We start from the raw sequence: 115,343 nt of genomic DNA on the forward strand, positions 1-115,343 counted from the left end.
AATCTACTTTCCGAACGGGCATCAATGATTGTTTGAGTACCTTCTCTGGATTCCTTCAACATATCCTGAAAAAACTTCATGTATCTTGGATGGTAACTTCCTGTAAAATTCCCTTTAACGCCCGTATAAGCTTCCTTAGGCTCCACTACAAAACCTGACTTAATCCATTCGGGAAGTCCCCCGTTCAACACGGCTACATTATCATAACCAAAAGCTTTAAAAAGCCACCATGCCCTTGCACTTGAATAGATCCCTTGATCGTCATAGACCACAATAGCACTATCGCTGTTGATTCCCAAGCTTTGGGCTTCCAAAACAAACTGTGCTTCGGAAGGAAAGGTATTTGGAAATTCCCCATATACATCACTGAATTTCTGTTTCAAATCAAAAAATCGCGCTTGAGGAATTTGCACTCCTGATTCCGCTAAAGAATCGGCTGCCACAGCCTTTGGAATGGTTGCGTCCAAAACTACCAAATTAGGCGCTTCCAAATGCGCATTTAGCCATTCAGCCGACACCAAAGGGCTCGGTATTATAATAGGTTTCATAATTACAATTACATTGATGTTTGTTGTTTGCTGTAGATATCGTCCCAATTCCTTACATGAGGCTCCCCAAGTTTTCCAACCGATTTGGCGACAATCATGGAAACTGCAGCATCCCCAGTCACATTTACTGTAGTGCGACACATGTCCAAAGGTCTGTCCACCGCAAAAATCAATGCTAAACCGGCTTCAGGAATGCCTGCTTGTGCCAATACAATCACCAACATTACCATACCCGCTCCGGGAACTGCAGCACTCCCTATAGAGGCTAAAGTGGCCGTAGCAATGATTCCTAGCTGAACTCCAAAACTTAAGTCCATTCCAAAGGTTTGCGCAATAAAAACTGCCGCAACTGCTTGATACAAACTGGTTCCATCCATATTGATAGTCGCCCCAATAGGCAACACAAAACTGGTTACCTCTTCTTCCACACCCAAATGTTCTTCTACTCGCTCCATAGTTACTGGAAGCGTGGCAGCACTACTACTAGTTGAAAATCCGAGTAATTGGGCTGGTGCAATTCCATTTAAAAAGAACAGCGGTGATTTTTTAGTGAAAATAAAAACTAGCAGCGTATACACCAACATCATTAATAATAATCCCAACACCACACAAAAGGCATACCATCCCAAAGCCGCAAACAAATCGGTGCTAGGAGATTCCACCACTAAAGCAGCCAAAAGCGCAAATACACCGTATGGAGCAAATAGCATGATCAAGTCAATGAGTTTAAGAATGACTTCGTTAAAACTATCGAAGAATAATTTGACAGGTTGGGCTTTTTCCTCAGGAATCAGAATAAGGCCTATCCCAAAAATTATAGCGAAAAAAATCACTTGAAGCATGTTACCATTATCACTAGCTGCGCTAAAAATGTTACTAGGGACGATATCCTCCAAGGCTTGCAAAGGACCTGCATTTTTCTGCTTTTCAGCAGCAGCAATTTTAGAGTCGGCATCACCTTTATAACTTTCCACAAGTTCCATTCGCGTTGCCTCTGTTATAGAAGCCCCTGGTTTTATAAAATTCACCACCAAAAGCCCAATAGAAACAGCGATGACAGTAGTAAAAATATAAAGCCCAATGGTACGCCCCCCCATTTTTGACAATTTGGAAATATCTTTTAAATCGGATACGCCTTTAATCAATGATGCCAAAATTAAAGGCACCGCAATTAGTTTTAGCAAATTGATAAAAATGGTTCCAAAGGGTTTGATCCAATCGGTAATGAAGCCACTACCCCACTCAAATTTAGCCATTACTAGGGCAAAGACTACCCCTAAAACCATTCCTAAAATTATTTGCCAATGCAATGCCAGTTTCTTCATAGAATCATTGAGTATTTAGTTTTTATAAGATTTGTTCAGCAGCATAAAATCGGCCAAGACCAAAGCAGCCATAGCCTCTACAATTGGGATGGCTCTTGGCACCACACAGGGGTCGTGACGTCCTTTCCCTTGCATTTCAACAATATCACCATCGGCGTTTAAGGCTTCCTGCTTTTGCATTACCGTTGCCACAGGTTTAAAAGCCACCCTGAAATAAATATCCATGCCATTACTGATACCACCTTGAATACCACCTGAAAGGTTACTTTTAGTAGAACCATCAGGATTAAACAAATCGTTATGCTCACTACCTTTCATTTTGGTACCACAAAACCCGCTTCCATATTCAAATCCTTTAACAGCATTAATGGACAGCATGGCTTTACCCAATTCGGCGTGAAGTTTGTCAAAAACAGGCTCTCCCAGACCAACAGGTACATTTTGTATCACGCAGGTCACAGTACCTCCAATGGTATCTCCTTCTTTTCTAATTTCCTTGATTCTAGCGATCATTTTTTCTGCTACTTCGGCATCAGGGCAACGAACCGCATTGCTTTCAGTTTTGGAGAAATCAAGCGCTTGGTAAGGCTGTTCCAAATAGATATCTCCCACAGAAGACGTATAGGCATTTATCGTAATTTCGCCCAAAACTTGTTTAGCAATAGCCCCTGCTACTACTCTTGACGCTGTTTCACGAGCAGAACTCCTTCCTCCTCCACGATAATCGCGAGTTCCATATTTTTGTTGATAGGTATAATCAGCGTGACTAGGACGATAAACATCCTTGATATGACTGTAATCCTTTGATTTTTGATTGGTATTACGAATAGTGAAGCCAATAGGAGTTCCCGTAGTAACCCCTTCAAAAATACCCGACAAAAATTCTACCGTATCCGGCTCCTTTCTTTGGGTAACAATATCTGACTGCCCCGGTTTTCTTCTGTCTAATTCCTGTTGAATCGCCTCAAAATCCAATTGAATTCCAGGAGGACAGCCATCTATAATACCACCAATTGCAATACCGTGTGACTCACCAAATGTGGTAAGTTTAAATAGATTTCCAAAGGAGTTTCCTGCCATAACACTATTATTTTATGCTAATGTAAATGTATTCTTAGAGAATCAAAAAATTAAATTCACAAAGGCCCAATTTTATTCATTTCACATAACAATATCTTAACAGAATGCTCATAGTTAATTAATTACAGGATAATCTTTAAGTAATATTGAATGGAGTAATTTGTATTAATCAATCCTGAACGCTCTTGAAGATTAAAAGAAAAGTAGAAATAGCCGTTATCTCTGATGTCCATTTGGGAACTTATGGATGCCATGCAAAGCAATTATTGACCTATCTAAACAGCATTCAACCAAAAAAACTCATCTTGAATGGTGACATTATTGATATTTGGCAGTTCAGCAAACGGTACTTCCCTAAATCCCATTTAAGAGTTATCAAGAAAATTATGGACATGTCTGCCGATGGTGTAGAAATCATCTATGTTACGGGCAACCATGACGAAATGCTGCGTAAATTTAGCGATATGACCATTGGCAATATTTCTATTGTTGATAAGGCGGTTTTGGAATTGGATGGCAAAAAGGCTTGGATTTTCCATGGTGATGTGTTTGATGTTTCAATTCAAAATGCTAAATGGCTAGCCAAGTTGGGAGGCTACGGTTACGATTTGTTGATTTTATTAAATCGTCTTAGCAATTGGTTTTTGGAAAAATTGGGAAAAGAGAAATATTCCTTGTCCAAAAAGATAAAAAATAGCGTAAAGCGGGCCGTGAAGTACATTAGCGATTTTGAACAGGTTGCTTCTGACCTTGCTATTGAAAATGGCTACGACTATGTAATTTGCGGTCATATCCATCAACCTAAAATGGTGGTCAAGGAAAATAAATACGGAAAAACAGTGTATTTAAACTCTGGTGACTGGGTGGAGAACTTTACCGCCTTAGAATACCAGTTTAAACGTTGGAAGGTCTATAGCTACAGTAAAGACAAGTTATCTCCCTTTTATGCCGATGAAGATATCAAAGACATGGAAGTAAAGGATTTAATAGCAGCCATCACTATCGTTGAACAAAACTCAAAACGCTAATTCCTGGCTAATGCCTGTTTTAAAATTGTTATAGGATGCAGTGCTTCTACCGCTGTTCCATCCTTAATTTGATGCCTACAGCTTGTTCCATTTGCTGCAATAATCACGTCTTTTTCGGCATTTCGAACAGCAGGAAACAACGTTTGCTCACCAATGTCCATGCTCACTTTATAATGTTCTTTTTCATAACCGAAACTTCCCGCCATCCCACAGCAACCACTTGGAATTATGGTTACCTTATAGTTTTTAGGGAAGTTCAATACATCAAAACTCGCTTTTTGATTACTCAAAGCCTTTTGATGACAATGTCCATGAAACTTTATAGTCCTTGGTTCTCGGGTGAACTGCTCTTCTTTTATATTCCCCAAATTGATTTCACTTTGGATAAATTCTTCAAATAAAAATGTATTAGAGGCAATAGATTTTGCAGCTTCCTTATCGTCAACCAATGTTAAATATTCATCCCTGAAAGTCAAAATTGCCGAAGGTTCAATCCCCACCAAAGGGGATTCCACTGAAATTTTTCCCTTAAACAAGTCTACATTTTGATTCGCTACTTTTTTAGCTTGCTCCAATAGACCTTTAGACAAAAAACTCCTTCCCGATTCTACATTCTCCAAAATGATTACTTCATAATTTAGACACTCCATCAATTCCAAAAAATCAACGCCTATACTGGTATCCAAATAGTTAACAAATTCATCATTAAACAAATATATCGACTTCACATATTCACTTTTAACTAATTGATTTTTAATTAATTCAAACTCTTTACTTAAACTTTTTGAAGAGATTAATGGAAGTACTCTCTCTGGAGCAACTTGCATGATTTTCTTTAAACTTGAGGCAATGATTTCATTAGAAAACATAAAGTTGGCTAAACTAGGAAATGTACTCCCTAATTTGTTCATGGCATTATTGTAGGCGAACAATTTTGTACGCCAAGAAATACCGTTTGCTTTTTGAAATTGGTATAAAAACTCAGCTTTTAAACGAGCCATATCAACACTACTAGGGCACTCACTGGCACAGGCCTTACAGCTCAAACATAAATCAAAAACCTCCTTTAGTTCCTCATGATTAAATCTGTTTGGCTTAGCACTATTGGTTAAAAACTCCCTCAAAGCATTTGCCCTGGCTCTTGTGGTGTCTTTTTCGTTTTTGGTCGCACGATAACTTGGGCACATGGTCCCTCCAAATTCAGGTAGTTTTCTACAATCGCCCGAACCGTTACATTTTTCGGCCTCTCGAAGGATACCTTGGGACTCCGAAAAATCCAAAAAGGTCTCTATTTCTGGTTCCTTTCTATCGGCAACATAACGCAATGATTGATCCATTGGAAAGGCATCAACAATCTTTCCTGGGTTTAATATTCCATTGGGATCGAAGGCCGTTTTTATGCATTTTAAAAGTTGATAATTTTCATCGCCAATCATCAATGGGATAAACTCCCCTCTGACAATGCCTTCACCATGCTCTCCACTCATTGCTCCATTGTATTTTTTCACCAAATGAGCCACATCCGTCGTGATTTTCCGAAACAACAACACATCGTTACTTAATTTCAAATTTAAAATCGGGCGCAAATGCAATTCCCCTGCTCCGGCATGCGCATAATAAATGGCCTTTTGGTCATACCCTTCCATCAACTGTGTAAACTCGCTAATATAGGCATCCAAATCTCCCAAAGCCACTGCCGTATCTTCAATACAGGCTGCCGACTTTTTATCGCCAACCATATTTCCCAAAAGTCCCAATCCAGCTTTACGCAAGTCAATGGCCTTATCCATCTCATCACCGTACAACAAGGCATTTGCATAGCTTTTGGTTTCTAATTCAATAGCTTTCAAAAAATGTGAAGCCATTTCCTCTACTTCCTTTTTGCTATTTGCCCTTACTTCGCACATCAAAATAGCCTTTGGATCTCCTTCTATAAATTGCCTGTTTTCTTGTTGGGTTTTGTTGTGCTTGGTCAAATCCAAAATGGTTTTATCCATCATTTCACAACTGTATAAATCATGATTCATTACAGGTACAACGGCCTTCATGCAATCTGCTATTGAATTAAAATGAAGCGCAACCATGATACTTTCCACGGGAGGTAATGCATCCAACTGTAAAGTGATTTCTGTTGAAAAAGCCAAAGTCCCTTCACTTCCTGCCAAAAGTCTAGACATATTGAACTTCTCTTCCGTTTCCGTAAATACTTCACACTTTAATACTTCGTCTATTGCATATCCTGTGTTTCTCCTGTGAATCTCTGGTTTAGGGTATGCAGCAATAATTCGCTGCTGAACCTCCTTAGACTCCAATTCGTCATAAATTGTTCGATAAATATATCCTTCTAAATCATTTTGTTCTTTTTTATTGGAGAACTCGCCCTTGGACATGGAATTAAACATTACCGTACTGCCATCACTTAAAATGGTTTTTATAGCCAATACTTTATCCCTGGTCACCCCGTATTTTATGGAGGTAGATCCAGAAGAATTATTTCCCACCATACCTCCAATCATACAACGGTTGGACGTAGACGTATTGGGGGCAAAAAAAAGTCCGAAAGGTTTCAGAAAATTATTCAACTGGTCCCTAACAACTCCTGGCTGTACGGTAACTGTACGTTGCTTTTCATTGATGCTTACAATCTTTGTAAAATACTTGGACACATCTACCACAATACCAGGTCCCACACATTGCCCAGCTAAAGAAGTTCCAGCAGTACGCGGAATCAAGGAGGTTTTATTAGAATTTGCGAAAGCTATAAGTCTTTGGATATCCCGCTCCGATTTAGGATAGGCCACAGCCAAAGGCAACATTCTGTAAACTGAAGCATCCGTGGCATACATGGCCTTCATTAAATCATCATAAAATAATTCACCATCTAATTGAGCCTGTAATATTTGCAAATCGCTAGTCATTCCTGTGCTTAAATTTCGCTTTTGTATTGTTTTAGATTCCCGACTAAATTAGAATAAGAAATCCAATTTTAACATAATTTAAACGTTATTCTTTACAAGTCGAATTCCAAAAGTCGTAATTTCGATTTAACAAATCTTAAACTTAAATTACTTATGAAGAAATTATTTTTAGTGGCATTAGCTCTTGTTGGCTTTTCGTTTGCTAGTCAGGCCCAATTAATCTCTCCAAACGCCATTGGTTTGCGTTTAGGAGACAGTGATGGTATGGGGGCTGAAATCTCTTATCAGAGAGCTTTAGGCCTTGACAACCGATTAGAAATTGACTTTGGTTGGCGTGACGGTAACCATCATGATGGTGTTAAACTAACAGGGATTTACCAATGGGTTTGGAACATCGATGGTGGCTTTAATTGGTACGCAGGACCAGGAGCTGGATTAGCTTCTTATGACGAACACCACGCAAATGGTCATGATCACTACGACGATCACGATACCTTTTTGTTTATTGGTGGAGATATTGGAATTGAGTATAGCTTTGACTTCCCCCTTCTCCTCTCTTTAGACTTGCGTCCAGAATGGGGATTTGGCGACAGTGCCCATGACAATAACGACTTAGACTTTGATTTGGCCATTGGTGTACGCTACCAATTCTAAGCCCAAACTGCCACCTTATATAAAACAAAAACCACCTTCAAAGGTGGTTTTTGTTTTATATCCTATCACGAGAAAGCTTCCGTTTATATAAGCACGCTATTCTTAAGTGTTTTTTCATAAATGGCTTCATACTGAGGTACAATTTCATGAATATCGAAATTAGCAGCCTGCTCCTTCGCTTGTTTTTTGAACAACTTAAGAGTTGATGGATCTCTAAGAATTGTCAAGGCGTTTTTACTCATACCTTCCACATCACCCACAGGGCTTAAAAATCCAGAAAAACCATTGATGTTGACTTCTGGAATCCCTCCCGAATTACTAGATATAACAGGAACTCCTGCAGCCATAGCTTCCAAAGCGGCCAACCCAAAACTTTCGGTCTCTGAGGGCAATAAAAACAAATCTGAAAAACACAAAATCCTGTCAATCTCATTACTATTTCCAAAAAAGACCACTTTCTCTGGGATACCCAACTCTTCACATAGTCTTTCTGCAGGTTCCTTTTCTGGTCCCTGACCAACCATCATAAGCTTTGCTGGAATTTCCTTTTGAATATTATAAAAAATCTTCACCACATCTGTGATACGTTTTACCTTTCTGAAATTACTTATGTGGGTAACAATACGCTCATTCTCATTGGCCATCATACCACGTTGACAATCGGTAAAACTATTTTTCTGCTTATCCAAATCTATAAAATTGGTAACAACCTCAATGTCCTTTTTTATATCGAATAAACGCAGTGTGTCCTGCTTTAAATCTTCAGAAACAGACGTTACGGCATCTGATTTATTGATACTAAAGGTTACTGCAGGTTTATAAAACGGGTGGCTTCCAACCAAAGTAATATCTGTCCCGTGCAAAGTGGTCACGATAGGCACATAAATACCTTCCTCAATCAGCATTTTCTTTGCCATATAAGCTGCATAGGCGTGCGGAATGGCATAATGCACATGCAGTATTTCAATACCGTGCAACTTCACCATATCCACCAATTTACTGGAAAGTGCCAACTCATATGGCTGGTAATGGAATAAAGGATATTCTGGGACATTTACCTCATGGAAGTGCACATGACTTCCCAACAGCTCTAACCTAACCGGTTGCTTATAAGTTATAAAATGAACTTCATGTCCTCGTTTGGACAATTCTATACCTAATTCGGTAGCTACAACCCCACTTCCTCCAAACGTAGGGTAACATACAATACCTATTTTCATGATTTAATCTTCAATAATGGCTTCGTAAATGAAGCGTTGTATTTCCGTTCGAATATTTTCCCTCAACAATAGATTCTTCCCTGCTGTGGGGTATGTTCTATTTGCCAAAAATACATATACTATTTCTTCTTCTGGGTCTGCCCAAGCATAAGTTCCCGTAAATCCCGAATGTCCAAAACTAGTCATGGATAAACATCCGCAAGTGGGACCGTTGTCTCCCAACTGAGGCTTATCAAACCCTACGCCCCTTCTGTTATCATCATCACAGTAATAACAGGTGTTGAATTTTTCTATCGTCTCTGGCTTAAAATAGCGCCGTCCTCCATAAAATCCTTTTTGGAGGTACATTTGCATAATCTTGGCCACATCATTGGCATTACTAAACAAGCCTGCATGTCCACCTACCCCATTTTCCATAGCGGCGCCCATATCGTGTACATAACCATGAATGGTTTGATAACGATAATAATCATCCACTTCAGTAGGTACTATTTGTGAATTACTAAACAGTTTTGATGGGTTGTATGTGGTATGATTTGCTCCCAAAGCTTTATAAAGATGGTCCTGAGCCAACTCGTCCAAAGGTTTGTCGTAAAACCCTTCAATATATTTCTTCAAAATATAATAAGGCATATCACTATATCGGTAACCGGCTTTGGTAAGCAGGTCACTTTCCAATATTATTTTCTGCATCGTATCCGGGTAATCGTACCTTAAATATACTTCATCGGCTACCTTGATATTAAATTTAGGGCTTGGCTTTCGCCTGTAATACTTGGCACTAGGTTTCTTTAGAGAATCTAAAGTAGCCGCATAAAAGGGAATCCAAGGTTTTAATCGCGCACAATGCGATAGCATTTCCTTAATGGTAATATTCTTTTTATTCGAATTTTTAAACTCCGGAAGGATTTTTGACAATTTAGTGTCCAAGCTAATTTCGCCGCGCTCTTCCAATTCCATTATCAAAGGTAGGGTCACCAAAATCTTAGTCAATGAAGCCAAATCATAGATGTCACCAGATTTCACCGCTTGTTCCCCTTCATAGGTGTGTTTTCCAAAATTCTTATTGTAAATTACTTTCCCTTTTCTGGCTACCAATAATTGAATACCCGGTGTCATTTCATTATAAACAGCATAGTTGGCAATAGAATCCAGTTTCTTCAATTTTTCTGAACTCATCCCTACACTTTCCGGCAAAGCATACCCCAACAACTCAATATCGGTGTATTCCATTCCATCTCCTTCTTTAAAATATTCTCCTGCCGACACTGGCAAATGTCCCTTTGCAGGTAGGGCACCAAACAGTATTTGTGCCGATTTTTCTTGGGCAATATCACTATTTTGATAACTTACAACAATACTTTCGATATTTTCAATTGATTGTAAGCCCATCAACGCATAAGGTCTGGCAAATACATCTAAAATCACATTATTAGTACGTGCAATTTCATATAACCAAACTAACTCCTGATTACTAAACTCGTAAGATTTCCACGGAGAGGCATTGGATTTATGTAAGCCAATTATTACCGTATTATAATTTTGAAGCTTAGTAAGTAACTCATCTAATTTGTCAGCTTTCACTTCATGTACCCTAGTATACTTTTGAAGCTCATTAAAAAACACCGATCCATCATCATCACCAAATTTTACATAGGCAATCTTCTTTGTGTCCAAATGTCTAATCGGTAATAGTTGCTGCTTGTTGCGTACAACAGTAACGGCCGACTCCATTAATTGACTGTATAATAAATCGTCTTTTAAACGGTTTAAATCTTCCACCAAATGATCGGTTTCAATAGGTTTGTAATGATCTAGCCCTACTTTGTACTTGGCCATTAAAATTTTCTTGACAGAATGTGCCAAGCGCTCTTCCGAAATAATGCCCTTGGCATAGGCCTCTCCCAACTTAGTAACTCCTGTGGGCACATCTTCAGACATCAACAACACATCATTTCCCGCCAAAAATGCAGCGAGATCCACATCGCCAGAATCACTGTAATTGGAAACTCCTTTCATTTCTAAAGCATCTGTAAATATCAAACCTTGAAATTGAAGACGCTCTCGCAAGATATCGGTAACAATGCGTTCAGACAAAGATGAGGGGTAACCTTGTCTAGGTTCCAAGCTAGGAACATTTAAATGAGCTACCATCACGCTGGACAATCCTTCCTTGATCAATCTTTTATATGGATATAACTCAATGGAATCAATACGTTTTTCATCAAACCCTATAGTAGGCAAGGTTTTATGGGAATCACCTTCAGTATCGCCATGACCTGGGAAATGTTTGGCGTTTGCCAAAACGCCCGCACTCTGCATTCCTCTCATAAATGCCAACGCTTTGACCGTTACATTATCGCGGTCTTCCCCAAAAGAACGATTTCCAATAATTGGGTTGCCTGGATTGGTATTAATATCTACCACAGGTGCAAAATTGAAGTGTACACCCAAACGCTTACAATGTTCCCCAACCTGATAACCGGTTTGCTGCACCAATGCATTATCCTTGATAGCACCTAAAGTCATATTCCAAGGAAAGGCATACGTTGAATCCAAACGCATGCTAAGCCCCCACTCTGCATCCATACCAATGAGCATCGGTACTTTTGACAAGGCCTGTAAATCGTTGTTTAATTTGGCTTGTCTAACTGGACCTCCTTTGGAATAGATAATACCTCCTATATGATGTTCTGTAATTAAATTTTCAATCTTTTCCCTAGTCTTGGCATCCTGACTTGAAAATACTTGCACCATAAACAGCTGACCAAGCTTTTCCTCCAAGGTCATTTTATTATAAATACTGTCTACCCATTTTTGTTGAGCAACAACATTTTCTACCAATAAGGGATTAATCGGGGCATCAATAGATATTGGCTTGGACTGTGCCCAAGCATAATAAAAACAGGATAATAAAATGATAGAAGTTAGGGAATATATATATTTCATAAGGATTTTTAGGCCAAAGAATTAATTATTAGCCAAAATAATACTTTTAAAAGGAAGTGTAAAAAACTTTAAGAGAGTTTTATAAAGAAGCTACTAACAAGTCTCACTTAACATTAAATGAATAAAGAAAAAAGCTGCGTTTGGATTAAAACTGCAGCTTCTTTTCATTTTATAAATCTTTATTTCAATATCACTTTACAGAAACCGTGCATGCCAACTATCCTTGGCTGGCACCTCCCAACTTTCGTTAAACTCAGCTATATTGGTAACCAAATTATTAAACACAATGGTATTTTTGGACACCGCTTTGTCTTTAGCCATCTTTTTGAAATCGGTTAAACTTTTATATGCAATGAATTCCCCTTGTTTATAGGATACATTCATTTTATCCATTAAATCCACTCCATATTCTTTCTCCAATTCTTGAATAAAATGAACTGAGGCGTCGATAGAACATCCCGTAGCTTTATTTAAGTTTTGATTTAAGCCTAATACAATAAAACGCTTATAAACAATTTTATACCCAGCGTGTAAATCACTTCCGTGAGCAGTCCAATTAAGGACAAACTCATCCAATTTCTGCTTTAATTCTTGTACTTCTGCATCAGTAAAAGTTCTATTGGCTTGGTAAATCCAAACTCGCGATTCTTCGGGTAGCGTATCAAAATCAACTAACATAGCTTATTATTTTTTATGCTTACAAAAGTACAATTTTACATCCAATGTCTATCTTCAGATTCTACTTTAAACAATAGAAAATCGACAATTGTCTTGGCATCATTTTCCTTAATAAATGGAATGGTCAAAGCTTTTGAAGCTGTATAAATTTTCACCGATGCTATACCTCTATATTTTTGAAAAATATTCTGTTTAAATTGTACCCCCTGAAGTTTGTGAAGCTCGGCCATATCGGTATTGACCTCAATCAATCCTCCGCTTCCTATGACAATATAATTTTCATCAATACTATAATAGGCCTTTTTATAGCTTTGTCTGACAACTAAAACAGCAAAAACTATCAAAGGAATGTTCCATAGAAAATATAAATAGGACGAGTTGAAGACTATTAAGCCATTCACTCCCATGATCAACACCAAAACCTGCAAAGCTTTTATCCTTTTAAAATAGACCTCTGGCTTATGCTTTGTGATCCCCTCAAGGATATTGGCATAAAATTTTTCAATTAAATTTTTTGATTCCGATTTGGACAGGCCAATAATGGAGAAATTCTTTAACTGTTTTGCATCCACCATAGCTTGAGTGAAAAACATTTGATACAGTCCCAAAGCTTTTTTGAATCTATTAGTAGACAATGTAATTGTTTGAATGCGGCTGGTCACCAAACCCAAAGACACCTTGTTCAACAACCCTTTAGAAATTTCCAGTCCCTTGTTGTTTTCTGTAACCTTGAGATCAAAATTAATCAAAACCGTTTTTACCAACGAGAAAGCAAATGCCACGAGTAATAATACGGTTATAATGGCAAAATTAAATATCACAAACTGCATCATTTGACTCTTCTCACTATATTGAAAATAGGAAGCTTCCAAATCTGCTAGTTTAACATCTCCTAAAGCGTCTTTAAAGTTTCCGTAAAGGCCAAAAAAGAAAGCAAAAATAAAGACCAGACTTTTTAAATGATTCTCAGAAATACCTTCAAGAAACAGACGCTTCATAGATACTTGATAAAAGGTTTTATCTTCTCTTAAAACCTCCAAAGTCTCTTGAGATTCCTTATTGTTTGACTCTTGTGTATTATTAGAAATCAACAACGTCTTCAAGGCTTGCGCTGTAGGCTTATCAAGAGCTTTTATTTCAATCTCCGTCTTTTTGTCCCCTGCACTTTCTACCGATAGCGACACCACATCAATAATTTGTTGCAAGAGGTTTTGTTTAATGTAGACATTTTGAATTTTAGACTTTGATATAGCGGTTTCCTCCTTTTTTAAAACACCTTGTTGTAAAACGAAATAATCGTTAATAATATGGAATTTAAAATTCCTGTACTTTAAAATTGAAATGATCAAAACCAACAAAAGTAGCAAAAGAAGACCGAGGCCTAGCCAAACAATCTTTTCTGAATCTGCCTTCCGTATAAACAGATATAAGGAAACAAATATGATTGCCATTTGTTGTTTAACCAACTTATACAGTTGGAAACCAAATAATACTATAATACCTTTTGCCGATTGCCTTGTAGGAATACTAAAATTAGGACTGCTCATTCAGTTTGTTGGTTAAAAATGTTTTAAGAGATTGAGCAACCTCAAAAGGTAAGCCTTTAATTGATAAATCGCTACCGTTTTGTCCTGCTGAATATAAATGCAGTGTGGCCAAACCAAACTTTCTTGCTAAAAACGTCCTAGAGATTTCAACGTGTTGGATTCTATTAAAGGGAAGTGTTGTCACGGAATGCACCAAAACTCCTTTAGAATATGTGATATCCTTATCCCTTAAACCATATTGGCGGGATTTAAATGACAAATCGGCAAATACCAAACTTAACACAAAAACCAAACACCAAGCTACTGTTATAGTCCAGAATACAGTTACTGGAAAGCTTTCGTCTACTACAAAAGTGTCAAGGATTAAAAAGATTATTAGAAACCCTACAAATCCCACAATTCTGTTTACAACTAAAATGGTTTTATATTTGGAAGCTATACCTAAAAGTTCAAGATTTTCTATTCTTGGAAGATTTTCCAGAGCAATTTGATTATTTGTAAACACCTAGCTAAATTTAAATATTAAAATGTCATTATTGAATCTCTTAATTTTTGGTGTATTTAAACCGAAACGCCAAAGACATCCATAAGGCATTCCCTAAGAATAAGAACATAAAGTTGAATAATGAAATTGGATCACCTAAATAAAAACAATATAAAGCTGTAGATCCAGCTATAAATAATCCTCCAAAAAAACCAATTGACAAAATCTTTCTTAAAGGGAGTAATTCTCGATTCATTATTATTGTTGAAATTTATTTCTAAAAATAGATTGCAGAATGTAATTTACTAAATAAATGTAAGGCCACTGTATAAAATGGATTTAATAAAAAAAACTAGCTCACCAAATCTATATGTCTGTCGTGATAACCCAATAAATACAAAACACCATCCAGACCAATACTTGATATGGCACTTTGAGCATTGTTTTTCACGGTTGGTTTGGCATGGAAGGCAATTCCCAAACCTGCTAAGTTTAGCATGGGCAAATCATTGGCCCCATCACCAACAGCAATAGTTTGACTAATATTGATTCCCTCTTCTTCTGCTATTTTTTTGAGGTATTCTGCCTTTTTTTCACCATCCACTATTTCCCCAAGATAACCTCCAGTTAAGACACCATTCTTAATCTCCAATTGATTGGCATACACATAATCTATCCCTAACTCCTTTTGCAGATAATGCCCAAAATAGGTAAAGCCTCCAGATAAAATAGCGGTTTTAAATCCGTAACTTTTTAAGGTGTCTATCAATCGTCTCGCGCCTTTGGTAATCGGTAAATTTACCGCTACAGATTGAAGCACTTCCTCGCTCAAACCTTCAAGGAGCTTCATGCGTTTGGTAAAACTTTCCTTAAAATCAATCTCTCCTTGCATGGCAGACTCGGTAATAGCTTTTACCTGATCACCTACTCCAGCCAAAACTGCCAATTCATCAATTACCTCCGTTTGTATGAGTGTAGAATCCATATCGAAACACACCAAACGTCTATTTCTTCTATAGATATTATCTTCTTGAAACGCAATGTCTACGTCCAAGTCATGAGAAATTTCCATAAACTTTCTGGTAAATTCAGATTTGTCATCGATCTGTCCACGTATGGATAACTCAATACATGCTCTTGGATATTCCTCTTCTTTCGATAGCGAAATCCTACCGGTAAGTCTTTTTATTGCATCAATGTTCAGATTCTTTTCTGAAATTACTTCTGTGACTTTTGCAATCTGCTCGGCACTCAGTTTTTCACCTAAAATGGTTACTATATACCGATCCTTTCCCTGCAAACCAACCCACTTTTCGTAATTGTCCAAAGTAATTGGGGTGAATTTTGCGGTAATGCCAAGCTCATAGGCTTTGAAAAGCAAATCCTTTAAAACGGCTGCAGATTTCGCCTTGGATTTAATCTCGAATAAAATTCCCAGAGATAAGGTGTCATGGATATTTGCTTGACCAATATCTAATACTTTAGCTCCATATTCTGCTAACACAGTTGTTAAGCTAGAGGTCAAACCTGGTTTATCTGGCCCTGAAATATTTAAAAGGAAAATCTCATTGGTCATAACATTGTATTTTAAGCCTAATAAGCCCTAAAATTCACTATTCTTTTTGAATAATAAAAGCTTTGTTTTAAACAAAACTTGATATTTAAAGATTCAATAGTTTTTCAAAAGATTTACTAATCTTTCATCAAAAAATTGACCAACATCATCTTTTAAATGAGAATTTTCAAAGGATGGTATTATAAGTCCTCTGCATTTGCTAACAACTCCGCCACATCCATAACTTGAACAGCTCCCTCTTTTTCTTTAGCCTTTACACCATCGGTCATCATGGTATTGCAGTATGGGCAACCCGTTGCTATAATTGAGGGCTCAGTTTTTAGGGCATCTTCTGTTCTTAATACATTGATGTCTTTATCTCCCTTTTCAGGCTCTTTAAACATTTGTGCGCCACCCGCACCGCAGCACAAAGCCGTTTGCTTATGGCGTTTCATTTCAACCAAATCAACTCCTAAAGTCCTCAATAAGTTTCTTGGCGCTTCATAAACTTCATTGGCACGACCTAAATAGCAAGGATCATGAAACGTGATGCGCTTTCCATTTAATTTGGAACTAGTTTCTATTTTTAAACGACCAGCTTGTATGAGCTCTTCTATATATTCTGTATGATGCTGAACCTGATATTGCCCGCCCAAAGCTGGGTATTCATTTTTAAGGGTATTGTAAGAATGTGGACAAGCTGTTACTATGCGCTTAACTTCATAACCATTTAACAGTTCTATATTCATCATAGCCTGCATCTGAAAGAGAAACTCATTACCGGCGCGTTTTGCCACATCGCCAGTACAGCTTTCTTCTGTGCCTAAAACAGCAAACTCTACTTGAGCTTTGTTTAACAACTTTACAAAAGCTCTAGTTATTTTTTTGGCTCTATCGTCATAACTTCCAGCAGACCCTACCCAAAACAAAATTTCAGGTTGTTTACCTTCGGCCATATAGTCTGCCATCGTTTTTACTATAAGTTGATCCATCTTATTATTCGTTATGTAGTTTATGTATTCCTATTACCAAAATTAGAATACCATACTATTTTTCGTCTACCCAGTTTAATCGATCCATTTGGTTATAAGGCCATGGAGCTCCATTATTCTCAATATTGCTCATCATGTTATTTAACTCCATTGGTGCCGCACTCTGTTCCATCACCAAATAACGTCGCATTTCTAAAATAATGGACAGCGGGTCGATACTTACCGGACAAGCTTCCACACAGGCATTACAAGTTGTACACGCCCAAATTTCCTCATGACTAATGTAATCTCCCAATAACTGTTTGCCATCATCTTTAAATTCACCATTGTTGGCATCCATATTTTTTCCAACTTCTTCCAAACGATCACGGGTATCCATCATAATTTTACGAGGAGACAATTGCTTCCCTGTCAAATTAGCAGGACACTCACTAGTACATCGTCCACATTCTGTACAGGTATAAGCATTTAACAATTGTACCCAACTCAAATCTTGAACATCACTAGCTCCAAATTTTGCAGGTACTTCTTCCTCTACTCCTTCTTCTGGCATTGCAAAAGGATCAGCATCTGGATCCATCATCATTTTTACTTCATTGGTAACGGCTTCTAGGTTATTAAATTCACCTTTAGGCTTTATTTTTCCAAAGTAAGTATTTGGGAATGCCAATAAAATATGAAGGTGTTTTGAATAATATAAATAGTTTAGAAATACCAATATTCCTAAAATATGTAACCACCAAGCACTGCGTTCTACAAGATGCAATGTTCCCTCCGACATTCCTGAGAACAATGGCGTTATAAATTGACTAATCACATTCCCTGATTGCATCTCTTGTAAATGCATATCAGTGGCGTTCATAACCAAAAATAAGGTCATAAGAACCATTTCAAAATAAAGAATGAAATTCCCATCATTTTTTGGCCAACTGGTCATTTCTGGTTTCCAGAATCTTTGCAACTTGATAACGTTGCGTCGTATCCAAAATATCACTACAGATACAAACACCAATAAGGCCAACACTTCAAAAGATCCTATTAAAAATCCGTAGAACCCTCCCATAAATGAAAACAGACGGTGTTGTCCCGTAAGACCGTCCAGGATAATTTCAAGGACTTCAATATTGATAATAATAAACCCTAGATATACTATAATATGAAGAATTCCCGCTACTGGACGACGGACCATTTTTCCTTGTCCCAAGGCAATACGAATCATGTTTTGCCAACGTTGATCTTTATGATCGCTGACATCTACATCTTGACCCAATTTAATGTTACGGACTAATTTCTTGACATTTTTAACAAAATAGCCAATGCCCAATACCAAGGCAGCAGCAAAAAGTATGTTTGGAATATAGTTCATTTGTGTTAGTGTAGTAAGTTATTCCTTAGACTCGGAATCTTTGATAAGGTTTCCTTCGGCATCATATTGATCGGCTTTCTTTCCAAAAACCGAAAAATGTACATAACGCTTAGGGTTTAATTTTAAATCTTGTAATAATTCTTCCAGCTGTTTGGTTGCTCCTTCCAGATTATCATAAAGCTGTTCATCTTTTAAAAATTTGCCCATCGTTCCATTACCCTGTTCAATTCCACTTAGTAATTGGTTAAGGTTATCCATTGAACTCTGCAAATCTCTCGCTGCACCAGCCAAATCAACCTGAGCAATAGAATCTGATATTTTCGAAAAGTTACCAAATGTATTCTCGGCACTCGATAAGGTGCTTTGCAAACTTTCCTGATTATCTGCTATCATTTTATTTAGGCCATTCGCTGTTGCTTTGTAGGAAATAATAGTCCCCTCCAATTGTGCAAGGGCTTTCGTTAAATTCTCCTTATTTTGTGGACTAAACAACGAATTAATATTTCTTATGGCCTCATCGGCACTTACCATCACCATTTCTATTTTTTCTTGAAGTGGCGTTAAGCGTTGGTTTACCAATTCAGAAAGTCCCTCTTTGGTTTTTGCGGTTAAATAACTACCACTCTTTGCAGGAGAAGCTCCATCAAAAGCAGGGACAATTGCTACAGCTTTTCCGCCTATCAAACCGGCTTCATACAATTCGGCTGTACTATTTTTAGAGAATTCAAAATCGTTGGTAATAAGCAATTTCACCACAAGTTTTCCAGAACCATCTTCTTTAAATTCAATACTTTGAACTTTACCTACATTTTGTCCATTAATAGTGACCGGGGCTGAAGGTGCCAAACCTTCCACGTTATCATAAACGGCGTAATAGGTTCTTGAAGAATCCAAAAGGTTTTCTCCTTTCAGGTAGTTAAATAAGAATATTAGTAAGGCTATTCCGGAGATAACCAGTATTGCGGTTTTTACTTCTCTTGAGATTTTCAATGTGTACTTGATATTTGGTTGATCACAAAATTAGTGATAAATATATTAAGAATACTTTTAATTGGTAGCAGTTTTAAGGGCTTCGGAAAGATCGATACGGACTCCATTTTTATAGGCTACAATAAAACTACCACTGTACCCCTTTTGTTTTGCCACCTCCTGAAACTTTTGGATTTCATTATAGTCTGAAGTTTCTCCGTAAAAATATTTGTATACATTACCCGCTTGCTCCACCGAGCTTACTTCAAGCCCATTAAAGTTATAAGCTTTTAATTTCAATCGTTTCGAACTTGCGGCTATCTGCACTTTAAAGGTTATGTCTTTGTAAACTTCTGGTAATTCCACTTTGGTTTCTAGTTCTGATTCTCCAACCATAGCCAAGTCATCATCGCTAAAAATATTTTCGCCCACATTTTGTTCCAAGAACTTCTTATAGCTAATCACAGCGTTTTTTATGGAATTAGCCATTTCACCTTGCCCTCTTCCAGAATTTAAATACTGCCCTTCTGGCTTATAGGTCAAAAAACCTACCTCAATCAATACACTTGGCATATATGTATTGTGCAACACCCACAAACTAGCTTGTTTGATGCCACGGCTCTTACGTTTAAGTATATGTGAAAAGTTATCCTCAATCATCCGTGCCAAACGAATACTATTCTCTGTGTACTCTTCCTGCATAATGGAAATACCAATCATAGACTCTGGTGAATTGGGGTCAAACCCTTCATAATGCTTCTCATGATTACTCTCCAAAAAGATTACTTCATTCTCTTTTTTGGCAATTTCAAAATTTCGTTGATCATTAGCCACCCCCAACACAAAGGTTTCTGTACCATGGGCAGAGGATCCGTGTGCATTACAGTGCACCGACACAAACAAATCGGCATCGGCCCTGTTGGCAATAGCTGCACGCTCTCTCAATTCAACAAACACGTCCGTTTTACGTGTATAGATAACCTTAACATTGGGCAACTTCTCCAAGGTGGCGCCTAAATCCAAAACAATTTTAAGGGCAATATCCTTTTCCTTATATCCATTTCCCAAGTTGCCAGGGTCATGCCCTCCATGCCCAGCATCCAAGACCACTACAAATTTGTCCCGATCCTTTCTTGGACTTGCAGCAAATGTTAAAGAAATTGTAAATAATACGATTATTGATAATAAGTACGTTCTCATAAATGTTTTTAACGACAGAATATCTTTATTTATTACCTAAAAAATTGAGCCTGAGTTTATTTTTAAATTTTATTTGAATAATAATTAATCCCGAAAAAATATATGTAATTTTGGCTTTTCAAAAACCGAGCCATACTTTTACAAAAATACATTTAAAAGCGTTGCGTACAAACATCTTTCAAATACTTTTTACCCTAAGTTTTACAGTGCTTATTAACACTTTGGCGTTCGCTCAGGAGCTACCAAAACCAACCGAAACCATTAAACCAAAAGTAGAAAGAGACACCCTAAATGTGCTTGCCGATTCCCTTGTGGCAGCCCCCTTAAATATCAAGGAATCAGACTCCATTGAAACCGATTCCCTCCCAAAGAAAAAAGAGTTCCTAACGGGCATAGTAAAGTATAAAGCTCAGGACTATGTTTCCATGAACCAAAAAACACAAAAAATCACTTTATACAATAAAGCTGAAATATCGTATCAAGATATGGAGATAAAGTCTGGTGTTATTGTCATTGACTATAGTAAAAATTTAGTCTATGCCGGTAGACTAAAAGACTCAACTGGAGCCTATACACAACCCCCAATTTTTAAGCAAGGAAGCAACGTAGTGGAACCGGATTCCATTATTTTCAATACTGAAACCAAAAAGGCACTAATTTTCAATTCTAAGACTGAGCAAAGCGGGGGAACCATCATTGCCGATGTCACCAAAAAAGAAAATGATTCCGTTTATTTTATTAAACGCGGAAAGTTTACAACCTCAGAAAACTTAGATGATCCTGAGTACTACTTTTTAATGCGTAAAGCCAAAATTGTTCCGAACAAAAAAGTGGTAACTGGTTTTACCAACATGTTTATATATGATGTTCCTACGCCAATTGGACTTCCTTTTGCGTATTTTCCCATGACAAAAAAACAAACCTCTGGTATAATATTTCCTTCTTTTGGAGAACAAAATGACCGAGGCTACTTCTTACAAAATGGAGGATATTATTTTGCAATAAGTGATTATGCAGATTTAGCTGTTTTAGGAGACTATTACACCAACGGTAGTTATGGGTTGCGGGTGGAGACCAATTATGCCCTGCGATATAAATTTAGAGGAAACCTTAGTTTTAGATATGAAAACCTCATAAGCAGTGAACGCGGTTTCCCGGACTATTCAAGGTCTACCATATATAATTTAAGATGGTCACACAGTCAAGATGCTAAAGCTAACCCAAACTCAAGGTTTTCCGCCTCGGTTAACTTAGGAAGTAGTACTTATTATCAACAGTCGATCAACCAAAACAACGCCGCAAACTTCTTGAACAATACGATGGCCTCCTCCATCTCTTATTCGAAAACATTTCAAGGCGAACCGCAAACCAACCTAAGTGTTACAGCTACACACTCACAAAACACACAAACCCAACAAATAAATATGACACTTCCTACCTTTCAAGGAAGTGTAAGCCGTATTTTTCCGTTCGCACCAAAAGAAGGCACAAAAAAAGGAGCGCTGCACAATATCAACTTGCAGTACAATGTGAGAGGAGAAAATAGAATCCAAACTACTGATAGTTTGTTCTTCAAATCGGGAATGTTTGATGATGCCAAGGTGGGTATGAAACACAGTATTCCTTTAAGTACCAACTGGAAACTATTTAAATACTTCAGCATGAGTGCCAGTACCAATTTTGAAGAAAACTGGACACTAAATACTGTGAAGAAATATTATGACGAATTTGAAGATGAAGTAGTTACTATTGACCGAAAAGGCTTTGACAGTTTTAGAACCTACAACTTTGGGACCAGTTTAGGGACGACGATTTATGGAATGTATGATTTTAAACTGAAAGATAAGGATCCTAAAATACAAGCCATAAGGCACGTAATGCGACCTTCCATCAGTTATAACATTAATCCAGCTTTCGACCAATATTACGAGACTTACGAAGTGGTTTCAGCAGACGGACTAACCTCTAGAGAAGTAGAATACAGCCGTTTTGAAGGCTCAATTTTTGGATCGCCAAACAAAACTTACGGAAGCTCTGTAGGTATTTCACTTTCAAATAATTTAGAAGCAAAAGTAAAGGATAAGGATTCCACAGCTACCGAGGCTAAAAAGGTAATTTTATTAAACAACCTAAACTTCTCTACCTCCTACAACATTGCTGGAGATTCCCTAAATTGGAGTCCTGTAAGAGTATCTGGTGGAACACAGATTTTAAACAACAAAATGAGCATTAATTTTGGAATGACCTTAGATCCCTATGCTCTAGATAATAACAATCGTAAAATAGACAAGTTCAATATTGAAAATGGAGGAAGCCTGTTCCGAATGACCTCGGCGAGCATGAACATGAGCTATACATTGTCAAGCGACTCGTTTAAAGGACAAACCGAAGAAGACAAACAGGCTATAGATGAAAATGTGAGAAGCGGTGGACGTGCGGATGACCTTTTTGGAAAAAATGAAGACTTTGCCGATAAGCGTTTAACTGACGACAGTGGCGGCTCCAAAGCCGACGAAAACTCCGAACTATACAAATACGAAATTCCTTGGAGCTTACGTTTGGCCTATGCCGTGAATTATTCCAATTCCGCTAGGCAAAACGAAATCTCATCACATTCCTTAATGTTTTCTGGAGACATTGATTTGTCACCTCGCTGGACCGTTGGTGCGTCGTCCGGTTATGATTTCAAAAATAATGGTTTCACCTATACCCAATTACGCTTTGAACGTGATCTTTTAAGTTGGCGAATGAACTTTAGCTGGATTCCATTCAGTAATCGTAGTTCTTGGAATTTCTTCATCGGGATAAAATCCAGCTTGCTTAAAGACCTTAAATACGATAAACGTAAACAACGTGACCAACAATTATAACACTATGAAAACAATCATCAACACTCCTAAAGCCCCAGCTCCAATTGGTCCATACAACCAAGCGGTATTAACGGGAAACACGCTTTATACGTCAGGGCAAATTGCCTTAAACCCCGACACAATGGAATTGGTAATGGACGATATTCAAACCGAAACTAAACAGGTAATGGAAAACCTGAAAGCGGTTTTAGCTGCGGCCGATATGGATTTTAATAATGTGATTAAATCTTCCATTTTTATTAGTGACATGGACAATTTCTCCAAAATCAATGAGGTATATGGAAGCTATTTTAATGAAGCTACAGCTCCAGCAAGGGAAACAGTTCAAGTAGCAAAATTACCAAAGGCGGTGAATGTAGAAATAAGTATGATTGCAGTTAGATAAGCAACGAAAATTAAAAAAGGGCTATAATTTATAGCCCTTTTTTATATCTAAAATTTTCTGCACATCACGAGTAGGATGCTATCCAATCATTAATTTTCTTCTCCAATAATTCCAAAGGCACACAACCCGTTTCTAAAACTTGCTTGTGGAATTCTTTAATATCAAATTTATCACCCAAAAGTTTTTGGCTTCTCTCACGTAATTCAATGATTTTTAATTGTCCTATTTTATAGGACAAAGCTTGCCCAGGATTAGCCATATAACGTTCAATTTCACTAATGATTTTAGACTCGGACTTTGCTTCATTTTGAAGGGAATATTCAATAGCTTCTTCCCTAGTCCATCCTTTGGCATGAATCCCTGTATCAACCACCAAACGAATAGCCCTGTGAATTTCAGCACCCAACATACCCAAGTATTGATAAGGATCTTTATACAAACCTAATTCCTCTCCCATGGACTCTGCATAAAGAGCCCATCCTTCACCAAAAGCACTATACCACAAGGTTCTTCTAAACTCGGGAAGCGCTTTGTTTTCCTGAGCCAAAGAAATCTGGAAATGATGTCCTGGAATGGCTTCATGTAAAAACAAATCTTCCTTATCAAAAATATTATATTCCTCAACGTTGGGAATAGGTGTATAAAAAATTCCCGGACGTGTCCCATCCAATGAGCCTGAACTATAATTAGCAGCGGCCGATTTTTCTCTGAACGGCTCTGTTCGTCTTACCTCAAATGGTGTTATTGGCTGTTTTGAAAACAATTTGTCCAATTGGGGCTTCATTACATTATGAATACTGTCATAAAAAGCAATCACTTGAGAGCGCTCCGTAAATGGCATTAAATTTTTATTTGTTCTTACAAAATCAAAAAAGGCATTCAAATTCCCTTTAAAACCAACCTGCTCTTTCACCTTTTCCATTTCCTTTCGGATTCGAGCAACTTCATCCAAGCCAATTTGATGAATTTCATCTGCGGTTAAACTGGTTGTTGTATAGAATTTAATTTGATGACTATAATAGGCCGTATCCAACGGCGTTGCGGCTATACCACTACTTTCTCTTCCTGCTGGCAAATAAGTTTCCTTAAAAAATTTAGCCATATCATTATAAGCAGGAATCACCTTGTCGTTAATCATTGATTTATACTCTTCGGTCAGACGATCTTTCGCAGTTTTATCAAAGGAATCAGGCATCAAGTTTATGGGGCCAAAAAACAAATGCGCTTCCTCAGGCCCATTTACCAAGGATTCGAACTGCGGAATAACCTTTACTATCAATGATTTTGGAAGCACATAGCCTTCTGCAATTCCCTGCTCCATATTGGTCTTTGCCGATGTAAGCCAAGCTAAATAACCATCTACTCTTTTCAACCAATTATCATAGTCCTCAACCGTTTTAAAAGGTTGCGCTGTTGAACCACTAGCCAATTGGTTAAAATCTAAATTCAATGACCACATCTGGTCTATTGGCATCAAATCTTTCTTAAAGCCTAAAGCCTCCAATTTAATATTACAATCCCATAACAACACTGCTTTACTCATTTGCTCCGATGGACTCAGCAAGGAATCGGCAATATCACCAAAAGCAGCCTTATATTTTTCATAAAAGGCCTTTTCCTTTGCCTTATAGGCTTCCGAAAGATAATTGGGAAACTGATCATTGTAACGGTTGTCTCCTGCTTGTGTGGCCAACAATGGATCCAAAATGAGTTTTTCTTCATTATAATTGGTTAATAATTCTGAAAAAACGTCACTTGTAGACTCTTTCACTTCCAAACCTTTATTGACTTCTTTTTTACACCCTTGAAGTGCGAAAAAAGCGGCACAGCAAATAATAATTTTCTTCATTGGTTAAATAGTTTAGGTTTCTAAAGATATTAAAATATAAAAACTTCAATTGCTTTAAATTTGTTAACAACTCATCTTTAATAAACTATCCCTCTAAGAAAACAAAACCTTAAATTTAAAACTAACCAAATTTTCTCTCCATGCGTATAGAACAAGATCTTAAACTAGGCTTTAAAGATGTTATGATTAGACCAAAAAGATCAACACTTAAAAGTAGATCACAGGTCCACCTAGAGCGCGAATTCACTTTTTTGAACAGTAAAGTATCTTGGAAGGGCATCCCTATAATGGCTGCCAACATGGATACCGTGGGCACCTTTGAAATGGCTTTGGTTCTTCACAAAAAACAGCTCTTTACTGCGATACATAAACATTACTCAATTGAACAATGGACCAATTTCTTTAACATGGCTCCAAAAGGAATTGAAAATTACATTGCCATTAGTACTGGAACCGGTAAAAAAGATACGGAACGTTTACAGAGTGTTTTTGCCCAAAATCCACTAATAAAATTCATTTGTATTGATGTAGCCAATGGGTATTCTGAACATTTTGTGCATTTTGTTAAGCAAACTAGAGAAGCTTATCCAGATAAAGTTATTATTGCCGGAAATGTAGTAACAGGAGAAATGGTAGAAGAACTTCTTTTGGCTGGGGCAGATATTATAAAAGTAGGAATTGGCCCTGGAAGCGTGTGCACAACTAGAGTAAAAACAGGCGTTGGCTACCCTCAGCTATCCGCCATTATTGAATGTGCCGATGCCGCTCATGGTTTGGGTGGCCAAATTATTAGTGATGGAGGTTGTGCCACTCCAGGGGATGTGGCTAAGGCCTTTGGAGCTGGGGCCGATTTTGTAATGCTTGGTGGCATGCTTGCTGGCCATGACGAAAGTGGGGGACAATTATTTGAACGGGATGGCAAGCAATACAAACAATTTTACGGCATGAGTTCCTCAACAGCTATGGAAAAACATGTTGGTGGTATTGCCGAATATCGTGCCAGCGAAGGTAAAACAGTAGAAGTTCCTTATCGCGGGCCTGTAAATTCAACACTACAAGATATTTTAGGAGGCTTGCGAAGTACCTGTACCTATGTAGGAGCCCAACGTTTAAAAGAGTTGACCAAACGTACCACTTTTATTAGAGTTGCCGAACAGGAGAACCAAGTATACAACGGATAATAAAAAAAGCCTTGAAATATCTCTTCAAGGCTTTTTTATTACTTTTTTTTCTTATTCTTATGCGTGTTTTAATCCTTTTACATGATAATCAACTAACCCTTCAATGGGTCTTCTCACAAAATTACCAACAGTAAAGCCCATTTCATCCGCAACTTCCTTGATATGCTCCTGAGTAAAGAAAGAAATTGATCCCGCGAAATGTACAGGAACCGTTTTCAATTCGTCCTTAAATTGCATTATCATATTTTTAGCAAAAGATTTAAAACCTCTTACAATTAAATCATGCATATATTGGGACTCCTTATTTAAAATCATAAACTCAGCAAAAGTGGCCAAGTAAGCATTAGGATTAGGTTGCTTATATAGATTGTATTTTATATGATCGGCTTCCATATTATATTTATGATCAAAGGCCACCCTTAATGTAGAAGGCATGTGTTTATAGTAGTAATCCTTAATGAGCTCCTTCCCATAATAATTACCGCTAGCCTCATCCATTAACGAATACCCTAAAGACACAACTCGTTGATGTAGTTTTTTACCATCGTAATAACTACAATTTGAACCGGTTCCCATGATACATACTACTGCAGCTTCGTCATCATGGTTTATGGTGGATCTTACGGCTGCCATGGTATCCTCTTCAATCTCTATGTGCGTAGAGGTGAAAATTTCCTTCAAAACGTCGCGAAGCGCCAATTTAGGTTTTTCAGTACCACATCCTGCCCCGTAGAAATACAGGTGTGTTGCTTTATCTCTATAAGCCATAAGCTCCTCATTTTCCAGAATCCTAACTCGAAGCTCGTTGCGCTCCAGAATTGCCGGATTGAGACCTTGTGTTCTTATTTTTTCCGAAAGTTGGTTCCCATCCAAATCAACTGGCATCCAATCGCACTTTGTAGAACCGCTATCAACTATTAAAATCATAAGAATAAAATAAAAAAAGACCGTAGCATTCCATTTAGTTTCCCAAATTTTATACTGCGGTCTTCTATTCGTATATAAATTGTTATTATAATTTGCTTACATGTAAAGCTAAATCAATTAGTTTGTTTGAATAACCAAACTCGTTGTCGTACCAAGACACAACTTTAAAGAACGTAGAGTTCAATTCGATTGCTGCATCAGCATCAAAGATACTCGTGCGTGCATCGCTTACGAAATCTTGAGACACTACTAATTCATCTGTATATCCCAATACACCTTCCATTGCACCTTCAGAAGCAGCCTTGAAAGCAGCTTTAATTTCGTCTAAAGAAGTTTCCTTTTCTAACTTCACAGTTAAATCAACAACAGAAACGTCAGCAGTTGGTACACGGAATGCCATACCAGTTAACTTTCCATTCAATTCTGGAATCACCTTCCCTACAGCCTTAGCAGCACCTGTAGACGCAGGAATAATGTTCAATAGAGCGCTTCTACCACCTCTGTAATCCTTTCTAGAAGGGCCATCTACTGTTAATTGTGTAGCGGTTGTAGCGTGAACTGTCGTCATTAAAGCTTCAACAATTCCGAAGTTGTCGTTTAATACTTTAGCTACAGGCGCCAAACAGTTTGTAGTACAAGATGCATTGGATACAATAGTATCTGAAGCTTTAGCTTCTGTATGGTTTACTCCCATTACAAACATTGGAGCATCCTTACTTGGAGCTGAAATAACTACCTTTTTAGCACCAGCATCAATGTGGTATTGTGCAGTTTCCAAAGTAGTGAAGATTCCTGTACATTCGGCAACGATCTCTGCACCTACTTCGTCCCATTTAAGAGCTTTAGCATCTTTTTCGGCAGTGATTCTAACAGTTTTACCGTTAACAACCAAATGTCCATCCTTAACCTCTACAGTTCCATCAAATTTTCCGTGAACAGAGTCATATTTTAATAAATACGCCAAGTGTTCTACATCCAATAAGTCGTTGATGGCTACCACTTCCACATCTGGTCTGTTGATGGTAGCTCTAAATACTATTCTTCCAATTCTCCCGAATCCGTTGATTCCTAATTTTAACTTTGACATAATCTTAATTTAATGTTTATGTGGTCATGATATCTGACACACGAAGTAATTCTAAATTTATTTTTGATTGGCCTTTGATGGCTTGATCCAATGGTGTTAATGCCATTTTATCATCCAACAACCCGACCATAAAGTTGGTTTTTCCTTCCATAAGACTTTCTACGGCTTTCACCCCCATCCTACTTGCCAATACACGATCGAAACAAGATGGTGAACCTCCACGCTGCATATGACCAAGTACAGATACACGTACTTCATATTCTCCAAGGTTTTCTTCTACGTAATCCCTTAGTTCAAAAACGTTTTTACCTATTTTATCACCTTCGGCAACAATTACGATACTAGAAGTCTTTCCTGAACGCTTGCTACGTCTTAAAGATTCCAACAAACGATCCAATCCTAGATCTTCCTCTGGAATCAAGATTTCTTCAGCTCCAGCTCCAACACCTACGTTTAAGGCAATGTGCCCAACATCGCGGCCCATAACTTCAATAAAGAACAATCTGTTATGTGAACTGGCCGTATCTCTAATTTTATCAATGGCATCTACGCCTGTATTCAAGGCTGTATCGTAACCTAAAGTATGAGACGTTCCGTAGATATCATTATCGATGGTTCCTGGAATCCCCATAATTGGCATATCAAACTCACTGCTAAAAATCATGGCTCCTGTAAAAGTTCCATCTCCGCCAATGGCTACTAAAGCATCTACACCTGCCTTTTTCAATTGTTCGTACGCTTGTTTTCTTCCTTCAGGTGTTCTGAACCTATCTGAGCGAGCCGACTTTAAAATTGTTCCCCCCTTATTAATAATGTCCTTAACACTACGGGCATTCATTTCTACAAATTCGCCTTCAATCATACCTTCATATCCACGGTAAACACCAATAGATTGAATGTTGTGGTATGCACAAGTTCTCACAACTGATCTAATAGCAGCATTCATTCCAGGAGCATCTCCCCCTGAGGTAAATACAGCTATTTTTTTTATGCTTTTACTCATTAATTTATATGTTTTGAAAAGTCAACATAACAAAGATAACCAATAAATACTACCATTTGCGATATTTTTATTGGAGTACGAAAATTCAAACGTTTTCGTTAATAAATAATTTAAAAGGCTAAAAAATCAGTACAAATAATGCTATTTGTTGGTTGTTTTTTCTTTGACGTTAATAAAATCTGGGAAGTTGTTATCGATCTTTTTTACCTTATTTTCATCTTTCTTTTCTGAAGCTTTCTTTTTGTTTTTTCCTGAAAAGATGATTTGAAGCAATTCCTTAAAAGTATCAAATTCTACGTTATAAGACAAGCCCATGCCTTGGGTATACCCAATTTCTTCTCCAAAATTGCGAATACTGTTCTCTCTATTGAAAAATTTTGCTGATAATGTACCTTCGTCATTCAATAAAACCTGAATCTCCACGTCTCCTGCAATTACCGTTTGTTCAACCCCTCCAATGGGCACTCCAACCTTTCCGTTTATCAATACCTTATCACTTAGCTGTGTGCTCAGGGTAAGTCCCAAACGATCATCGGTTTCATAATCTGGAGTAACTTCCCCCGGTTGCAGGTTCACCCCTATCTGCAATTTGCCATCTTCGTCTTCAAAAAGACTGTTAAAAAGGCTGTTTACACGATCGGCAATAGTACCATAGGCCTGTTGCCCTAAGCTAATTTCACTGGCAAAGGCTCCAAAAGACAACAAGTTTAAAGCCTGAAACTCTCGACTTTCCTTAGTCTCCAATCGATATTCCAACTCCGATTTGATGGTTGATCCTACATTTGGAAAATTAAAACTGAATTCTGGTTCAGGCTGTTCCAATTGTCCCTGTAAACTAATTTCTACATTCACCGGGATACTTCTATTAATAGGATTGTCCAACAACACAGAAGGGTTGGCTTGGGTTTTATATACCGCGGTTAAATTAATTTGGGCCTTCATTGGGTCTCCTTCCCATATAATACTCCCTCCTGGCTCAACTTCCAGCTCCTTTTGAATTAAACCTCCGTAAGCAAAATTGTATATCCCTTTAGTGACGGCAAAATCTCCCCACATATTAAACTTCCCTGTTGTATTTATTTCAAACAACAAGTTACCATTACCAGATCCTTGGATGGTACTACCAGAATTTCTATCAATAACAATTTCAATATCCGCATCGGGAGTTACAATTAGGTCGAAATCCAATTCTAAGCCCTTAACTTCAGGAGCGACGTAGTCCTCTCCTTTTAAACGAGCTTCCTTTTCCTCTGGTGTTAAAAAATGTATATAGGAGTTATCTCCATAGGTTTCCAAGTCATTCAGCGGTACTTTAAATACGGTTCCTTTTTCGGTACTTCCATCAAAGGCTATGACCAATTCGTCGGCAGGCCCCTTTATGCTTGCCTCTCCTTCTACAAATCCTGTCCCATAATAAAGAGCCTCTTCAGAATCATCTGTATCCAAAACTAAAAGGCGATCGGTCTCTAATTCCAAGCCCAAAACCCAATCGTCAAAATTAACGTGAGAAATGTACCCATTCAATAAAGCTCTCGAGAAATATTTGGAATCGGTAAGCACAACATCCTGAAAAATGAACTTTTGCTGTTCCAGAGTCACCCTTGAATCAAAATCGAAACTATAGTCCACATTAAGATACGGAATAGTAATACCTGCATTGTCCAAATACAAATCTCCTCTAATATCCGGTTTTTTGAGGCTTCCAAGCACTTGCGCTTCCCCAGACACCATACCTCGTATGTTAGTGATAATTCCTGCTCCTAATGGCGCCAACGGATCTAGGATAAACCGATCAAAATCTATATTGACATCTATATAGGAATTAGCTTCACTAACATCAACTTCGCCATGGGCTTCCAAAGATCTTAAACGGTCACTTTTCAATATAAGATCTACACTGTAATTAGTAAGCGACCTATTCCCCTGGATTTCGGCTTTTAAATTGCCTAAATTGTGGTGGTTTGCTTTAAAATTATCTATGGTTATGCTTGAATTTGGTGTGTAGACACCTCCATCCTGAAGTAGGTGTAATTTTCCATTTACAACACCTTCCAAAAACAGACTATCAAGTCTAGGAGTAATCTTCATTAATTCTACTTCATTAAAATTCAAATTCAAATCCTTATAAGTAGAATCTCTTAGAACCCCAGAAAACTCAATTTGTTCATCCAAATTCGATAATACCAAGTTCTTAAAATTAAATTCCTTGAATTTACGATCAAACACAATTTTGTTTAAAGTGTCCTTTTCTTCGTTTATGAACCAGTTAAAATCCTTGAAGGTAGCTTTGGATTTTTGGAACCCCACAACAGATTTATCATGATCATCAATAGTATAAAACATACTCAAGTCATACGTATCCCTATTATAGGTTCCTCCCCTAAAATTGGATTTGATAAACAACGTATCGTTTTGGGTAACATTAATCAAACTAAACCGTGAAACATCATAATGTTTGGTATGAAGAGAATCCAACTCTATAAATGTGTTGTAAACAGGGTTACTATTGTCTACGGATAAATTGACATTTTGCGCAAAATAGTCAAACACCTTTATTTGAGGCGAACTAAAAGAAAGCTTAAAACCATTTTCGCTATTTTCAATTCGGCCTTTTATAAAAGTGTTTTCGGCCAATTCTACTTCGTGGAAAAAGGCCTCTACAATCTTGTTGTAAATATTAAATTTGAAGTTAATGTACTGATGGCCTTTAACCTCATTGGGTTCGTATTTTGAATACAAGCTGCCAAACGAGTTTTTTACGAGTTTGCCCAAATCCTTGAACTTAAAGTCCCCTCTAATAGTTCCTTCTATAATATCTGGAGAATTAATCCTGATAACACGCATGTTTTCTTCGAATTTGGATTTGATATCGAAATCCTCAAAATAAAACTCGTTGCTTTGATTGATATAGGTCGTATTCTTAAACCTTAAACTCCCCTTGGCGTCATCAACACTGGATCCTTTCATGGACATTACCACATTCCCCTTAAAAATGGAAACACTATCCTTTTTTACAAAATTTAAAGCTTTTAGGTTGGCGTAAGCCACATCTGCCGAGAAATCTAAAGTTTTAATGTCCTTGGATAAATCTGCCAATCCATCAAACCTAAACTTAAAGTTAGGGTCACTGGAATTAATAATTCCATTAAACACATCACTTTCCAAACGTCCTGCCACATCAATATTTTGGTAGTCATAATTATTGAACACCAATGAAAACACTTTTCCTTGGATTTGTGTTTTTAAGTTTTTCACCAAAAAGCCTTTTCCATCCACATCAAGGTTGAAGGATGTTGTCCCTACTTCTTCCTTTTCTATAAGCTTACCCAAGTCAAATTCGTCAAACACCACATTACCCACATATTTAGCATTGTCCACATCATTTAAATGCTCCATATTCAAATCTGACGACACATGCCCCAACTCGGTATCCATTTCCAATTTGGCATCTATTGTGGTTGGAGTAATATAGGAATCACCTGTAATGGTAAAATCTCCCAATTTTGAAAATACTGTAGGAATGGAGTTCCCCAACACATTGGGAAGCAAGCCTGTTAAATCATAATAGTTTGAGGACAAATTAGAAAACTTTCCATCCATGGAAAAAGTTCCTACTTCATTGTTAAAAAGGTTTTTAAAATTAATATCTCCATAAATTTTACTGCGCCTACTAGTTGTTAACCTTAAATTATTGGTGTTTAAATCGTTTAGGGTTCCGCTAACTTCCACATTGAATTTTGCCAATTGATTCTCTCCAAATTCATCATAAAAGGTATTCAACTCATCAAGTTGTACTTCTGAATTTTCAAATTTGGCTGTAATGGCTACCTTATCTGTAAAATATTGCAAGTCTTCTCTCAAATAGTCAAACCGCAATGTTCCCTGGATTTTGGAGTTAGTGGTTTTGATTTGAAGGTTATCAAAATTCATATAATCGACCGTATATTGAAAATCAGTAATCATATTCTGTATTTTCACTCCCCTACTATCCCTAAAATTTAAGGTATTGATCCGAGTGCTAACATTACTTCCATCGATCAAAAAATTAGTAGCATTAATGTTCAAATTATTAAACTCTAAAATTTTTGGGGTTTCTTTATTTTCATCGATTAACTTAAAAACACTATTGTAAATAGACACATCACTGGAGGACATCAAGAAATTACTCTTTACCTTATCTGGATTTTCCTCGTCAAAGCGTGCCACAAACACATCCAAATTTGTTTGTTTTTCACCCCTATAAGTTTTGATATTAAACACCAAATTCATGATATCAATATCACCAAACACCAATTGCCCCTCGTAAACATTCTTGAAATTAAGGATAGAAGTATTCAGTTCCCGCACACTAATCAACGTATCTTTTTTGTAGTCCTCAATATAAATTTGTTTGAGTTCAACATCCCCGTTAAACTGCAAACCAACTTTTTCTATGGAAATGTGGGTCCCAAATTCTTCATTAAGATATTTGGTTGCATATTTCCCTAGAGAGGTCTGCACTGCTGGAATGGAAAGTATTAGCACCAAAATGACAAACAACAATAAAACTATTGCTACCAGCTTTGATACTATTTTTAAAAATTTTTTGATACGTATTAATGTTTTAACTTTGAAGCCAAAATTAACAATTATTGTGCCTAATTTTCAGTAATGACTTCACAAAATATTTACATACTTGCCATAGAATCTTCTTGCGACGATACGGCTGCTGCTGTAATGCTGAACGGAAAAATTTTGAGCAATGTTGTGGCAAGTCAAAATATTCATGAAGAATATGGTGGCGTTGTCCCCGAACTTGCCTCTAGAGCCCACCAACAAAACATTGTTCCGGTGGTGCACCAAGCGTTAAAAAAGGCCAATATAGATAAATCCCAGTTAAGCGCCATAGCCTTTACAAGAGGCCCAGGACTTATGGGGTCACTTCTGGTTGGAACATCTTTTGCCAAATCTTTGGCTTATGGACTTAACATTCCGTTAATTGATGTCAATCATATGTCGGCTCATATTTTGGCACATTTTATTGAAGAAGAAGGTTTCAATAAACCACCTTTTCCTTTCTTGGCCATGACTATTTCTGGAGGACATACGCAAATCGTAAAGGTGAATTCCTATTTTGATATGGAAGTTATTGGAGAAACCATTGATGATGCCGTGGGAGAAGCATATGATAAAAGTGGAAAAATTTTAGGCCTAGGCTACCCTGCAGGCCCTCAAATAGACAAACGCGCACAAGTTGGAAATCCCAAAGCGTTCAAATTTACAAAGCCAAAAGTAGATGGCCTTAATTTTAGCTTCTCGGGATTAAAAACGGCAATTCTATATTTCATTCAAAAAGAAACCAAAAACAATCCTGATTTTATAGAACAAAATCTAGATGATATTTGCGCTTCCATTCAATATACCATTATTGGTATTTTAATGGACAAACTAAAATTGGCCAGCAAAGAAACCGGTATCAAACACATCGCCATTGGTGGTGGAGTATCTGCGAATTCTGGTATTAGAAAAGCGCTTAAAGACGGTGAGAAAAAATTTGGTTGGACAACCTACATTCCAAAATTTGAGTACACCACAGACAATGCGGCCATGATTGCTATTGTGGGCTATTTAAAATATTTAGAGGGTGAGTTTTCTGATTTTAATGTAACTGCCACGGCGCGTTTAAAAATTTAATATATGCAGCTGTTCTACAACCCAAAACTTTTAGAAACTTCCACTCAAATTTCTTTTGACAAAGAAGAAAGTCGGCATATTGTAAAAGTGCTTCGAAAATCACAAGGGGATATATTGTACATCACCAATGGACAAGGTTGGTTGTTTACTGCAGAAATAGAAACAGCCGACCAAAAACATTGTCGAGCAACAATTACATCCAAAACGTTTCAGGACAAGCACAATTACAAGCTTCATTTGGCTGTAGCCCCCACAAAAATGAACGATCGCTACGAATGGTTCTTGGAAAAAGCCACTGAAATTGGGATTGATACCATAACGCCTATCATTTGTGAGCACAGCGAAAGGAAAGTTATCAAAACAGAGCGGTTTGAAAAAATATTGCAGTCCGCAATAAAACAATCCTTGAGTTGTTATATGCCACAACTGCAGGCAGCTATTCCTTTTAAAGAATTTATAGAGCAAGAATTCATTGGACAAAAATTTATTGCCCATTGTGAAGAATTGGACAAAAAACCCCTCAAGGGTCAATTGGTTCCTAAAAGTGAAATTACAATTCTAATAGGTCCCGAAGGAGACTTTAGTGTAAAAGAAATTGAAATGGCCCTCAAGAATGATTTTATTCCTGTAACTTTGGGAAACACCCGATTAAGGACAGAAACAGCTGCAATTGTGGCCTGTCATTCGGTTGCTTTTACAAATGAATAGTTATGAAGAAGTTTCTTGCCCTTACAATTTGCTTATTTCCCTTATGTTTATCGGCTCAAAATCTAGCAGTTGCCAAATACAAAGGTGGAGGTGATTGGTACAGCAACCCTACCTCCTTACCTAATCTTATTGCCTTCTGCAATGCCAACATCAACACCCAAATGAACAGCACCCCTGAAACTGTTGAAATTGGAAGCACCGATATTTTTCAATATCCATTGATACATATGACGGGACATGGAAATGTATTTTTCAGTCCAGAAGATGCCGAGAATCTTAGAAATTATTTACTCTCCGGCGGTTTTCTTCATATCGACGACAATTACGGTATGCGCCCTTATATCACGAAAGAGCTTCAAAAAGTGTTTCCAAATTCAGAACTTGTTGAAATCCCTAAAACCCACGAAATATTTAACATTGCCTACAAATTCCCTGAAGGGCTTCCCAAAATTCATGAACATGATGGTAAACGCCCACAGGCATTTGGTATTTTTCACGAAAACCGACTTATACTTTTATTTACTTTTGAAAGTGATTTAGGAGATGGATGGGAAGACCCCGAGGTACACAACGATCCACAAGACGTTAGGGAAAAAGCTCTAAAAATGGGAGCCAATATTGTTAAGTATGCCTTTGAGCATTAGTTACTAAATGTATGGGAGATTTAATTGAATTTGTAGGTGAATTACTTTCGATTGCCTCTTATAATTCCATGAAAAACTTAGAAAAGTTAAGCAAAACGAAAAGAAGAATACTACTGATGATTGTTTGTCTTTCAATAGCCATCCCCATAGCAATCATTTATTTTTTAAACTAAACTTCGCAATAAACGAACACAACAGTGACACAACTCACCCACTACACCTCAAAATTCAATAAAAAGCAATTTCCCATCACCATTATTTGCAATAATATTTCCAACGCACCCAATATTGGCAGTCTGTTCAGAACTGCTGATGCCTTTGGAGTGGAACAGCTCATTTTTTGTGGTGATGACATCCCTATGGGACGCAAAATGACAAAAACCGCAAGGGCCACTGAAAAAGTAGTTCCTTTTAAAATAGAAGCGAATGCTTTGGAAGCCGCGATGGCCCTAAAACAAGAAGGATATCAGATTATCGCACTGGAAATTACCTCCAACAGTAATCCGCTGCACTCCTTCACATATAACCAACAATTTCCCACAGCTTTAGTGATTGGTGATGAAAATTTTGGTGTTTCTGAAGAAGTCCTTAAAAACTGTGACCACATTTTACATATTGAAATGTTTGGACAAAACAGCAGTATGAATGTTGTGCAGGCAACGAGTGTTGCTCTTTATGAACTAACAAAGCAAATGATGTAATCCAATTTTCTATATTTACAGATATGGATTCAAAAGTAATAGCAAACGGAATTTTAAGGGCTTTAGGCATTGTTTTAGCCATAGCACTCATCCTATTCTTTTTATATAAAATTCAATCGGTAATCACTTATATTGTGATTGCTGGGGTTACTTCTTTGATAGGAAGGCCTATTGTCTTTTTTCTCAGAAAACGTCTTAAATTCACTAATACCCTAGCTGTTATTACAACCATGGTTCTTTTAATAGGACTTTTAGTGGGACTTATAGGTATGTTTATTCCTTTAATTGTAAAGCAAAGCCATAACCTAGCACTTTTGGACATTCAAAAGCTGGAAAGCAACATTGAGAACCTATACATACAGCTTATTGATTATTTCCATATTTATCATATCGATATGGAAAACTCCTTTAAATATTCCAACTTAATTGAAAAGCTGGATTTTGGAGCCATACCAGATTTTATAAATGCCATTGTTGGTGGCTTTGGGAGCTTTGGGATAGGCCTTTTTTCTGTACTGTTCATTTCCTTCTTTTTTCTGAAAGACAGTAAACTTCTGGAAAACAGCATCCTTTCCTTTATTCCTGACAATAAAGAGGCGCGTTCAAAAAAATCTTTTGATAAAATAAAAGATCTACTCTCCCGCTATTTCATTGGTTTGATCATTCAAATTTCTGTTTTGTTTTTAATCTACACCATAGGTCTACTTATTGTTGGTGTTGAAAATGCTATCGTTATAGCTTTTCTATGCGCACTCATTAATTTAGTACCTTACATTGGACCACTAATTGGAGCTGTTATTATGGTAACGCTTTCCATGACATCCAACCTTGGAGATGGTTTCAGTAGCTTGGTATTATCCAACACGCTTTATGTACTAATGGTGGTTGCAGTTGGCCAGTTAATTGATAATTTTATTAGCCAACCTTTTATATTTTCAAAAAGTGTAAAATCCCATCCTTTAGAAATTTTTCTAGTAATCATTATTGCCGGAATCCTTTTTGGTGTGGTTGGAATGGTAGTAGCCGTCCCTGCTTACACCGCCTTAAAAGTTATTTTAAAAGAGTTCCTATCCGATGTGAAATTGGTTCAAAGACTCACAAAAGACCTCTAAATTGAATCCTGACATTTTAAATACCACTCACCAAGAATTTATCGCTTCCCATTTAAATTCTGACACAGTTGCTTTACTCTTTAAAAAGCATCAGGACATTACGGTAGACATTAAACTTTTGGTAGAACAAATTGAAGCAAAAAAACGGAGTCAATTTAAACTGCCAACCTGGTTCAACACTCCATACATTTACTACCCAAACAAACTCAATATTGAACAGACTTCTTCAGAAGCTACGGCTAGCTACAAAGCAGACCTTATAGAAGGAAATTCCCTAATTGATCTCACAGCTGGCTTTGGAGTAGATTGCTTCTATTTTTCTAAACGGTTTCAAGATATTACGCATTGTGAATTAAATCCTGAACTCTCGGAAATTGTTACGCATAACTATGCGCAATTAAAGGCGAATATTAAAACACTAAACGTCGATGGTATTGTTCATTTAGAAACTCATCAAAACAACTACGATTGGATTTACATTGATCCTTCAAGACGTCATGACAGTAAAGGCAAAGTCTTCTTTTTAAACGACTGCCTACCCAATGTGCCTTTACATCTAGACATGCTATTTCAACGTTCCAAAAACATCATGATCAAGACTTCTCCTCTTTTGGATATTTCTGTAGGCATAGAAGAATTAAAGCATATCAAGGCCATTCATATTGTTGCTCTCAACAATGACGTTAAAGAATTATTATGGACTTTAGAAGACAATTTTGAAGGCGAAATTGATATAAAAACCATCAACCTTACGCAGCCAACACCGGAACAGTTCGATTTCATATTTAAGGATGAGAAAACTGCTAGCGCAACTTATAGCGAACCACTTTCATATCTTTACGAGCCCAATGCGGCCATTCTAAAATCGGGAGCCTTTAAGTCTATTTCAGAAAAAATGGGAGTTCCGAAGCTTCATCAGCACACACACCTTTATACATCTAAAACTTTAATTGAGTTTCCAGGGAGACGTTTTGAAATTATCAAAACGATGCCTTTCAACAAACAACTTCTAAAAAAGGAAGCTATTTCCAAGGCCAATATTACCACTAGAAATTTTCCAGAAACGGTGCAAAAGCTTCGAACCAAGTTGAAGATAAAAGATGGTGGAGAACTTTACTTATTCTTCTCCACCAACCTAAACGATGAAAAAATCGTGATTTTTTGTAAAAAAGTTTCTTAGGTATTTCTTCTACATACCTACCAATTGGTTGTCCTGATCAATTTCCATACTAAAGGTATCACAGGACTCCATATCTTGAGACAGTTTTATATCCGTTTCAAACTCACTTTCCAGAGAAAACAGCACTTCTCCTTCTTCAAAAGGTAACCATTCAGATGTTTCTCCTGGTCCAATGCCATATTCACCTGCCAAAAACTCACCTTCACTTGTATAGATTTCAAAACTAAATATAGAGGAGCCATTATTAATCAGTCTTGCCGTAGGATCAAATCCAGGACAAGGAGGAGGTATGGTATTTTCAGATAACTCTAAATCTTCGGTTACACTAAAAGTGTTAATAGAATCCTCTTCAGGTTCTAAAGTGCAGTTGAACAGAATACTCATTGCTACTAAAGCAAGAATGTTTTTGGTTAAGTTGGCGTTCATTTGGTTGGGGTTTAATGATTTACATTGCAAATATAGATTCTTTTATTCGTAATCTCCAAAAAAAACATCGATAAAAAGCAAAATAATTCGATAAATTACAATTTAATAAGCCTAAGCTTACATTGTATTAACACAACTAAACGAAACATTTAGCCCCCATTCAAGAGTATCTATTCCACTGAAAAATAACTTATCTTCGCCCAAAATTTATTTATGATGTTGAAAGCGGTCTTATTTGATATGGACGGTGTTATTGTAGACACCGAACCCTTACACCATAAAGCTTACCACAAAATGTTCTCTGATTTTGGAATTGAGGTTTCTGCTGAACTTTATGAAAGCTTTACAGGAAAATCCACGAGAAATGTCTGCAAATTTCTTTGCAATCATTTTAATCTGAACGAGGATCCTATCAATCTTGAAAACAGAAAACGAAGTCATTTTAATGAGCTATTTGATTATGATGAGAGTTTACAGCTTTTAGATGGTGTATTAGAACTAATCCAGGATTATCACGCCAATGGTTTAACCTTAATTTTAGCGTCCTCAGCCACTATGAGCACCATTAATCGTGTTTTTAAAAGATTTGATTTAGACCAATACTTTAAAGCAAAATTAAGCGGTGCCGATTTAAAAGCTTCCAAACCGCATCCAGAAATTTTTATAAAAGCTGCCGAATTCTCAGGATATAACAAGCAAGATTGCATGGTTGTTGAAGATTCTACCAATGGTATTGTAGCCGCCAATAGTGCCAATATTTTTTGTGTAGCCTATAAAAGTGAACATTCCAAAAATCAAGATTACAGTCTAGCAAATCTAGTCATTGAGGACTTTTCGGAAATTTCATTTAAAAAAATTGAAAACTTACAATTGGCCTAAACATATTGGCTTCAAGTCAGTTAAAATTTCAGAAACTTTTAATTTTAAAATCCTGACGAAAAAATTGAAAAAATAGTTGTGAGATCCGCAATGATATCCTACATTTGCATCCGCAATTAAGCAAGGTTCTTATTAAATATTGGAGAGGTGCCAGAGTGGTAATGGAGCAGATTGCTAATCTGTCGACGGGTAACTGTCGCCGGGGTTCGAGTCCCCGTCTCTCCGCATCCTTTCGGGGTGTAGCGTAGCCCGGTCATCGCGCCTGCTTTGGGAGCAGGAGGTCGCAGGTTCGAATCCTGCCACCCCGACAAAAGGCTGAACAATGATTTGTTCAGCTTTTTTTATACCATAAATTCAAGTTTTTAAATAGGCTTGCAAACTTGGTGTTGATTGCCTGTGTAAATCTAAAGCTTTTTCAAAAAGCTCTTTCAGCAGCAAAGTATCTTGGGCCTTTGCTTTCAATTCTATTTCCAGTAACAATTTGCTCAAATTATCTAATCCCATATACATTACTTGAGGCTTTAAAGAATGTGCATCACGCGATACTTTACCCCAATCCTGATCTAAAATGCTTCGCTCTAATGATTCAAAAAGTATGGGTGCTGTTTTCAAGTACAAAGCAATGTACTTTTTCATCTTTAACGAATCTCCTTCCGTAAACTTTTCCAAAAATGACAAGTTACCTGACATAATTCCATTCATATATTTGCCTTAACAATTTGCCCAACCTTTTCAAAGGCTTCCTCGTCTTTAATAACATAATGCAGCGCTCCTAGACCAATAGCTTTTGCTGCTGTATAATAGCTATCCTGACCTGAAAGCATGACGACAACTGGATGTGTCTTAGTTTTCTTTATTTCGCTTAATACTTCCAGGCCACTGATATTTAAGGACTGATTGGAATTCAAATAATGATCCAAAATTATTAAATCGGGATTTTCAAATAAAGATTCCAAACACGCCTCCCCAGACATAAAACTTTTCACCTCCAAATATGGATTTTGCTTTATTAAATAATCGCTTAACATTGTAGAAAACAAGGGCTCATCATCAACAATAAATATTTTATTATTAAACGTTTTCATGATTTTAGAATTTTACGGTTCTCACTGGTAACTTTATAGATTTTCTGAAGTAAATCGGCCACCTCAAAAGGTTTTGGCACAAAATCATTCATTCCCGCTTCATAACACCTAAGCACTTCCTCCTTTAGCACATTTGCTGTCATGGCTATAATTGGGATACAGTTAGTTGAATTTTTCATTTTACGAATAGTCTGTGTACATTCCAGTCCGTTCATAACAGGCATTTGAACATCCATTAAAACAACATCAAAGACCTCCATCTTCAATTTTTCCAAAGCCTTTTTTCCATTTTCGGCAATTACCACTGTAATGCTTTGTAAGCTATCTTCCAATTCTTCTTTGGCTACCACTGCATTAAAGGCGTTATCTTCAACCAACAATATTTTAACACCTTCTAATTGGGCTTTTGCTACATTTAAATTATTAAAATGCCCTTTGCCATTTAGCAGTGACGGCTTTAAACATGGAGAATAAGGAATTACAAAATGAAACGTGCTCCCCTCTCCTTTTTTACTATTTACCCAAATATCACCTCCATGCTGCTTAATTATTTTCTTTGCTATGCTTAACCCTAACCCTGTGCCTCCAAACTTTCTACTAGTATCTGTTTGCGCCTGCTCAAAAGATTTAAAAACAGTCTCCAGCTTATCATCTTCAATGCCAATACCAGTGTCAGTAATTGAAAAATGCACTTGAAGAGTTTCTTCCCCTACCTCACTTTCTGGCTCTACTTTTATAACAATCTTACCAACTGATGTAAACTTTATGCCATTACCCACAAGGTTTAAAAGAACCTGACGCAACCTGACGGAATCCCCTTTAACCATAGGAATATCTTTCCTAAAATCCACGATTAATTCAATCCCTTTTTCTTCAGCCTTGAATTTCATGATTTGAACCACTTTATAAACTTCTTCCGAAATTGAAAAAGGCATTTTCTCCAACTCAATTTTACCGGATTCAATCTTGGACAAATCCAATACATCATCAATAATTACCAAAAGAGAATTCAACGATTCTTTTATGGCCTGTAAATAATCCAGTTGTTCCTTTTTTGGATTTCTTCGCAATAAAATATCGGTCATTCCTTTAATGGCATTCATTGGTGTTCTAATTTCATGACTCATATTGGCTAAAAATTGATGTTTAGCACGTTCTGAGGATTTCGCCCTTTCCTTTTCAGCTTCTATAACACGATTTTTTTCCTTTAAGACACGTTGGGTCTTTTTGATAAAATTCAAACGGTTATACAGCCCCAAAGCAGCCAATAATGCTAAAATTGCAGCTCCAATAATTAATTTCCGGTAGGTTTTCTCTTTACCTAACTTCTTTTCCACCAACTCCTTATCCAAAGCTGATTTTTGAACCACCAAACTATCTTTTAAACGCTGTTGATTAAAAGCGTTTTCCAGTTCCAAACGCATTGTTTTTTGGCTGTTCCTTAATTTTGTAATGGAATCCTCTGCTGCCACAAACACTTCAAAAGCTTCAAGCGACTTTTTATAATTACCCAACCCCCTGTAGGATTGTGCCAATATTTCATAATTGTGCTTGTTTTCAAGGAGGTTTGAATTTGAATAAGATTTCGCCTTATCTATAGAAGAAATAGCTTGTTTAAACTCACCAAGCCCCATATATGCTCTTCCCATTTCTTGATATAAGAATGGCTGAACTTCACTATACAAATTATTGACATAAAAAGGCTCTACTTGGAGTAATTGATCCAAGGCTTTTTGGTAGTCACCTAACCCATTATAAACTTTAGATTTTACTATCAAAGCATAATTCATGCACTGTTCACAAGCTTTATCTTCATCAACCTTCGAAACCATTAACCCAACAGCAGAATCTATATACTTTAATGCTTCCTGTGCTTCTCCCATATCACTTTTAACGGAGGCCATGGAAAGATACAAACTTGCTACCCTAGTAAGTCCTTCTTTTCGTTTTGCAATTTCAAGGCCCTTTAACGTATATGTTTGAGCTTCTTGAAAATTTTCAATTTTGGAATGGATTTCTCCAATCCAAACCCAAACCATTTCCAAATTCTCAATTTCAAAACTTAATTCTTCAGACAGTCTTAAAGCCTTTTGAAAAGCCTCTAGAGCCTCAGGATACTTTTCGTTACGCATATAAAATTCTCCCAAGGTTGTGAACATTGGAATTAATTTATCTCTCGATTCGGTAACATCTAAAGTCCTTTTAATACTATCAAAAAGCGGCATCGATATTTCTGAGTCTAGATTTTCCAATAATTCCGAATAGAAAGACCATAACTTGATATTTTTCAGATCTTTAGAACTCAAAACAGAAGGGATCCCCTCAATTAAAATAGGCCTTATAGAATCATTTTCGGTAAATCGACTCATTGACAGATATAAGTTCAATCTATCTTTATCACTTAAGTCTTCTTTATTTAAATCCAATATGAATTCGGAAATCTTCTGTTTAGAAATATCTTTACAATCATATCGGATTAAAGTATCCAAAATAGCATTCAAATAATAATTGTCCTTTTCTTTGATGCAAAAATCCAAAGCCACTTTCAAATACCCACAATCTACCGATTGATTATCTTTAATCATCAAATAGGTGCCTTTCAAAAAATAAATCTTCCCTTGATTATAGCTTTTCAAGCTTTTGGTGTTTAATTCAATAGCTGTATCACTCCATAGATACAGTTTGTCTAAAAGATTAAAAAAATCTTTAGATTGCATTGATTTATTAAGATTTCCATCCGACAAATAAAGAAAGAGCTTATCATAAGCCTCCAACCTCATTTCTGGAGTTTTGGAAGTATCATTAAAAACCTGATAAAGAGAATCTATAGTTGCTATCTGTGCATTTATTGAATTAACAAATGCAAATGCAAAAACAATAAATAGAAATATATTAAAACGTTTCATTCTAGTAAGTTACTAATTTTAACAATTAAAAAAGTTACCATAACGTTGCTACTGTTGTTTTAGCTGTTCCAATTTTTCCCTAGTAAGAGGATATTCCTGAAGTTCTAGAGCCTTTTGGTAGCTTTCAGCAGCCTTTTCCTTGTTGTTTGTTGCCACATAGTAATCACCAAGGGAATCGTACACATTAAAGCTATCTGGATGGATCTTTGTGTTGTAGGTAAAGAACTGCTCAGCCCTTTCGTATAAATTACCATTCAACATGCCATATCCCAATCTGTTTATCAAGTTTTCATCGGCTTTCACCTGATAACCCATATGGGTGGAAACATTTTGGTAATGTGCTTCAATTTGCGAGACCATATCGACCTCTAGATTCTCAAAATCTTTTTCATCGATATCAATTCTATGGAATTTAAACAAAAACCGTAAACCATCATATTCCGTAATCAATGGTACTGAACCGTGAGTGTCGTTTTCATAAAATTGGCTCTTGTATTTAAACCCTTCTACAGCATTATTCTTTAAAAATGTATCTAATGACAGAATAGATCGTATATGAAGTGTCTCCTCTGAAGTATCTTCATTTACTGTTGAAATATCATAGCCCTCTACCAATGTATTGGCGTAACCCAGGTAAAGAGATGTTCCTTTTAAATAATTTAAGTTTGGACGGTTTTGGATTTCCTTTAAAATTTCTTGATTGTTCCACCATATCGATGAGTCAATAGCAATATAACTTTGAAACATTTGGGGCCTCTGGAACATAGTGTAAATAGCCATCATCCCTCCAAGAGAATGACCTACCAACATACTATAGGGAGCCGTTCGATAATTTGATTCTATATAAGGCTTCAATTCCTTTTCAATAAAGTCCAAAAACAAATCACCTCCACCTGTATTTTTTCTCATATCATCTGTTGTATACCCTGATCTTTCAACCATTTGTGTTGGAGTTAAATCTCTAAATCTATTGGTATTGTGTATTCCCACAATAATCATTTCAGGCAAAACCGTATTACCATTTGCAGTACTTAATTGCTTTATCATGCCTACAACGGAATGGAAATGGGTAGGACCATCCAACAAATACAGAACAGGGTACACCTTTTTAGATTGAAAAATTCCTGATGCTTTTTCTGGATTATAAATCCAAACTTTTCTGTACTCATTTAACACTTTAGAAAAGATGCTATCTTCTACTCCAAATGCTACCGTTTTTTGATCTTGAGCATTCCCAATTAAAAAGAAACACAACACAATAGATGTCATTAAAGTTTTCATAATAAAGATGTCTTACTGGTTATTTTTTTATTTAATAGAAAAATTTCCCATTTTTAATGTTGTATAAATTTAGAAACCAACCCTTTTTAATGATGCTTTTGAATTATCCAATGGCTTTAATTATTATCAAATGGTATTGTTTTCAGGTTTATGAAGACGCAACTGATACAAATTCAAGTTTAACATGAGCATTAAAACCGTACTCATAGATGACAATCCGTTTATTTTAGAAGTATTAAAGGATCATTTACAAACCAACCATCAACAGTTAACAGTTGTAGGCACAGCCTCTAATGGAAAGGATGGCATTGAAAAGATTAAAGCCCTGCAGCCAGAACTGATATTTCTGGACGTTGAAATGCCCGACATGACAGGCTTCGAGATGCTCAACGCCATTAGCAAAATTGATTTTAAAACCATTTTTATTACTTCCCATAGTCATTATGCCATAAAAGCCATACGTTTTAATGCTCTGGACTATCTTTTAAAGCCATTCAATACCCAAGAACTAAAAAATGCGGTAAAAAGGTTTTCCAATCAAAACAACGGATCAGAAAACCAAGAGAAGGTTAAAAATGCCTTATCTAACCAAAAAACTAAACATGTTAAGGATCAAACGCTGTTATTACCGTCACATTTGGGGATGCTTAGGTTAAAATTGAAATCAATAAAATACATTGAAGGCGACAGAAACTATAGTAAATTGATTTTACATAACGGAAGCCAAGAATTATCATCAAAGAATCTCGGCTATTTTGAGGAGATTTTAATGGATTTTGGCTTCTTTAGGTGTCACCGTTCTGTACTCATTAACCATCATTTTATAGAAAAAATAGAAAATCAATCATTTTTTTTTCATGACGGTAATTTTATTGAAATCTCTAGAAGGAAGTTGAAATCTGCTAAAGCATGGTTTGCCAATTTAAACAAACACCAACACTAAAACACTCATCCTGAAATTGTTTAAAAAATATTATCACTGCAAAACTTTTTTGAATTAGCGCAATGCTCCTATATCGGGAACAAGCCCTTGATAGCTGCTCAAAAAAGTTTTTTGAAAAAAATCAAAAACAGAGTTGTTTTGTATGAAGTATGTACTTATATTTGCACCGCCTTTTTGAGGAACGCTCTTAAAGATTGGTCGCGTAGCTCAGCTGGATAGAGCATCTGCCTTCTAAGCAGACGGTCACAGGTTCGAATCCTGTCGCGATCACAAAAAGCCTTACTAGTTTTAGTAAGGCTTTTTTGTTTTATGATACTTTGTAAAATTTGGTCTTATCAGTAGGGTTCTTTTTTCGGCCGTTTTAAGAACGATAATTATTATTCTGGATATTCTATCCTCAAATGGTAAATATTGGCCAATTTGCTCTTTAAAACCTTTTTGATGGCTTCAATTTCCTTAAAGGTAATGTTGGCATTCAAAAACTGACCACTCTCCATTTGCTTCCCAATAATAGATTCAACAAACTTGTCTATTTTGGTGGACGAAGGTTCCTTTAAACTTTTTGAGGCTGCCTCTACACTATCGCACATCATTAAAATGGCTGTCTCCTTACTAAATGGCTTTGGACCCGGATACCTAAATTCCTCCTTGTTCAAATTCTCGTCTATTTCACGCTCCTTCAAATAAAAATAATAGACAAGGCTCATTCCGTGGTGTGTTCTTATAAAATCAATGACGCGATCGGGAAGATTGTTCTTTTTAGCAGTTTCAATTCCGTCGATAACATGATCTATAATAATTCTGGCACTTTCTTTTGGCGACAACTCATCATGCGGATTGATTCCTGTTGATTGGTTCTCGGTGAAATAAGTAGGGTTTTTCATTTTGCCTATATCATGATACAATGCTCCTACCCTAACCAACATGGCATTGGCACCAATCTCATTGGCCGACGCTTCAGCCAAATTAGCCACATTTAAGGAGTGGTGAAATGTCCCTGGAGCTTTATTGGCCAATTCCTTCAACAACTTAGAATTAGTATCAGAGAGCTCCAATAACGACACGTCAGACACCAACCCAAACAATTTCTCATATATGTAGATTAATGGCTGTACAAACAGCGTGGCAAGCCCACATAAAATAAACAATCCAAATGTTCCCCATTTCAAACTAGCTACACTTCCTTCATGAATCACGAAAAAGGCAAAATAGGCAATTATGTAAATAAGGGTAATCTGACCTACCGAAATAAACAAATTAGCCCGTTTGTAAAGTTCAGAAACTGTTAAGATGGTTACAATTCCAGCAATGATTTGAAGGAAAATATATTCATAACTATTAGGTACAATAAAGCCAAGAAGCAATACGGTAAGCACATGTGAAAACAAGCCTAAACGTGCATCAAAAAAGGCTTTCAGCACTAGTGGAAGTATACACAAGGGGATTACATAAACATACCTAGAATCGTAATTTATCACCAAGGTAGTCAACAATATGACAAAGACAATATTGAAAAAAATGAAAGTCACCTTAGTATTGTCCAAAAATACCTCCATTCGGTATTTTCTAAGAAACAATAATAGCATCAATAAAGCCAAAGCAACCAACAGCGTATATGCAAAAATCACCCAGTTGTAATTAGACTCACTCCAAACCTGCGATTCGTATTCGGATTTTAAGGACTCCAAAATGTCATATTTTTTACCCTCAACCAATTCTCCCTTAGATATGATTAAGGTTTCCTTTTCAATACTCCCTCTAGTGGGTGACACTCTATCCAATTCTTCCTTAAGGGCATTTTCTGTTATCGCCTTATTCAGCGAAATATTGGGCTTAACAATATCAAAGAACAAAGACACAAAATTGGGGCTATAAGCCTCATAGTGATTCTCAGCCAAAGACATTTCAAGAATTCCAATAAAGGCATTGGTCTTTGTAAGGTCTTTATAATTAATGGTGGCTACTTGGGTTTGGTCATTTAAAAGCACCACATTTTTGTCTGGTCCATAATTATAAGTGTCGTCTAAAACGCCATATTTATAAATTTGGTCTAACACATCTTTTCCTATTCTGTAAAGAGCATTGTTTTTTTGCCTAACACTATCAGGAAGTGCCGTCTTATAATGATTTTTATAAGCCTCTAAAACCGTCGCTTTCACCTTTTCATCAAGATTGAAATATAAGGTGCTGTTTTCTTGAATCGCCCTTTTTTCTTCAGCAATCTCAACTTGCGATTTTTTTATGGCAAAATTAAAAGGAGCATATAAGTTTTCGGACTGCCAAGGCTTACCTTGTTCAAAACTATATTTAAATTTCCCACTTTTTGGAAAGAGGTACACAATCAATAAAGTGGTAGCAATAAACAGCAATACCTTATATAAAAGTGCGTGGTTTCTGTACCATTTATTTATAAGTTCATTCATAGAGTACTATTGACACAATTTCAAATGTAAGAAATAAAGCCTAACTATTAAATTTTAGTAAATTCTAATTATGCCGATAACAAGCTTACAATAATTAGCTATAATTTTCACAATGAACAACTTAAAATTTACGATAACGTTATAATGCCATTTCGTTCCTAACTCTGTAAAAAAATGATTAATTTTGCTCGAACTAATACAAATGCATAACAATGAGTAAAGACGTCGTAATTGTGTCTGCTGCAAGGACACCAATAGGTAGTTTTTTAGGAAGTTTATCAACAATACCTGCACCAAAATTGGGAGCAGTTGCCATAAAAGGAGCTTTAGATAAAATTAACTTGAAACCAGAATTGGTTCAGGAAGTTTTAATGGGCCACGTAGTACAAGCTGGAGCTGGTCAAGCACCGGCTAGACAAGCCGCTATGTATGCTGGTATTCCAGATACTGTTCCTTGTACAACAGTAAACAAAGTATGTGCTTCTGGTATGAAAGCCGTTATGCAAGCCGCACAATCTATTGCCTTGGGTGATGCTGACATTGTGGTTGCTGGAGGTATGGAAAACATGAGTTTAATACCGCATTACATGCATGCGCGTATGGGTACTAAATTTGGACCTGCAAGTTTAATTGACGGAATGCAAAAAGATGGTTTGGTTGACGCTTATGACCAAAACGCTATGGGAGTTTGCGCCGATGCATGTGCCACCGAATATAATTTCTCTCGTGAGGACCAAGATGCTTTTGCTATACAGTCTTATGAAAGATCTGCTGCTGCTTGGGAAGCTGGAAAATTCGACAATGAAGTAGTTCCTGTTGAAGTGCCTCAACGTCGTGGTGACGCATTGGTAGTGAACAAAGATGAAGAGTTTACGAATGTAAAAATGGAAAAGATTCCATCGTTGCGACCAGCATTTACCAAAGAAGGAACTGTTACCGCAGCAAATGCTTCCACCATTAATGATGGAGCCGGCGCTGTAGTCTTGATGAGTAAAGATAAAGCTGAAGAATTAGGATTAACGCCATTAGCTACCATTAAAGGATATGCCGATGCGGCACACGAACCAAAGTGGTTTACAACAGCTCCTGCCAAAGCCCTTCCTAAGGCATTGAACAAAGCAGGTGTTGCTATAGAAGATGTTGATTTTTTTGAATTCAATGAAGCTTTTTCTGTGGTAGGTCTAGCCAACATGAAACTTCTTGGATTAAGCGATGATAAAGTGAACGTTAACGGAGGTGCTGTTTCCTTAGGACACCCTTTAGGATGCTCTGGTGTTAGAATTATCATCACACTTATAAATGTTTTGGAACAAAACAATGCTAAAATTGGAGCAGCTGCCATTTGCAATGGTGGTGGTGGTGCTTCAGCAATTGTTATTGAACGTAACTAAAACAGATACATGCAATACGGAATTTGTAACTTAAGCATTGTTCCTTTACGATTAGAGCCCTCCGACAAAAGCGAACTTGTTTCGCAAATATTATATGGAGATTTCTTTAAGGTATTGGAGCAACGCAAACATTGGAGCAAAATCCGTTTGCATTTTGATAATTATGAGGGCTGGGTAGATAACAAGCAATATATAGAGATTGTCCAAGAACAATTCAATACTTTAAAAAGTGAATTGCCTATATTGTCATCTGATTTGGTTGAGTTTGTTCAAGACAGTAATGCCAATTTAATTACCATACCATTAGGATCTACTTTAAATGGTCTCTCTATTTTAGACCATAAACATGACGGAAGCTTGGTACAAGGTATTCAACCAAGAGAACAACTACTAAAAACTGCATTTACCTATTTAAATACACCATACTTATGGGGCGGAAAAACTCCTTTTGGAATTGACTGTTCCGGTTTTACACAGATGGTATACAAACTCAATGGGTACAAACTTTTGCGTGATGCTTCGCAGCAAGCTACACAAGGAGAAGCCTTAAGTTTTATAGAGGAAAGTGAACCTGGTGATTTGGCCTTTTTTGATAACAACGAAGGACATATTGTTCATGTTGGTATAATAATGGCCAACAATTATATTATCCATGCACACGGCAAAGTAAGAATAGATCGTTTGGACCATTCTGGGATATACAATGTAGACAAACGAATGCATACCCATAAGTTAAGGGTAATCAAAAAAATAATCTAAATAAAAAAAGCTACTTAAAAATTAAGTAGCTTTTTTTATTTAATGAACTATACTATTTAGTTTCCACTTTCAATAGCTTCAACTTTAGCTTTCATTTTTTGATAATTTGCAGTGTCTCCTATTGCACTGTAAATATTCATTAAAGTTTTTGCTGCCTGCAAGTTGTTTGGTCTTAACTGAAGTGTTTTTTCCAAATAAGGAACTGCATCCTTGTACAATTGCATACGCTCCTCTTTCAATTCGTCGTAACGTCTGTTATCAGCAGCAGAGTTACCCAAACCGTTCATTTCCTCAATGATACTTTGCTCACTTGCCAAGGTTACAACAGCTAAATTGTTATAAGCATCCACATAACCTGGATCCAATTCTATAGCTTTCTTATAATAGCCTTTAGCCGCTTCATTTTCCCCTGCTTCTGCAGAAATAACTCCTAAGTTATATTGTAATTCAGGATTTTTTGGATCTTTAACAGTAGCTTCCTGCATAAGAGCCTTGAACTTATCCTTATTACCCATTTTCAAATGTAAGTTTGCTTCTGTAAGCAATAAATTGAAATCGTCCGGGTTCTGTTTTCTAGCATCATCAATAGCCTCAATAGCCTTTTCAGTATCTCCCTTAGACACATAGATTAAAGCGATGTTTTTGATGATTTCGGCTGATTTTGGATCTGTCTTTCTTACAGTAGGTTTGATGTGCGTTCCACCTTTTACACTGATATCTCTCAACGCCGCCGAACCAAAAACTTCTTCTTCATTAGTTGCTTTATCGGTTGCTACATATTGCGTTTCGATACCTTCGTATCCTAAATCTCTTAACTCTTCATAATATTCCAAAGATGTATCATAATCTTTTGCTGTAACCGCTGTAGAAGCTGCATAGTAAAGATACAAGGTGTCTTTTGGAGACATTCTGTAAGCTTGCTCAAACCCTTTTGAAGACTTTAAGTAGTTCTTGCTTTCAAGAGCAGAATTAGCTTCTGTCAAGAAATTATTCAACATTTGTTGTTTTAGTTCATCAACATCGTCAGAATATTTTTCTTTGCCATCAGCACTTTCAATGGCCTTAACTTTGTCTAAACTTGCAATTGCTTGTTCTATTTCTGCATCAGAACCTGCTCCATTAGCATACAAAGCCTGTCCCTTTAAAAAATAAAACTTGGCCTGAGTCTTGGAATCAGCTCCATTTATTAACGACTCGGCAGAATTAATAGCAGACTTAGCATCTGCATAATTTCCAGATTTAATTGCTTTTTCAGCGTCTTTTATTTCATTCTTTTGAGCATAGGTAAAAGAACCCGCCAAAAGAGCCAAAGCAACCGCTAGTTGCTTTTTATTCACAATACTTCTTTGAATTGAGTATTTATGATTGTTCATTGAAAAATTCATTTTGAATTACTATTTATTAATATTAGTTATTTTATTCTTGAGCATTATCAAGAGTTGTGCCATCCTCATTTAAAGTTTCCACATCCTCTACAGATCCTTCAATCTCTTCTTCGTCATCTTTCATTACTTTGGCAACCGCGGCAATAGAATCTTTTCCTTTTAAGTTGATGAGTCTCACTCCTTGTGTAGCTCTTCCCATTACTCTTAAGTCTTTAACCGCAATTCTAATAGCAATACCAGACTTATTGATAATCATTAAATCATCCTCATCGGTTACTGTTTTAATTGCGACAAGATGTCCTGTTTTTTCAGTTATGGAAATAGTTTTCACACCTTTTCCTCCACGGTTAGTAATTCTATATACTGGTTCTCCATCTTCCGGATCGTCAATATAAGTACGTTTTCCATACCCTTTTTCAGACACTACTAAGACAGATTCCTCTTGAGAATTTTCTATGGCAATCATACCAATTACTTCGTCAGTATCATTGGCCAATGTAATTCCTCGTACACCAGAGGCCCCACGACCCATTGGTCTAGTTTTGGCTTCCTCAAATCTAATAGCCTTACCAGATTTAAGTGCTAACATCACTTGACTGTTACCTGTGGTAAGTCTAGCTTCTAGCAATTCATCATCTTCCTTAATAGTAATGGCATTAATACCGTTGGTTCTAGGTCTAGAATATTGCTCCAATGCCGTTTTCTTAACCTGCCCCTGTTTGGTAGCCATTATTACATAGTGACTGTTGATGTATTCTTCATCTTTCAAATCCTGAGTACAGATGAACGCTTTAACCTTATCATCCTGCTCAATGTTAATCAAGTTTTGGATGGCTCTTCCTTTGGAAGTTCTACTTCCTTCAGGAATTTCATAAACACGCATCCAGAAACATTTTCCTTTTTGAGTGAAGAACAACATATATTGGTGGTTGGTACCCACAAATAAATGCTCTAAGAAATCTTCATTTCTTGTAGTAGATGCCTTTTGCCCTACTCCTCCTCTATGCTGAATTTTATATTCGCTTAAAGACGTACGCTTGATATAACCTGCGTGAGAAATAGTAATTACTACTTGCTCATCTGGAATCATATCTTCAATACTTAAATCGCCTCCAGCATACTCAATAATAGAACGTCTGTCATCTCCATACTTTTCTTTAACTACCAAAAGCTCTTCCTTAATGATTTCCATTCTACGCTCCTTTTTAGCAAGAATGTCTTTCAAATCTTCAATAGTTTTCATGAGTTCGTCATACTCGCTACGAAGCTTGTCCTGTTCCAGTCCTGTCAACTGGCGCAACCTCATTTCAACAATAGCTTTCGCTTGAATTTCAGAAAGTTTGAAACGCTCAATCAACTTCTCTCTGGCTTCTTCTGCATTGGAAGACGCTCTAATAAGCGCAATTACTTCATCAATATTATCTGAAGCAATGATTAAACCTTCCAAGATATGAGCACGCTCTTCGGCCTTACGCAATTCATAAGTTGTTCTTCTTACAACAACCTCATGTCTGTGCTCTACAAAGTGATGAATTAAATCTTTTAGATTCAATAACTGTGGACGCCCATTCACCAAGGCAATGTTATTTACACTAAATGACGATTGAAGCGCTGTATATTTGTAAAGTTTGTTTAAAACAATGTTTGGAATGGCATCGCGTTTAAGTACATAAACGATACGCATCCCATTTCTGTCGGACTCATCACGAATAGTAGAAATTCCTTCCAATTTCTTATCGTTAACCAAGTCGGCCGTTTTCTTAATCATGTCGGCCTTGTTTACCAAATAAGGAATCTCGGTTACAATAATACACTCACGACCTTGAACTTCCTCAATATTGGCCTTTCCACGGATAACGATTCTTCCCCTACCGGTTTTAAATGCTTCCCTAACACCGTCATACCCATAAATAGTTCCTCCGGTTGGAAAATCAGGTGCTTTTATATGAGTAATTAACTCCTCTACTTCTATATCATTGTTATCAATATAAGCAACGGTTCCGTCCACAACCTCAGAAATATTGTGAGGCGGCATATTGGTAGCCATACCTACTGCAATTCCCGAAGCACCGTTCACCAACAGCCCTGGGATTCTTGTTGGTAATACAGTGGGTTCTTGTAAAGTGTCGTCAAAGTTAAGTTTATGGTCTACGGTTTCCTTATCGATGTCTGCCAACATATCTTCGGAAATCTTGCGCATACGAGCCTCTGTATAACGCATGGCTGCAGGACTATCACCATCGATAGAACCAAAGTTCCCTTGCCCGTCTACCAACATATAACGCAAGCTCCATTCCTGAGCCATACGTACCATTGTATCGTAAACCGAACTGTCTCCATGAGGATGGTACTTACCTAACACTTCCCCAACAATTCTAGCCGATTTTTTATAAGCTGTATTGGATCTTACGCCAAGTTCATGCATTCCAAACAACACACGTCTATGCACTGGCTTTAAACCATCTCTAACATCTGGCAAAGCACGTGACACAATGACCGACATTGAATAATCAATGTAGGCCGATTTCATTTCATCTTCAATATTAATCGGAATGAGTTTCTCTCCTTCTACCATATATATTTAATTAGATTTTTTGTAGGTTTTCAAATCGTGCTAATATAAGTATTTTGTTAGTCCTTATCCGACTTTAAAGCGGATTTTTAACTTTTTTTATTAACAAATATAAGGCCTTCTTTCGTTAATAAGTAAAAGTCTAAAAGTTTTGAATTTTTAAACTTTTTTCCTCTATTAGCTTTTATGAAACATTTAAGGTACAGTTTTTGCCCTTATAACTATGTTTTTTATTATTTTTAATGCAGAAAGGATTTTACTATGGATGATAATTTTTCCCCAAGAGTCAAGGACGTTATTGCTTACAGCAAAGAGGAAGCACTGCGTCTTGGCCATGATTTTATAGGTACTGAGCATTTAATGCTAGGCCTACTTCGTGATGGCAGTGGAAAAGCGATAGATATATTGAGTGCCCTTGAAATTGATCTTAACCATTTAAGGCGCAAAGTTGAAATATTAAGCCCCGCAAATTCCAATGTGGCTACTGCCTCAAACGAAAAAAAGAACCTACACCTTACTAGGCAAGCAGAACGTGCCCTAAAAACAACTTTTTTAGAAGCTAAATTGTTTCAAAGCACTTCTATCAACACAGCGCATTTGCTGCTGTGCATTTTACGAAATGAAAACGACCCCACTACCAAGCTCTTAAACAAGCTAAAAGTGGATTATGATAACGTTAAAGAGCAATTCAAATTTATGATTACAAATGATGATGACTTTTTAGAATCTCCTAAGGCAGAGTCTTATTCAGATGATGATATCACTGATGATGATGATTCTAAGCAAAATCCATTCAGTCAATCTTCATCTAAAACAGCCAAAAAGTCAAAAACTCCTGTTTTAGACAATTTCGGTAGAGATCTTACAGTATTGGCTGAAGAAGGTAAACTTGACCCCGTTGTTGGTAGAGAAAAAGAAATACAACGTGTATCCCAAATATTGAGTAGACGTAAAAAGAACAACCCTCTTCTTATTGGAGAACCCGGAGTTGGTAAATCTGCCATTGCAGAAGGTTTAGCTTTACGTATCGTAAAACGAAAAGTATCTCGAATACTTTTTAATAAGCGTGTAGTAACCCTTGACCTAGCAAGTTTAGTTGCAGGAACCAAGTACCGTGGACAATTTGAAGAACGTATGAAAGCCGTTATGAACGAGCTTGAGAAAAATGACGACATCATTCTTTTTATTGACGAGATTCATACCATTGTGGGGGCCGGAGGTGCTACAGGAAGTTTAGATGCTTCCAACATGTTCAAACCTGCTTTGGCTCGTGGAGAAATTCAATGTATAGGAGCTACCACTCTAGATGAATATAGACAGTATATTGAAAAAGATGGTGCCTTGGAGCGTCGTTTCCAAAAAGTAATCGTGGAACCTACAAGCGTGGAAGAAACCATTGAAATTCTTAACAACGTTAAGGAAAAATATGAAGAACATCACAATGTAGACTATACGCCTGAAGCTATTGAAGCATGTGTAAAATTGACTAACAGATATATGACCGATCGTTTTCTTCCAGACAAAGCTATAGATGCTTTGGACGAAGCAGGATCAAGAGTTCATATTACCAATATTGATGTTCCAAAGCAGATTTTGGAATTGGAAAAAAAGCTTGAAGAAGTAAGAGAAACCAAAAATACAGTTGTTAAAAAACAAAAGTATGAAGAGGCTGCTAAACTTCGGGATGATGAAAAGCGACTAGAAAAAGAGTTAGCTATAGCCCAAGAAAAATGGGAAGAGGAAACCAAGCTTCATCGTGAAATTGTTACCGAAGAAAATGTTGCGGACGTAGTTTCTATGATGACGGGGATTCCTGTAAATAGAATTGCTCAAACGGAAAGCAATAAACTAGCAAAATTACCAGACCAAATTAAAGGCAAGGTAATTGGGCAAGATGAAGCTGTTGCTAAAGTTGTGAAAGCGATTCAAAGAAACAGAGCTGGACTAAAAGACCCTAACAAACCTATCGGTTCTTTTATTTTCCTAGGACAGACTGGAGTTGGAAAAACCCAATTGGCCAAAGTTTTGGCTCGCGAATTATTTGATAGTGAAGAGGCTCTTATCAGAATTGATATGAGCGAATACATGGAAAAATTTGCGATTTCCAGACTTGTCGGGGCCCCTCCAGGATATGTAGGTTATGAAGAAGGTGGGCAGTTAACAGAAAAAGTACGCCGCAAGCCTTACGCTGTGATACTTTTGGATGAAATTGAAAAAGCGCACCCAGACGTGTTCAATATGCTATTGCAGGTTCTAGATGACGGTTACTTAACTGATAGTCTAGGTCGCAAAATTGATTTCAGAAATACCATAATCATCATGACTTCAAATATTGGAGCCAGAAAACTTAAAGACTTTGGTCAAGGAGTTGGTTTTGGAACAGCCGCTAGAGAAGCGCAAGCTCAAGATAACTCTAGAAGTATTATAGAAAATGCCTTGAAAAAAGCCTTTGCTCCGGAATTCTTAAACAGAATTGACGATGTAATTGTATTTAACGCCCTAGAAAAATCTGATATTGATAAGATTATTGATATTGAACTTGCTAAATTAGTTGAGCGCATTAAGGGCCTAGGCTACGAACTTAAACTAAGCGATAAGGCAAAAGATTATATAGCAGATAAGGGCTTTGATAAGCAGTATGGCGCACGCCCTTTAAAACGTGCAATACAAAAGTATATCGAAGATGCTTTGGCCGAAGAAATCATTAATGCCCAACTTCTGGAAGGTGATACAATAATTATGGATCTAGATTCTAAGACAGAAGAGTTGACCATTAAAATTGAAAAGGCCGAGAAACATACAGAGTCTTAACCAAAACTCATCTAAATTTAAAAAGTCCTTGTATAAAATTACAAGGACTTTTTTTTAGAGGAATAGTTCAGGAAGACACTATTCTTAAGTTTTACATTGAATCCTTTTAGTCTTTTCTAAAAAAATCCAACATCTTTATTGACACTATTCTCCTTTTAAAAAGATAAACAAGACTCCAAATTAAATAACTTATTCCAATAACAGTTTACTCTACTCGAATAGTTGATAACGCATTTCCATTGATAATTATTTATGCTATGTTCAAATAAAAAAGGGAGGCCAATTTAGCCTCCCTTTTATTTTTAAAATTAAACCATCTAGTTTTTACGCTCCTTCAATGATGAAGAAACAATTTTCTTAGTAACAGTACCTTGACTAGTTGTTAATTTCACATAGAACATTTGATTAGGTATTCTAGATAAATCAAAGGTTGTTTTATCTTTAAATCCTTTAACATAACTTCTATTTGTTTCACTTAAGATTACAATTCCTCTTGTATCAAACAATTCAATAGTTACATCAGTTTCAAATTCAAACATGTATGAAATATTAACTTCCTTGTCAAATGGAACAGGATAAGCAACAAAGTCTATACTGGTTGCTACAACTGTTGGCTCTGGTTCTACTGCTTCATCTTCACAATCTATAGATGCTCCACTTGGCGCATATTCGCCAGAAGCTCCTTCATCACATTGACAAATTGCTTCACAAACATTAGCATGAGCTATCACATAAATTGGTCCATTCGCTTCAATTGGCCCTACGGTATAACTTGTTACATAATCCATGGCACCCGCATTAAAGTTATACTGTCCAGGTGCTACTGTATAGGCTCCATTATTTTTAGTTGGGTAAGGATTACAACCCACATAAACTTGGGCCTCACTCATTCCAAATCCACTAGCAATATCAAAGTATACAGTAACATATCCATCTAGATATTCCACCACGACATCTCCAGCTAGAGTTCCACTGGACAAATTACATTGTCCTGCTCCCGCATAAAGATCCATAGTATAGGTACCTTCTTCTGCGTAATAATTGGTCCAACCCCAACGGTTAAATCCGTCTTGAAGGAAACATGTATTACTGTTTGGATCTCTACCAAAAGCAGTCTCACAATTACCAGAGTACTTCTCAACCGTTCTTTCAAGAGTTAATATCTCTTGAGCCATATTACCACACGCATCAGATGCTTCAAACACATAAGTACCATATTCAACACAACCATCCATAGTTGTATCACTTAAATATGCCGTTACTTCACCTTCACCTGAACAATTATCTACCCAATTAGCCTTAAGAGCTTCTGGGAATTCATCATTACATATAGGATCCATTATTGGTACATCAATGACTGGCGGTGTTTGATCTCCTCCATTATAGTAAATTTTAAGAGGAGGCAATGTATTACCACATGCATCAGATATTATGAACTCATAAAGCGCTATCCATTTACAATCATCTCCAACAATGGAAGGCATTTTTTCTACAAATACTTCTCCACAGTTATCTTCATAAATAGCTGCGATTTCATCTGCAGTTGGCCCTTCTGGAACATCACTAAAACAAGCATCAATATCCGAAATACCTTCTGGAATTGGCCCTACTAGCATTGGAGGTGTCGTATCTCCTATCACCGTAAAGGTCGAACTCAGCAATAACGGTGCCCCACAGTCGCTGGTAGCTGTCCAGATAACTTCGGTTGAACCACCACAGGCATCAGGTGCCCCCGGATTGGTCACTTCAACCATCAGGTTACAGCCACCCGTGATGCTGCCCAGGGCAACCCACTCGGCAAACGCCTGGTCTACGGAAGCCTGGTCAGAACATGCTGCCATTGTATAATCGTCTGGTGCGTTGAAGGAAACCTCTGGTGCAGGCTCTACCGTAAAGGTCGAACTCAGCAATAACGGTGCCCCACAGTCGCTGGTAGCTGTCCAGATAACTTCGGTTGAACCACCACAGGCATCAGGTGCCCCCGGATTGGTTACTTCAACCATCAGGTTACAGCCACCCGTGATGCTGCCCAGGGCAACCCACTCGGCAAACGCCTGGTCTACGGAAGCCTGGTCAGAACATGCTGCCATTGTATAATCGTCTGGTGCATTGAAGGAAACCTCTGGTGCTGGAAGCACGCTAAAAGTCGCCGTTCCGATAATGGTTTCTGCACAATCACTTGTCGCTGTCCAGGTAACATCAGATTTTCCGCCACAAGCACTCGGTGCTCCTGGATTGTCTATTGTGATTTCCAAGTTACAACCACCGGTGATACTGCCCAAGTCAACCCACTCGGCAAACGCCTGGTCAATCGATGCTTGGTCAGAACAAGCCTCCATCGTAACGTCAGAAGGTACATTAGCAATAACCTCTGGTGCAGGCTCTACCGTAAAGGTCGAACTCAACAACAGTGGTGCCCCACAGTCGCTGGTAGCTGTCCAGATAACTTCGGTTGAACCACCACAGGCATCAGGTGCCCCCGGATTGGTCACTTCAACCATCAGGTTACAGCCACCCGTGATGCTGCCCAGGGCAACCCACTCGGCAAACGCCTGGTCTACGGAAGCCTGGTCAGAACATGCTGCCATTGTATAATCGCCTGGTGCATTGAAGGAAACCTCTGGTGCTGGAAGCACGCTAAAAGTCGCCGTTCCGATAATGGTTTCTGCACAATCACTTGTCGCTGTCCAGGTAACATCAGATTTTCCGCCACAAGCACTCGGTGCTCCTGGATTGTCTATTGTGATTTCCAAGTTACAACCACCGGTGATACTGCCCAAGTCAACCCACTCGGCAAACGCCTGGTCAATCGATGCTTGGTCAGAACAAGCCTCCATCGTAACGTCAGAAGGTACATTAGCAATAACCTCTGGTGCAGGCTCTACCGTAAAGGTCGAACTCAACAATAACGGTGCCCCACAGTCGCTGGTAGCTGTCCAGATAACTTCGGTTGAACCACCACAGGCATCAGGTGCCCCCGGATTGGTCACTTCAACCATCAGGTTACAGCCACCCGTGATGCTGCCCAGGGCAACCCACTCGGCAAACGCCTGGTCTACGGAAGCCTGGTCAGAACATGCTGCCATTGTATAATCGCCTGGTGCATTGAAGGAAACCTCTGGTGCTGGAAGCACGCTAAAAGTCGCCGTTCCGATAATGGTTTCTGCACAATCACTTGTCGCTGTCCAGGTAACATCAGATTTTCCGCCACAAGCACTCGGTGCTCCTGGATTGTCTATTGTGATTTCCAAGTTACAACCACCGGTGATACTGCCCAAGTCAACCCACTCGGCAAACGCCTGGTCAATCGATGCTTGGTCAGAACAAGCCTCCATCGTAACGTCAGAAGGTACATTAGCAATAACCTCTGGTGCAGGCTCTACCGTAAAGGTCGAACTCAACAATAACGGTGCCCCACAGTCGCTGGTAGCTGTCCAGATAACTTCGGTTGAACCACCACAGGCATCAGGTGCCCCCGGATTGGTCACTTCAACCATCAGGTTACAGCCACCCGTGATGCTGCCCAGGGCAACCCACTCGGCAAACGCCTGGTCTACGGAAGCCTGGTCAGAACATGCTGCCATTGTATAATCGTCTGGTGCATTGAAGGAAACCTCTGGTGCAGGCTCTACCGTAAAGGTCGAACTCAACAACAGTGGTGCCCCACAGTCACTTGTAGCTGTCCAGATAACTTCGGTTGAACCACCACAGGCATCAGGTGCCCCCGGATTGGTCACTTCAACCATCAGGTTACAGCCGCCCGTGATGCTGCCCAGGGCAACCCACTCGGCAAACGCCTGGTCTACGGAAGCCTGGTCAGAACATGCTGCCATTGTATAATCGTCTGGTGCATTGAAGGAAACCTCTGGTGCTGGAAGCACGCTAAAAGTCGCCGTTCCGATAATGGTTTCTGCACAATCACTTGTCGCTGTCCAGGTAACATCAGATTTTCCGCCACAAGCACTCGGTGCTCCTGGATTGTCTATTGTGATTTCCAAGTTACAACCACCGGTGATACTGCCCAAGTCAACCCACTCGGCAAACGCCTGGTCAATCGATGCTTGGTCAGAACAAGCCTCCATCGTAACGTCAGAAGGTACATTAGCAATAACCTCTGGTGCAGGCTCTACCGTAAAGGTCGAACTCAACAACAGTGGTGCCCCACAGTCACTTGTAGCTGTCCAGATAACTTCGGTTGAACCACCACAGGCATCAGGTGCCCCTGGATTGGTCACTTCAACCATCAGGTTACAGCCGCCCGTGATGCTGCCCAGGGCAACCCACTCGGCAAACGCCTGGTCTACGGAAGCCTGGTCAGAACATGCTGCCATTGTATAATCGTCTGGTGCGTTGAAGGAAACCTCTGGTGCAGGCTCTACCGTAAAGGTCGAACTCAGCAATAACGGTGCCCCACAGTCGCTGGTAGCTGTCCAGATAACTTCGGTTGAACCACCACAGGCATCAGGTGCCCCCGGATTGGTCACTTCAACCATCAGGTTACAGCCGCCCGTGATGCTGCCCAGGGCAACCCACTCGGCAAACGCCTGGTCTACGGAAGCCTGGTCAGAACATGCTGCCATTGTATAATCGTCTGGTGCGTTGAAGGAAACCTCTGGTGCAGGCTCTACCGTAAAGGTCGAACTCAGCAATAACGGTGCCCCACAGTCGCTGGTAGCTGTCCAGATAACTTCGGTTGAACCACCACAGGCATCAGGTGCCCCTGGATTGGTCACTTCAACCATCAGGTTACAGCCGCCCGTGATGCTGCCCAGGGCAACCCACTCGGCAAACGCCTGGTCTACGGAAGCCTGGTCAGAACATGCTGCCATTGTATAATCGTCTGGTGCATTGAAGGAAACCTCTGGTGCAGGCTCTACCGTAAAGGTCGAACTCAACAATAACGGTGCCCCACAGTCGCTGGTAGCTGTCCAGATAACTTCGGTTGAACCACCACAGGCATCAGGTGCCCCCGGATTGGTCACTTCAACCATCAGGTTACAGCCACCCGTGATGCTGCCCAGGGCAACCCACTCGGCAAACGCCTGGTCTACGGAAGCCTGGTCAGAACATGCTGCCATTGTATAATCGTCTGGTGCATTGAAGGAAACCTCTGGTGCAGGCTCTACCGTAAAGGTCGAACTCAACAACAGTGGTGCCCCACAGTCACTTGTAGCTGTCCAGATAACTTCGGTTGAACCACCACAGGCATCAGGTGCCCCCGGATTGGTCACTTCAACCATCAGGTTACAGCCGCCCGTGATGCTGCCCAGGGCAACCCACTCGGCAAACGCCTGGTCTACGGAAGCCTGGTCAGAACATGCTGCCATTGTATAATCGTCTGGTGCATTGAAGGAAACCTCTGGTGCTGGAAGCACGCTAAAAGTCGCCGTTCCGATAATGGTTTCTGCACAATCACTTGTCGCTGTCCAGGTAACATCAGATTTTCCGCCACAAGCACTCGGTGCTCCTGGATTGTCTATTGTGATTTCCAAGTTACAACCACCGGTGATACTGCCCAAGTCAACCCACTCGGCAAACGCCTGGTCAATCGATGCTTGGTCAGAACAAGCCTCCATCGTAACGTCAGAAGGTACATTAGCAATAACCTCTGGTGCAGGCTCTACCGTAAAGGTCGAACTCAACAATAACGGTGCCCCACAGTCACTTGTAGCTGTCCAGATAACTTCGGTTGAACCACCACAGGCATCAGGTGCCCCTGGATTGGTCACTTCAACCATCAGGTTACAGCCGCCCGTGATGCTGCCCAGGGCAACCCACTCGGCAAACGCCTGGTCTACGGAAGCCTGGTCAGAACATGCTGCCATTGTATAATCGTCTGGTGCGTTGAAGGAAACCTCTGGTGCAGGCTCTACCGTAAAGGTCGAACTCAACAACAGTGGTGCCCCACAGTCGCTGGTAGCTGTCCAGATAACTTCGGTTGAACCACCACAGGCATCAGGTGCCCCCGGATTGGTTACTTCAACCATCAGGTTACAGCCGCCCGTGATGCTGCCCAGGGCAACCCACTCGGCAAACGCCTGGTCTACGGAAGCCTGGTCAGAACATGCTGCCATTGTATAATCGTCTGGTGCATTGAAGGAAACCTCTGGTGCAGGCTCTACCGTAAAGGTCGAACTCAGCAATAACGGTGCCCCACAGTCACTTGTAGCTGTCCAGATAACTTCGGTTGAACCACCACAGGCATCAGGTGCCCCTGGATTGGTCACTTCAACCATCAGGTTACAGCCGCCCGTGATGCTGCCCAGGGCAACCCACTCGGCAAACGCCTGGTCTACGGAAGCCTGGTCAGAACATGCTGCCATTGTATAATCGTCTGGTGCATTGAAGGAAACCTCTGGTGCAGGCTCTACCGTAAAGGTCGAACTCAACAACAGTGGTGCCCCACAGTCACTTGTAGCTGTCCAGATAACTTCGGTTGAACCACCACAGGCATCAGGTGCCCCCGGATTGGTCACTTCAACCATCAGGTTACAGCCGCCCGTGATGCTGCCCAGGGCAACCCACTCGGCAAACGCCTGGTCTACGGAAGCCTGGTCAGAACATGCTGCCATTGTATAATCGTCTGGTGCATTGAAGGAAACCTCTGGTGCAGGCTCTACCGTAAAGGTCGAACTCAACAACAGTGGTGCCCCACAGTCACTTGTAGCTGTCCAGATAACTTCGGTTGAACCACCACAGGCATCAGGTGCCCCCGGATTGGTCACTTCAACCATCAGGTTACAGCCGCCCGTGATGCTGCCCAGGGCAACCCACTCGGCAAACGCCTGGTCTACGGAAGCCTGGTCAGAACATGCTGCCATTGTATAATCGTCTGGTGCATTGAAGGAAACCTCTGGTGCAGGCTCTACCGTAAAGGTCGAACTCAACAACAGTGGTGCCCCACAGTCACTTGTAGCTGTCCAGATAACTTCGGTTGAACCACCACAGGCATCAGGTGCCCCCGGATTGGTCACTTCAACCATCAGGTTACAGCCGCCCGTGATGCTGCCCAGGGCAACCCACTCGGCAAACGCCTGGTCTACGGAAGCCTGGTCAGAACATGCTGCCATTGTATAATCGTCTGGTGCATTGAAGGAAACCTCTGGTGCTGGAAGCACGCTAAAAGTCGCCGTTCCGATAATGGTTTCTGCACAATCACTTGTCGCTGTCCAGGTAACATCAGATTTTCCGCCACAAGCACTCGGTGCTCCTGGATTGTCTATTGTGATTTCCAAGTTACAACCACCGGTGATACTGCCCAAGTCAACCCACTCGGCAAACGCCTGGTCAATCGATGCTTGGTCAGAACAAGCCTCCATCGTAACGTCAGAAGGTACATTAGCAATAACCTCTGGTGCAGGCTCTACCGTAAAGGTCGAACTCAACAATAACGGTGCCCCACAGTCACTTGTAGCTGTCCAGATAACTTCGGTTGAACCACCACAGGCATCAGGTGCCCCTGGATTGGTCACTTCAACCATCAGGTTACAGCCGCCCGTGATGCTGCCCAGGGCAACCCACTCGGCAAACGCCTGGTCTACGGAAGCCTGGTCAGAACATGCTGCCATTGTATAATCGTCTGGTGCGTTGAAGGAAACCTCTGGTGCAGGCTCTACCGTAAAGGTCGAACTCAACAACAGTGGTGCCCCACAGTCGCTGGTAGCTGTCCAGATAACTTCGGTTGAACCACCACAGGCATCAGGTGCCCCTGGATTGGTCACTTCAACCATCAGGTTACAGCCGCCCGTGATGCTGCCCAGGGCAACCCACTCGGCAAACGCCTGGTCTACGGAAGCCTGGTCAGAACATGCTGCCATTGTATAATCGTCTGGTGCATTGAAGGAAACCTCTGGTGCAGGCTCTACCGTAAAGGTCGAACTCAGCAATAACGGTGCCCCACAGTCACTTGTAGCTGTCCAGATAACTTCGGTTGAACCACCACAGGCATCAGGTGCCCCTGGATTGGTCACTTCAACCATCAGGTTACAGCCGCCCGTGATGCTGCCCAGGGCAACCCACTCGGCAAACGCTTGGTCTACGGAAGCCTGGTCAGAACATGCTGCCATTGTATAATCGTCTGGTGCGTTGAAGGAAACCTCTGGTGCAGGCTCTACCGTAAAGGTCGAACTCAGCAATAACGGTGCCCCACAGTCGCTGGTAGCTGTCCAGATAACTTCGGTTGAACCACCACAGGCATCAGGTGCCCCCGGATTGGTCACTTCAACCATCAGGTTACAGCCACCCGTGATGCTGCCCAGGGCAACCCACTCGGCAAACGCCTGGTCTACGGAAGCCTGGTCAGAACATGCTGCCATTGTATAATCGCCTGGTGCGTTGAAGGAAACCTCTGGTGCTGTTACATTAATTGTTCTTGAAGTTGTTATGGTTCTTCCACAATTATCGGTATAAGTCCAAGTTTCTTCAAACTCACCACAACCACCTTCAAAAGGCTCCACTTCACTTAAAACTTCCCCACTAATTTCACAATCACCAGAATCCCCATTGGAGTAGCCTAAGCTAGTTGGCTCATAAAAATCAAAATTCTCACATAAAATTTCTAAATCTTCCACAGGATCAAATACTGGAGCTGGAGCAGGCAAAACAGTTACGGTTTTATCTGCAGTAATTGAATACCCACACTCATCTGTATAAGTCCAGTTTACCATAATAACTCCACCACATTCATCATAATCAGGAGACAGAGTACCCGTAACCTGCCCACCAATATAACACCCTTTAGTACTTGCATTATTAGTATAAGACATCGTTCCTGCAACATAATCTGCAGCTTCACTACAAGTAATAGTTTCATCTGCTATAATTGGAAACTCTGGTTTTGGAGCTGGTTCTACAGAAATTATAAAAGGCCCTGCAGAAAGTACTCTACCACATGAATCTTCACCATTATAACTCACAGAAATAGTTCCTCCACAAACTCCATAATTCACAGATACTTCAGGATCAAGAGTCCCCATAACAGAACAATCACCTTCCAGACCATTGCTATAGGTTGCAACTCCTGCCTCAAAATCTGTAGCTTCGTCACAAGCTATGCTCTCAGGAAAGTCCGGAGGTGTTACCGTCGCTATTGGAGCTGGCATCACGGTAACTGTTTTCATTGCGGTAATTGTATTTTGACACTCATCGGTATATGACCAATTAACATATAATGTGCCTCCACATTCATCAAATTCTCCTGTCAATACACCATCTACTTGACCACCTATATAACAAGCCTTTGAATCTCCATTATTAGTGTAGGACAAAGTTCCTGCAACATAAGTCGAAGCCTCCTCACAAGTTATCGTTTCATTTGCCACAACTGGAAATTCTGGAGCCGGAGCAGGCTCCACCATAATGGTATACTCTTGAGATTCCAATGGTCTTCCACAAGAATCTTCTCCGGTATATATTACAGTTATCTCTCCTCCACACAAAGCATAATTAGACATTACCGTTGGAGGCAAACTTCCCTCAACAGCACAATCACCTTCCAATCCGTTACTATAGGTAGCATCATCCAAAATAATGTCACCTGCTTCAGAGCAGCTAACACTAGTTGGTAATTCAGGTATTGTTAGTTCTGCCTCAGGTGCCGGTAAAACATCTATTACATAAGTAACAGGCTCTACTACCAATCCACAAGCTGCAATATCTGAATATACCAAAGTAATGGTTCCCCCATCACAATTATTATAATCCGTTTCAATTTCAGGTTCTATATACCCTCCTTCAATTAAACAAAGACCTTCGGCTCCATTTGAAACTGAAGCTGTCCCTGGGACGAAAGCTCCTGCTTCATCACATGATAGCGAAGTGGGCAATTCTGGTAGAATGATATCTGGTGTAGGAGCTGGTAACACAGTAACAACTTGCTTAGCCGTAATAGTTCTACCACAATCATCAGTATATTCCCAATCTATATATAAAGTTCCTCCACAGCGCGTATAATCACCAAAAACAGGTAAAGGTTCAACCTCTCCCGATATTTCGCATTCCCCTGTTTCTCCATTAGAATACCCTAAATTACCAGGTTCAAAATTAGCTGCTTCCTCACAAGTTAAAGTTAGATCTTCCACCGCATCAAAAACAGGCATTGAAGGCGGTTCAACAACTATAATTTGCTCTGCAGAGCTCGAATTACCACAGGCATCTGTTGCTGTCCATGTACGAACAATAGTTCCTGAACACCCATCAATTGTACCTTCATCCTCATAGGTTAATGCAACATCCGAGCAATCAGATACTGAAGGTTCAGGAATTTCTCCTAAAGAACCACATGAGGCAGATACATTATCTACCACCATGGTTGGAGGTGATTGATCCCCTCCGGAGTAAATAGCTTTTAGTTCCGCAAAAAATTCTCCATCACAAAGGATAGAAAACTCATAAATTACGGTCCAATCACAATCTGAAGAACCTGGCTCAGTTTCAACGGTGAGATTAACATCTGTTTCTCCATCACATTGAATACTATACAATTGCTCAACTTCCTCAACTGACAAAGCGACGGTTGACACCTCATCAAGACATAAGTCGTAGTACACCGACCTCTCAGCCGATTGACTGTAGACCGAATTCATGCTAAACAAAAAGAGCATTATAAAGCCTAAGGCCTTAATGCTCATTTTCTGTTTTTTCATGAAGCCAATGCTACAACACGATAAATTAGCAACAGACTTCCAAAATTGAAGAAATCCATTGCTACGGGTAAAATTGTTCATAAACATAACATTTGGTTTTAATTAACTTTTTTAACACTGTGCGGCGAAAGCCTACCAAAAACAAAAGAGAAAGTGTAGAATACAAATAGAGTTGAGGGCACAACAATTATGTTTTAACGATATATGTTATCGGAAAAACAGAAAACGTTTTCGAAATTTTCATTCAAAAACAACCAATAAAGTGCTAAAAATCAATTGTTTTGCTATTAAACAATTTTTGGAAAGATTATATTTTTAAACTGTCTTACTTCAACAATTATAAAATATAAAAAAGAGTAATCGCAACTATAAATTTGCTCATTACCTATTTCAAAAATAGATGTTTAGGTAATTAGTAACAAATAATTTTAAGTTTTTTTTTGGATTTAAACCGTTAACCAAACATTTGTGCATTTAGTCGGATAGGAAAGAATTTTCTGTGTAAAAAACATCGACAAACTACATTGCAGTTTTTTAAAACAAATTTTTACTTACTAATTTACAGTAGTTTACACAAAAAAAATACGCTTATTCTCAAAAGACCATCAATACCATCACACAAGAAACACATTGTAGACATAAAATCCCTCTTAGACCACAACTAATGCTCTTATTTGTTAATAATTGATTAAATGGCATACAGGATAACATATTTCTATTATTTTTGGATGAACACAAAAAATTTATCATGAAAAAAACATTGGCCTTATTACTTGTTGCTTCTGCGTTTGCTTGTAAACAAGAAGAACCGCCTAAAGATTACGTTACTTTTTCTGGGCAAATAACAAATCCCAACAGTGACTCCCTTATTGTAAGAAGTCGTTCTTATTCAAAGACAATTCCAGTATCTACAGACGGAACGTTCAAGGATACCTTAAAATTAGAGCCTGGAGTTTACAGCCTATTTGATGGAGCAGAAAGCACCACGTTATATCTAAAAAACGGCTATGATATTAAGCTTACAATGGACACTAACCAGTTTGACGAAACAATTTCTTATACAGGGGTTGGATCTGAAAACAGTAACTTCTTGGCTAAAAAATCCCTGAAGGAAGAAGAGCTTCTTGACCTTGATAAATTAGGCCAAATAGATAATTTGGAAGCCTTGGACCAATCCATAGCGTCCATTAAAAATGAATTGACAACATTTTACAATTCCGATAATACAATTGATTCCACAATTGTAGCAGATGCTGTTAAAAATGTGGATCCAATGCTTCAGTCATACCAACGATACTTAGCAAGCTCGATTACTTTAAAGCAAGAACTGCCTCAAGGTAGTCCTTCTCCTGTTTTTGAAAACTTTGAAAACCACAAAGGAGGTACCACTTCTTTAAGTGATTTAAAAGGTAAGTATGTATATGTAGATGTTTGGGCAACTTGGTGCGGACCTTGTAAGGCAGAAATTCCTCACTTAAAACGTATCGAAGAAGAATACCAAGATAAAAACATTCAATTTGTAAGTATTTCTGTGGATGATGGAAGAGGTTTTAAAGGAGACACTCCTGAAGCTGCCGCGGCTGCTGCCAAAGAAGGTTGGAAACAAATGGTTTCCGAAAAAGAATTGGGAGGCATTCAATTGTTGGCTGACAAAGGCTGGAAATCGGATTTTGTTCAAAACTACAAAATTAACGGGATCCCTCGTTTCATCCTTATTGATCCTCAAGGAAATATTGTAACTCCAGACGCTCCAAGACCTTCTAGTTCAGGATTGGTTGAATTATTGAAAGAATTAGACATTTAATTAAATTTTTAAATTAGAAAATAAAGGCCCACTTTTCAGTGGGCCTTTATTTTTTTATTCTGTCTGTTTGTTAGGTTGTTCAGTTCCCTCCTCTTGTGGTTGTTTAAATAGATCTAAATATGCTTCGCCAAGAGCGTCAATCACCATACTTGCGGTGAGGGCTTGATATCCCAGATCCAACACAGCAATATCGGCAGCCTTTCCATGCAGGTATACTCCAAACAAAGAGGCTGTTAATGGATCATATCCTTGGGAGAGCATTCCTGTAATAATTCCCGTCAGCACATCTCCCGTTCCTGCGGTAGCAAGTCCTGGGTTTCCAGTGGAATTCACATATAAAAGATCCTTATAAACAGTAATAGTGTTAGCTCCTTTTATTACTATAATAAGATTGTACTTTTTGGTAAATGCCTTCACTTTTTCTAGTTTGTCAAAATCATCTTTCCAATCTCCAATTAAGCGTTTTAATTCTTTTGGGTGCGGCGTTAAAATAGTTTGTGGTTGCAACAATTCAAGTATCTCCAAATTATGGCTTAACATATTGAGTCCATCAGCATCTATAACCAAACGTCCCTCATATTTCTTTAAAAACGCCTCGAAGGCACCAAGCGCTTTTTTACTTGTCCCCATCCCTACTCCAAAACCAATTGCTGAAGGGGTCAACTCAAATGAAATATCCGAAATCAATTCTTCTTCTTTATCTGTAATGACCATGGCTTCCGGAAAGGAGGATTGCAAAGGAACATAACCGCATTTAGGAACATAAGTTGTAATTAAACCTGCTCCCGCAGTTAGGGCTGCCCTACTGGCTAAAATAACAGCTCCAATCTTACCATAACTTCCTCCAATAATAAGAGCATGACCAAAACTTCCTTTATGGGAAAACTTGTCTCTTGGTTGGTATACCGATAGCATTTCAAATTTTCCAATTAACTCGGCTTCTGTTTTTACTTCTTGTAAATACGACGGATCAATTCCAATATCCAACACCTCCCATTCTACCGTGAACTTTCCGGTATCCGGCAAAAAGAATACCAATTTTGGCGTTTGAAAACTTAAGGTATAGTTAGCCCAAACCACACCATTTTCATCTTCAGGAACATGATTTGTGTATAATCCAGAAGGAATGTCTATAGATAAGGTAAATGCCTTTGATGCTCTAAAATGCTGAAAAAGCTTTTTGACCCATTCATCTGCCGGGCGGTTAAGACCTATTCCAAAAACAGCATCTACGATAATTGCATCTGGAGTTATAAGAGGTAATTCATCATCTGCATTTAAAAGCACAGGCCAATTTTTGGAGGTTTGCTTTATACGGTCGTAATTAATTAGAAAATCCTTGGAACGCTTATCACTATAATTAACAACATAGGTATTCACGTTATAGCCATGATTAATTAAGTGCCTAGCCAGTACCAAACCATCTCCTCCATTATTTCCAATACCACAAAACACATGAATAGGTATTGGCTGTCCCTGTAATCTTGTATGGATCCAATAAAAAATTTTAGTTGCCGCACGCTCCATTAAATCTGTAGAGCTTATCTTTTGACGCTCGGCCGTAAGTCTATCACCTTCATAGACTTGTTCTTTAGAAAGTATTTTCATTGTTTAAATAATATTTGAAACCTAAATGCCTTTATTAGCATTACACAATTTGTTTTTTGACTGTTGAATTTTTCAATTCAATTCATTTTTAAATAAAAACTTAAAGCTTTTATTGTTAATTCAGTAAAAAGAATGAAATAGTTTTTTAATTAAAGTAAAAATAATACATTTGATAGGCATATGAATACGAAGTTAGCATTAAATAGTAACACCTTTAGCTCCCTAATTTTTATTGGGGCAACTGCTACTATTCATTTCATTTTTGGTATTACAACCCGTTTGGGTTGTTAATTATATTCTCTCCGTACACAATGTGCTGTCAAAGCACCAAAAGTCTAAAAATCCATACCACAATCAAAACTGATTAAAAATGAATGTATTAAAATTTGGAGGAACGTCTGTAGGTTCTGTAGAAAATATAAATAAAGTCGTTAACATTCTTGAAGATTATGCCAAAAATGAAGCATTGGCTTGTGTTGTTTCAGCCGTAGGAGGGGTTACAGACAAACTTATTATTGTTGGCAAACTAGCTCAAAATAAAGATGCAAGTTTCCTTTCTGAATTTGAAGTTATTAAAACACTACATTTAGATCTAATATCACAACTAATACCAGATTGCGACTCTAAAGTTGTTACCGAACTAGAAGAAATACTAAATGATTTGAAAAGCCTTTTAGATGGTATTTTTCTTATCAACGAACTCTCTCCAAAAACATCCGACAAATTAGTAGGATTTGGAGAACTCCTATCTTCTTTTATCATTACTGAAACTTTAAAAAGCAAAGGACTGGATGCCGTTAGAAAAAACAGTCGTGATTTAATTATTACCAATAACAACTTCACCAAAGCCGATGTTATTTATGAATTGACCTTACCAAAAATTCAGGAATATTTTAAATCGGCCAACCAGCGCATTACTGTTCTTCCGGGATTCATAGCATCCTCCGAACATGGTGAAGCAACCACTTTGGGACGTGGCGGTTCGGACTTTACGGCAGCGATTGTCGCTACTGCCATTGAAGCTGGCCAATTGGAAATTTGGACAGATGTAAGCGGTATGTATACCGCCAACCCTAAATTGGTAAAGCAAGCCCAACCAATTGAAAAACTTTCCTATCAGGAAGCTATGGAATTGTCGCATTTTGGAGCAAAAGTATTGTACCCACCTACAATTCAGCCCGTATTGATTCAGAACATTCCTATTGTTATAAAAAACACTTTGGAGCCAGAAGCTCCAGGAACCTATATTACCAACGACGAACAATCCAATGGATTGACGGTAAGAGGTATCACCAATATTGACAATATTGCCCTTTTAACTTTGGAAGGCAACAGTATGGTGGGCATCCCAGGATTTTCAAAACGCCTATTTGAAACATTAGCAATCAATAAAATAAATGTCATATTGATTACCCAAGCATCATCAGAACATACCATTTGTTTTGCTGTAGACGAAGCCGATGGGGACCATGCCAAGGAAGTTATCGACTTTAATTTTGGGTATGAAATAGCCCTTCGAAAAATCAATCCAATCCTCATTGAAAAGGATTTGGCCATTGTGGCGCTCGTTGGTGATAACATGAAAAGTCACCAAGGTATCAGTGGAAAAATGTTCAGTACGCTTGGTAAGAACAACATCAACATTAGGGCTATTGCGCAAGGCGCTTCCGAAAGGAACATCTCAACCGTTATTGCCCAACAGGACGTTAAAAAAGCGCTCAACACTTTACACGAAACCTTCTTTGAAGTAAAAACAAAACAACTTAATGTATTTATCTCTGGAGTTGGAAATGTAGGTGAACGATTGGTAGAACAAATCCATCAGCAAAAAAAATATCTAAGGGATACCCTAAAAATCAATTTAAGAGTGGTTGGATTGTCTAATTCAAGAACTATGCTTTTTGATGAAGATGGTATTCCTCTTAAAAATTGGAAAGAGCTTCTGTCAAAAGGAGAAAAAGCCTCGATGGAAGGATTCTTCAATCGTATTAAGTTGCTCAACCTTCGTAACAGCGTGTTTGTGGATGTCACTGCTAATGAAGAGATAGCTAAACTCTACGGCAAATATTTAAAAGAAAGTATAGCTGTAGTAGCCTGTAATAAAATTGCCTGTTCCAGTGATTTTGAAAACTATTCAGAGCTTAAGTATTTATCCAGAAAGTACAATGCACCGTTATTGTTTGAAACTAACGTAGGCGCAGGATTACCGGTTATTGACACTTTAAACAACCTCATCGCTTCTGGTGACAAAATCAAGAGTATTCAAGCGGTACTTTCTGGAAGTTTGAATTTTGTGTTTAACAACTTCAATGACACCACCAAATTTCATGACGTGGTAAAACAGGCACAGGCCGAAGGATACACAGAACCTGATCCGCGTATTGATTTAAGTGGCGTGGATGTTGCCAGAAAAATATTGATTTTAGCTAGGGAAAGCGGTTCAAAAATGGAACTTGAGGACATCACCAATCACTCCTTTTTAACCAAATCTAATTTGGAAAGTAAGTCGGTAGATGATTTTTACAAAACCTTGATTGATGATGAAGCGCATTTCCAAAAATTATACAGCGATGCGAAGGCTAAAAATTGTCAATTGAAATATGTGGCGGAATTCAACGAAGGGAAAGCCTCTGTAGGCCTACGCGAAATTCCCCAAGGACATCCATTTTACAATCTTGAAGGAAAGGATAACATCGTAATGTTTTACACCCACCGTTACATAGAGCAACCAATGATTATCAAAGGTGCCGGTGCAGGTGCCGATGTAACCGCTTCAGGTTTGTTTGCCGATATTATACGGACTGGAAATGACTAAGTCCAGTGTACATAAAGATGTAGCACAAACTGAAGCGACGCTTAAGGTCTTTAATGACTGTGCCTCCATGTACGATCAAAAGTATGTGGATATTTCAGCCTACGAACCTTCGGTCCTTCAGTTTTGTGAACTTCTTGACAACCATAACCAATACACCAAAATTTTGGAATTAGGTTGCGGGCCTGGCAATGTCACGCGTTTTATTAAGGAGGGATTTCCAAACTTTAAGATTTCAGGAAGAGACCTCTCGCCTAACATGATTGACATTGCTGCTAAAAATGTGCCTTCGGTCAACTTTGAGGTGATGGATTGCCGAGATCTTGAAAATATTCAGGAATCTTATGATGGTGTTATGTGCGCCTTTTTGTTCCCTTATCTTTCAAAAGGTGATGTGGAGCAACTTATTTCTGAAAGTTCTAGAATTCTGTCCAAAAATGGATATCTGTACATCAGTACAATTGTAGGAGATTATGAGTCCTCTCAATGGACTGGATCTAAGAATTACCCAGAACTGCAATTGTTCATGCATTATTATCGGGAAGAGGATTTAAGAAACATCTTAACCAAACATCATTTTCAAATTGTACATACAGAACAGTTGGTCAATCCAACCAATGGAGACAACGAATTGATTATTATAGCCAAAAAAAATTGAACCAATATTGAAAAACGAAATAAAAATATTTTCACCAGCAACGGTGGCCAATGTAGCCTGTGGCTTTGATGTCATGGGTTTTTGCTTGGACGCGGTTGGAGATGAAATGATTGTAAAAAAATCAGCCCAAAAAGGGATTCGGATTACCAAAATTGAAGGTTACGACTTACCTCTTGAGGCTGAAAAGAATGTTGCAGGGGTTGCCGCTCTGGCCCTTTTGGAAGATGCCAAACCAGAATTTGGTTTCGACATAGAAATCTACAAGAACATCAAACCTGGAAGCGGTATTGGTAGTAGTTCGGCTAGCGCTTCCGGTAGTGTATATGCTATCAATGAACTTCTGGGAAGACCTTATAACAAAACACAACTCTCCTACTTCGCCATGAAAGGTGAAGCTTTGGCAAGTGGTTGTGAACACGCCGATAATATTGCCCCTGGCATTTTTGGTGGATTCACTCTAGTAAAAAGTATAGACCCTTTGGAAATTTTGGAAATTCCCACACCTACTGAATTATACGCTACTATTGTTCACCCACAAATAGAAATTAAAACCTCCGAGGCAAGAGCCATTTTACCAAAGGATATTCCGTTACAAAAGGCCATTACCCAATGGGCCAACCTAGGAAGTTTGGTTCATGGACTTCACACCAACGATTATGAATTGATAAGCAAGTCACTTCACGATGTAGTTATTGAACCCTACAGGAGTACTTTGATACCTTATTTCCAAGAAGTAAAAGCACTTGCTCAAAAACATGGTGCCCTTGGTTCTGGAATCTCAGGATCTGGACCCTCCATTTTTATTTTGTCAAAAGGTGAAGATATTGCCAATAAAGTGGCACATGCCGCAGAAGCCCTCTATTCCAAAACCAACTTGGATTTTAATATACATGTTTCAAAAATTAACACCCAAGGAATAAAAACGTTGCTATGAAATACTATTCCCTCAATCGAAAAGCCCCAGAAACCACCTTCAAGGATGCCGTTATCAAAGGATTGGCACCTGACAAAGGCTTGTATTTTCCTGAATCCATAACTCCATTGCCAAAATCGTTTTTTGAGCAAATGGATGAAATGGATAATGTGGACATTGCTTTTGAAGCCATCAAACAATTTATAGTCCCCGAAATTCCTGAAGACACTTTAAAAGAGATTATCTCAGAAACATTGTCTTTTGATTTTCCAATTGTAAAGATCAATAATCAAATTTCCTCCTTGGAATTGTTCCATGGCCCAACCATGGCTTTTAAGGATGTTGGTGCTCGATTTATGGCGAGATGCCTAGGCTATTTCAATGACAGCAATCCAAATGAAGTCACGGTTTTGGTCGCTACTTCTGGCGATACTGGTGGAGCCGTTGCCAATGGCTTTTTAGGAGTTAACGGTGTGAAGGTCGTTATTTTGTATCCTAGCGGCAAAGTAAGTGATATTCAGGAAAAGCAACTTACCACTTTAAAAAAGAACATCAAAGCTTTAGAAGTAGATGGCACTTTCGACGATTGTCAAGCGATGGTGAAACAAGCTTTTTTGGATGAATCCATAACAAGCCATATGCAGTTAACCTCTGCCAATTCCATTAATGTGGCGAGATGGCTTCCGCAAATGTTCTACTACTTTTTCGCATACAAAGCATTATACAAAACTCATAAGGACCTTGTATTTTCGGTACCTAGCGGAAATTTTGGTAACATTTGTGCTGGTATGATGGCCAAACAATTAGGCCTTCCTATTCAACATTTTGTAGCTGCCAACAATGCCAATAAAGTAGTCACAGATTATCTACGGGAGGGGATTTACGATCCTAAACCTTCCGTGCAAACCATAAGCAATGCCATGGATGTGGGAGACCCTAGTAATTTTATTAGAATTCAGGAAATCTGTCAGAACAATTACAAGAACCTCAAAGAAGATTTATCTGGCTATAGCTTTACCGACAAGGAAACCAAAGAAGCTCTCAAGGAACTTTACAACGATTACAGTTATGTAGCCGATCCACATGGTGCCGTTGGGTATTTGGCCTGTAAATCTTATTTAAAGGAAAACCCAAATGCCCATTGTGTATTTTTGGAAACAGCTCACCCAACCAAATTTTTGGATGTTGTGGAAGAAGTTATCAGGGAAAACATCGAACTTCCTCCACAAATCCTTAAGGTAATGAGTAAGAAAAAAAGAGCGACTTCCATTGCATCGTATGAAGAATTGAAATCATTCTTATTAGAATCATAGTTTAACTATCCTCTAAGGATTCCATAAAGCTGATAATATCTTTCATTTCGCTTTCTGTCAATCCAAGGGCATCGGGAGGCAAGGTTTGATATTCCAAATCCAGACCTAATCCAGCTCCTCCTCCATCATTATAAAACTCCATCAGCTGCTCCAAACTCACAAACACACCGTTATGCATGTAAGGAGCAGTTTTGGAACTATTCCTAACCGTTGGCGTTTTGAAAAAATACTTCTTTTCTATGGTGTTGAAGACATTGTAACGTCCCAAATCGCCATCTACAAGTGTTTCCTTTAAAGTATCCCGTGGCACTCCCAACAATTCAAACTCGGTGTCTTTAAAGTTTGGCGGCACTGTTCCGTTGAACACTGGTGCAAAATGACAGGTGGCACATTTAGCTTTTCCCATAAACAAATTAAAACCATTTACTTCATGCGAAGACAAGGTGTTTTCCAAACCGTTGATATTGTTATCAAATTTTGAATTGAATTTGTTCAGGCTTCTAATATAAACCGCAATGGCATTTCTTATAGAATGATCGGAAACCTCAGAGCCATACAATTTTGAAAACTGTACGGCGTATACGGAATCATTTCCAACCACTTCTTTTAAATCCTGCAGATTGGTATGGAATTCGTTTTTGTTGTTAACTACATCAACAATTTGTCCTTCAAGATTTCCTGTCCTACCATCATAAAAAAAACTTTTTTGCAAGGCTGCATAGGTTAATGTTGGCGTATTTCTCAATTGCTTTGGAAATGTTTTTAGGCCATCTGTAAACGCTTTATTTTTATCGTGACAGGTAGCACAGCTCATAGAATTGTCGCTCGACAATCTGGTGTCATTAAACAAGCGTTGCCCCAAACTGATTTTTGAGGACAGCAAACTATCCACTTCTACATACCCCGAGAAATAATCCATATTAAACGTATTGGCTGAGAATAATGACGTCATGTCATTCCTAAAAGCCAATTCCAAAGGAAACTGAACTTCCCAATCAGTTTTGGTGCGTTGCAACAAATCCAATTGCTTATGGGTGTGGTTTTTAATGAAATTGAACCTGTCAAAACTTTCAAAATCAGAATTCAAATTCACAATAGCCTTATCAAATGCTTCTTGAAACTCATTATACAATCCTTCCGAAGCAAATTCATCTTTATAAACATTCAGCAACTCCTTTAAACTTCCATAGGCAATGATGCTTTCTTTCATGGAAGCTTCCAAAACAGGCGAATCAAAGCCTGTAATCCCTGTTAGGGCAATGCGAGCCACTTCATCCCGAATGAGCCATAAAATATGATATGGTTTTAGTTTAAGTCGTGTGTTCTCCTTGACAAGTTTCAATCTGTTCTTGGTTTGCTGTGTCACCTTTTTAAATTCTATTTTGTCAAAAGGTTCCTCAAACAGCAACTCCTCCATTACCTGAAATCCAAAAGGATTTTTGATTTTGATATCGGTAGCGTCTTCTTCTTCTACACTTAAAATATTTGGAGCATTTAAACTCTTGTAATTACCTTTATCTACAAAAGACAGCACGGGTTCTGCCATTTTAAATTGTTCCCGAGCATTTAAATAACCTTTTAACATCAAATCCCTGTTACTGCTTTCCAAAGTAGAATCCAAAAACTCAATACAGCGTTCTAAAGTATTCACATAACTACGCTCCAAAATAACAATGGGCTCAATAGCTTCTTGAGTTTCCTCTTGCTTACAGGAACATAATACAATGCACAAAAGACACACTAAGCTATAGTGTGTCTTTTTTATATGTTTCAAATAAAAATTTGTCATTTTATCTGTCCAAACCTTCAATTACATACAACATACTTCCTTCACTTGAAGAACTTGAAGCATTAGCAGTTGGATCTGTAAAACCATCATTTTCCCATCCGTGGTTTTGAGTAATCACCATGAAAGTATTCTCTTTTCCTATTGTTTCGGAAATATCAATCATTCCCGTAATTTCCCAGGCAGAAGATGCAGAACCATACCCCAATGTTTCAGCTGTTTGTTGGTCACACTCCAAAACTACTTTTAAAGCCCCTGTATTCAAGTTATATTGATACAATCTAGCAAAGTGAGTCTTATCAGCTGTGTCGTAGTAGCCATTTGGGTCTTCTTGGATATACGCGTAGTTTTCAGTTACTACAATATTATCAGGACTGTGAAATGATTTGGCTTTTCCGCTTAATTTATCACCATCCAAAACACAAGTAATCGTACCTGCTCCTGTTGGATCGTTAGGGTTCATGGTTACTTTATACACACGACCGTAGAAAGTTCCTTTACCTTCTAAATCTGGCTTGCTACGTCCTGTTACACAAAAATAGATTTCTCTATTGTTGTCTGCAGAACCTCTTCTCCAATCGATATCCTCAAGTCTAGAGAAGCCCATTACCCCTTTGTTTTTAGCCTCAGCATCCAACAAATCCAATTGGGTTTCTTCTAATTGAACAAACTCCATAGCATACGATTGTCCTTCAACCATATCCATTTCAAAATTAACGCTAGGATCGGTCACTTTTAGTCCATACAAGGATCCGCCATTTAAGTCTCCTTGGTTTCCAACGTACATACCTAATTGTCCTGAAGGAACAGTATTGTCTGAGTGGTCATCTCCAATAAACACAACTGTCTTCCCGGGATAGGCATCTTTACCAATAGCTACCGCATTTTCTGTTGACCACTGCCCCATGGCTGTAAGCATTTGTGCTGTAGAAGCTCCATTTGCATTTTTAAAGGGATCTGTTAAGAATACCCCATTGGAAGATCCTCCCCATTCTCCACCTGAGAGATATAATGGTCCAAAACCGTGTTCTTCTGGAGTGATCAATGATCCTGAACATTGTGCTGTAGAAGCTGTAGCTTGAGAATTTAAAATATACTCTCCCCCTACAGGTTTTAAAGTTTCATCCAAAGTAATTCTTGCAATAGAGTAATCAGCTTCAATATTGTTGATTAAAGTAAATGTATCGTCTGCATTCTTAATTAAACCTGCACCATCAGCCATAGAGCCATACACAAAACTTGGTGTGTTGACCAATTGATCTTCTGAAGTCAATAAATTATAAATGTTTACATCTGAAAACTCAGGCGTCAATTTTAACAATACCGGAGATTGAGAATGCGATTGTAATACCACTTCATTTTTAGGTTCATTATTGGAATTGTCATCATCGTTACACGACATAAAGGATAAGAGACCTAAGCCAACACAAGCAAATTTGTAATAGTTATTCATTTTAATGTTTTTAAAGTTTTGACAAATGAACAACAGCAACGTAATTATAATCTTAAGCCAGATTTAAGATAAATTCACTTTAGCGTTAACTTTGTTATGATTGGGTTAATAATTGGAATTGAAATAAATAAACTACCGTTTTTATGAAACAGAGATTCGTGCGGCATTAATTTACTTCCATAACCACCACTCCGCTTTCACTCCAAAGTAATACCCCCAACGTTTAGGCCCTGTAAATTCTAAATAAGGAGAATATAGACTTTCCTTAGCAAAATCGTTATAATGAGCGAAAGACGCTACAAACCTAAAATGCGGCCTTGCCCAAAAGTCTCGTGCTCCAGTAGGCACAAATACTGGCGCTATACTGAACTTGGTCATACTTGCATTGGGATTTGTTCCGTCTTTTCTTTGGGCATAATGCAACTCTGCCATTACGTGAAAGTAATCTGTAATGTAAAACTCGTTTCGAGTACCAATGGCAAAATCTAATTTTCTATTGAAGACTTCTCTTCCAAAATAAGTTTCGGCAATATGATTGCTATCCGAACCTCCTTTGCTTTGAGTAAAAATAACATAACCATTGAGGCTATAAGCATCCGAAATATTCAACATTGTGTGATTGACCACAGACCACGAATAGGCGCCTCTAAAATTTAAGTCATCCGCATCTGGAGCTCCAAAAGTATACCAAGTTTTGGATATCCCACCATCACCTCCATTGGCAATCCCTGAGCCATACCTAACCGCTAAATCGTTAAAAGAGCCATCCCGAAGTTTTCTAAACCGCCTATGATACCTTGCTCCAAACACCAAACCATAGTCTGATGGGAAATTCACGGCTTCACCTACATCACCTGGTTCGGTCAAATCATTGTCCTCATCACCACCTCCCATATAATGCACCTCTCCTAGGGCCGTAATCTTATTGTCTTTATTCAATTCAAAGTCATGCTCTGCAATCACTACAGTACGCTGCCTAAGCGCGGCACTAAGCGTTCCTGTTTCAATGTTTAAATAGAAATACGGCGGCAAGGTAGATGTGGTATCAACGGAAGCCACAAATACCGCAGCCATTCTAGACTTTTTATATTCTACCCCAAACCCTTGCCCGGAATGATCATTAAAATAATAATGGTCCGCAATATGTACATCCGGACCTCTGTATAGCCTAGACCCAATCCACACATTAAGGTCTTTACCTTTAATATTCCTAGCTTCCGCATAAATTTCTGGTAAAGCAAAGTTTAGGCCTCCCAAGCTAGTGGTTGAACTGTTTCCTATGGAAGTAAGACTTGTTGCATATGCAGCCAAACGAATTTGCACATGGATAGTAGTACTATCTCCCGCCTTTGGCCTAAATACAAAATTAGGAACCAACTCCAAATAATCCTGTTCTTCCAACCTTCCCCCAACACTTCCCATATTATTCAGGTTTAAACGTCTACCTATAGATTCACCATTCTCAAACGACCAATCCACTCCCACACGCCCATAAGAACCTAAATAAAAGCTTTTATTGGTTGTATATTCATAACTAATTTGGGCATTTAGCCAATAACAGCTTAAAAATGCCCAAACATAAACCCATACCTTAAAAAATATCTCTCTTCTCTTTAATCGTAATTTTGTTTCATACATATTATCGTTGGTTATTCATTTACACATATAAGTAATCATCTGTGATTACTTATAAATATACACAACAAACACAAGACACTCAAATACAATTTGTTATAAAACAAAAAAAAGAGCAATCATAAAATGATCACTCTTCTTTATTCTTGTTAATATTACTGTTCTTAATTCAAATCAAACCGATCCAAATTCATCACTTTAGTCCATGCGGCCACAAAATCCTTTACAAATTTTTCGTTGGAATCTTCGCATCCATAAACTTCTGCAACAGCTCTTAATTCTGAATTTGAACCAAAAATTAAATCAGCTCTTGTAGCGGTCCATTTCACGGTTCCTGTTTTCCGGTCACGACCTTCAAAAAATTCTTCAGAATCCGATTGTTTATGCCATACCGTTGCCATATCAAGAAGATTCATAAAGAAATCATTGGTAAGCGCCCCTGGTTTATTGGTAAAAACACCATGTTTAGAATGATCGTAATTGGTATCCAATACACGCATTCCTCCCAAAAGCACCGTCATTTCTGGAGCAGTAAGTGTTAATAATTGTGCTTTGTCTATCAATAGTTCTTCTGTAGAAACATCAAACTTGGTTCTTCTGTAGTTTCTGAATCCATCTGCAAAAGGCTCTAAATAATCAAAAGCCTCAACATCGGTTTGTGTTTGAGAGGCATCCATCCTTCCTGGGGTAAATGGTACTTCTATATCAAAACCTCCGGCTTTTGCAGCCTGTTCTACTCCAACATTACCTGCCAATACAATAAGATCTGCCAAAGAGACCTTTTTTCCATTTGAACCAAAGTCACTCTGAATTTCTTCCAACACTTTTAAAACTTTATCCAACTGTTTTGGATTGTTCACTTCCCAGTCCTTTTGAGGTTCTAAACGTACTCTAGCTCCATTGGCACCACCTCGCATATCCGAACCTCGGAACGTAGATGCCGAAGCCCATGCTGTAGAAACCAATTCGGAAACTGTCAATCCAGAATTCAATATTTTCGATTTCAGCGCCGTAACATCTATAGTGGAGATTAACTCATGATCCACTTCTGGAATAGGGTCTTGCCAAATCAATTCTTCGGTAGGTACCTCTGGCCCTAAATAACGGGAAGTTGGCCCCATATCACGATGAGTTAACTTATACCATGCCCGTGCAAAAGCATCCGCAAATTCATCTGGATTTTCGTAAAAACGTCTAGAAATTTTTTCATATTCAGGATCAAATCTTAAAGACAAATCGGTAGTCAACATAGTAGGAAGATGCTTTTTATTGGCATCAAAAGCATCTGGAATGGACGGTTCAGCATCTTTGGCAACCCATTGTTTGGCACCAGCAGGACTTTTAGAAAGCTCCCACTCATATTTAAAAAGATTTTCAAAGAATAAATTACTCCATTGGGTTGGTGTTTGTGTCCATATTACTTCAGGACCTCCAGTTATGGCGTCCTTTCCAACTCCAGATCCAAAACTACTTTTCCAACCAAACCCTTGCTCTTCTATAGGCGCTGCTTCTGGCTCTGGCCCCACATATTTACTAGGATCTGCCGCCCCGTGAGTTTTACCGAAACTATGTCCTCCTGCAATCAAAGCTACCGTTTCTTCATCATTCATGGCCATACGTTTAAAGGTCTCCCTAATATCAACTGCCGCCGAAACTGGATCTCCATTACCATTAGGGCCTTCTGGATCTACATAAATCAACCCCATCACCACAGCTGCCAGTGGATCTTCCAAATCACGTTTCCCTGAGTATCGTTTATCCTCCAACCAAGTAGTTTCCGATCCCCAATATACATCTTCTTCGGGCTCCCAAGTATCTACACGGCCTCCACCAAAACCAAAAGTTTTAAAGCCCATAGACTCCAAAGCCACATTCCCTGCCAACACCATTAAATCTGCCCAAGAAATCTTTTTTCCATATTTCTGTTTAATAGGCCACAACAACCTTCGCGCTTTATCCAAACTAGCATTATCTGGCCAACTATTTAATGGAGCAAAACGTTGTTGACCAGCTCCTGCACCGCCTCTACCATCACCTATACGATAGGTTCCTGCACTATGCCAAGCCATTCGGATAAACAACCCTCCATAATGGCCAAAATCTGCAGGCCACCAATCTTGAGAATCAGTCATCAAGTCCAATAAATCCTTTTTAAGGGCATAGTAATCCAACTTTTTAAATTCTTCAGCATAATTAAACTCATCTCCCATAGGATTGGATAGTGAAGAATTTTGGCGAAGGATATTTACTTTTAACCTATTGGGCCACCAATCCTTATTTTGGGTTCCTCCACCAGCAGCTTGCTTAGGTGCAGCTCCAGAAAATGGACATTTGGACGCCCCATTTGACTTATGAGACGCATGTGATTGATTGTGATTTTCCATAATATATTAGATTAGATTGTATTAAAATAACTCAATTAATTTTGGACCCACACTATAACTATAATTTATAATATGAATAATTAGATAAAATAAATCAATGATTCACTTCGATAATAGAAGAAATTCTAATTTCCTTAAAATTAAAAAATCAAATGCCATTCACCAACTAAAAACCTCTAATTATCAAAGCCTTAAAACATAAACAAAAACACTATTTTAATCTAATAACCTTTGAATCCTATCATCCTCATTTTTTTAATTACATCTAATTATTTAGTTTAATTTGCAACATAAATACTATGCAAACCACTCATGACCTCTAAAATAACCATCAAAAGCCAAGAAGATAATGACTATCTAGCTGTTGCCGGAAGTAATTACCGTATTGTCATTTCGGGAGAAGATACCAATGGTGATTATGCCGTTATTGAAATGCTTGTGCCTCCTGGCGGCGGCCCTCCTCCTCATAGTCATCCCTATGCACAGGAATTATTTCATATAACAGAAGGAGAACTTGAATTTAAAAGTGAAGACGGTCATATTACCGTAAAAGCGGGAGAGTTTGTAAGCGTTCCTCTGGATGGTCCCATTCATTGCTTTAAAAATACCTCTAATAAAAATGCCAAGCTAACCTGTACTATCATGCCTGCAGGGTTGGAAAATTTATTTAGAGATATTGGGACACCTGTAAAATATGGCGAATTCCTACCTTTAAACGATCCAACACCAGAGTACTTAGAATTTATTGAGGGGATTGACAGGAAATATAAACAGAAAACGTATCCTTGGGAATATTTGGATTAGAATAGTATCTTGTCAAAAGAAAAGTATGGCTGCCCAGACATATTTGTCTAGTTATCGATTATGGAATTGAGAAACACAAAAGCCTACACTACTAATGGCAAAGAGCAAGTGTAGGCCCCATATTGAAAACTTTCTACATTCTTAAAATAATGCTGAAGGCAGCCATTTAATTAAAATATTTAAAGAGACTAAGCTTCAACTATTTCTTTAAGTACCTCTACGATATAATCAATTTCTTCTTTATTGTTATAACTGCTGAAAGAAAAGCGAATAGACGGCTTTTTTAAATCCTCTTCAGACAGAATTTGGGTTAATACATGCGACCCAAGCGAACTTCCACTTTGACAAGCACTTCCCTTAGAACAGGCTATTCCTTTTAAATCCAACTGAAACTGCAAGGTCATAGCCTTTTCAGCCGATAATGGTAAACGCACGTTTAACAAGGTATAGGTACTATTTGCATCATCCCCACAATTCCCATTAAAATCTACTCCTGGAATATGTTTTTCAACTTCGGATTTAAAGTAATTCTTTAAGTCTAAAATATAATTACGTTCTGTTTCCAAATGGTCATAAGCCAAAACAAAGGCTGTTTCCAAACCTTTAATATTATGTACAGGTTCCGTACCGGCCCTAAAACCACGCTCTTGAGCACCTCCAAAAATAAGTGGTTTTAGATGGCTATTCTTTCTAATGTATGCAAAACCAATCCCTTTAGGTCCGTGGAATTTATGAGCTGCAGCCGTCATAAAGTCGATAGGCACCTCTTGGACATCCCATTCAAAATGTCCGATAGATTGTACCGTATCACTATGAAACAACGCATTGTTCTCCTTACACATTACAGCTACCTTTTTTACATCCAAAAGGTTACCTATTTCATTATTAACATGCATCAAGCTTACCAATTTCAATCCTTCTGAAGCCTGCAACAAACGTTCTAAATGGTCATAATCTGGGGTTCCACATTTTTGAAGTTCCACATACTCCACATTAATACCGTACTCTTGCTGTAGCTCTTCGGCTGTATGCAGAACAGCATGGTGCTCAATACGAGAAGTAATGATGGTTTTTACACCAGCATCTCGTACAGCACAGCGTAAAATCATATTGTCCGCTTCCGTACCTCCAGAAGTAAAAATAATTTCTTGCGGCAGTGCATTAAGCCTTTTAGCAATAGTTTTTCTGGCCGATTCTATGATAGATTTTGAAGACCTTCCAAAAGCGTGTGTAGAAGATGGGTTTCCGTAGTTTTCAGATAATACTTTATGCATTTCTGTAATCACTTCATCCCTAACCCTAGTGGTTGCGGCACTATCAAAATATACTTGTTTCATGTTTTTTGGTTTATTCGTAATTCTTGGGAAATTGACATGAGAAAACCCTCCACTGCCAATCTGCGGCAAAAGTAAAGGAAATAAAATTATTTCCCAGATGCCACGTTATAAATTAACAATTCTCTTATTTTTGTCACTCAAATTACCACTATGAGAAAGCTTTTATACTTACTGTTTATAGGATTATGTATAACGTCTTGTGACGATGGCGATGTTCTTGATGTTGAACTGGATTTTGATGACGAATTAACACTATGTTCAGAAAGCAGTGACGCTTACCTTCTCTACAAAACTAAGGAAGCTCCTTATGAATCTTTGAGCTTACTGTTTCCTTCCAACAGTACAAACGATAATATTTTTAATCCTGAAGAAGGCGTTGTTGAAGGCACTTTAACCATTAATGGTAGCAGTGTAAGGTTCCATTACCGAACCTATGACAATAATCCAGAAAATTTTATCTGTAATTTAATTCCCGATGAAACCGTAACGGTAACCAATAACTACGAAGCTACTTCGGGTACCGTAGAATACTATTCTACATTTGTAGACGATGATAATGATGGCGTTCCTACTTCCGTAGAAGATAAAAACGAGGATGGTGATAACGACCCTAGCACCAATCCAACCGATACCGATGGGGATGGTATTCCAGACTATTTAGACGAAGATGATGATAATGACAATGTGAAGACCATCAATGAAGCTCCAGACCCTAATGGGGATGGTTCTGTGGATGACGCCAGAGATACGGATGAAGATCTCACTCCAGATTACCTGGATGAAGACGATGATCAAGACGGGGTCTTAACTAGATACGAGGATGAAGATGGCAACAAAAATCCTGCAGATGATTTTGCAGTGGACTCTGTTATTCCTAGATATTTAGATAATAATGCTCAAGACATATTCCTGCTAGATGAGTTTATTGAAAACACTTTTACTAGAACCATCTCCGTTCATTTTACAATTCATAATATAGACATTACTGTTTTAAGTACTGACGAATTGGATCTTGGAACTTATGAGCTTGAAGTAGAATATTCTACAGAAGAATAATCTTTAGGGTGCTACATTTTGATAAATATAAACCTCTGTGGCACCCATGCCGTATTTTTGGTAATCGGCGGCATAAAAGGTAACATTGTTATACCTGCCAAAAAGGTATTCCAATTCGGTTTTTAGAACCCCTTCCCCTACGCCATGAATAAACACCACTTTTTGAATGCGCTTGCTTATTGCAAATTTCAATTGGCGTTCAGCAGTATCCAGTTGTAAGGTCAACATTTCATGCTTGGAAAGCCTATTGGGCCTAGGAGTCAATTGATGAATATGCAAATCTACCTCCATAGCCGGTAAATTGCGCTCCTTTGGTTTGATTCTTTGCGATTTTCTTTTTTGCGGAATTTCCTTTTCCTGAATTACTTCAAAAGCAGATTGTCCTGTAAATACTTCCGATTTTAATGAGGTATCGATACGTATCAATTCATGAGCATAAAATTCCAGCACAAAACCATCGGTGGTTTCAATGCCAAATAAATCGCCTTTTTTACCAGTGATGACTCCCGAAATATCTTCATCCAGCACCGAAACTTTATCGCCTATTTTTAAACTCATGCATCTAAATCTTTTTCGTCTTTAGTATCGTTTTCAAATTTACTTGGAATATTTTTAGAGATGCCATAAACCCCTATCATTAGCAAACATATTCCTCCAATTAATACATAAACGTTCTGTTGTTCTTGGGCTTGTGCATAAAATGCCACTATGCCGCCAACAATTATAAAAAGATAGTTGATTGGTCTAGAAATATTCATTGTACTCTGCAATAATAGAAAAGCCCAAAAATACAGCTTTTAACACTATTATTAATGCCAAGACTTACAATTGATTTGCATTTTTTTATATGAAAATACTTGCTTTTGCCATTAACAAGAACTAAGTTTTTATACATTTGTTGTAAGTCATTACTAAAATATGTCATCACTAGAACCTTACATGCTCCCTTGTCTTTGGAAAAAAACCTTTGGTATGGACTGCTTGGGTTGTGGTATGCAACGAGCATTGGCACTAGTATTTCAAGGCGAGTTTTCTGCAGCTTTTAAAATGTACCCCGCCATTTACACTTTACTATTACTAGGCCTATTTCTATTAGCCCATATTAAATACCAGTTTAAATATGGACATAGAATTGTCTTTGCCCTATTCATCTTGAATATTACAATTACCTTGATAAATTATTATTTAAAACACTTTTAACCTTAAACTAATCAACATGGAAAAACAAACTTTACCAAATTCAACTTTAATCTTAGTAATGGGAATCCTGTCAATTGTAGGCTGTTGCTTTTATGGAATCCCTGGACTTATCTGTGGAATCATCGCCATTGTATTGGGCTCAAAAGCTACCAAAGTTTACCAATCGGCTCCAGAAGACTATTTGGGATATGGCAATGTAAAAGCAGGAAGAATAATGGGAATTATTGGTGTTATTTTAAGCATCATTTCAATTGCTTACCTAATTTGGATTATTAGCTTTATTGGATGGGAGGCTTTGTCTAACCCAGAATTATTGCAAGAACGTTTGCAAGAAATCCAACAAGGGTTACCTCAAGAATAACGAAACCAAACACAAAAAAAAGCGACCAATTGGTCGCTTTTTTTATGAACTTAAATCCTTGTTACTAAGCTTCAAATTGCTTTAAGGTTTTTACTATAATACCCACACAATCCAACAATTGCTCTTTAGTCATTACCAAAGGTGGCGCAAAACGAATAATATTACCATGCGTTGGTTTTGCCAACAATCCATTATCACGAAGTGCCAAACAAATGTTCCATGCCGTATCGCTTTCCTCGTCATCATTAATTACAATGGCATTCAACAAACCTTTACCACGCACCAAACTAACCAATTCACTGGTTTCGATATATTTGTTCAATTCGCTTCTAAATAATTGTCCCAATGCTTCTGCATTCTCTGCCAATTGCTCCTCCTCAATTACTGACAGAGCAGCCATAGCCACAGCTCCAGCAATAGGGTTTCCTCCAAAAGTACTTCCATGGTTTCCAGGGTGAATAACATTCATTACCCCATCATTGGCCAATACCGCACTTACAGGATATGCACCGCCACTTAAGGCTTTACCCAATATTAAAACATCTGGTTTTACATTTTCATGATCAACCGCTAACAGCTTTCCTGTTCGGGCAATCCCTGTTTGTACCTCGTCTGCAATAAACAATACATTATATTGCTCACACAAAGCCTTTGCTTTAGCCAAATACCCTTCGGTTGGCACATATACACCAGCTTCTCCTTGAATAGGCTCTACCAAAAATCCTGCAACGTTTGGATTGTTTTTTAAAGTCTCCTCCAAAGCGTCCAGATTGTCATATGCAATTTTTATGAACCCTTTGGTGTATGGTCCAAAATTCTCACGTGCCACAGGATCGTTAGAAAAAGAGATGATGGTTGTTGTACGTCCGTGAAAGTTATTTTCACAAACTACTATTTCGGCATCATTTTCATGAATACCCTTTACTTCATATGCCCATTTTCTACATAATTTCAAAGCTGTTTCCACAGCCTCTGCTCCTGTATTCATGGGCAACAATTTATCAAACCCAAAGTACTCACAAGCAAACTTTTCATAGGTACCCAAAACATCGTTATAAAATGCTCTTGAAGTTAAGGTTAATGTTTTTGCCTGCTCTACCATAGCCCCTACAATTTTTGGGTGACAATGTCCTTGGTTTACCGCAGAATAGGCCGATAAAAAATCATAATATTGTTTCCCTTCAACATCCCAAACATGCACACCTTCACCTCTACTCAAAACCACTGGAAGTGGATGGTAATTGTGAGCTCCATATTTGTTTTCTAATTCAATTGCTTGTTGGGACGTCATTTGGTCTAAAACCGCCATTTTATTTACTTTTAATTAAAACATTTGCAATTCCTTCTTTCAGGAGAGAAATCATCCATATTTGTAGTGGCCGCAAATTACTAAATCTTGTCCGATTTTTAGAAATTTTACCGGCATTTATTCTATTTTTGCCACATGTCAAGAAGAAACAAAAAGCAGGTATTTACCAACGTTGAAGTGATAGATGCCGGGGCCAAAGGCAAATTGGTTGCCAAAGCGCCAGACGGTAAAGTAATTTTTTTGTCGAATGCCGTACCAGGTGATGTAGTAGACATTCAAACCTACAAAAAGCGCAAGGCCTATTACGAAGGCAAAGCCATTGCGTTTCATTCCTTATCCGAAAAGCGCACGGAACCCAAATGCGAACATTTTGGAGTTTGTGGTGGTTGTAAATGGCAGGATATGGATTACCAATACCAATTGGAATACAAACACAAAGAAGTTGAAAACAACCTAAGACGCATTGGCCATGTAGAACTTCCCGAAATCACTCCTATTTTAGGATCTTCGGAACAGTATTTCTATAGGAACAAAATGGAATTTTCCTTTAGCGACAGCAGATGGCTAACACAGGAAGAAATCCAATCTGGTGAAGATTTGGGCGACAAGAATGCTCTGGGCTTTCATATTCCAGGAATGTGGGACAAAATTTTGGACGTCAAAAAATGTTGGTTGCAGGGAGATCCTTCCAATGCCATTCGCAATGAGGTAAAATCCTTTGCCATTGCCAATGATATGGAATTTTTCAACACTCGTAACCAAGCTGGATTTTTGCGTTCCCTCATGATACGCACTTCCACAACGGGAGACCTTATGGTAATGATCCAGTTCTTTAAGGAAGATAAAGCAAAACGAGAATTATTACTGGATCATTTGGCTGAAACCTTCCCTGAAATTTCCTCTTTGCAATACGTTATCAACGGAAAAGCAAATGACACCATTTATGATCAGGAGGTGATTTGCTACAAAGGAGACAACCATATTTTTGAACAGATGGAAGACCTAAGGTTCAAAATCAATGCAAAATCCTTTTACCAAACCAATTCCAAACAAGCCTATGAACTCTACAAAATTGCACGTGATTTTGCCGATTTAAAAGGAGACGAATTGGTATACGATTTGTATACAGGAACAGGTACCATTGCGCAATTTGTAGCAAAAAAAGCCAAAAAGGTAGTCGGTGTAGAAGCCGTTCCAGATGCTATTACCGCTGCCAAGGAAAATGCACAATTAAACGGTATTGATAACGTTGACTTCTATGTGGGTGATATGAAAAATGTATTCAACGATGCCTTCATTAGCCAGCATGGACATCCAGATGTCATTATTACAGATCCACCTCGTGACGGTATGCACAAGGATGTGGTTCAGCAAATATTGAATATTGCTCCAGAAAAAGTTGTTTATGTAAGCTGTAACAGTGCAACTCAAGCCAGAGATTTGGCACTTATGGATGACGCTTACAAAGTTACCAAAGTACAAGCTGTAGACATGTTCCCGCAAACCTACCATGTAGAAAATGTTGTACTTTTAGAACGTCGAAACCTCTAAAGAACCCAATGTCTGCTAATCAGAAAATCTAATTATGGTAAGATATTTAAAAATTATATGTCCACTTTTAGCACTCCTGGGATACCTTGTTTTAGGATGCGAAAAAGATGATATATGTGCTGAAACCACGGCTACCACTCCTCATTTAATTATTCGTTTTTACGACGTTAGCAATCCAACAAACACGCGTTCGGTTAGAAGACTTACCGTAAAAGGTGAAGGCATAGATGAAGAAATAGTATCCAATGTTGACACGGACTCCATTGTACTACCCTTAAATTTTCAGGATGAAGGTATTACAGCCATTTCTAGATTTGAATTGAAAAAGGATACCGATTACGACAGTGATGATAACGAAACCACTGTTTCCAATACCGATATTATTGAGGTAAACTATACTCCTGAATTTATCTATGTTTCCAGAGCTTGCGGCTATAAAAGTATTTTTGCAGGTACCGAAATAGACGTAGATGAAACTAACGATGAGGATATTTGGATCATAAATGCCGTAACAGCTAACACAACCATAGAAAATGAAACAGCAGCACACATCAACATTTATCATTAAAATATTGGTATTGCTGTTGTTCCCTTTAATGTCGGCAGCTCAGCAAGAAATTGATTCCGAAAGTAGTGACACCCTAGTCTACAAACAAAAATACGGCTTACGTATTGGGGCCGATATCAGTAAACCCATCCGCAGTTTTATTGACGATGACTATTCTGGATTTGAGATTGTTGCCGATTATCGCCTTACACAAAAATTATATTTGGCAGGCGAATTAGGTACAGAAGAAAAAGATAGCAGAACAGATTTCTTGGATGTAACCACCAAAGGAAGTTATTTTAAGGCTGGTGTAGACTACAATATGTACACCAACTGGCTGGACATGCAAAATATGATTTATGCAGGTTTCAGAGTTGGAGCCAGCACTTTTAGCCATACAGTAAACAACTACACTATTTACAATACAGATCAATATTGGAACAACCAGTACAGTAGTACTGTTGGTCAAGAATACGATGGTCTTTCGGCTATTTGGGGAGAACTTATAATAGGTATTAAAGCAGAAACCTTTAAAAACTTGTTTATTGGCATTAATGCGCAATTAAAAGGACGCATTACGGAAACCGAACCAGACAATTTTGAAAACATATACATCCCTGGTTTCAATAGGACCTATGATAGTGGTAAGTTTGGAATGGGCTTTGGTTATTCCATCTCCTATCTTGTACCTATCTTCAAAAAAGATAAAAAAGTAATTCAGGAAGAGGAATAAACTTTCTTTACATATATTCTATAATAAGAGGGCCTATTGGGCCCTCTTTACTTTTTATTTCCACAAAAACCCAACAAACCAAAACTTTAAAAAACTACAAAACAATTACTTATATTAAAAAATCACTATCTTTAGAAATCATATTTTTAACCAAACACCACCATTATGAAACAGTTAAAAGAATTAGTTTTCGTTTTTGTACTAAGCATGTTTACTATTTCTGCCTACTCCCAAACGGAGAAAGACAGAAAAATTATTATCGATGCTGAACAGGCTAAAATTGAAATGGTAGAACATTCTCCAGATTTAAAGAAGTATTTTGAAAAATCTGCCGGTTACGTAATCTTTCCAAATGTTGGAAAAGGAGGACTTATTGTTGGAGGTGCTTCCGGAAATGGCGTTTTGTATGTGTCTGGTGTGGCACAAGGAATGGCCAGTGTAAAAGAAATTAATATTGGAGCCCAAATTGGAGGACAGGCCCTTATTGAAATCATCTTTTTTGAAACCGCCGATGCTCTGGATGAATTCAAGAAAGGTGACTTTAAATTTGACGCCGGAATTTCTGCAACAGCCTTAACCATGGGGCAGTCACTAGATGCCAAATACACCGATGGGGTTGCTGTATTCACCCACACCAAAGGTGGTTTAATGGCGGAAGTATCCGTTGGAGGCCAAGTATTCCATTACAAGCCTTTTTAGAAATTAAATCATAAAAAAGCGTTTCAATTCTGAAACGCTTTTTTATGCTATATCTATTGTGTCTTTTAAGACATGTACTTTCCTTTCTTACTGCCCTCGTACATAACATATTTCACCAACTTAGACTCCAACTTAGCATTGTACAATTGGATTTTTCTGGAAGGTCTTAACCCAACAAATTTCAAGGCCTCTAAATTAGATGTAATAAACCAAGCGTCTGTTCCCGGATAACCTTGTTTTAAAGTATCTCCTATAGACTTATAAAAACTTTCCATTTCTATATCCAAACGCTCCCCATATGGCGGGTTAAACAACATATGCAATTTCTCATTCCCTGCCTTTTGGGTTTTAAAGAAATCTTCATGTTTTATGGTTATAAACTCTTCCAAATGCGCGTTTTTCACATTGTCCTTAGCTTTATTTACAGCGCTTGGCGATTTATCGTAACCTATAATTTTATGATGAAAATCACGCGTTTTTTTCAGCAAGGATTCTTCAATGGTTTCAAATAAATCTACATCCCAATCCTGCCAACGCTCAAAAGCAAATTCCTTGCGCATTAAGTTTGGAGGAATATTACAGGCTATCATAGCTGCTTCAATCAAAACAGTACCACTACCACACATAGGGTCCATAAAATCGGACTGTCCATCCCAACCGGACAACATTACCAAACCAGCCGCAAGCACTTCGTTAATTGGGGCAATATTAGTAGCTGTCTTATACCCTCTTCTATGCAAAGATTCCCCCGAAGTATCTAAAGATATGGTGCATTGCTGACGATCGATATGTACGTTGATTTTTAAATCAGGAAACCGCAAATCCACGCTAGGGCGATGACCTGTAGTATTTCTAAATTTATCCACAATGGCATCCTTGGTTTTAAGGGCGATATATTTGGAATGCGTAAACATTTTGGAATGCACGGTAGCATCAATGGCTAAAGATCCCGTAGCCTTCATATAATCCTCCCAAGGCATTTGGTAGACCTTATCATATAAATCCTGCTCACTTACAACCCTAAACGACTTGATAGGCTTCAAGATTTTGATGGCGGTACGCAAAGCCAAATTAGCTTTATACATAAAACCCTTATCCCCAACAAAACTAACATTCCGAACACCTGGCTTCACATCTTGTGCTCCAAGTTGGGTCAATTCCTTAGCAAGAAGTTCTTCAAAGCCAAATAAGGTCTTGGCCACCATCTTAAAATTATTCTCCATAGTTTACTCCAAATAGATTGCAAAAATAAAGTATTTTTGTGGCACATAATAGTATTATGTCAATAGGTTGAAACCACAATCAACCAAGGCAACATAAAATGTTCCTTTTCTCTTGAATTATTTATGACAAAAGACACAACACAATGGTATGCGTCATGGTTTGACACTCCTTTTTACCATATTTTATATAAAGACAGAAACCATCATGAAGCACAGCGCTTTATGGATAATCTCACCAAGTACCTTAGCCTTTCTCCCGATTCCAAAATTTTGGATTTAGCTTGCGGAAGAGGTCGCCACTCTAGGTATTTAAATTCATTGGGATACCGTGTTACCGGGGTGGACATTTCAAAAAACAACATTGCCCATGCCAAACAATTTGAAACCGAAAAGCTACATTTTGAGGTCCACGACATGTCTGCTACCTATAATGATGAATTTGATGCTGTACTGAATCTGTTTACCAGCTTTGGATATTTTGATAACGATGCAAGTAATCTTGCAACCATTAATGCTATCAAGAACAATTTGAATACCTATGGATTAGGCGTGATTGATTTTATGAACAGTGATTGGGTTATTGCAAACCTTATCCCCGAAGAAACCAAAACTTTGGAAGGCATTAATTTTCATCTTAAGCGGTACGTAAAAGACGGCTATATTTTTAAGGATATCTCGTTTGCTCATAATGGTCAGGACTACAACTTTCAGGAACGGGTAAAGGCGTTTTCTCTGGAAGATTTTGAAGCCCTTTTTGAAAAAGCAGGTGTGTATATGTTGGATGTTTTTGGCGATTACAACCTGCGAAAATTCTACAAAGGCACATCTGAACGTTTAATAATGATTTTTAAATAATTGTATCTTGGTAATATGATGTATCAATATCTCTTACCCATAATTGCCGTACTCTTTGGGATTACATTTGTAGTTTTCACCAATAAAAGCAATACTCTTAACACTAAGTTATTATTGGCTTTTAGTGGAGCCTTCTTATTGGCATTGACCCTTTTTGAACTTCTCCCAGAAGTGTATGAACATTTGGAAGCTAAACAAACTGGGCTTTTTATAATGTTCGGGATTTTGTTTCAGGTTATCTTGGAGTTCTTTTCAAAAGGTGCCGAACATGGGCATGTACATGTCCATAAGCATAACCAGAGTTTTCCTTGGGCCTTGTTTGTAAGCTTATGTATTCATAGCTTTTTTGAAGGGTTTCCAATACATGAGCACAATGATATGGTTTATGGAATTTTGGTACACAAAATCCCAATTGCCATTGTTATTACTGGATTTTTATTGCATTCGCACTTTAGTAAACTTCAAATTATAGCATTCCTATCCATTTTCGCCATCATGACACCTTTGGGAACTTTATTATCTCAAAGCTGGTTATTGATTACAGATTATATCACGATGATTAATGCTGTTGTAATAGGAATATTTTTCCATATTTCAACCACCATTTTATTTGAAAGTGAGGAAGGCCACAAATTTAGCGTTACCAAACTATTCGCTATCTTGTTGGGAATTGCTATAGCCTACATGATTTAACTCATCAGAAACCATCAAGACACATGTTCAGTAAAGAAGAATCACGATTATTACGACAAGAGTTTTGGACCAGTTTTGGAAAATCCTTTCCAAGAAAATGGATTCTATACGATACCAAGATCAAGGAATTCAGTTTTAAATTTCATTTTGACACCAAAAAGGCTTTGGTAGCTCTGGATGTTGAAGGCGATTTGGAAAACCGAATTACCTATTGGGGCCAATTGGAATCCTTAAAAACCATTTTATTGGAAGACTATTTACCCGAAGCTATTTTTGAAGAGGAACACCTATTGGAAAATGGTAAGGAGATTTCCAGAATTTACGTCCCTTTAGAACAAAAAGTATCCATTCACAACAAAAACACTTGGCAGGAAGTCATGGTATTTTTCAATACCACCATGGATCGATTTGAAACGTTTTTTGAAGATTTCAAGGATGTTATTAAGTTGGATTAAATCACATATAGAAAAATCATAAAAAAATGGCTAATGGCACCGGCCAATACAAAAAGGTGCCAAATTACGTGGTTGTAGGGTATCCGTTCAATGGCATAAAAAATGATACCCAAAGTATAAAAAAGCCCACCAGCAAACAGCAATGTCAAACCGCCACTAGATACTTGTTCGGCTAAAGCTGAAAAGTCAAAAACAATCAACCAGCCCATCACTAAATAAAGAATTACCGAAAAGACTTCAAAGCGGCCGGTAAAAAACAATTTCAAAAAGACACCAAAAGCCGCAATTCCCCAAACCACCCAAAATAGAGGCCATCCCAAACTATGTGGCAAGGCAATTAAAAGCACAGGTGTATAGGTTCCTGCAATAAGCAAATAGATACTTATATGATCCATAATCCTAAAATAGTGCTTCTTCTGTTCTTCTTTGATACCATGATAAAAGGTAGAAGCTAAAAACAGGACAATAATGGAAATACCATAAATCACCACACTAAAGAGTCCCCAAGGAATACTGGAACTACAAAAAGTTATCAGTAGCACAAGACCAACAATACCCAAAACAGCTCCCAGAGCATGGCTACTGGCATTTAATTGTTCTTCAAAAGGAGTTTGTTTGCGCATAGAACCATTTAATTTTTGATATTAGTCAAGGTCCACTTATCCGTTAAGTCGTAGTAATCAAAATCAATGGCGGGTTCTTGCCTTATAAGTTGTCCGTTTTGGAAGGCGCGCTCTAGAATATCTTCGATCAAATAATCTTCTTTTACATTCATGGGATCAAATTCTTCCTTTAGGGAAATATCAAACAGCCGTGCTGTATTTTGAAACCAAAAGGCTCGCCAACTGTTTCTCAGCTCTTTTATTAAATCGAAAGTAGTACTTCCTGTTTGCCGATGGATAAGTTTCACTAAAATCTGACCTTCCGTCCGGGTTAGCTTTTTAAGTTCCGCTGAAAATTCATCCTCAATATAATGTTGTACTATTTTGGCATATTTTTTTTTATCCCGATTGTTGTCCAACTTTCCTATTCGCTCATTGAGGGTTACCAAACGTTCCGCCGCCAATTTGGCATAAGGATAGACTTTTATGGTTTTACGTTTGAGAATTAAGTAACGTTTACGGGCATCCTTATCGTCAAACTTTAGTTTGTGCAGTAAAATAACCTCGTGTAAATCTATAGCCGTACGCGGAATGGAATCGCCTTCCACAATAATATAATCCACTTGGGTAGAATCTTGTTCAACAGGTTCTACTTGGGCCCATATGGCCAAGGGACAAATAACCAATATGTAGCAAAGCCACTTCATAGACAATTTTTAAATCCAAAACCATTCCAAATATAACAGAACATTCCACTTCTGATAAGTAATTCCTATTTGAATGGGTCTTAAATATTAGGGTAAAATTAATAATTTACAACCTCTAAAACCTTAAAATACTATTAATATTATACAACAACTTATTATTCAATTCAAAAAAAAACCATAAGCAGTGCTTATGGTTTTTTACAAAGCTTTTACAGGCCTTTCCTGTTGTCATTACTATTTGTGTCTATTAATTTATTATAAGGGTCTACCCCTACTTCAACAGGCTTTTTATCGACTATTATAGAGATGTTGTTATCAATTTTGGTAATCTTATGCTTTTTCAAATAAAGTTCAGTTTCCTTTTTAACACCATCAACATCCTCTTCTCCGAATACTCCAATATCTATATAATCTGCCAACGGCAATGAATATTCCGGCTTTTTCATTGTTTCCGATTGGTATTGCAAAGAATCCTTTCCATTATCTGAAAAGAAGCGCTTCCCTTTCTCGTCATTTCTATATTTACTTACTTGAAAATTAATATCTACTTGATATTTACCATTCTCTAACTCTGTTGTTGTAACATCTGCAATTCGGTTTTCATAAAGCGTAATGGTTTCAAACATATCCTTAATTACATATTGTAAACTATCTGGTGTTACTTGCTTGATATAATCAACCATCTCCACGGAAGTTGTGTATGGCGCTTCTTGAAACTTCACCTTATCCACATAAGCTTTCAAAGCATTGTTCAATCTTTCTTCGCCTATATAATCGCTTAAGGCATAGAATACCAACGAGCCCTTTTGATAACGTATATAGCCTTGACCATCGTTGTACATCAACGGTTTTTCACGTTTGGACTCAAAAGTTCTCTGGGTTAAGTAATCATCCAAAGCCTCTTTTAAAAACTTGCGCATTTTGCTTTTTCCTTGCTGATGTTCCAAAACTTTCAACGACACATACTCTGATAAACTTTCAGATAACATGGTAGCTCCCAACACATCGGCTCCAATTACCTGATGGGCCCACCACTGATGGGCTACCTCGTGCACGGTAATGGCAAAGGGGTAATCGACACCTCCATCTTCGGTTTCATCCACGTCGGCAATAAAACCTACGCCCTCCGAAAATGGAATTGTATTTGGGAACGATTGGGCAAAGCTTCCACCAGTTTTAGGGAACTCAATGATGCGAAGTTGCTTATGCTGATAAGGACCAAAATTTTTACTGTTATAGTCCAAAGAGGCTTTCATTCCAGCCATCATTCTGTCCAAATTGTACTCATGCCCCTTATGGTAATAAATTTCGAGATTGACATCATTCCATTTGTCCTTCTTCACTTCATACCTAGCTGAATTGAAGGCATAAAAGTTCAAAATTTCGCTATCCATTTTATAATGGAAATAACGGCGTCCGTTTTCCGTCCATTCCTTTTGCAAATACCCCGGAGCAATCGCTATTTGGTCCTCCGAAGTACTCACGGTTGCTTCAAAATCGACCCAATCAGAATCTTTCGCTATATAAGTATTCCCAAGCGCCGTAGAGTCCGTTGGCATTGGTTTTAGTTTATTTGGTGGCAAATCATATTTCTCACGGGTTTTGTCATCTTGCAACTCCCCACCATTATATCCTAGATTTGGAAATATTTGAAAATTGTTAATAAACGTCCCGTTGTAACGCACAGGAGAATTCTTTTCCAACCAACTATTTGCTTTATTCTTAACTGTAAAACTTAATTTGATACTATCCCCAGGCAACAATGGACGCTTAAGTTCATAAATATCGAAATTGTAAATAGTATCTTCAGATACCAATGTATTGGGCCTATCAAATTCAAACGTGCTAGGGTAACTGTTATGATTTAAGAAAAGACTATCGATGGCTACATCTGTCTTATTAATCATGACATATTCACCAGAAGCATCAAAATCAAGCTGCTTTGGATAAATATTTACGTTGGCCTTTACGGACACAATTCTCGGCTGCGCGGCATTTTCGTATTTCTTATATGTTTTTTCCCATTCCACTATCCTAAGTTCAGATTCTTTAGAAGACACTCGGGTATTCACAATATTATTCTGATAATAAATCCTAAATCCTAGAGATAGGAAAGCCAAAACAAATACCGTAAGCAAAACAGTAACTTTAGGAGTCAATCTATCTTTGGCTATCTGGAAACGTTCTTTAAAAGAATCTGGCAAGCCCCTTACCCAAAACAAGCCTGTGAGCACCAAGAGCACCAATCCCCCTAAGACCCAATAGAACTTATAAACCAAATACAACACAAAGGAATCCCCATAACCGTTCATGTCGGAAAAGGAATAGCCAGGGCCCTCGTTATACTTGAAAATAGCTTGTTCTACTCCTGCTAAACTTAACAATGGAATTCCAATAGCCAATACAATCAATACAAAAAGCCCTAAATATAGATTTCTGAGAAGCGTATGTAAAAACAAGGCTAAAAATGCCCAAATGGCGTAATTAATAAACTTTAAAACAAATAATTCATATACATAATGGCCAATTTCAAAATTATAGTAGCTATTATACATTTGAAATAACATACCGGACAACATAACAATGGCCAACAGCACCAATTGCATTTTTAGCAATGCAATAAATTTGGATATAAACAGTGTCCAGTTGGGAATAGGCGTTACATCTATTAAATCTCCCATTCTGGTAATATTTCCACGTTGTACCAATAACCCTGCGTATAAAAATGTACAAATGTTAATGGCCACAACAAACGCAGAACCACCATTGAGCATTTTCCAAGTAACCGGCAATGTCGGTGTTCCGAAGAGATTTCCTACTTCAGAGAGTGCAATCAACACTATAATCAAACCAACAATAAGAATGCTTATGAAAGGCCAGCTTTTAACTATATAGAAAAACTCCATGTTGGATAATTTCCAAGTAGTTTTCAAATTTTGAAGAAAAGAGTAATCAAAACTTACCTTAGGTAAATTAATTTTGGTTACACCACCAAAATTTCGCTTGGTAAAGCGCTCTCCTTTATCCTTTTTAAAGGAGATCGTAATTGCATTTTGACTAAACGAGAAAAACCTATAGACCAATCCAAAAATTAAGGAGGCAATCCCCAGCCACAGCAAACGGTTATAGATAATAAGTCCTTTAAAAGGTAGATGCCATTCATTCTGTTCGGCAACGGTCCAATATCTAATATAATAATCTGCAGCAGAAGCGCCATAAGGATCCAACATGGCTGCCAAAGCCCTATTATCTGGATCCGACAGCAAACCTTCCATCAAACCTTGCACAAATATCAATAATACTATCGTGATGAAACCTGCTGCAATATTTCTAGTAAAAGTTACCACCGCAAATACAATAGCCCCAAATAGCAATATATTAGGTAGGATATAAACCAAATAGGTATATAGATAGGACTGAAAATCGAAGGCACCAACCAACTCGCCATTGGTTCCTGGGAATCGAAACCCAATAAATAACCCAATACCTATAACAAAAACAATTCCCGTAACCACCACTATACTGCTAAAAAACTTGGCAAATAAATAATTGGCTTTACTAAATGGGTAGGAATATAAAATGGTATGCATTTCACTTTTGTAATCTCTATAAATAGAAACTCCAATTATGGATGGGAACAAAAAGAAAATAAAAATCGTCAAAGCATTGTAAAGGTTAAAAATACCAATTGGAGAATTAACGATCCTTGAAGATCCTGTAGTAACCGTTACACTATCAAAAATTCCTGCAGAAGCAGAGGCCATAAAAAAAGCCAAAATAAAAAATATGGCTGCGTAAATATAAGTTGCTGGCTTTGTTAACCAATACTTGAGTTCGTGAATAAATATGGTAGAAAACATATAAAGTTGTGGCGTTAAAAATGAGACTTTAGCAAATGATGATTACGACAAAATGGGTTCGTCTTCCTTTAGCGCTATAAAATACACATCATCCAATTGTGGTTCAGTTGCTACAAAATCAGAAGCAGGAAGTGCTTCCGCATACACCCTAATATTTAACGTATTGTCTTCATTATAATTGGAAGAAAGCACATTGTACATGGCCTCCATTTGCTCCAATTCATCTCGCTGAACAATTTTAGTCCAAATTTGTCCACGCAACGATTCTCTTGCTTGGGTTGGAGTGGCCTGCTTTAAAATTTTTCCTCCATTTAAAATGGCCATATCCGTACACAATTCTTTAACATCCTCAACAATATGAGTAGAAAAGATTACCGTACAATTAGTTCCTACTTCCCTCAACACATTCAAAAAGCGGTGTCTTTCTGCGGGGTCCAACCCAGCCGTAGGCTCATCAACGATAATCAGTTTAGGGTTGTTCAATAGTAATTGCGCTATCCCAAAGCGTTGTTTCATTCCACCAGAATAACCAGCCACATGTTTTTTTCTTACATCGTAAAGGTTGGTAATCTCAAGTACTTCCTGAACCAAAGCCTGCCTTTCTGTTTTGGATGAAACTCCCTTTAAGGTTGCAAAATAATCCAATAATGCTTCGGCTGACATCTTAGGATACACCCCAAAAGATTGTGGCAAATACCCCAATACCTTTCTAAGGGCCATTTTATCTTCCAAAACATTAATATCTCCAAACATTATCGAACCAGAATCTGGACTTTGCAAGGTAGCTATCGTTCGCATTAAAGATGACTTACCGGCTCCATTTGGCCCCAATAAACCAAACATTCCAGTACCTATTTCAAGGCTTAAATTATCAATGGCTTTTACTCCATTTTTATAGGTTTTAGTTAAATCTTTAATGACAAGCTTCATAGATATTAAATTTAGTTATTGTGTTTTGACCATATATGTATAAAAATACATGCTTTTGTTACAAAAATCAGTTTTACAAATGTTGAAAGTGAATAAATCCTAGTATTTTTACGGAAATATAACAACTAATATCTATGGCAAAAGACAGCTTACTCAATAAAAAATCATTAGAATTTCTTGAATCTTATTTAAACAATGCCGCCCCTACCGGATATGAATGGGAAGGTCAAAAAATATGGATGGACTATCTTAAACCATATGTAGATGAATTTATAACAGACACTTATGGCACTGCCGTTGGAGTTATCAATCCAAAAGCTAAATACAAGGTAGTTATTGAAGGGCATGCCGATGAAATTTCTTGGTATGTTAATTACATTACGGACAACGGATTGATTCACGTAATCAGAAACGGAGGTAGTGATCACCAAATTGCACCCAGTAAAATTGTGAATATCCACACCAAAAAAGGAATTGTAAAAGGTGTATTTGGTTGGCCGGCAATCCACACCCGCGATAAATCCAAGGAAGAAACGCCTAAAATTGAAAACATCACCATTGACGTTGGTGCCAAAGACAAGGCCGAAGTTGAGAACATGGGAGTACATGTAGGATGCGTAATCACCTATCCTGACGAATTCCATATTTTGAATGGCGATAAATTTGTCTGTCGTGCTTTGGATAACCGCATGGGAGGTTTTATGATAGCCGAAGTAGCAAGGCTATTAAAGGAAAACAACAAGGAATTACCTTTTGGACTTTATATTACCAACTCTGTTCAGGAAGAAATTGGACTGCGTGGAGCCGAAATGATTACACAAACCATCAAACCCAACGTAGCCATTGTTACTGATGTAACACACGACACCACAACCCCTATGATTGACAAAAAGAAAGAAGGTCATTTGGAACTTGGCCTAGGACCTGTGGTAGCCTATGCACCTGCTGTTCAACAAAAATTGCGAGACTTGATTACAGATACAGCCGAAGCCAATAAGATTCCGTTCCAAAGATCGGCCTTATCCCGTGCTACTGGAACCGACACCGATGCCTTTGCCTACAGCAATGGCGGTGTGGCCTCTGCTCTCATTTCCCTACCATTGCGCTATATGCACACTACTGTGGAAATGGTTCACAAGGACGATGTAGAAAACGTCATCAAATTGATTTACGAAACCTTGTTGCAAATTAAAGACGGAGAAACATTTTCATATTTTAATTAACACATTCCCGCGAAAGCGGGAATCTTGTTTTATACCAATTATGGACGAACTTATAGATATTGTCACTAAGGAAGGAACACTCACTGGGCAATCCTGCCTTAAATCGGAAATTCATTCCAAAGGATATTACCATAACACGGCCCATTTGTGGCTTTACACACAAAAAGGGGAGATTTTGTTGGCCCAGCGCAGTTTCGAAAAGGCCATCTGTCCTGGTATGTGGGATGTATCGGTAGCGGGCCATGTAGATGCTGGAGAACGTATTGAAGAAGCTGCCATTCGTGAAACACAAGAAGAACTTAGCCTTTCCCTACATGAAAATAAGCTAATGAAAATTGGTGTGTTCGATTGCTTTCAATCCTATCCTTCGGGCATTATAGACAATGAATTTCACCATACCTACATCGCCCAATTACTAGTCCCTTTAAAAACCTTAAAGCCTCAACCTGGAGAAGTAGAAGCCTTAAAGTTAGTGGATATAGAAACCTTCAAGGATCTTTTAGATAAAAGTGGAACCAATAATCATTTCGTGCCGTCCAACAAAGCTTATTACGAAACGGTTTTAAAGGCAATTGTAAATCAACTATAATCTTAAGATGAATCTATTCCTCATGGCCATAGCGCCTGTATTTATTATTATTCTTTACATCTATTTTAAGGACAAGTACGAAAAAGAACCCAAACACCTTTTGTTATTCAGTTTTTTATTGGGAAGTGTCGTAAGTATCATAATCACTACCATACTCTATCGTGGGTTTGATGTAGTTTTACCTTTACAAAACGATCGTAGTATTCTTGAACAATTTATCAAGGCTTTCTTTGTGGTTGGACTTACGGAAGAATTCAGTAAATATATTATTGTGCGCTACTATGCACAAACCAAAGTAGATTTCAATGAACCGTATGACGGCATTATGTATGCGGTTATGGTATCCATGGGCTTTGCAGCCACCGAAAACATTATGTATGTATTACAAGGCGGCTATACAATAGCTTTGATTAGGGCCTTTACGGCGGTTCCTGCCCACGCTACTTTTGGTATCATCATGGGATATTTCATGGGAAAAGCCAAATTTTCAAACAACCGTTTCAAATTGAATTTAGCGGGGTTATTTTTCGCCATTCTCTTTCATGGTGCGTATGACTTTTTCTTGTTCATTAACTTTGTTCCCGGTATTGGAATTGGCGCTTTTATCTCATTGTTCTTGGGGATTGTCCTCTCTAGAAAAGCTATTAAAACCCATCAGGAAAATTCCAAATTTAAAGTCTCTAAATAAGAATTACACAGCATTCTTTTTGTTAAATTAGTACTATGAAAAACACCATAGCAGAGCGCATTGCCGACTTCTTAAAACGCTTCCCCCCTTTTGATTTGGTCAAGAAATCAGATCTTTTGGAAATTGCCAAACAAGTAACCATTACCTACTTGGAAAAAGGTAAGGTCATCTATGAAAAAGACAGTCCGTTACACGATCAGTTTTATATCATTCATAAAGGTGCCGTGGTTCTGATAAAGGGCAATTATGGCTCGTCTGAGGTTATTGATAAATTTGATGAAGGCGATGTGTTTGGACTGCGGCCTTTGTTTGCGCTCGAAAATTATGCCATCACCTCTGTAACTGACGAAGAATCTATCCTTTATGGAATTCCTATTGAACTGTTCAAACCTTTAGCGGCTAAAAACAAAAATATTGGCAATTACCTCATTGAGAGTTTTGCTTCTAATACCGAAAACCCCTATACAAAAAAACATCATTTAGAGTTCTTTTCAGAAGGAGCCACCAGTATTGAATCCAATAGCAATCTCTTCGAGCTACAACCCATTAAGTACACCAAGAAAATTGTTACAGCAACCCCTTCTACAAAAATTAAGACCATCGCCAAAATTATGGACGAACATAATATTGGCTCTGTAATCATTGAAGAGGACAACTTACCTATTGGAATGATTACCGATAAAGACCTGCGTAAAAAAGTGGTCACCGGTCTTCATACCATCAACGAAAGTGCGGCCAATATCATGAGCAGTCCCGTGTTGTGTTATCCTAAAAACATTACCATTGCACAAGCTCAAATTTCAATGATGAAACATCAAATTGGGTACTTGTGTATTACAGAAGACGGCACGCCTAATAGCAAGATTATTGGATTGGTTTCAGACCATGATATTGTATTGCTGCAAGGAAACAGCCCTTCCGTTTTAATGAAGGCCATACAGCGTTCCAACAATACCAAAGACCTTAAACGTATTAGGGAAAATATCACCCTATTACTGAAAGGGTATATCATGCAAAACATTCCACTTACCCATACCAGCAAAATCATTTTTGAATTGAACGATGCTACCATAAAACGAATTATTGAGCGTTGTCTGGAAAAAATGAAAGAGGAACCTCCGGTTAAATTTGCTTGGATGTCTTTGGGTAGTCAAGGGCGTAAGGAACAGCTGCTACAGACAGACCAGGACAATGCCCTCATTTTTGAAAATGTAAGTCCTGATCGTTTGGAGGCGACTAGAGCTTATTTTTTAAAATTGGCAAAAAGAGTCAACAAGCGTTTAAATACGGTTGGTTTTGAATTTTGCAATGCCGATATGATGGCCAAAAACCCGAGATGGTGTTTAAGCTTAGACGAATGGAAAGCTCAGTTCACCGAATGGACCACCAATACCGGAAATGATGAAATTTTACTTTCATCCATCTTCTTCGATTTCGATATAAGCTATGGAGACGCCTCGCTTACCAATGCCTTGGCAGAACACACCCTAAAAATCACCAAAAACAATTCTCTTTTTATGTCCAAATTGGGAGCTAATGCTTTGAGAAGTGCCTCTCCCCTAGGTTTCTTTAGACAGTTTTTGGTAGAAAGTGATGGCGAGTATAAAGACTTCTTCGATATTAAAAAACGAGGGCTAATGCCACTTATCGACGCAGGACGACTGCTCACCTTAAATTTTCAAATAAAAACCATCACCAATACAGGCGAACGTTTTGAAAAATTGGCTGAGCTGGTACCTGAAAACAAGGAGCTCTTTTTGGCCTGTTCCTATTCGTTTAAGGCTATCCTTAAATTTAGAACCAAACATGGCCTTATTAATAATGACGACGGTCGTTTCATTAAACTTGAAACACTAACCAAGGAAGAAAAAATGAAATTAAAGCGCTGCTTTAAAACCATTGCCAATGTTCAAGAATATATTAAAATGCGCTTTAACTTAGGCCATCTAATATAGTACTGCTATGATGCGATTCTTCAAAAGAAAAAAGTCTAAAGACGCCCCAAAAGTCCATACCTATTATCCAGACTATTGGCAACGGTACGAGGCTCTTTTTGACAACGAACCTGAGCTAGACCTAAATACCAATCGCTTTGTAGTTTTGGATACCGAAACAACAGGATTTGATTACAATTTGGACAGAGTACTTTGCATTGGTGCCGTTGAAATTGTAAATAGACAAATTAATGTTTCCAATACCTTCGAGACCTATATCCGGCAGGAACACTTTAACGAAAAAACGGTAAAAATTCATGGTATAATTAAACACGAGCGCATTGTGACCTATAGTGAAGATGAGGCCATTCAACAGTTTTTGGAATATGTAGGTAATGCCATTATTGTGGCCCATCATGCCCGTTTTGATTTAACTATGATTAACGAGATGCTCAAACGTAAAGGGTTGCCCGTCCTTAAAAACAAAGTACTAGACACCGTTAACTTATATCGGGCAACTCGCATTAAATCCAACTTTATTCAATACGATAAAGCCTATACTCTGGATGAAATTGCCGAGAATTACATTTTGGATGTTTCCGATAGACATACAGCTGCTGGAGACGCACTTATTACGGCTTTAATCTTCCTAAAAACCACGGCAATTTTGAGCAATAAGAAGCAATTAACCCTAGCAAAAATGTTCAAACTGTAATTTTAAAAATTACAGTTCTGTCAAAAACAACCATTTTATATTCCCTATATTTAGCGCTTAAATAAAAATATATGGGAAATTTTAAAATTTCGGTTAATAATCAGCTGGACTTTGAAGTGGACACAGCTGAAGTTTCACAACTAAATGCTGTTAAAACTTCAGTACATTCTTTCCACATTCTTAAAGATCATAAATCTTATCAAGCTGAAATTACCAAACTAGATTTTAACAACAGAACCTACGAGGTTAAAATCAACAATAATAGTTACAACATACAAATTCAAAGCGCTTTGGACGCCCTCATAAAAAGTATGGGGTTTGCCCTTGGCAACACCAAACATGTCAACGAAATAAAAGCGCCTATGCCAGGGTTAATTCTTGACATTTCGGTAAAAGCTGGAGATACAGTTACTGAAGATTCTCCGTTGTTGATCCTCGAAGCCATGAAAATGGAAAATGTCATTACTTCACCTAGGGATGGTGTTATTAAATCCATTACGGCCGCAAAAGGAGATGCTGTTGAAAAAAATCAATTGTTAATAGAATTTGAATAACTAGAAAAATGCTAAAGAACAGAGAGTCCAGACTCTCATTCTTTCAAAAAAATATATGAAAAAAATACTTGTAGCCAATAGAGGTGAAATTGCTATCAGGGTAATGAAAACCGCAAAAAAAATGGGGATTCAAACTGTGGCAGTCTACTCTACCGTAGACCGTAATGCACCTCATGTGAAATTTGCAGATGAGGCTGTTTTGATAGGAGAAGCCCCTTCCAACCAGTCGTATTTATTAGGAGACAAAATAATTGCTGTAGCTAAAGAATTAAAAGTGGATGCTATCCATCCGGGCTATGGCTTTTTAAGTGAAAATGCCGATTTCGCAGAATTATGTGAAACAAATGGCATTACCTTCATCGGTCCTAAATCTAAGGCCATAAAAATTATGGGGAGTAAACTGGCTGCCAAGGACGCCGTAAAGGAATACAACATCCCAATGGTACCAGGAATCGATGAAGCTATAACTGATGTAGAAAAAGCAAAAGGAATTGCCAAAGAGATTGGCTTTCCTATTTTAATAAAAGCCTCTGCCGGAGGTGGTGGAAAAGGTATGCGCGTTGTAGATTCTGAAAAAGATTTGGAATCCCAAATGATGCGTGCTATTAGTGAAGCCACTTCAGCCTTTGGAGATGGATCTGTATTTATTGAAAAGTACGTTGCTTCACCAAGACATATTGAAATTCAGGTAATGGCAGATACTCACGGCAATGTAATCCATTTATTTGAACGTGAATGTAGCGTACAACGTCGCCATCAAAAGGTTGTTGAGGAAGCGCCTTCTTCGGTATTAACTCCAGACTTAAGAGCTAAAATGGGGGAAGCAGCCGTTAAAGTTGCTAAATCCTGTGACTATGTGGGCGCTGGAACTGTAGAATTCCTATTGGATGAGCAGCACAACTTTTATTTCTTGGAAATGAACACCAGATTGCAGGTGGAACATCCTGTAACGGAATTGATCACAGGAGTAGATTTAGTGGAGCTTCAAATTAAAGTAGCACAGGGAGAAGTACTTCCCATCAAACAGGACGATTTAAGCATTAAAGGTCATGCTTTGGAATTGCGTGTCTATGCCGAAGATCCATTAAACGACTTTTTGCCTAGTGTAGGGCATTTGGATACCTACCAACTTCCCGAAGGTTCAAACATTAGAGTGGACAATGGTTTTGAGGAAGGGATGGACATTCCAATTTATTACGACCCTATGCTTTCAAAATTGATTACTTACGGCACCACCCGTGAAGAAGCAATTGAAACCATGTTGGAAGCAATAAATAATTATCATGTAACAGGAGTGGCCACCACGCTTCCGTTTGGAACTTTTGTTTGCAAGCATGAAGCCTTTAGATCAGGTGAATTTGACACTCATTTTGTCAAAAAGCATTACGATCCCAAAACCTTGGAAGCCGAGTTTCAAGCCGAAGCTGAAATCGCCGCAATGATTGCTCTAAAACAATATTTGGAAGACCAAAAATTATTGAGACTCCCAAACCTTTAAATAACCTATAAAGACTTAAAAACATTCCTTATGGAATCTAAAATAAAGCAACTTAACGAAAAACTCTCTCAAGCCTATTTAGGTGGTGGAGAAAAGCGTATCGCTAAACAACACGACAATAAAAAACTAACAGCCAGAGAACGTATTGACTACCTGTTGGACGAAGGGTCCTTTGAAGAAATTGGAGCATTGGTAACCCATAGAACCAAAGATTTTGGCATGGCAGACCAACAATTTTATGGAGATGGTGTAGTAACAGGTTATGGGACCGTTCACGGTAGACTTGTTTATGTCTTTGCCCAAGACTTTACAGTTTTTGGCGGCTCACTTTCCGAAACACACGCCGAAAAAATATGTAAGATTATGGATTTGGCTGTAAAAGTTGGAGCACCTTTAATTGGCCTTAATGATTCTGGTGGTGCTAGAATTCAGGAAGGAGTTCGTTCTCTTGGTGGCTACGCCGATATTTTTTATCGTAACGTACAGTCTTCAGGAGTCATTCCTCAAATTTCGGCCATTATGGGGCCTTGTGCCGGAGGGGCCGTTTACTCCCCTGCCATGACCGATTTCACATTAATGGTGGAAAATACCAGTTATATGTTTGTAACAGGTCCCAATGTGGTTAAAACGGTTACCAACGAAACGGTTACTTCCGAAGAATTGGGAGGAGCAAGCACACATGCTTCAAAGTCCGGAGTAGCTCATAAAACCTCAGCCAATGACATTGCATGCTTGGAAGACATTAAAAGTTTATTGAGCTACTTGCCTCAAAACAATACCGAAACACCTAAAACAATTCCTTTTGAATTGCAGGATGAAATAAGGGATCAATTGGAAAATATCATTCCCGATAATGCCAACAAACCATATGACATGCATGATGTGATTTCAGGTATTATTGATGAGGATTCCTTTTACGAAATCCACAAGGATCACGCTGAAAATATCCTTGTAGGCTTTGCTAGGCTTGGTGGTAGAAGCATTGGTATTGTAGCCAACCAACCCATGTTCCTAGCAGGGGTTTTGGATGTAAACAGTTCCAAAAAGGCCGCACGATTTGTGCGATTTTGTGACGCCTTCAACATCCCTCTCTTAGTATTAGAAGATGTCCCTGGGTTCCTTCCTGGAACCGATCAGGAATGGAACGGTATCATTGTTCATGGTGCAAAATTACTGTATGCCTTTAGTGAAGCTACCGTACCAAGGGTAACTTTAATCACCAGAAAGGCTTATGGCGGTGCTTATGATGTGATGAACTCCAAACATATTGGTTCTGACATGAATTTTGCATGGCCAAGTGCCGAAATTGCTGTAATGGGAGCGAAAGGCGCAGCAGAAATAATCTTTAGAAAGGAGATTAAGGAAGCGGACAACCCTGAAGCCAAATGGAAAGAAAAGGAAGCCGAGTATGCCGAAAAATTTGCCAATCCATACAGTGCAACAGAACGCGGTTTTATCGATGAGGTTATTCTACCAAAGGACACTCGAAGGAAGCTCATCAAGGCTTTTTCCATGCTACAAGACAAACAAGTGGACGGACCAAAACGCAAACATGGCAACATTCCACTTTAAATAATGATGTAAGAGTATTCGGTTTTTATTGTATCTTTATAATACGTTTTTTAATCCGGTATAATTATGAAAAAAGTGATTTTTGGAATTGCCTGCCTTTTATTAACGGTGTGCTCTTGGGCACAGACACCGGAAGAAATGAAAGCCTGGCAAGATAATATGACGCCAGGTGCACCGCATCAATTCTTGGCTTCTTTTGACGGAAAGTGGGATGCCACAGTAAAAATGTGGATGGATCCTTCGCAACCTGCCAATATTTCAAAAGCTTACACTGTTAACGAAATGATCATGAATGGTCTCTATCAGCGCTCCACACATAAAGGAGAGATGATGGGAGCCCCCTTTATGGGTGAAAGCATCACTGGTTATGATAATGCCAAAAAGAAATTTGTAGCAACTTGGATTGACAACATGGGCAGTGGCATTATGTATTTAGAAGGTGATTACGACCCCTCCAAAAAAATCTTAACCTTGGAAGGATCCATGTTAGATCCAGCAACGGGTAAAGATACTTGGATAAGGGAAGTACTCACATACAATAACGCAGACTCCCACACTTTTGAAATGTTTGTTTTGAAAGACGGGAAACAAATCAAAAACATGGAAATTTTGTATACCCGAAGCAAATAAAACATGAATCGAATCTAAAATAAATACCAAAGGCCTTCATCAAAAAACAAGCAAACTGATGAAGGCCTTTTAATTTTTATATCATGAAAAAACTTAATCAACTAGCGGCTACGGCCATTTGTGGAAATGATATTAGTTCATCTTGTTTATATGTGTCTGCTCTAGCAATTATATATGCAGGCCAATACGCTTGGATTTCTTTATTAATAGTTGCTTTAATTTTATTTCTATTTAGAAAAATTTACGGCGAAGTGGTTGGCGCACTCCCTTTAAATGGTGGTGCCTACAATGCACTTTTAAATACCACTAAAAAGTCGACGGCCTCATTTGCAGCTGCATTAACTGTCTTGTCCTATATGGCCACCGCTGTTATCTCCGCAAGCGAATCCGTAAAATATGCCCATAGCCTTTGGAATTTTATTCCAGTGGTAGAAACCACCATTGCACTCTTGGCCATTTTTATGTTCATTGTTATTATGGGAATTGGAGAATCTTCAAAAGTAGCCATTACTATCTTTATTTTCCACCTCACCTCTCTTACACTGCTGTGCTTGTTTTGTGGTGTCTATCTGTTTCAAAACGGATTGGACGTATTACTTACCAACTTTAAACATCCAATTGAAGGTAGCGTAACTACGGCCCTCTTCTTTGGATTTGCTGCTGCAATGCTTGGCATTAGCGGTTTTGAAAGTTCTGCCAATTATGTGGAAGAACAGGCCGAAGGCGTTTTCCCAAAAACCCTTCGAAACATGTGGATTATTGTTACCATTTTTAACCCATTAATTGCCTTTTTGGCACTTGCCATTATACCAATAGCAACCATACATTCCAATGAAGAAACGCTATTATCCTTTATGGCCAATACTGCGGCAGGCAATTGGTTATTTTACATTATATCCATTGATGCCGTATTGGTTTTAAGTGGTGCTGTGCTAACTTCCTTCGTTGGGGTTGGAGGACTTGTAGAGCGTATGACCTTAGACCGAATTTTACCAGGGTTCCTATTGGCGAAAAACAAACGGGGAAGCTCCTATCTTATCTTCATTACATTTTTTGTGTTGTGTGTTACGGTACTATTAATTACAGAAGGAAACCTTCAAGCTTTAGCGGGAGTTTACACCATCGCTTTTTTAAGTGTGATGATTTTATTTGGATTTGGTAACCTACTCCTTAAAATAAACCGAAAACAACTGCCTAGGCCTGAACGCGTAGGCCCCTTAGCCTTATTTTTTGCAATTGCGGGTGTGGTCATAGGACTTATTGGTAACATAATCCTGAAACCTGAATATTTAGCCATTTTCCTGGAATACCTTAT

84 protein-coding genes and 3 tRNA genes (2 of these 87 cut by a window edge) are annotated in these 115,343 nt (G+C 38.2%); 45 read left to right on the plus strand and 42 right to left on the minus strand.

The features are described 5' to 3' along the window. The 3 genes in view from RBH95_RS09460 to aroC are tightly spaced (at most 15 nt apart) and all read right to left on the minus strand, a layout consistent with a single transcriptional unit that may run on beyond the window. Positions 1 to 548, minus strand: partial view of a sulfurtransferase gene (locus RBH95_RS09460; RefSeq protein WP_307899345.1) — the 5' portion only. The gene continues 286 nt to the left of window position 1, outside the view; the window shows 548 of its 834 coding nt (coding positions 1–548); it begins with the start codon at positions 546 to 548; the stop codon falls past the left edge of the window. Positions 549 to 556: 8 nt separating this feature from the next. After that, the gene (locus tag RBH95_RS09465; protein ID WP_307899346.1) at positions 557 to 1,873 is read right to left on the minus strand and encodes a dicarboxylate/amino acid:cation symporter; all 1,317 of its coding nucleotides are present in this window, start codon (positions 1,871 to 1,873) and stop codon (positions 557 to 559) included. A gap of 15 nt (positions 1,874 to 1,888) precedes the next feature. Further along, positions 1,889 to 2,953, minus strand: coding sequence for a chorismate synthase (gene aroC / locus RBH95_RS09470; RefSeq protein WP_307899347.1), 1,065 nt, complete (start codon positions 2,951 to 2,953; stop codon positions 1,889 to 1,891). A 185-nt stretch (positions 2,954 to 3,138) separates the two neighbouring features. Between aroC and RBH95_RS09475 the strand changes: the two genes are divergently transcribed. Beyond that, entirely contained in the window at positions 3,139 to 3,981 is an 843-nt protein-coding gene (locus RBH95_RS09475; protein WP_307899348.1) for a UDP-2,3-diacylglucosamine diphosphatase, read from the plus strand. On the opposite strand, the gene RBH95_RS09480 is transcribed toward RBH95_RS09475, so the two are convergent. Further along, a complete protein-coding gene (locus RBH95_RS09480) occupies positions 3,978 to 6,899 on the minus strand; it encodes an FAD-binding and (Fe-S)-binding domain-containing protein (RefSeq protein ID WP_307899349.1) in 2,922 nt (973 codons plus the stop codon). The genes RBH95_RS09475 and RBH95_RS09480 overlap by 4 nt on opposite strands. Positions 6,900 to 7,052: 153 nt before the next feature. On the opposite strand from RBH95_RS09480, the gene RBH95_RS09485 reads away from it, so the two are divergent. Continuing rightward, positions 7,053 to 7,553, plus strand: coding sequence for a hypothetical protein (locus RBH95_RS09485; protein ID WP_307899350.1), 501 nt, complete (start codon positions 7,053 to 7,055; stop codon positions 7,551 to 7,553). Positions 7,554 to 7,636: 83 nt separating this feature from the next. Here the strand turns inward: RBH95_RS09485 and bshA are convergent, their stop codons facing one another. The 10 genes from bshA to RBH95_RS09535 form a co-directional block, all read right to left on the minus strand. Continuing rightward, positions 7,637 to 8,773: an N-acetyl-alpha-D-glucosaminyl L-malate synthase BshA gene (gene bshA / locus RBH95_RS09490; RefSeq protein ID WP_307899351.1), complete on the minus strand. Its 1,137-nt coding sequence runs from the start codon at positions 8,771 to 8,773 to the stop codon at positions 7,637 to 7,639. Between the two features lie 3 nt (positions 8,774 to 8,776). Next, positions 8,777 to 11,722 (minus strand): glycoside hydrolase family 3 N-terminal domain-containing protein, encoded by a 2,946-nt coding sequence (locus RBH95_RS09495; protein ID WP_307899352.1) that lies wholly within the window; start codon positions 11,720 to 11,722, stop codon positions 8,777 to 8,779. Between the two features lie 195 nt (positions 11,723 to 11,917). Then, on the minus strand, positions 11,918 to 12,400 hold the full coding sequence (locus tag RBH95_RS09500) for an ABC transporter ATPase (RefSeq protein ID WP_307899353.1): 483 nt from the start codon (positions 12,398 to 12,400) through the stop codon (positions 11,918 to 11,920). Between the two features lie 35 nt (positions 12,401 to 12,435). Beyond that, positions 12,436 to 13,947 carry a PH domain-containing protein gene (locus RBH95_RS09505; protein ID WP_307899354.1) on the minus strand — a complete coding sequence of 504 codons (1,512 nt, stop codon included), beginning with the start codon at positions 13,945 to 13,947 and terminating at the stop codon, positions 12,436 to 12,438. Then, positions 13,934 to 14,452, minus strand: coding sequence for a PH domain-containing protein (locus tag RBH95_RS09510; protein WP_307899355.1), 519 nt, complete (start codon positions 14,450 to 14,452; stop codon positions 13,934 to 13,936). Before RBH95_RS09510 ends, RBH95_RS09505 begins: the two co-directional genes overlap by 14 nt. A gap of 331 nt (positions 14,453 to 14,783) precedes the next feature. Beyond that, positions 14,784 to 16,007, minus strand: coding sequence for a phosphoserine phosphatase SerB (serB, locus tag RBH95_RS09515; RefSeq protein WP_307899356.1), 1,224 nt, complete (start codon positions 16,005 to 16,007; stop codon positions 14,784 to 14,786). Between the two features lie 179 nt (positions 16,008 to 16,186). Next, the gene (locus tag RBH95_RS09520) at positions 16,187 to 16,978 is read right to left on the minus strand and encodes a (Fe-S)-binding protein (RefSeq protein WP_307899357.1); all 792 of its coding nucleotides are present in this window, start codon (positions 16,976 to 16,978) and stop codon (positions 16,187 to 16,189) included. A gap of 55 nt (positions 16,979 to 17,033) precedes the next feature. Then, a complete protein-coding gene (locus RBH95_RS09525; protein ID WP_307899358.1) occupies positions 17,034 to 18,344 on the minus strand; it encodes a 4Fe-4S dicluster domain-containing protein in 1,311 nt (436 codons plus the stop codon). 18 nt (positions 18,345 to 18,362) lie between these two features. Continuing rightward, positions 18,363 to 19,334 (minus strand): MlaD family protein, encoded by a 972-nt coding sequence (locus RBH95_RS09530; RefSeq protein ID WP_307899359.1) that lies wholly within the window; start codon positions 19,332 to 19,334, stop codon positions 18,363 to 18,365. Between the two features lie 57 nt (positions 19,335 to 19,391). Then, complete coding sequence (locus tag RBH95_RS09535; protein ID WP_307899360.1) at positions 19,392 to 20,513, minus strand: N-acetylmuramoyl-L-alanine amidase; 1,122 nt, start codon at positions 20,511 to 20,513, stop codon at positions 19,392 to 19,394. A 110-nt stretch (positions 20,514 to 20,623) separates the two neighbouring features. Between RBH95_RS09535 and RBH95_RS09540 the strand changes: the two genes are divergently transcribed. Both RBH95_RS09540 and RBH95_RS09545 read left to right on the plus strand, forming a co-directional pair. Continuing rightward, the gene (locus RBH95_RS09540; RefSeq protein WP_307899361.1) at positions 20,624 to 23,383 is read left to right on the plus strand and encodes a putative LPS assembly protein LptD; all 2,760 of its coding nucleotides are present in this window, start codon (positions 20,624 to 20,626) and stop codon (positions 23,381 to 23,383) included. 4 nt (positions 23,384 to 23,387) lie between these two features. Then, the gene (locus RBH95_RS09545) at positions 23,388 to 23,768 is read left to right on the plus strand and encodes a RidA family protein (RefSeq protein ID WP_307899362.1); all 381 of its coding nucleotides are present in this window, start codon (positions 23,388 to 23,390) and stop codon (positions 23,766 to 23,768) included. A gap of 64 nt (positions 23,769 to 23,832) precedes the next feature. On the opposite strand, the gene RBH95_RS09550 is transcribed toward RBH95_RS09545, so the two are convergent. After that, positions 23,833 to 25,617: a DUF885 family protein gene (locus RBH95_RS09550; protein ID WP_307899363.1), complete on the minus strand. Its 1,785-nt coding sequence runs from the start codon at positions 25,615 to 25,617 to the stop codon at positions 23,833 to 23,835. Between the two features lie 140 nt (positions 25,618 to 25,757). On the opposite strand from RBH95_RS09550, the gene RBH95_RS09555 reads away from it, so the two are divergent. Then, positions 25,758 to 26,798 carry a GMP reductase gene (locus RBH95_RS09555; RefSeq protein WP_307899364.1) on the plus strand — a complete coding sequence of 347 codons (1,041 nt, stop codon included), beginning with the start codon at positions 25,758 to 25,760 and terminating at the stop codon, positions 26,796 to 26,798. A 57-nt stretch (positions 26,799 to 26,855) separates the two neighbouring features. Here the strand turns inward: RBH95_RS09555 and RBH95_RS09560 are convergent, their stop codons facing one another. From RBH95_RS09560 to RBH95_RS09575, 4 genes are all read right to left on the minus strand, one after another. Continuing rightward, positions 26,856 to 27,725 (minus strand): N-acetylglucosamine kinase, encoded by an 870-nt coding sequence (locus RBH95_RS09560; RefSeq protein ID WP_307899365.1) that lies wholly within the window; start codon positions 27,723 to 27,725, stop codon positions 26,856 to 26,858. An 85-nt stretch (positions 27,726 to 27,810) separates the two neighbouring features. After that, on the minus strand, positions 27,811 to 28,812 hold the full coding sequence (gene gap, locus RBH95_RS09565; protein WP_307899366.1) for a type I glyceraldehyde-3-phosphate dehydrogenase: 1,002 nt from the start codon (positions 28,810 to 28,812) through the stop codon (positions 27,811 to 27,813). 16 nt (positions 28,813 to 28,828) lie between these two features. Beyond that, on the minus strand, positions 28,829 to 29,815 hold the full coding sequence (gene pfkA, locus RBH95_RS09570) for a 6-phosphofructokinase (protein WP_307899367.1): 987 nt from the start codon (positions 29,813 to 29,815) through the stop codon (positions 28,829 to 28,831). Between the two features lie 141 nt (positions 29,816 to 29,956). Further along, positions 29,957 to 34,339 (minus strand): translocation/assembly module TamB domain-containing protein, encoded by a 4,383-nt coding sequence (locus RBH95_RS09575; protein ID WP_307902246.1) that lies wholly within the window; start codon positions 34,337 to 34,339, stop codon positions 29,957 to 29,959. A 126-nt stretch (positions 34,340 to 34,465) separates the two neighbouring features. Between RBH95_RS09575 and tsaD the strand changes: the two genes are divergently transcribed. From tsaD to RBH95_RS09605, 6 genes are all read left to right on the plus strand, one after another. Next, positions 34,466 to 35,488 (plus strand): tRNA (adenosine(37)-N6)-threonylcarbamoyltransferase complex transferase subunit TsaD, encoded by a 1,023-nt coding sequence (gene tsaD / locus RBH95_RS09580; protein WP_307899368.1) that lies wholly within the window; start codon positions 34,466 to 34,468, stop codon positions 35,486 to 35,488. A 3-nt stretch (positions 35,489 to 35,491) separates the two neighbouring features. Then, entirely contained in the window at positions 35,492 to 36,196 is a 705-nt protein-coding gene (locus tag RBH95_RS09585) for a 16S rRNA (uracil(1498)-N(3))-methyltransferase (protein ID WP_307899369.1), read from the plus strand. A gap of 2 nt (positions 36,197 to 36,198) precedes the next feature. Then, positions 36,199 to 36,840, plus strand: coding sequence for a DUF4159 domain-containing protein (locus tag RBH95_RS09590; protein ID WP_307899370.1), 642 nt, complete (start codon positions 36,199 to 36,201; stop codon positions 36,838 to 36,840). A 197-nt stretch (positions 36,841 to 37,037) separates the two neighbouring features. After that, positions 37,038 to 37,541: a TrmH family RNA methyltransferase gene (locus RBH95_RS09595; RefSeq protein WP_307899371.1), complete on the plus strand. Its 504-nt coding sequence runs from the start codon at positions 37,038 to 37,040 to the stop codon at positions 37,539 to 37,541. Positions 37,542 to 37,564: 23 nt separating this feature from the next. Beyond that, entirely contained in the window at positions 37,565 to 38,653 is a 1,089-nt protein-coding gene (locus tag RBH95_RS09600; RefSeq protein WP_307899372.1) for an AI-2E family transporter, read from the plus strand. Between the two features lies 1 nt (position 38,654). Next, a complete protein-coding gene (locus RBH95_RS09605; RefSeq protein WP_307899373.1) occupies positions 38,655 to 39,833 on the plus strand; it encodes a class I SAM-dependent methyltransferase in 1,179 nt (392 codons plus the stop codon). A gap of 9 nt (positions 39,834 to 39,842) precedes the next feature. Here RBH95_RS09605 and RBH95_RS09610 read toward each other — a convergent pair whose 3' ends face one another. Continuing rightward, a complete protein-coding gene (locus RBH95_RS09610) occupies positions 39,843 to 40,259 on the minus strand; it encodes a hypothetical protein (protein WP_307899374.1) in 417 nt (138 codons plus the stop codon). Positions 40,260 to 40,475: 216 nt separating this feature from the next. Between RBH95_RS09610 and RBH95_RS09615 the strand changes: the two genes are divergently transcribed. The 3 genes from RBH95_RS09615 to RBH95_RS09625 all read left to right on the plus strand — a co-directional run bounded on the left by RBH95_RS09615 (position 40,476) and on the right by RBH95_RS09625 (position 41,446). Further along, positions 40,476 to 41,138: an HAD family phosphatase gene (locus tag RBH95_RS09615; RefSeq protein WP_307902247.1), complete on the plus strand. Its 663-nt coding sequence runs from the start codon at positions 40,476 to 40,478 to the stop codon at positions 41,136 to 41,138. Between the two features lie 141 nt (positions 41,139 to 41,279). Continuing rightward, a tRNA-Ser gene (locus tag RBH95_RS09620) sits at positions 41,280 to 41,363 on the plus strand. An 8-nt stretch (positions 41,364 to 41,371) separates the two neighbouring features. Then, positions 41,372 to 41,446: transfer RNA gene (locus RBH95_RS09625), tRNA-Pro, on the plus strand. A gap of 46 nt (positions 41,447 to 41,492) precedes the next feature. Here the strand turns inward: RBH95_RS09625 and RBH95_RS09630 are convergent. Genes RBH95_RS09630 through RBH95_RS09645 form a run of 4 tightly spaced genes read right to left on the minus strand, consistent with a single transcriptional unit; the run spans position 41,493 to position 46,410 of the window. Next, positions 41,493 to 41,840, minus strand: a complete 348-nt coding sequence (locus tag RBH95_RS09630; RefSeq protein ID WP_307899375.1) for an Hpt domain-containing protein — start codon at positions 41,838 to 41,840, stop codon at positions 41,493 to 41,495. Next, the gene (locus RBH95_RS09635; RefSeq protein WP_307899376.1) at positions 41,837 to 42,223 is read right to left on the minus strand and encodes a response regulator; all 387 of its coding nucleotides are present in this window, start codon (positions 42,221 to 42,223) and stop codon (positions 41,837 to 41,839) included. Before RBH95_RS09635 ends, RBH95_RS09630 begins: the two co-directional genes overlap by 4 nt. Then, complete coding sequence (locus RBH95_RS09640; RefSeq protein ID WP_307899377.1) at positions 42,220 to 45,129, minus strand: ATP-binding protein; 2,910 nt, start codon at positions 45,127 to 45,129, stop codon at positions 42,220 to 42,222. The genes RBH95_RS09635 and RBH95_RS09640 overlap by 4 nt, the downstream gene beginning before the upstream one ends. A gap of 48 nt (positions 45,130 to 45,177) precedes the next feature. Further along, positions 45,178 to 46,410: an alpha/beta hydrolase-fold protein gene (locus RBH95_RS09645; RefSeq protein WP_307899378.1), complete on the minus strand. Its 1,233-nt coding sequence runs from the start codon at positions 46,408 to 46,410 to the stop codon at positions 45,178 to 45,180. Between the two features lie 184 nt (positions 46,411 to 46,594). On the opposite strand from RBH95_RS09645, the gene RBH95_RS09650 reads away from it, so the two are divergent. Further along, complete coding sequence (locus tag RBH95_RS09650) at positions 46,595 to 47,353, plus strand: LytTR family DNA-binding domain-containing protein (protein WP_307899379.1); 759 nt, start codon at positions 46,595 to 46,597, stop codon at positions 47,351 to 47,353. Between the two features lie 196 nt (positions 47,354 to 47,549). Continuing rightward, positions 47,550 to 47,623: transfer RNA gene (locus RBH95_RS09655), tRNA-Arg, on the plus strand. 107 nt (positions 47,624 to 47,730) lie between these two features. Here RBH95_RS09655 and RBH95_RS09660 read toward each other — a convergent pair. After that, complete coding sequence (locus RBH95_RS09660; protein WP_307899380.1) at positions 47,731 to 49,776, minus strand: HD family phosphohydrolase; 2,046 nt, start codon at positions 49,774 to 49,776, stop codon at positions 47,731 to 47,733. Between the two features lie 212 nt (positions 49,777 to 49,988). Between RBH95_RS09660 and RBH95_RS09665 the strand changes: the two genes are divergently transcribed. Together RBH95_RS09665 and RBH95_RS09670 are read left to right on the plus strand one after the other, a co-directional pair. Further along, positions 49,989 to 51,167 (plus strand): acetyl-CoA C-acyltransferase, encoded by a 1,179-nt coding sequence (locus tag RBH95_RS09665; RefSeq protein WP_307899381.1) that lies wholly within the window; start codon positions 49,989 to 49,991, stop codon positions 51,165 to 51,167. A 9-nt stretch (positions 51,168 to 51,176) separates the two neighbouring features. Continuing rightward, complete coding sequence (locus RBH95_RS09670) at positions 51,177 to 51,926, plus strand: C40 family peptidase (protein ID WP_307899382.1); 750 nt, start codon at positions 51,177 to 51,179, stop codon at positions 51,924 to 51,926. Between the two features lie 56 nt (positions 51,927 to 51,982). Here RBH95_RS09670 and RBH95_RS09675 read toward each other — a convergent pair whose 3' ends face one another. Both RBH95_RS09675 and gyrA read right to left on the minus strand, forming a co-directional pair. Continuing rightward, the gene (locus RBH95_RS09675; protein WP_307899383.1) at positions 51,983 to 53,299 is read right to left on the minus strand and encodes a tetratricopeptide repeat protein; all 1,317 of its coding nucleotides are present in this window, start codon (positions 53,297 to 53,299) and stop codon (positions 51,983 to 51,985) included. 43 nt (positions 53,300 to 53,342) lie between these two features. After that, complete coding sequence (gyrA, locus tag RBH95_RS09680) at positions 53,343 to 55,886, minus strand: DNA gyrase subunit A (protein ID WP_307899384.1); 2,544 nt, start codon at positions 55,884 to 55,886, stop codon at positions 53,343 to 53,345. Between the two features lie 258 nt (positions 55,887 to 56,144). On the opposite strand from gyrA, the gene RBH95_RS09685 reads away from it, so the two are divergent. Then, positions 56,145 to 58,694 carry an ATP-dependent Clp protease ATP-binding subunit gene (locus RBH95_RS09685; RefSeq protein ID WP_307899385.1) on the plus strand — a complete coding sequence of 850 codons (2,550 nt, stop codon included), beginning with the start codon at positions 56,145 to 56,147 and terminating at the stop codon, positions 58,692 to 58,694. Between the two features lie 317 nt (positions 58,695 to 59,011). Here the strand turns inward: RBH95_RS09685 and RBH95_RS09690 are convergent, their stop codons facing one another. Beyond that, the gene (locus tag RBH95_RS09690) at positions 59,012 to 69,337 is read right to left on the minus strand and encodes a T9SS type A sorting domain-containing protein (protein ID WP_307899386.1); all 10,326 of its coding nucleotides are present in this window, start codon (positions 69,335 to 69,337) and stop codon (positions 59,012 to 59,014) included. A gap of 748 nt (positions 69,338 to 70,085) precedes the next feature. On the opposite strand from RBH95_RS09690, the gene RBH95_RS09695 reads away from it, so the two are divergent. Next, positions 70,086 to 71,141, plus strand: coding sequence for a TlpA disulfide reductase family protein (locus tag RBH95_RS09695; protein ID WP_307899387.1), 1,056 nt, complete (start codon positions 70,086 to 70,088; stop codon positions 71,139 to 71,141). A 54-nt stretch (positions 71,142 to 71,195) separates the two neighbouring features. Here the strand turns inward: RBH95_RS09695 and RBH95_RS09700 are convergent, their stop codons facing one another. Continuing rightward, positions 71,196 to 72,749, minus strand: a complete 1,554-nt coding sequence (locus RBH95_RS09700; RefSeq protein ID WP_307899388.1) for an NAD(P)H-hydrate dehydratase — start codon at positions 72,747 to 72,749, stop codon at positions 71,196 to 71,198. A gap of 370 nt (positions 72,750 to 73,119) precedes the next feature. On the opposite strand from RBH95_RS09700, the gene thrA reads away from it, so the two are divergent. Genes thrA through thrC form a run of 4 tightly spaced genes read left to right on the plus strand, consistent with a single transcriptional unit; the run spans position 73,120 to position 78,445 of the window. After that, on the plus strand, positions 73,120 to 75,564 hold the full coding sequence (thrA, locus tag RBH95_RS09705; RefSeq protein ID WP_307899389.1) for a bifunctional aspartate kinase/homoserine dehydrogenase I: 2,445 nt from the start codon (positions 73,120 to 73,122) through the stop codon (positions 75,562 to 75,564). Further along, positions 75,557 to 76,219: a class I SAM-dependent methyltransferase gene (locus tag RBH95_RS09710; protein ID WP_307899390.1), complete on the plus strand. Its 663-nt coding sequence runs from the start codon at positions 75,557 to 75,559 to the stop codon at positions 76,217 to 76,219. Before thrA ends, RBH95_RS09710 begins: the two co-directional genes overlap by 8 nt. A 7-nt stretch (positions 76,220 to 76,226) precedes the next feature. Continuing rightward, the gene (locus tag RBH95_RS09715; RefSeq protein ID WP_307899391.1) at positions 76,227 to 77,153 is read left to right on the plus strand and encodes a homoserine kinase; all 927 of its coding nucleotides are present in this window, start codon (positions 76,227 to 76,229) and stop codon (positions 77,151 to 77,153) included. Beyond that, the gene (gene thrC, locus RBH95_RS09720) at positions 77,150 to 78,445 is read left to right on the plus strand and encodes a threonine synthase (RefSeq protein WP_307899392.1); all 1,296 of its coding nucleotides are present in this window, start codon (positions 77,150 to 77,152) and stop codon (positions 78,443 to 78,445) included. The genes RBH95_RS09715 and thrC overlap by 4 nt, the downstream gene beginning before the upstream one ends. A 1-nt stretch (position 78,446) precedes the next feature. On the opposite strand, the gene RBH95_RS09725 is transcribed toward thrC, so the two are convergent. From RBH95_RS09725 to katG, 4 genes are all read right to left on the minus strand, one after another. Then, the gene (locus RBH95_RS09725; RefSeq protein ID WP_307899393.1) at positions 78,447 to 80,219 is read right to left on the minus strand and encodes a cytochrome-c peroxidase; all 1,773 of its coding nucleotides are present in this window, start codon (positions 80,217 to 80,219) and stop codon (positions 78,447 to 78,449) included. Positions 80,220 to 80,235: 16 nt separating this feature from the next. After that, positions 80,236 to 81,684, minus strand: a complete 1,449-nt coding sequence (locus RBH95_RS09730; RefSeq protein ID WP_307899395.1) for an alkaline phosphatase PhoX — start codon at positions 81,682 to 81,684, stop codon at positions 80,236 to 80,238. 171 nt (positions 81,685 to 81,855) lie between these two features. Further along, the gene (locus RBH95_RS09735; protein ID WP_307899397.1) at positions 81,856 to 83,322 is read right to left on the minus strand and encodes a carbohydrate porin; all 1,467 of its coding nucleotides are present in this window, start codon (positions 83,320 to 83,322) and stop codon (positions 81,856 to 81,858) included. Between the two features lie 161 nt (positions 83,323 to 83,483). Beyond that, positions 83,484 to 85,703, minus strand: coding sequence for a catalase/peroxidase HPI (gene katG, locus RBH95_RS09740; protein ID WP_307899398.1), 2,220 nt, complete (start codon positions 85,701 to 85,703; stop codon positions 83,484 to 83,486). Between the two features lie 312 nt (positions 85,704 to 86,015). On the opposite strand from katG, the gene RBH95_RS09745 reads away from it, so the two are divergent. Next, positions 86,016 to 86,507: a cupin domain-containing protein gene (locus tag RBH95_RS09745; RefSeq protein WP_307899399.1), complete on the plus strand. Its 492-nt coding sequence runs from the start codon at positions 86,016 to 86,018 to the stop codon at positions 86,505 to 86,507. Between the two features lie 188 nt (positions 86,508 to 86,695). On the opposite strand, the gene RBH95_RS09750 is transcribed toward RBH95_RS09745, so the two are convergent. Next, positions 86,696 to 87,844, minus strand: a complete 1,149-nt coding sequence (locus RBH95_RS09750; RefSeq protein ID WP_307899400.1) for a cysteine desulfurase family protein — start codon at positions 87,842 to 87,844, stop codon at positions 86,696 to 86,698. 150 nt (positions 87,845 to 87,994) lie between these two features. Between RBH95_RS09750 and RBH95_RS09755 the strand changes: the two genes are divergently transcribed. Then, a complete protein-coding gene (locus tag RBH95_RS09755) occupies positions 87,995 to 88,900 on the plus strand; it encodes a hypothetical protein (protein ID WP_307899401.1) in 906 nt (301 codons plus the stop codon). Between the two features lie 3 nt (positions 88,901 to 88,903). On the opposite strand, the gene RBH95_RS09760 is transcribed toward RBH95_RS09755, so the two are convergent. Continuing rightward, positions 88,904 to 89,458, minus strand: a complete 555-nt coding sequence (locus tag RBH95_RS09760; RefSeq protein WP_307899402.1) for a Smr/MutS family protein — start codon at positions 89,456 to 89,458, stop codon at positions 88,904 to 88,906. Beyond that, positions 89,455 to 89,658 carry a hypothetical protein gene (locus tag RBH95_RS09765; RefSeq protein ID WP_307899403.1) on the minus strand — a complete coding sequence of 68 codons (204 nt, stop codon included), beginning with the start codon at positions 89,656 to 89,658 and terminating at the stop codon, positions 89,455 to 89,457. Before RBH95_RS09765 ends, RBH95_RS09760 begins: the two co-directional genes overlap by 4 nt. Before the next feature lie 160 nt (positions 89,659 to 89,818). On the opposite strand from RBH95_RS09765, the gene RBH95_RS09770 reads away from it, so the two are divergent. Beyond that, complete coding sequence (locus tag RBH95_RS09770; RefSeq protein ID WP_307899404.1) at positions 89,819 to 90,100, plus strand: DUF2752 domain-containing protein; 282 nt, start codon at positions 89,819 to 89,821, stop codon at positions 90,098 to 90,100. A 16-nt stretch (positions 90,101 to 90,116) separates the two neighbouring features. Continuing rightward, the gene (locus RBH95_RS09775; RefSeq protein WP_307899405.1) at positions 90,117 to 90,461 is read left to right on the plus strand and encodes a CCC motif membrane protein; all 345 of its coding nucleotides are present in this window, start codon (positions 90,117 to 90,119) and stop codon (positions 90,459 to 90,461) included. A gap of 64 nt (positions 90,462 to 90,525) precedes the next feature. Here the strand turns inward: RBH95_RS09775 and rocD are convergent, their stop codons facing one another. Further along, entirely contained in the window at positions 90,526 to 91,770 is a 1,245-nt protein-coding gene (rocD, locus tag RBH95_RS09780; RefSeq protein ID WP_307899406.1) for an ornithine--oxo-acid transaminase, read from the minus strand. A 135-nt stretch (positions 91,771 to 91,905) separates the two neighbouring features. Here rocD and rlmD point away from each other — a divergent pair, with 135 nt between their 5' ends. From rlmD to RBH95_RS09800, 4 genes are all read left to right on the plus strand, one after another. Next, on the plus strand, positions 91,906 to 93,321 hold the full coding sequence (gene rlmD, locus RBH95_RS09785; RefSeq protein WP_307899407.1) for a 23S rRNA (uracil(1939)-C(5))-methyltransferase RlmD: 1,416 nt from the start codon (positions 91,906 to 91,908) through the stop codon (positions 93,319 to 93,321). A 34-nt stretch (positions 93,322 to 93,355) separates the two neighbouring features. Continuing rightward, entirely contained in the window at positions 93,356 to 93,889 is a 534-nt protein-coding gene (locus RBH95_RS09790) for a DUF6452 family protein (RefSeq protein WP_307899408.1), read from the plus strand. Continuing rightward, positions 93,855 to 94,601, plus strand: a complete 747-nt coding sequence (locus tag RBH95_RS09795; RefSeq protein WP_307899409.1) for a DUF6048 family protein — start codon at positions 93,855 to 93,857, stop codon at positions 94,599 to 94,601. Before RBH95_RS09790 ends, RBH95_RS09795 begins: the two co-directional genes overlap by 35 nt. Before the next feature lie 165 nt (positions 94,602 to 94,766). Next, complete coding sequence (locus RBH95_RS09800) at positions 94,767 to 95,300, plus strand: lipid-binding SYLF domain-containing protein (protein WP_307899410.1); 534 nt, start codon at positions 94,767 to 94,769, stop codon at positions 95,298 to 95,300. A gap of 65 nt (positions 95,301 to 95,365) precedes the next feature. Here the strand turns inward: RBH95_RS09800 and RBH95_RS09805 are convergent, their stop codons facing one another. Continuing rightward, positions 95,366 to 96,523, minus strand: a complete 1,158-nt coding sequence (locus RBH95_RS09805; protein WP_307899411.1) for a class I SAM-dependent RNA methyltransferase — start codon at positions 96,521 to 96,523, stop codon at positions 95,366 to 95,368. Between the two features lie 123 nt (positions 96,524 to 96,646). On the opposite strand from RBH95_RS09805, the gene RBH95_RS09810 reads away from it, so the two are divergent. The 3 genes from RBH95_RS09810 to RBH95_RS09820 are packed head-to-tail and all read left to right on the plus strand — an operon-like array spanning position 96,647 to position 98,526. Beyond that, a complete protein-coding gene (locus RBH95_RS09810) occupies positions 96,647 to 97,378 on the plus strand; it encodes a class I SAM-dependent methyltransferase (RefSeq protein WP_307899412.1) in 732 nt (243 codons plus the stop codon). An 18-nt stretch (positions 97,379 to 97,396) separates the two neighbouring features. Continuing rightward, on the plus strand, positions 97,397 to 98,071 hold the full coding sequence (locus tag RBH95_RS09815; protein ID WP_307902248.1) for a ZIP family metal transporter: 675 nt from the start codon (positions 97,397 to 97,399) through the stop codon (positions 98,069 to 98,071). Between the two features lie 23 nt (positions 98,072 to 98,094). Beyond that, complete coding sequence (locus tag RBH95_RS09820) at positions 98,095 to 98,526, plus strand: DUF4268 domain-containing protein (protein ID WP_307899413.1); 432 nt, start codon at positions 98,095 to 98,097, stop codon at positions 98,524 to 98,526. Here RBH95_RS09820 and RBH95_RS09825 read toward each other — a convergent pair. The 4 genes from RBH95_RS09825 to RBH95_RS09840 all read right to left on the minus strand — a co-directional run bounded on the left by RBH95_RS09825 (position 98,523) and on the right by RBH95_RS09840 (position 104,625). Then, positions 98,523 to 99,149, minus strand: coding sequence for a hemolysin III family protein (locus tag RBH95_RS09825; protein WP_307899414.1), 627 nt, complete (start codon positions 99,147 to 99,149; stop codon positions 98,523 to 98,525). The two genes, RBH95_RS09820 and RBH95_RS09825, sit on opposite strands and share 4 nt — an antisense overlap. An 8-nt stretch (positions 99,150 to 99,157) precedes the next feature. Continuing rightward, positions 99,158 to 99,835, minus strand: coding sequence for a DUF4294 domain-containing protein (locus RBH95_RS09830; RefSeq protein ID WP_307899415.1), 678 nt, complete (start codon positions 99,833 to 99,835; stop codon positions 99,158 to 99,160). Positions 99,836 to 100,044: 209 nt separating this feature from the next. Then, positions 100,045 to 103,695 (minus strand): M1 family aminopeptidase, encoded by a 3,651-nt coding sequence (locus tag RBH95_RS09835; protein ID WP_307899416.1) that lies wholly within the window; start codon positions 103,693 to 103,695, stop codon positions 100,045 to 100,047. 42 nt (positions 103,696 to 103,737) lie between these two features. Then, entirely contained in the window at positions 103,738 to 104,625 is an 888-nt protein-coding gene (locus RBH95_RS09840; RefSeq protein WP_307899417.1) for an ABC transporter ATP-binding protein, read from the minus strand. A 134-nt stretch (positions 104,626 to 104,759) separates the two neighbouring features. Here RBH95_RS09840 and RBH95_RS09845 point away from each other — a divergent pair, with 134 nt between their 5' ends. The 10 genes from RBH95_RS09845 to RBH95_RS09890 all read left to right on the plus strand — a co-directional run. After that, on the plus strand, positions 104,760 to 105,848 hold the full coding sequence (locus RBH95_RS09845) for a M42 family metallopeptidase (RefSeq protein ID WP_307899418.1): 1,089 nt from the start codon (positions 104,760 to 104,762) through the stop codon (positions 105,846 to 105,848). Between the two features lie 40 nt (positions 105,849 to 105,888). Further along, positions 105,889 to 106,437 carry an NUDIX domain-containing protein gene (locus tag RBH95_RS09850; RefSeq protein WP_307899419.1) on the plus strand — a complete coding sequence of 183 codons (549 nt, stop codon included), beginning with the start codon at positions 105,889 to 105,891 and terminating at the stop codon, positions 106,435 to 106,437. A gap of 7 nt (positions 106,438 to 106,444) precedes the next feature. Continuing rightward, on the plus strand, positions 106,445 to 107,125 hold the full coding sequence (locus RBH95_RS09855) for a PrsW family intramembrane metalloprotease (protein WP_307899420.1): 681 nt from the start codon (positions 106,445 to 106,447) through the stop codon (positions 107,123 to 107,125). 35 nt (positions 107,126 to 107,160) lie between these two features. After that, complete coding sequence (locus RBH95_RS09860; RefSeq protein WP_307899421.1) at positions 107,161 to 109,080, plus strand: DUF294 nucleotidyltransferase-like domain-containing protein; 1,920 nt, start codon at positions 107,161 to 107,163, stop codon at positions 109,078 to 109,080. A 7-nt stretch (positions 109,081 to 109,087) separates the two neighbouring features. Further along, positions 109,088 to 109,774, plus strand: a complete 687-nt coding sequence (locus tag RBH95_RS09865; RefSeq protein ID WP_307899422.1) for a PolC-type DNA polymerase III — start codon at positions 109,088 to 109,090, stop codon at positions 109,772 to 109,774. Positions 109,775 to 109,845: 71 nt separating this feature from the next. Then, positions 109,846 to 110,328 carry a biotin/lipoyl-containing protein gene (locus RBH95_RS09870; RefSeq protein WP_307899423.1) on the plus strand — a complete coding sequence of 161 codons (483 nt, stop codon included), beginning with the start codon at positions 109,846 to 109,848 and terminating at the stop codon, positions 110,326 to 110,328. A 55-nt stretch (positions 110,329 to 110,383) separates the two neighbouring features. Then, positions 110,384 to 111,826: an acetyl-CoA carboxylase biotin carboxylase subunit gene (gene accC / locus RBH95_RS09875; RefSeq protein WP_307899424.1), complete on the plus strand. Its 1,443-nt coding sequence runs from the start codon at positions 110,384 to 110,386 to the stop codon at positions 111,824 to 111,826. Positions 111,827 to 111,856: 30 nt separating this feature from the next. Continuing rightward, complete coding sequence (locus tag RBH95_RS09880; RefSeq protein ID WP_307899425.1) at positions 111,857 to 113,398, plus strand: acyl-CoA carboxylase subunit beta; 1,542 nt, start codon at positions 111,857 to 111,859, stop codon at positions 113,396 to 113,398. Positions 113,399 to 113,464: 66 nt separating this feature from the next. Further along, positions 113,465 to 114,028: a DUF1579 domain-containing protein gene (locus tag RBH95_RS09885; RefSeq protein ID WP_307899426.1), complete on the plus strand. Its 564-nt coding sequence runs from the start codon at positions 113,465 to 113,467 to the stop codon at positions 114,026 to 114,028. Positions 114,029 to 114,111: 83 nt separating this feature from the next. Beyond that, positions 114,112 to 115,343: the 5' portion of an APC family permease gene (locus RBH95_RS09890; protein WP_307899427.1), read on the plus strand. Its footprint extends 496 nt past the window's final position; 1,232 of the gene's 1,728 nt are visible here — the first part of the coding sequence; the start codon lies at positions 114,112 to 114,114; the stop codon falls past the right edge of the window.

Source organism: Mangrovimonas sp. YM274, assembly GCF_030908385.1.
GTDB lineage: Bacteria > Bacteroidota > Bacteroidia > Flavobacteriales > Flavobacteriaceae > Mangrovimonas_A.

Excerpts from the sequence above, each read along its gene's own strand:
- RBH95_RS09465 (WP_307899346.1), bottom strand. The coding sequence starts at position 1,873 with ATGAAGAAACTGGCATTGCATTGGCAAATAATTTTAGGAATGGTTTTA.
- aroC (WP_307899347.1), bottom strand. The coding sequence starts at position 2,953 with ATGGCAGGAAACTCCTTTGGAAATCTATTTAAACTTACCACATTTGGT.
- RBH95_RS09480 (WP_307899349.1), bottom strand. The coding sequence starts at position 6,899 with ATGACTAGCGATTTGCAAATATTACAGGCTCAATTAGATGGTGAATTA.
- RBH95_RS09485 (WP_307899350.1), top strand. The coding sequence starts at position 7,053 with ATGAAGAAATTATTTTTAGTGGCATTAGCTCTTGTTGGCTTTTCGTTT.
- bshA (WP_307899351.1), bottom strand. The coding sequence starts at position 8,773 with ATGAAAATAGGTATTGTATGTTACCCTACGTTTGGAGGAAGTGGGGTT.
- RBH95_RS09495 (WP_307899352.1), bottom strand. The coding sequence starts at position 11,722 with ATGAAATATATATATTCCCTAACTTCTATCATTTTATTATCCTGTTTT.
- RBH95_RS09500 (WP_307899353.1), bottom strand. The coding sequence starts at position 12,400 with ATGTTAGTTGATTTTGATACGCTACCCGAAGAATCGCGAGTTTGGATT.
- RBH95_RS09505 (WP_307899354.1), bottom strand. The coding sequence starts at position 13,947 with ATGAGCAGTCCTAATTTTAGTATTCCTACAAGGCAATCGGCAAAAGGT.
- serB (WP_307899356.1), bottom strand. The coding sequence starts at position 16,007 with ATGACCAATGAGATTTTCCTTTTAAATATTTCAGGGCCAGATAAACCA.
- RBH95_RS09520 (WP_307899357.1), bottom strand. The coding sequence starts at position 16,978 with ATGGATCAACTTATAGTAAAAACGATGGCAGACTATATGGCCGAAGGT.
- RBH95_RS09525 (WP_307899358.1), bottom strand. The coding sequence starts at position 18,344 with ATGAACTATATTCCAAACATACTTTTTGCTGCTGCCTTGGTATTGGGC.
- RBH95_RS09535 (WP_307899360.1), bottom strand. The coding sequence starts at position 20,513 with ATGAGAACGTACTTATTATCAATAATCGTATTATTTACAATTTCTTTA.
- RBH95_RS09545 (WP_307899362.1), top strand. The coding sequence starts at position 23,388 with ATGAAAACAATCATCAACACTCCTAAAGCCCCAGCTCCAATTGGTCCA.
- RBH95_RS09550 (WP_307899363.1), bottom strand. The coding sequence starts at position 25,617 with ATGAAGAAAATTATTATTTGCTGTGCCGCTTTTTTCGCACTTCAAGGG.
- RBH95_RS09555 (WP_307899364.1), top strand. The coding sequence starts at position 25,758 with ATGCGTATAGAACAAGATCTTAAACTAGGCTTTAAAGATGTTATGATT.
- RBH95_RS09560 (WP_307899365.1), bottom strand. The coding sequence starts at position 27,725 with ATGATTTTAATAGTTGATAGCGGTTCTACAAAGTGCGATTGGATGCCA.
- gap (WP_307899366.1), bottom strand. The coding sequence starts at position 28,812 with ATGTCAAAGTTAAAATTAGGAATCAACGGATTCGGGAGAATTGGAAGA.
- pfkA (WP_307899367.1), bottom strand. The coding sequence starts at position 29,815 with ATGAGTAAAAGCATAAAAAAAATAGCTGTATTTACCTCAGGGGGAGAT.
- tsaD (WP_307899368.1), top strand. The coding sequence starts at position 34,466 with ATGACTTCACAAAATATTTACATACTTGCCATAGAATCTTCTTGCGAC.
- RBH95_RS09585 (WP_307899369.1), top strand. The coding sequence starts at position 35,492 with ATGCAGCTGTTCTACAACCCAAAACTTTTAGAAACTTCCACTCAAATT.
- RBH95_RS09590 (WP_307899370.1), top strand. The coding sequence starts at position 36,199 with ATGAAGAAGTTTCTTGCCCTTACAATTTGCTTATTTCCCTTATGTTTA.
- RBH95_RS09600 (WP_307899372.1), top strand. The coding sequence starts at position 37,565 with ATGGATTCAAAAGTAATAGCAAACGGAATTTTAAGGGCTTTAGGCATT.
- RBH95_RS09610 (WP_307899374.1), bottom strand. The coding sequence starts at position 40,259 with ATGAACGCCAACTTAACCAAAAACATTCTTGCTTTAGTAGCAATGAGT.
- RBH95_RS09615 (WP_307902247.1), top strand. The coding sequence starts at position 40,476 with ATGTTGAAAGCGGTCTTATTTGATATGGACGGTGTTATTGTAGACACC.
- RBH95_RS09630 (WP_307899375.1), bottom strand. The coding sequence starts at position 41,840 with ATGAATGGAATTATGTCAGGTAACTTGTCATTTTTGGAAAAGTTTACG.
- RBH95_RS09635 (WP_307899376.1), bottom strand. The coding sequence starts at position 42,223 with ATGAAAACGTTTAATAATAAAATATTTATTGTTGATGATGAGCCCTTG.
- RBH95_RS09640 (WP_307899377.1), bottom strand. The coding sequence starts at position 45,129 with ATGAAACGTTTTAATATATTTCTATTTATTGTTTTTGCATTTGCATTT.
- RBH95_RS09645 (WP_307899378.1), bottom strand. The coding sequence starts at position 46,410 with ATGAAAACTTTAATGACATCTATTGTGTTGTGTTTCTTTTTAATTGGG.
- RBH95_RS09650 (WP_307899379.1), top strand. The coding sequence starts at position 46,595 with ATGAGCATTAAAACCGTACTCATAGATGACAATCCGTTTATTTTAGAA.
- RBH95_RS09660 (WP_307899380.1), bottom strand. The coding sequence starts at position 49,776 with ATGAATGAACTTATAAATAAATGGTACAGAAACCACGCACTTTTATAT.
- RBH95_RS09665 (WP_307899381.1), top strand. The coding sequence starts at position 49,989 with ATGAGTAAAGACGTCGTAATTGTGTCTGCTGCAAGGACACCAATAGGT.
- RBH95_RS09670 (WP_307899382.1), top strand. The coding sequence starts at position 51,177 with ATGCAATACGGAATTTGTAACTTAAGCATTGTTCCTTTACGATTAGAG.
- RBH95_RS09675 (WP_307899383.1), bottom strand. The coding sequence starts at position 53,299 with ATGAACAATCATAAATACTCAATTCAAAGAAGTATTGTGAATAAAAAG.
- gyrA (WP_307899384.1), bottom strand. The coding sequence starts at position 55,886 with ATGGTAGAAGGAGAGAAACTCATTCCGATTAATATTGAAGATGAAATG.
- RBH95_RS09685 (WP_307899385.1), top strand. The coding sequence starts at position 56,145 with ATGGATGATAATTTTTCCCCAAGAGTCAAGGACGTTATTGCTTACAGC.
- RBH95_RS09690 (WP_307899386.1), bottom strand. The coding sequence starts at position 69,337 with ATGAAAAAACAGAAAATGAGCATTAAGGCCTTAGGCTTTATAATGCTC.
- RBH95_RS09695 (WP_307899387.1), top strand. The coding sequence starts at position 70,086 with ATGAAAAAAACATTGGCCTTATTACTTGTTGCTTCTGCGTTTGCTTGT.
- RBH95_RS09700 (WP_307899388.1), bottom strand. The coding sequence starts at position 72,749 with ATGAAAATACTTTCTAAAGAACAAGTCTATGAAGGTGATAGACTTACG.
- thrA (WP_307899389.1), top strand. The coding sequence starts at position 73,120 with ATGAATGTATTAAAATTTGGAGGAACGTCTGTAGGTTCTGTAGAAAAT.
- RBH95_RS09710 (WP_307899390.1), top strand. The coding sequence starts at position 75,557 with ATGACTAAGTCCAGTGTACATAAAGATGTAGCACAAACTGAAGCGACG.
- thrC (WP_307899392.1), top strand. The coding sequence starts at position 77,150 with ATGAAATACTATTCCCTCAATCGAAAAGCCCCAGAAACCACCTTCAAG.
- RBH95_RS09730 (WP_307899395.1), bottom strand. The coding sequence starts at position 81,684 with ATGAATAACTATTACAAATTTGCTTGTGTTGGCTTAGGTCTCTTATCC.
- RBH95_RS09735 (WP_307899397.1), bottom strand. The coding sequence starts at position 83,322 with ATGTATGAAACAAAATTACGATTAAAGAGAAGAGAGATATTTTTTAAG.
- katG (WP_307899398.1), bottom strand. The coding sequence starts at position 85,703 with ATGGAAAATCACAATCAATCACATGCGTCTCATAAGTCAAATGGGGCG.
- RBH95_RS09745 (WP_307899399.1), top strand. The coding sequence starts at position 86,016 with ATGACCTCTAAAATAACCATCAAAAGCCAAGAAGATAATGACTATCTA.
- RBH95_RS09750 (WP_307899400.1), bottom strand. The coding sequence starts at position 87,844 with ATGAAACAAGTATATTTTGATAGTGCCGCAACCACTAGGGTTAGGGAT.
- RBH95_RS09755 (WP_307899401.1), top strand. The coding sequence starts at position 87,995 with ATGAGAAAGCTTTTATACTTACTGTTTATAGGATTATGTATAACGTCT.
- RBH95_RS09760 (WP_307899402.1), bottom strand. The coding sequence starts at position 89,458 with ATGAGTTTAAAAATAGGCGATAAAGTTTCGGTGCTGGATGAAGATATT.
- RBH95_RS09765 (WP_307899403.1), bottom strand. The coding sequence starts at position 89,658 with ATGAATATTTCTAGACCAATCAACTATCTTTTTATAATTGTTGGCGGC.
- RBH95_RS09770 (WP_307899404.1), top strand. The coding sequence starts at position 89,819 with ATGTCATCACTAGAACCTTACATGCTCCCTTGTCTTTGGAAAAAAACC.
- RBH95_RS09775 (WP_307899405.1), top strand. The coding sequence starts at position 90,117 with ATGGAAAAACAAACTTTACCAAATTCAACTTTAATCTTAGTAATGGGA.
- rocD (WP_307899406.1), bottom strand. The coding sequence starts at position 91,770 with ATGGCGGTTTTAGACCAAATGACGTCCCAACAAGCAATTGAATTAGAA.
- rlmD (WP_307899407.1), top strand. The coding sequence starts at position 91,906 with ATGTCAAGAAGAAACAAAAAGCAGGTATTTACCAACGTTGAAGTGATA.
- RBH95_RS09790 (WP_307899408.1), top strand. The coding sequence starts at position 93,356 with ATGGTAAGATATTTAAAAATTATATGTCCACTTTTAGCACTCCTGGGA.
- RBH95_RS09795 (WP_307899409.1), top strand. The coding sequence starts at position 93,855 with ATGAAACAGCAGCACACATCAACATTTATCATTAAAATATTGGTATTG.
- RBH95_RS09800 (WP_307899410.1), top strand. The coding sequence starts at position 94,767 with ATGAAACAGTTAAAAGAATTAGTTTTCGTTTTTGTACTAAGCATGTTT.
- RBH95_RS09805 (WP_307899411.1), bottom strand. The coding sequence starts at position 96,523 with ATGGAGAATAATTTTAAGATGGTGGCCAAGACCTTATTTGGCTTTGAA.
- RBH95_RS09810 (WP_307899412.1), top strand. The coding sequence starts at position 96,647 with ATGACAAAAGACACAACACAATGGTATGCGTCATGGTTTGACACTCCT.
- RBH95_RS09815 (WP_307902248.1), top strand. The coding sequence starts at position 97,397 with ATGTATCAATATCTCTTACCCATAATTGCCGTACTCTTTGGGATTACA.
- RBH95_RS09820 (WP_307899413.1), top strand. The coding sequence starts at position 98,095 with ATGTTCAGTAAAGAAGAATCACGATTATTACGACAAGAGTTTTGGACC.
- RBH95_RS09825 (WP_307899414.1), bottom strand. The coding sequence starts at position 99,149 with ATGCGCAAACAAACTCCTTTTGAAGAACAATTAAATGCCAGTAGCCAT.
- RBH95_RS09830 (WP_307899415.1), bottom strand. The coding sequence starts at position 99,835 with ATGAAGTGGCTTTGCTACATATTGGTTATTTGTCCCTTGGCCATATGG.
- RBH95_RS09835 (WP_307899416.1), bottom strand. The coding sequence starts at position 103,695 with ATGTTTTCTACCATATTTATTCACGAACTCAAGTATTGGTTAACAAAG.
- RBH95_RS09840 (WP_307899417.1), bottom strand. The coding sequence starts at position 104,625 with ATGAAGCTTGTCATTAAAGATTTAACTAAAACCTATAAAAATGGAGTA.
- RBH95_RS09845 (WP_307899418.1), top strand. The coding sequence starts at position 104,760 with ATGGCAAAAGACAGCTTACTCAATAAAAAATCATTAGAATTTCTTGAA.
- RBH95_RS09850 (WP_307899419.1), top strand. The coding sequence starts at position 105,889 with ATGGACGAACTTATAGATATTGTCACTAAGGAAGGAACACTCACTGGG.
- RBH95_RS09855 (WP_307899420.1), top strand. The coding sequence starts at position 106,445 with ATGAATCTATTCCTCATGGCCATAGCGCCTGTATTTATTATTATTCTT.
- RBH95_RS09860 (WP_307899421.1), top strand. The coding sequence starts at position 107,161 with ATGAAAAACACCATAGCAGAGCGCATTGCCGACTTCTTAAAACGCTTC.
- RBH95_RS09865 (WP_307899422.1), top strand. The coding sequence starts at position 109,088 with ATGATGCGATTCTTCAAAAGAAAAAAGTCTAAAGACGCCCCAAAAGTC.
- RBH95_RS09870 (WP_307899423.1), top strand. The coding sequence starts at position 109,846 with ATGGGAAATTTTAAAATTTCGGTTAATAATCAGCTGGACTTTGAAGTG.
- accC (WP_307899424.1), top strand. The coding sequence starts at position 110,384 with ATGAAAAAAATACTTGTAGCCAATAGAGGTGAAATTGCTATCAGGGTA.
- RBH95_RS09880 (WP_307899425.1), top strand. The coding sequence starts at position 111,857 with ATGGAATCTAAAATAAAGCAACTTAACGAAAAACTCTCTCAAGCCTAT.
- RBH95_RS09885 (WP_307899426.1), top strand. The coding sequence starts at position 113,465 with ATGAAAAAAGTGATTTTTGGAATTGCCTGCCTTTTATTAACGGTGTGC.